The sequence below is a fragment of the Shigella sonnei genome, from assembly GCF_002950395.1.
Lineage (GTDB): Bacteria > Pseudomonadota > Gammaproteobacteria > Enterobacterales > Enterobacteriaceae > ECMA0423.
On sequence record NZ_CP026802.1, the window covers coordinates 2,129,626 to 2,244,968 of the forward strand.

Annotated in this window: 111 protein-coding genes, 1 tRNA gene, 17 pseudogenes and 1 riboswitch (2 of these 130 only partly in view); of the genes and pseudogenes, 66 read left to right on the top strand and 63 right to left on the bottom strand. The window is 51.4% G+C overall.

Annotation, left to right across the window (positions count from 1 at the left end; genetic code table 11):
• On the bottom strand, positions 1-316 hold the 5' portion of the coding sequence (gene iaaA, locus C1P89_RS11320) for a beta-aspartyl-peptidase (protein WP_000513772.1). Its footprint begins 650 nt before the window's first position; the window shows 316 of its 966 coding nt (coding positions 1-316); the start codon lies at positions 314-316; its stop codon lies off the left edge, out of view.
• Between the two features lie 203 nt (positions 317-519).
• Between iaaA and moeA the strand changes: the two genes are divergently transcribed.
• Positions 520-1,755, top strand: a complete 1,236-nt coding sequence (gene moeA, locus C1P89_RS11325; protein ID WP_000397361.1) for a molybdopterin molybdotransferase MoeA — start codon at positions 520-522, stop codon at positions 1,753-1,755.
• The gene (gene moeB / locus C1P89_RS11330) at positions 1,755-2,504 is read left to right on the top strand and encodes a molybdopterin-synthase adenylyltransferase MoeB (protein ID WP_000829207.1); all 750 of its coding nucleotides are present in this window, start codon (positions 1,755-1,757) and stop codon (positions 2,502-2,504) included. Before moeA ends, moeB begins: the two co-directional genes overlap by 1 nt.
• A 178-nt stretch (positions 2,505-2,682) precedes the next feature.
• Here moeB and fsa read toward each other — a convergent pair whose 3' ends face one another.
• On the bottom strand, positions 2,683-3,345 hold the full coding sequence (gene fsa / locus C1P89_RS11335) for a fructose-6-phosphate aldolase (protein WP_001295294.1): 663 nt from the start codon (positions 3,343-3,345) through the stop codon (positions 2,683-2,685).
• Between the two features lie 130 nt (positions 3,346-3,475).
• Here fsa and C1P89_RS11340 point away from each other — a divergent pair, with 130 nt between their 5' ends.
• From C1P89_RS11340 to C1P89_RS11355, 4 genes are all read left to right on the top strand, one after another.
• Complete coding sequence (locus tag C1P89_RS11340; RefSeq protein WP_001295295.1) at positions 3,476-4,375, top strand: glycyl-radical enzyme activating protein; 900 nt, start codon at positions 3,476-3,478, stop codon at positions 4,373-4,375.
• Between the two features lie 5 nt (positions 4,376-4,380).
• Positions 4,381-6,813, top strand: coding sequence for a glycyl radical protein (locus C1P89_RS11345; RefSeq protein WP_000209327.1), 2,433 nt, complete (start codon positions 4,381-4,383; stop codon positions 6,811-6,813).
• Positions 6,814-6,958: 145 nt separating this feature from the next.
• Positions 6,959-7,774 (top strand): sugar-phosphatase YbiV, encoded by an 816-nt coding sequence (ybiV, locus tag C1P89_RS11350; protein ID WP_000114268.1) that lies wholly within the window; start codon positions 6,959-6,961, stop codon positions 7,772-7,774.
• Between the two features lie 151 nt (positions 7,775-7,925).
• Entirely contained in the window at positions 7,926-9,191 is a 1,266-nt protein-coding gene (locus C1P89_RS11355) for a DUF1479 domain-containing protein (protein ID WP_000168806.1), read from the top strand.
• Here C1P89_RS11355 and C1P89_RS11360 read toward each other — a convergent pair.
• Positions 9,158-10,318 (bottom strand): LacI family DNA-binding transcriptional regulator, encoded by a 1,161-nt coding sequence (locus tag C1P89_RS11360; RefSeq protein ID WP_000505358.1) that lies wholly within the window; start codon positions 10,316-10,318, stop codon positions 9,158-9,160. The genes C1P89_RS11355 and C1P89_RS11360 overlap by 34 nt on opposite strands.
• Before the next feature lie 237 nt (positions 10,319-10,555).
• Between C1P89_RS11360 and C1P89_RS11365 the strand changes: the two are divergent.
• Together C1P89_RS11365 and C1P89_RS11370 are read left to right on the top strand one after the other, a co-directional pair.
• Positions 10,556-11,856, top strand: a pseudogene (locus C1P89_RS11365) (MFS transporter).
• Positions 11,857-11,870: 14 nt separating this feature from the next.
• Entirely contained in the window at positions 11,871-14,234 is a 2,364-nt protein-coding gene (locus tag C1P89_RS11370) for a glycoside hydrolase family 31 protein (RefSeq protein WP_000854255.1), read from the top strand.
• Positions 14,235-14,413: 179 nt separating this feature from the next.
• On the opposite strand, the gene C1P89_RS11375 is transcribed toward C1P89_RS11370, so the two are convergent.
• Positions 14,414-16,009 (bottom strand): ABC-F family ATPase, encoded by a 1,596-nt coding sequence (locus C1P89_RS11375; RefSeq protein WP_000961455.1) that lies wholly within the window; start codon positions 16,007-16,009, stop codon positions 14,414-14,416.
• 218 nt (positions 16,010-16,227) lie between these two features.
• Here C1P89_RS11375 and ldtB point away from each other — a divergent pair, with 218 nt between their 5' ends.
• On the top strand, positions 16,228-17,148 hold the full coding sequence (ldtB, locus tag C1P89_RS11380; protein WP_001056384.1) for a L,D-transpeptidase: 921 nt from the start codon (positions 16,228-16,230) through the stop codon (positions 17,146-17,148).
• Between the two features lie 58 nt (positions 17,149-17,206).
• Here ldtB and C1P89_RS11385 read toward each other — a convergent pair whose 3' ends face one another.
• Positions 17,207-18,325, bottom strand: coding sequence for an anion transporter (locus tag C1P89_RS11385; RefSeq protein ID WP_000056442.1), 1,119 nt, complete (start codon positions 18,323-18,325; stop codon positions 17,207-17,209).
• Positions 18,322-18,789, bottom strand: coding sequence for a manganese-binding transcriptional regulator MntR (gene mntR, locus C1P89_RS11390; protein ID WP_000091016.1), 468 nt, complete (start codon positions 18,787-18,789; stop codon positions 18,322-18,324). Before mntR ends, C1P89_RS11385 begins: the two co-directional genes overlap by 4 nt.
• 185 nt (positions 18,790-18,974) lie before the next feature.
• On the opposite strand from mntR, the gene mntS reads away from it, so the two are divergent.
• Positions 18,975-19,103, top strand: a complete 129-nt coding sequence (gene mntS, locus C1P89_RS11395; protein ID WP_001001748.1) for a manganase accumulation protein MntS — start codon at positions 18,975-18,977, stop codon at positions 19,101-19,103.
• A 271-nt stretch (positions 19,104-19,374) separates the two neighbouring features.
• The gene (opgE, locus tag C1P89_RS11400; RefSeq protein ID WP_001054678.1) at positions 19,375-20,958 is read left to right on the top strand and encodes a phosphoethanolamine transferase; all 1,584 of its coding nucleotides are present in this window, start codon (positions 19,375-19,377) and stop codon (positions 20,956-20,958) included.
• Between the two features lie 48 nt (positions 20,959-21,006).
• Here opgE and ompX read toward each other — a convergent pair whose 3' ends face one another.
• A complete protein-coding gene (gene ompX, locus C1P89_RS11405; protein ID WP_001295296.1) occupies positions 21,007-21,522 on the bottom strand; it encodes an outer membrane protein OmpX in 516 nt (171 codons plus the stop codon).
• Positions 21,523-21,574: 52 nt separating this feature from the next.
• Positions 21,575-21,640: a protein YliM gene (locus C1P89_RS11410; protein WP_120795379.1), complete on the bottom strand. Its 66-nt coding sequence runs from the start codon at positions 21,638-21,640 to the stop codon at positions 21,575-21,577.
• 234 nt (positions 21,641-21,874) lie between these two features.
• On the opposite strand from C1P89_RS11410, the gene rhtA reads away from it, so the two are divergent.
• The 6 genes from rhtA to ybiO all read left to right on the top strand — a co-directional run bounded on the left by rhtA (position 21,875) and on the right by ybiO (position 28,573).
• Positions 21,875-22,762 carry a threonine/homoserine exporter RhtA gene (rhtA, locus tag C1P89_RS11415; RefSeq protein WP_001295297.1) on the top strand — a complete coding sequence of 296 codons (888 nt, stop codon included), beginning with the start codon at positions 21,875-21,877 and terminating at the stop codon, positions 22,760-22,762.
• 298 nt (positions 22,763-23,060) lie between these two features.
• On the top strand, positions 23,061-23,564 hold the full coding sequence (gene dps / locus C1P89_RS11420) for a DNA starvation/stationary phase protection protein Dps (RefSeq protein WP_000100800.1): 504 nt from the start codon (positions 23,061-23,063) through the stop codon (positions 23,562-23,564).
• Between the two features lie 403 nt (positions 23,565-23,967).
• Positions 23,968-24,714, top strand: coding sequence for a glutamine ABC transporter substrate-binding protein GlnH (glnH, locus tag C1P89_RS11425; protein ID WP_000843866.1), 747 nt, complete (start codon positions 23,968-23,970; stop codon positions 24,712-24,714).
• 138 nt (positions 24,715-24,852) lie between these two features.
• The gene (glnP, locus tag C1P89_RS11430) at positions 24,853-25,512 is read left to right on the top strand and encodes a glutamine ABC transporter permease GlnP (protein WP_001159065.1); all 660 of its coding nucleotides are present in this window, start codon (positions 24,853-24,855) and stop codon (positions 25,510-25,512) included.
• Positions 25,509-26,231, top strand: a complete 723-nt coding sequence (gene glnQ / locus C1P89_RS11435) for a glutamine ABC transporter ATP-binding protein GlnQ (RefSeq protein WP_000569080.1) — start codon at positions 25,509-25,511, stop codon at positions 26,229-26,231. Before glnP ends, glnQ begins: the two co-directional genes overlap by 4 nt.
• 116 nt (positions 26,232-26,347) lie before the next feature.
• Entirely contained in the window at positions 26,348-28,573 is a 2,226-nt protein-coding gene (gene ybiO, locus C1P89_RS11440; protein ID WP_001267218.1) for a mechanosensitive channel protein, read from the top strand.
• Here the strand turns inward: ybiO and rlmF are convergent.
• Positions 28,570-29,496 (bottom strand): 23S rRNA (adenine(1618)-N(6))-methyltransferase RlmF, encoded by a 927-nt coding sequence (rlmF, locus tag C1P89_RS11445; protein ID WP_001275941.1) that lies wholly within the window; start codon positions 29,494-29,496, stop codon positions 28,570-28,572. The two genes, ybiO and rlmF, sit on opposite strands and share 4 nt — an antisense overlap.
• A gap of 275 nt (positions 29,497-29,771) precedes the next feature.
• Here rlmF and mcbA point away from each other — a divergent pair, with 275 nt between their 5' ends.
• From mcbA to ybiJ, 7 genes and pseudogenes are all read left to right on the top strand, one after another.
• The gene (mcbA, locus tag C1P89_RS11450) at positions 29,772-30,032 is read left to right on the top strand and encodes a DUF1471 family periplasmic protein McbA (RefSeq protein WP_000710619.1); all 261 of its coding nucleotides are present in this window, start codon (positions 29,772-29,774) and stop codon (positions 30,030-30,032) included.
• 264 nt (positions 30,033-30,296) lie between these two features.
• Positions 30,297-30,602: pseudogene (locus C1P89_RS11455) on the top strand (TonB-dependent receptor plug domain-containing protein); the annotation flags it as partial.
• A gap of 65 nt (positions 30,603-30,667) precedes the next feature.
• Positions 30,668-32,014, top strand: coding sequence for an IS4-like element IS4 family transposase (locus tag C1P89_RS11460; RefSeq protein ID WP_000483769.1), 1,347 nt, complete (start codon positions 30,668-30,670; stop codon positions 32,012-32,014).
• 14 nt (positions 32,015-32,028) lie between these two features.
• A pseudogene (locus C1P89_RS11465) lies at positions 32,029-34,017 on the top strand (catecholate siderophore receptor Fiu); the annotation flags it as partial.
• A 41-nt stretch (positions 34,018-34,058) separates the two neighbouring features.
• Entirely contained in the window at positions 34,059-34,736 is a 678-nt protein-coding gene (gene ybiX / locus C1P89_RS11470; protein WP_000990181.1) for a PKHD-type hydroxylase YbiX, read from the top strand.
• Between the two features lie 73 nt (positions 34,737-34,809).
• Positions 34,810-35,076, top strand: coding sequence for a C4-type zinc finger protein YbiI (ybiI, locus tag C1P89_RS11475; protein ID WP_000146343.1), 267 nt, complete (start codon positions 34,810-34,812; stop codon positions 35,074-35,076).
• A gap of 264 nt (positions 35,077-35,340) precedes the next feature.
• Positions 35,341-35,601 (top strand): DUF1471 family protein YbiJ, encoded by a 261-nt coding sequence (ybiJ, locus tag C1P89_RS11480; protein ID WP_000849298.1) that lies wholly within the window; start codon positions 35,341-35,343, stop codon positions 35,599-35,601.
• A gap of 102 nt (positions 35,602-35,703) precedes the next feature.
• On the opposite strand, the gene ybiE is transcribed toward ybiJ, so the two are convergent.
• From ybiE to dinG, 4 genes are all read right to left on the bottom strand, one after another.
• Positions 35,704-35,763 (bottom strand): protein YbiE, encoded by a 60-nt coding sequence (ybiE, locus tag C1P89_RS25945; RefSeq protein ID WP_211180490.1) that lies wholly within the window; start codon positions 35,761-35,763, stop codon positions 35,704-35,706.
• A gap of 66 nt (positions 35,764-35,829) precedes the next feature.
• Positions 35,830-36,915, bottom strand: a complete 1,086-nt coding sequence (gene hcxB, locus C1P89_RS11485) for a hydroxycarboxylate dehydrogenase HcXB (RefSeq protein WP_000443530.1) — start codon at positions 36,913-36,915, stop codon at positions 35,830-35,832.
• Positions 36,916-37,055: 140 nt separating this feature from the next.
• Positions 37,056-38,018, bottom strand: coding sequence for a DNA-binding protein YbiB (ybiB, locus tag C1P89_RS11490; protein WP_000386529.1), 963 nt, complete (start codon positions 38,016-38,018; stop codon positions 37,056-37,058).
• Between the two features lie 27 nt (positions 38,019-38,045).
• Complete coding sequence (dinG, locus tag C1P89_RS11495; protein WP_005141805.1) at positions 38,046-40,196, bottom strand: ATP-dependent DNA helicase DinG; 2,151 nt, start codon at positions 40,194-40,196, stop codon at positions 38,046-38,048.
• A gap of 119 nt (positions 40,197-40,315) precedes the next feature.
• Here dinG and ybiA point away from each other — a divergent pair, with 119 nt between their 5' ends.
• Positions 40,316-40,798, top strand: a complete 483-nt coding sequence (ybiA, locus tag C1P89_RS11500; RefSeq protein ID WP_001145133.1) for an N-glycosidase YbiA — start codon at positions 40,316-40,318, stop codon at positions 40,796-40,798.
• 231 nt (positions 40,799-41,029) lie between these two features.
• Here ybiA and rhlE read toward each other — a convergent pair whose 3' ends face one another.
• Entirely contained in the window at positions 41,030-42,394 is a 1,365-nt protein-coding gene (rhlE, locus tag C1P89_RS11505; RefSeq protein WP_000007173.1) for an ATP-dependent RNA helicase RhlE, read from the bottom strand.
• Positions 42,395-42,622: 228 nt separating this feature from the next.
• Between rhlE and cecR the strand changes: the two genes are divergently transcribed.
• From cecR to C1P89_RS11530, 5 genes are read left to right on the top strand one after another with little or no spacing between them, the layout of a single operon-like run.
• Positions 42,623-43,294: a DNA-binding transcriptional regulator CecR gene (gene cecR / locus C1P89_RS11510; protein ID WP_005139573.1), complete on the top strand. Its 672-nt coding sequence runs from the start codon at positions 42,623-42,625 to the stop codon at positions 43,292-43,294.
• 2 nt (positions 43,295-43,296) lie between these two features.
• Positions 43,297-44,292, top strand: coding sequence for a secretion protein HlyD (gene hlyD, locus C1P89_RS11515; RefSeq protein ID WP_005141802.1), 996 nt, complete (start codon positions 43,297-43,299; stop codon positions 44,290-44,292).
• Positions 44,285-46,021, top strand: coding sequence for an ATP-binding cassette domain-containing protein (locus C1P89_RS11520; RefSeq protein ID WP_000996101.1), 1,737 nt, complete (start codon positions 44,285-44,287; stop codon positions 46,019-46,021). Before hlyD ends, C1P89_RS11520 begins: the two co-directional genes overlap by 8 nt.
• On the top strand, positions 46,014-47,156 hold the full coding sequence (locus C1P89_RS11525) for an ABC transporter permease (protein ID WP_000070120.1): 1,143 nt from the start codon (positions 46,014-46,016) through the stop codon (positions 47,154-47,156). The genes C1P89_RS11520 and C1P89_RS11525 overlap by 8 nt, the downstream gene beginning before the upstream one ends.
• Positions 47,157-47,166: 10 nt before the next feature.
• Positions 47,167-48,273 carry an ABC transporter permease gene (locus C1P89_RS11530; protein ID WP_000469031.1) on the top strand — a complete coding sequence of 369 codons (1,107 nt, stop codon included), beginning with the start codon at positions 47,167-47,169 and terminating at the stop codon, positions 48,271-48,273.
• Here C1P89_RS11530 and C1P89_RS11535 read toward each other — a convergent pair.
• A complete protein-coding gene (locus C1P89_RS11535; protein ID WP_000871982.1) occupies positions 48,235-48,645 on the bottom strand; it encodes a YbhQ family protein in 411 nt (136 codons plus the stop codon). The two genes, C1P89_RS11530 and C1P89_RS11535, sit on opposite strands and share 39 nt — an antisense overlap.
• A gap of 132 nt (positions 48,646-48,777) precedes the next feature.
• Between C1P89_RS11535 and C1P89_RS11540 the strand changes: the two genes are divergently transcribed.
• The 3 genes and pseudogenes from C1P89_RS11540 to C1P89_RS11550 all read left to right on the top strand — a co-directional run.
• Positions 48,778-49,539 (top strand): endonuclease/exonuclease/phosphatase family protein, encoded by a 762-nt coding sequence (locus C1P89_RS11540; protein ID WP_001113348.1) that lies wholly within the window; start codon positions 48,778-48,780, stop codon positions 49,537-49,539.
• Positions 49,536-50,777 (top strand): cardiolipin synthase ClsB, encoded by a 1,242-nt coding sequence (gene clsB, locus C1P89_RS11545; protein WP_000650359.1) that lies wholly within the window; start codon positions 49,536-49,538, stop codon positions 50,775-50,777. The genes C1P89_RS11540 and clsB overlap by 4 nt, the downstream gene beginning before the upstream one ends.
• A pseudogene (locus C1P89_RS11550) lies at positions 50,777-51,488 on the top strand (lysylphosphatidylglycerol synthase transmembrane domain-containing protein); the annotation flags it as partial. The gene clsB and the pseudogene C1P89_RS11550, both read left to right, overlap by 1 nt.
• Before the next feature lie 64 nt (positions 51,489-51,552).
• Here the strand turns inward: C1P89_RS11550 and C1P89_RS11555 are convergent.
• From C1P89_RS11555 to moaA, 7 genes are all read right to left on the bottom strand, one after another.
• Complete coding sequence (locus tag C1P89_RS11555) at positions 51,553-52,200, bottom strand: Bax inhibitor-1/YccA family protein (protein ID WP_241559682.1); 648 nt, start codon at positions 52,198-52,200, stop codon at positions 51,553-51,555.
• A 270-nt stretch (positions 52,201-52,470) separates the two neighbouring features.
• Positions 52,471-53,175: a Bax inhibitor-1/YccA family protein gene (locus tag C1P89_RS11560; RefSeq protein ID WP_000373624.1), complete on the bottom strand. Its 705-nt coding sequence runs from the start codon at positions 53,173-53,175 to the stop codon at positions 52,471-52,473.
• Between the two features lie 136 nt (positions 53,176-53,311).
• Positions 53,312-53,764, bottom strand: a complete 453-nt coding sequence (gene moaE / locus C1P89_RS11565; protein ID WP_000852287.1) for a molybdopterin synthase catalytic subunit MoaE — start codon at positions 53,762-53,764, stop codon at positions 53,312-53,314.
• A 1-nt stretch (position 53,765) separates the two neighbouring features.
• Complete coding sequence (moaD, locus tag C1P89_RS11570; protein WP_000598624.1) at positions 53,766-54,011, bottom strand: molybdopterin synthase sulfur carrier subunit; 246 nt, start codon at positions 54,009-54,011, stop codon at positions 53,766-53,768.
• On the bottom strand, positions 54,004-54,489 hold the full coding sequence (gene moaC / locus C1P89_RS11575; protein ID WP_000080891.1) for a cyclic pyranopterin monophosphate synthase MoaC: 486 nt from the start codon (positions 54,487-54,489) through the stop codon (positions 54,004-54,006). Before moaC ends, moaD begins: the two co-directional genes overlap by 8 nt.
• 2 nt (positions 54,490-54,491) lie before the next feature.
• Positions 54,492-55,004 (bottom strand): molybdenum cofactor biosynthesis protein B, encoded by a 513-nt coding sequence (gene moaB / locus C1P89_RS11580; protein ID WP_000084639.1) that lies wholly within the window; start codon positions 55,002-55,004, stop codon positions 54,492-54,494.
• 21 nt (positions 55,005-55,025) lie between these two features.
• Positions 55,026-56,015, bottom strand: a complete 990-nt coding sequence (moaA, locus tag C1P89_RS11585; protein WP_001315357.1) for a GTP 3',8-cyclase MoaA — start codon at positions 56,013-56,015, stop codon at positions 55,026-55,028.
• Positions 56,003-56,147, bottom strand: a riboswitch (molybdenum cofactor riboswitch). Its footprint overlaps the gene before it by 13 nt.
• A 264-nt stretch (positions 56,148-56,411) precedes the next feature.
• Between moaA and yvcK the strand changes: the two genes are divergently transcribed.
• Positions 56,412-57,320 carry a uridine diphosphate-N-acetylglucosamine-binding protein YvcK gene (gene yvcK, locus C1P89_RS11590; RefSeq protein WP_001295302.1) on the top strand — a complete coding sequence of 303 codons (909 nt, stop codon included), beginning with the start codon at positions 56,412-56,414 and terminating at the stop codon, positions 57,318-57,320.
• Positions 57,321-57,511: 191 nt separating this feature from the next.
• Here the strand turns inward: yvcK and uvrB are convergent, their stop codons facing one another.
• The 5 genes from uvrB to bioB form a co-directional block, all read right to left on the bottom strand.
• The gene (gene uvrB / locus C1P89_RS11595; protein ID WP_000042533.1) at positions 57,512-59,533 is read right to left on the bottom strand and encodes an excinuclease ABC subunit UvrB; all 2,022 of its coding nucleotides are present in this window, start codon (positions 59,531-59,533) and stop codon (positions 57,512-57,514) included.
• Positions 59,534-60,111: 578 nt separating this feature from the next.
• Positions 60,112-60,780 carry a dethiobiotin synthase gene (bioD, locus tag C1P89_RS11600; RefSeq protein ID WP_000044867.1) on the bottom strand — a complete coding sequence of 223 codons (669 nt, stop codon included), beginning with the start codon at positions 60,778-60,780 and terminating at the stop codon, positions 60,112-60,114.
• Positions 60,773-61,528, bottom strand: coding sequence for a malonyl-ACP O-methyltransferase BioC (bioC, locus tag C1P89_RS11605; RefSeq protein WP_000246800.1), 756 nt, complete (start codon positions 61,526-61,528; stop codon positions 60,773-60,775). Before bioC ends, bioD begins: the two co-directional genes overlap by 8 nt.
• Entirely contained in the window at positions 61,515-62,669 is a 1,155-nt protein-coding gene (gene bioF, locus C1P89_RS11610; protein ID WP_000118857.1) for an 8-amino-7-oxononanoate synthase, read from the bottom strand. Before bioF ends, bioC begins: the two co-directional genes overlap by 14 nt.
• Positions 62,666-63,706, bottom strand: a complete 1,041-nt coding sequence (gene bioB / locus C1P89_RS11615) for a biotin synthase BioB (RefSeq protein ID WP_000951213.1) — start codon at positions 63,704-63,706, stop codon at positions 62,666-62,668. The genes bioF and bioB overlap by 4 nt, the downstream gene beginning before the upstream one ends.
• A gap of 86 nt (positions 63,707-63,792) precedes the next feature.
• Between bioB and bioA the strand changes: the two genes are divergently transcribed.
• The 3 genes and pseudogenes from bioA to C1P89_RS11630 all read left to right on the top strand — a co-directional run.
• A complete protein-coding gene (bioA, locus tag C1P89_RS11620; RefSeq protein WP_001295303.1) occupies positions 63,793-65,082 on the top strand; it encodes an adenosylmethionine--8-amino-7-oxononanoate transaminase in 1,290 nt (429 codons plus the stop codon).
• Between the two features lie 58 nt (positions 65,083-65,140).
• Entirely contained in the window at positions 65,141-65,617 is a 477-nt protein-coding gene (locus C1P89_RS11625) for a kinase inhibitor (protein WP_000767389.1), read from the top strand.
• A 313-nt stretch (positions 65,618-65,930) separates the two neighbouring features.
• A pseudogene (locus C1P89_RS11630) lies at positions 65,931-66,011 on the top strand (hypothetical protein); the annotation flags it as partial.
• Between the two features lie 9 nt (positions 66,012-66,020).
• On the opposite strand, the pseudogene C1P89_RS11635 reads toward C1P89_RS11630, so the two are convergent.
• Positions 66,021-66,107: pseudogene (locus C1P89_RS11635) on the bottom strand (transposase); the annotation flags it as partial.
• A 91-nt stretch (positions 66,108-66,198) separates the two neighbouring features.
• On the opposite strand from C1P89_RS11635, the gene ipaHa reads away from it, so the two are divergent.
• Positions 66,199-67,962 (top strand): T3SS effector E3 ubiquitin-protein ligase IpaHa, encoded by a 1,764-nt coding sequence (gene ipaHa, locus C1P89_RS11640; RefSeq protein WP_000801162.1) that lies wholly within the window; start codon positions 66,199-66,201, stop codon positions 67,960-67,962.
• Positions 67,963-68,141: 179 nt separating this feature from the next.
• Here the strand turns inward: ipaHa and C1P89_RS11650 are convergent, their stop codons facing one another.
• Both C1P89_RS11650 and C1P89_RS11655 read right to left on the bottom strand, forming a co-directional pair.
• Complete coding sequence (locus tag C1P89_RS11650) at positions 68,142-68,765, bottom strand: DUF4376 domain-containing protein (protein ID WP_000551126.1); 624 nt, start codon at positions 68,763-68,765, stop codon at positions 68,142-68,144.
• Positions 68,716-69,969 carry a prophage tail fiber N-terminal domain-containing protein gene (locus C1P89_RS11655; protein WP_011310167.1) on the bottom strand — a complete coding sequence of 418 codons (1,254 nt, stop codon included), beginning with the start codon at positions 69,967-69,969 and terminating at the stop codon, positions 68,716-68,718. Before C1P89_RS11655 ends, C1P89_RS11650 begins: the two co-directional genes overlap by 50 nt.
• Positions 69,970-69,984: 15 nt before the next feature.
• Between C1P89_RS11655 and C1P89_RS11660 the strand changes: the two genes are divergently transcribed.
• The 6 genes and pseudogenes from C1P89_RS11660 to C1P89_RS11690 form a co-directional block, all read left to right on the top strand.
• Positions 69,985-71,141 (top strand): IS3-like element IS600 family transposase gene (locus tag C1P89_RS11660; RefSeq protein WP_087879964.1). Its coding sequence is split into 2 segments (ribosomal slippage): positions 69,985-70,234 and positions 70,234-71,141, totalling 1,158 coding nucleotides; the frame shifts between segments, so codons are not numbered across the junction.
• 217 nt (positions 71,142-71,358) lie between these two features.
• The gene (locus C1P89_RS11670) at positions 71,359-71,889 is read left to right on the top strand and encodes a DUF551 domain-containing protein (protein ID WP_000998191.1); all 531 of its coding nucleotides are present in this window, start codon (positions 71,359-71,361) and stop codon (positions 71,887-71,889) included.
• A 78-nt stretch (positions 71,890-71,967) separates the two neighbouring features.
• The gene (locus tag C1P89_RS11675; RefSeq protein WP_000247839.1) at positions 71,968-72,690 is read left to right on the top strand and encodes a hypothetical protein; all 723 of its coding nucleotides are present in this window, start codon (positions 71,968-71,970) and stop codon (positions 72,688-72,690) included.
• Positions 72,691-73,011: 321 nt separating this feature from the next.
• On the top strand, positions 73,012-73,635 hold the full coding sequence (locus C1P89_RS11680) for a phage antirepressor Ant (RefSeq protein WP_000168174.1): 624 nt from the start codon (positions 73,012-73,014) through the stop codon (positions 73,633-73,635).
• 84 nt (positions 73,636-73,719) lie between these two features.
• Positions 73,720-73,938, top strand: a complete 219-nt coding sequence (locus C1P89_RS11685) for an excisionase (protein ID WP_001303849.1) — start codon at positions 73,720-73,722, stop codon at positions 73,936-73,938.
• Positions 73,916-74,875: pseudogene (locus C1P89_RS11690) on the top strand (phage integrase Arm DNA-binding domain-containing protein); the annotation flags it as partial. The gene C1P89_RS11685 and the pseudogene C1P89_RS11690, both read left to right, overlap by 23 nt.
• Positions 74,876-74,878: 3 nt before the next feature.
• Here C1P89_RS11690 and C1P89_RS11695 read toward each other — a convergent pair.
• Positions 74,879-76,047 (bottom strand): IS3-like element IS911 family transposase gene (locus tag C1P89_RS11695; protein WP_087880099.1). Its coding sequence is split into 2 segments (ribosomal slippage): positions 74,879-75,798 and positions 75,798-76,047, totalling 1,170 coding nucleotides; the frame shifts between segments, so codons are not numbered across the junction.
• Between the two features lie 74 nt (positions 76,048-76,121).
• Between C1P89_RS11695 and C1P89_RS11700 the strand changes: the two are divergent.
• A pseudogene (locus C1P89_RS11700) lies at positions 76,122-76,238 on the top strand (integrase); the annotation flags it as partial.
• Positions 76,239-76,372: 134 nt separating this feature from the next.
• Complete coding sequence (locus C1P89_RS11705; RefSeq protein WP_001091580.1) at positions 76,373-77,656, top strand: putative acyl-CoA thioester hydrolase; 1,284 nt, start codon at positions 76,373-76,375, stop codon at positions 77,654-77,656.
• A 233-nt stretch (positions 77,657-77,889) separates the two neighbouring features.
• On the opposite strand, the gene C1P89_RS11710 is transcribed toward C1P89_RS11705, so the two are convergent.
• A complete protein-coding gene (locus C1P89_RS11710; RefSeq protein ID WP_000741440.1) occupies positions 77,890-80,070 on the bottom strand; it encodes a hydratase in 2,181 nt (726 codons plus the stop codon).
• Positions 80,071-80,111: 41 nt separating this feature from the next.
• Here C1P89_RS11710 and C1P89_RS11715 point away from each other — a divergent pair.
• Positions 80,112-80,809 (top strand): annotated as a pseudogene (locus tag C1P89_RS11715) (IS1-like element IS1A family transposase).
• A gap of 215 nt (positions 80,810-81,024) precedes the next feature.
• Positions 81,025-81,978, top strand: coding sequence for a LysR family transcriptional regulator (locus C1P89_RS11720; protein ID WP_000679972.1), 954 nt, complete (start codon positions 81,025-81,027; stop codon positions 81,976-81,978).
• A 40-nt stretch (positions 81,979-82,018) separates the two neighbouring features.
• Here the strand turns inward: C1P89_RS11720 and pgl are convergent, their stop codons facing one another.
• The 9 genes and pseudogenes from pgl to C1P89_RS11765 all read right to left on the bottom strand — a co-directional run bounded on the left by pgl (position 82,019) and on the right by C1P89_RS11765 (position 90,157).
• Positions 82,019-83,014, bottom strand: a complete 996-nt coding sequence (gene pgl / locus C1P89_RS11725) for a 6-phosphogluconolactonase (protein ID WP_000815430.1) — start codon at positions 83,012-83,014, stop codon at positions 82,019-82,021.
• Positions 83,015-83,309: 295 nt separating this feature from the next.
• Positions 83,310-83,405: pseudogene (locus tag C1P89_RS11730) on the bottom strand (DNA invertase); the annotation flags it as partial.
• A gap of 31 nt (positions 83,406-83,436) precedes the next feature.
• Positions 83,437-84,134 (bottom strand): IS1-like element IS1A family transposase gene (locus tag C1P89_RS11735; RefSeq protein WP_094096600.1). Its coding sequence is split into 2 segments (ribosomal slippage): positions 83,437-83,885 and positions 83,885-84,134, totalling 699 coding nucleotides; the frame shifts between segments, so codons are not numbered across the junction.
• Between the two features lie 70 nt (positions 84,135-84,204).
• Entirely contained in the window at positions 84,205-84,711 is a 507-nt protein-coding gene (locus C1P89_RS11740) for a structural cement protein Gp24 (RefSeq protein WP_001066732.1), read from the bottom strand.
• 3 nt (positions 84,712-84,714) lie between these two features.
• The gene (locus C1P89_RS11745; protein ID WP_000873146.1) at positions 84,715-85,935 is read right to left on the bottom strand and encodes a DUF2213 domain-containing protein; all 1,221 of its coding nucleotides are present in this window, start codon (positions 85,933-85,935) and stop codon (positions 84,715-84,717) included.
• A 3-nt stretch (positions 85,936-85,938) separates the two neighbouring features.
• Complete coding sequence (locus C1P89_RS11750) at positions 85,939-86,682, bottom strand: phage head morphogenesis protein (protein WP_000184977.1); 744 nt, start codon at positions 86,680-86,682, stop codon at positions 85,939-85,941.
• Positions 86,573-88,039, bottom strand: a pseudogene (locus tag C1P89_RS11755) (DUF1073 domain-containing protein). Before C1P89_RS11755 ends, C1P89_RS11750 begins: the two are co-directional and overlap by 110 nt.
• Complete coding sequence (locus tag C1P89_RS11760; RefSeq protein WP_001300443.1) at positions 88,039-89,442, bottom strand: PBSX family phage terminase large subunit; 1,404 nt, start codon at positions 89,440-89,442, stop codon at positions 88,039-88,041. The pseudogene C1P89_RS11755 and the gene C1P89_RS11760 overlap by 1 nt, the downstream one beginning before the upstream one ends.
• The gene (locus tag C1P89_RS11765; protein WP_001118113.1) at positions 89,393-90,157 is read right to left on the bottom strand and encodes a hypothetical protein; all 765 of its coding nucleotides are present in this window, start codon (positions 90,155-90,157) and stop codon (positions 89,393-89,395) included. Before C1P89_RS11765 ends, C1P89_RS11760 begins: the two co-directional genes overlap by 50 nt.
• 194 nt (positions 90,158-90,351) lie before the next feature.
• Here C1P89_RS11765 and C1P89_RS11770 point away from each other — a divergent pair, with 194 nt between their 5' ends.
• A complete protein-coding gene (locus C1P89_RS11770; protein ID WP_011069285.1) occupies positions 90,352-90,864 on the top strand; it encodes a DedA family protein in 513 nt (170 codons plus the stop codon).
• 88 nt (positions 90,865-90,952) lie between these two features.
• On the opposite strand, the gene C1P89_RS25955 is transcribed toward C1P89_RS11770, so the two are convergent.
• Together C1P89_RS25955 and C1P89_RS11780 are read right to left on the bottom strand one after the other, a co-directional pair.
• A complete protein-coding gene (locus C1P89_RS25955) occupies positions 90,953-91,423 on the bottom strand; it encodes a lysis protein (protein ID WP_005138269.1) in 471 nt (156 codons plus the stop codon).
• Positions 91,420-91,917 carry a lysozyme gene (locus tag C1P89_RS11780; protein WP_000075175.1) on the bottom strand — a complete coding sequence of 166 codons (498 nt, stop codon included), beginning with the start codon at positions 91,915-91,917 and terminating at the stop codon, positions 91,420-91,422. Before C1P89_RS11780 ends, C1P89_RS25955 begins: the two co-directional genes overlap by 4 nt.
• Before the next feature lie 113 nt (positions 91,918-92,030).
• Between C1P89_RS11780 and C1P89_RS11785 the strand changes: the two genes are divergently transcribed.
• A protein-coding gene (locus C1P89_RS11785) for an IS3-like element IS2 family transposase (RefSeq protein WP_161127003.1) occupies positions 92,031-93,259 on the top strand; the annotation gives its coding sequence in 2 pieces (ribosomal slippage) (positions 92,031-92,346 and positions 92,346-93,259; 1,230 coding nt in all).
• An 11-nt stretch (positions 93,260-93,270) separates the two neighbouring features.
• Here C1P89_RS11785 and C1P89_RS11790 read toward each other — a convergent pair.
• Positions 93,271-93,468 (bottom strand): annotated as a pseudogene (locus tag C1P89_RS11790) (class II holin family protein); the annotation flags it as partial.
• 237 nt (positions 93,469-93,705) lie between these two features.
• On the opposite strand from C1P89_RS11790, the gene C1P89_RS11795 reads away from it, so the two are divergent.
• Positions 93,706-94,902 (top strand): IS110-like element ISEc20 family transposase, encoded by a 1,197-nt coding sequence (locus C1P89_RS11795; protein WP_000140459.1) that lies wholly within the window; start codon positions 93,706-93,708, stop codon positions 94,900-94,902.
• Between the two features lie 635 nt (positions 94,903-95,537).
• Positions 95,538-96,706 (top strand): IS3-like element IS911 family transposase gene (locus C1P89_RS11805; RefSeq protein ID WP_087880099.1). Its coding sequence is split into 2 segments (ribosomal slippage): positions 95,538-95,787 and positions 95,787-96,706, totalling 1,170 coding nucleotides; the frame shifts between segments, so codons are not numbered across the junction.
• Between the two features lie 5 nt (positions 96,707-96,711).
• Here C1P89_RS11805 and C1P89_RS25960 read toward each other — a convergent pair.
• The 13 genes and pseudogenes from C1P89_RS25960 to C1P89_RS11865 all read right to left on the bottom strand — a co-directional run bounded on the left by C1P89_RS25960 (position 96,712) and on the right by C1P89_RS11865 (position 103,321).
• A tRNA-Ile gene (locus tag C1P89_RS25960) sits at positions 96,712-96,785 on the bottom strand.
• A 189-nt stretch (positions 96,786-96,974) separates the two neighbouring features.
• Entirely contained in the window at positions 96,975-97,529 is a 555-nt protein-coding gene (locus C1P89_RS11810; protein ID WP_000640122.1) for a DUF1133 family protein, read from the bottom strand.
• Positions 97,526-97,816, bottom strand: coding sequence for a DUF1364 domain-containing protein (locus C1P89_RS11815; protein WP_000228029.1), 291 nt, complete (start codon positions 97,814-97,816; stop codon positions 97,526-97,528). Before C1P89_RS11815 ends, C1P89_RS11810 begins: the two co-directional genes overlap by 4 nt.
• Positions 97,816-98,415, bottom strand: a complete 600-nt coding sequence (locus C1P89_RS11820; RefSeq protein WP_000940299.1) for a DUF1367 family protein — start codon at positions 98,413-98,415, stop codon at positions 97,816-97,818. The genes C1P89_RS11815 and C1P89_RS11820 overlap by 1 nt, the downstream gene beginning before the upstream one ends.
• A 38-nt stretch (positions 98,416-98,453) precedes the next feature.
• Positions 98,454-98,741, bottom strand: a complete 288-nt coding sequence (locus C1P89_RS11825; RefSeq protein ID WP_000687440.1) for a hypothetical protein — start codon at positions 98,739-98,741, stop codon at positions 98,454-98,456.
• Between the two features lie 249 nt (positions 98,742-98,990).
• Entirely contained in the window at positions 98,991-99,146 is a 156-nt protein-coding gene (gene hokD / locus C1P89_RS11830; protein WP_014532198.1) for a type I toxin-antitoxin system toxin HokD, read from the bottom strand.
• A 227-nt stretch (positions 99,147-99,373) separates the two neighbouring features.
• A complete protein-coding gene (locus C1P89_RS11835; RefSeq protein WP_012421537.1) occupies positions 99,374-100,039 on the bottom strand; it encodes an epoxyqueuosine reductase QueH in 666 nt (221 codons plus the stop codon).
• Positions 100,040-100,207: 168 nt separating this feature from the next.
• On the bottom strand, positions 100,208-100,564 hold the full coding sequence (locus tag C1P89_RS11840; RefSeq protein WP_000403784.1) for a hypothetical protein: 357 nt from the start codon (positions 100,562-100,564) through the stop codon (positions 100,208-100,210).
• A gap of 57 nt (positions 100,565-100,621) precedes the next feature.
• Complete coding sequence (locus C1P89_RS11845; protein ID WP_001118167.1) at positions 100,622-101,044, bottom strand: DUF977 family protein; 423 nt, start codon at positions 101,042-101,044, stop codon at positions 100,622-100,624.
• Positions 101,045-101,058: 14 nt separating this feature from the next.
• The gene (locus tag C1P89_RS11850) at positions 101,059-101,805 is read right to left on the bottom strand and encodes an ATP-binding protein (protein WP_000789004.1); all 747 of its coding nucleotides are present in this window, start codon (positions 101,803-101,805) and stop codon (positions 101,059-101,061) included.
• Positions 101,806-101,811: 6 nt separating this feature from the next.
• Positions 101,812-102,611: pseudogene (locus tag C1P89_RS11855) on the bottom strand (phage replication initiator YdaU family protein).
• Positions 102,612-102,688: 77 nt separating this feature from the next.
• A pseudogene (locus tag C1P89_RS11860) lies at positions 102,689-103,110 on the bottom strand (toxin YdaT family protein).
• Complete coding sequence (locus tag C1P89_RS11865; RefSeq protein ID WP_000912293.1) at positions 103,094-103,321, bottom strand: dicB transcriptional regulator DicC; 228 nt, start codon at positions 103,319-103,321, stop codon at positions 103,094-103,096. The pseudogene C1P89_RS11860 and the gene C1P89_RS11865 overlap by 17 nt, the downstream one beginning before the upstream one ends.
• A 76-nt stretch (positions 103,322-103,397) precedes the next feature.
• Between C1P89_RS11865 and C1P89_RS11870 the strand changes: the two genes are divergently transcribed.
• From C1P89_RS11870 to C1P89_RS11885, 4 genes and pseudogenes are all read left to right on the top strand, one after another.
• Positions 103,398-103,805, top strand: a complete 408-nt coding sequence (locus tag C1P89_RS11870) for a helix-turn-helix domain-containing protein (RefSeq protein ID WP_000787424.1) — start codon at positions 103,398-103,400, stop codon at positions 103,803-103,805.
• A 202-nt stretch (positions 103,806-104,007) separates the two neighbouring features.
• Positions 104,008-104,163: a DUF1391 family protein gene (locus C1P89_RS11875; RefSeq protein ID WP_001091983.1), complete on the top strand. Its 156-nt coding sequence runs from the start codon at positions 104,008-104,010 to the stop codon at positions 104,161-104,163.
• Positions 104,164-104,239: 76 nt separating this feature from the next.
• Positions 104,240-104,464: pseudogene (locus C1P89_RS11880) on the top strand (transposase); the annotation flags it as partial.
• 7 nt (positions 104,465-104,471) lie between these two features.
• Positions 104,472-104,945, top strand: a pseudogene (locus tag C1P89_RS11885) (Rha family transcriptional regulator); the annotation flags it as partial.
• Here the strand turns inward: C1P89_RS11885 and C1P89_RS11890 are convergent.
• Positions 104,942-106,098 (bottom strand): IS3-like element IS600 family transposase gene (locus tag C1P89_RS11890; protein ID WP_087879933.1). Its coding sequence is split into 2 segments (ribosomal slippage): positions 104,942-105,849 and positions 105,849-106,098, totalling 1,158 coding nucleotides; the frame shifts between segments, so codons are not numbered across the junction. The pseudogene C1P89_RS11885 and the gene C1P89_RS11890 overlap by 4 nt on opposite strands.
• 247 nt (positions 106,099-106,345) lie before the next feature.
• On the opposite strand from C1P89_RS11890, the gene C1P89_RS11900 reads away from it, so the two are divergent.
• The 6 genes from C1P89_RS11900 to C1P89_RS11925 all read left to right on the top strand — a co-directional run bounded on the left by C1P89_RS11900 (position 106,346) and on the right by C1P89_RS11925 (position 109,188).
• The gene (locus tag C1P89_RS11900) at positions 106,346-106,666 is read left to right on the top strand and encodes a hypothetical protein (RefSeq protein ID WP_005141312.1); all 321 of its coding nucleotides are present in this window, start codon (positions 106,346-106,348) and stop codon (positions 106,664-106,666) included.
• Positions 106,644-106,940: a host-nuclease inhibitor Gam family protein gene (locus C1P89_RS11905; protein WP_001277359.1), complete on the top strand. Its 297-nt coding sequence runs from the start codon at positions 106,644-106,646 to the stop codon at positions 106,938-106,940. Before C1P89_RS11900 ends, C1P89_RS11905 begins: the two co-directional genes overlap by 23 nt.
• Positions 106,941-106,945: 5 nt before the next feature.
• Entirely contained in the window at positions 106,946-108,043 is a 1,098-nt protein-coding gene (locus C1P89_RS11910) for an AAA family ATPase (RefSeq protein WP_001173292.1), read from the top strand.
• 50 nt (positions 108,044-108,093) lie between these two features.
• Complete coding sequence (locus tag C1P89_RS11915) at positions 108,094-108,282, top strand: DUF1187 family protein (RefSeq protein WP_000276804.1); 189 nt, start codon at positions 108,094-108,096, stop codon at positions 108,280-108,282.
• A 104-nt stretch (positions 108,283-108,386) separates the two neighbouring features.
• Positions 108,387-108,611, top strand: a complete 225-nt coding sequence (locus C1P89_RS11920; protein WP_014333987.1) for an excisionase — start codon at positions 108,387-108,389, stop codon at positions 108,609-108,611.
• Positions 108,517-109,188, top strand: coding sequence for a phage integrase Arm DNA-binding domain-containing protein (locus C1P89_RS11925; RefSeq protein WP_077636765.1), 672 nt, complete (start codon positions 108,517-108,519; stop codon positions 109,186-109,188). Before C1P89_RS11920 ends, C1P89_RS11925 begins: the two co-directional genes overlap by 95 nt.
• A gap of 24 nt (positions 109,189-109,212) precedes the next feature.
• Here the strand turns inward: C1P89_RS11925 and C1P89_RS11930 are convergent.
• Positions 109,213-110,369, bottom strand: a protein-coding gene (locus C1P89_RS11930) for an IS3-like element IS600 family transposase (RefSeq protein WP_087879964.1) whose coding sequence is annotated in 2 segments (ribosomal slippage) — positions 109,213-110,120 and positions 110,120-110,369 — 1,158 coding nt in all. Because the reading frame shifts where the segments join, the coding sequence is not laid out codon by codon here.
• A 77-nt stretch (positions 110,370-110,446) separates the two neighbouring features.
• Here C1P89_RS11930 and C1P89_RS11940 point away from each other — a divergent pair.
• Positions 110,447-110,890 (top strand): tyrosine-type recombinase/integrase, encoded by a 444-nt coding sequence (locus C1P89_RS11940; protein ID WP_032156060.1) that lies wholly within the window; start codon positions 110,447-110,449, stop codon positions 110,888-110,890.
• A gap of 215 nt (positions 110,891-111,105) precedes the next feature.
• A pseudogene (locus tag C1P89_RS11945) lies at positions 111,106-111,195 on the top strand (pyridoxal phosphatase); the annotation flags it as partial.
• Here C1P89_RS11945 and modC read toward each other — a convergent pair.
• The 4 genes from modC to acrZ form a co-directional block, all read right to left on the bottom strand.
• Positions 111,196-112,254 carry a molybdenum ABC transporter ATP-binding protein ModC gene (modC, locus tag C1P89_RS11950; RefSeq protein ID WP_000891692.1) on the bottom strand — a complete coding sequence of 353 codons (1,059 nt, stop codon included), beginning with the start codon at positions 112,252-112,254 and terminating at the stop codon, positions 111,196-111,198.
• Positions 112,255-112,256: 2 nt separating this feature from the next.
• Positions 112,257-112,946 (bottom strand): molybdate ABC transporter permease subunit, encoded by a 690-nt coding sequence (modB, locus tag C1P89_RS11955; RefSeq protein WP_000604034.1) that lies wholly within the window; start codon positions 112,944-112,946, stop codon positions 112,257-112,259.
• Positions 112,946-113,719 carry a molybdate ABC transporter substrate-binding protein gene (modA, locus tag C1P89_RS11960; protein WP_000101999.1) on the bottom strand — a complete coding sequence of 258 codons (774 nt, stop codon included), beginning with the start codon at positions 113,717-113,719 and terminating at the stop codon, positions 112,946-112,948. The genes modB and modA overlap by 1 nt, the downstream gene beginning before the upstream one ends.
• Before the next feature lie 165 nt (positions 113,720-113,884).
• The gene (gene acrZ, locus C1P89_RS11965; protein ID WP_000891515.1) at positions 113,885-114,034 is read right to left on the bottom strand and encodes a multidrug efflux pump accessory protein AcrZ; all 150 of its coding nucleotides are present in this window, start codon (positions 114,032-114,034) and stop codon (positions 113,885-113,887) included.
• Between the two features lie 128 nt (positions 114,035-114,162).
• On the opposite strand from acrZ, the gene modE reads away from it, so the two are divergent.
• Together modE and modF are read left to right on the top strand one after the other, a co-directional pair.
• Positions 114,163-114,951, top strand: coding sequence for a molybdenum-dependent transcriptional regulator (gene modE / locus C1P89_RS11970; protein WP_001147430.1), 789 nt, complete (start codon positions 114,163-114,165; stop codon positions 114,949-114,951).
• 67 nt (positions 114,952-115,018) lie between these two features.
• Positions 115,019-115,343 carry the 5' portion of a molybdate ABC transporter ATP-binding protein ModF gene (gene modF, locus C1P89_RS11975; protein WP_000096888.1) on the top strand. Its footprint extends 1,148 nt past the window's final position, so the window shows 325 of its 1,473 coding nt (coding positions 1-325); it begins with the start codon at positions 115,019-115,021; its stop codon lies beyond the right edge, outside the window.

A 115,343-nucleotide genomic window follows, 5' to 3' on the forward strand; every position in this document is an offset into this window, starting at 1 on the left:
GATTACGCAGATGACTAACGCCCGCCACCGCACCGGCTTTCAGGGTGTTACCATCCATCACACAGGCGTCCAGTTCATGGGTTTCATCACGCGTAAAGACAGCGCCAATTCCGGCGTTAAACAGTGGACACTCTTCCAGCAGACGCACCGCTTCCGTCACCACATCCAGCGCACTTTCGCCCGCTTCCAGCATTTTCTGCCCGGTTTCAACAATGGCAGACAACGCCTCAATGTAGCGTAATTCCTGTTGCAGACTCATCTGCGCGCGGCTAATTGCACCTGCGCCACCATGAATTGCAATGACTGCTTTGCCCATAGTATTCGTCCATTAAGGGTGGCTCGCCACTTTTGCTATAAATATCAGAATTTTTATGAATTACTCATTCAATTTTTGAATATAGAAAGATGGATATGGCATGTAAAGGCAGGAGCCAACGCTACGCCCGAGGTGGCATACAGTCTGTGGCGTTTTTCTGACATAATAGGCAAATTCGATTTTGCCTCCGCAGGAGTGTTTTCATGGAATTTACCACCGGATTGATGTCGCTCGACACCGCGCTTAATGAGATGCTTTCTCGCGTCACCCCACTGACCGCCCAGGAAACGCTGCCACTGGTACAGTGTTTTGGTCGTATTCTGGCGAGCGATGTCGTTTCGCCGCTTGATGTTCCGGGGTTTGATAACTCCGCAATGGACGGCTACGCGGTGCGTTTAGCCGATATTGCCTCCGGGCAACCGCTGCCCGTTGCCGGTAAATCCTTTGCCGGTCAGCCGTATCATGGTGAATGGCCTGCGGGCACCTGCATTCGTATTATGACCGGTGCGCCGGTGCCGGAAGGCTGCGAAGCGGTGGTGATGCAGGAGCAGACTGAACAAACGGACAATGGCGTGCGTTTTACTGCTGAAGTGCGTAGCGGGCAAAATATTCGCCGTCGCGGTGAAGATATCTCTGCAGGTGCGGTTGTTTTCCCGGCGGGAACTCGCCTGACTACCGCAGAGCTGCCAGTAATTGCTTCACTGGGGATTGCCGAAGTTCCGGTGATTCGTAAAGTGCGTGTAGCGCTTTTTTCTACCGGTGATGAACTCCAGTTGCCCGGTCAGCCGCTGGGCGACGGCCAAATCTACGACACCAACCGTCTCGCCGTACACCTGATGTTAGAACAGCTGGGTTGCGAGGTAATCAACTTAGGGATTATCCGCGACGATCCCCATGCCCTGCGCGCCGCATTTATTGAAGCCGACAGCCAGGCGGATGTAGTGATCAGTTCCGGCGGTGTTTCAGTGGGTGAAGCGGATTACACCAAAACGATTCTTGAAGAGCTGGGGGAGATCGCCTTCTGGAAGCTGGCGATTAAACCAGGTAAACCGTTCGCGTTCGGTAAACTCAGCAATAGCTGGTTCTGCGGCCTGCCGGGCAACCCGGTTTCAGCGACGCTGACCTTCTATCAACTGGTACAGCCTTTGCTGGCAAAACTAAGCGGCAACACCGCCAGCGGCCTGCCCGCGCGCCAGCGCGTACGCACAGCGTCCCGCCTGAAAAAAACGCCAGGACGTCTTGATTTCCAGCGCGGCGTGCTGCAACGCAACGCCGACGGTGAACTTGAAGTGACGACCACCGGACATCAGGGTTCACATATATTTAGCTCCTTTAGTCTCGGCAACTGCTTTATCGTGCTGGAACGCGATCGCGGCAATGTGGACGTGGGCGAATGGGTGGAAGTAGAACCGTTTAACGCGTTGTTCGGAGGCCTGTAATGGCGGAACTCAGCGATCAGGAGATGCTGCGCTACAACCGGCAAATCATTCTGCGCGGTTTTGATTTTGACGGTCAGGAGGCGCTAAAAGATTCTCGTGTGCTGATCGTCGGCCTCGGTGGACTCGGCTGCGCAGCTTCGCTGTATCTGGCAAGCGCCGGTGTCGGCAACCTGACGCTGCTCGACTTCGACACGGTTTCGCTCTCGAATCTGCAACGCCAGACACTGCACAGTGATGCCACGGTCGGGCAACCGAAGGTGGAATCCGCCCGTGACGCCCTGACGCGGATCAACCCACATATCGCGATTACGCCAGTCAATGCACTGCTAGATGACGCAGAACTTGCAGCATTGATTGCTGAACACGATCTGGTGCTCGACTGTACGGATAACGTTGCGGTACGTAATCAACTGAACGCAGGCTGTTTTGCCGCGAAGGTGCCGCTGGTTTCCGGCGCGGCAATTCGTATGGAAGGGCAAATCACGGTCTTCACTTATCAGGACGGCGAACCGTGCTATCGCTGCCTTAGCCGTTTGTTTGGCGAGAACGCATTAACCTGCGTAGAAGCAGGCGTGATGGCACCGTTGATCGGCGTAATTGGTTCGTTGCAGGCAATGGAAGCGATCAAACTGCTGGCAGGTTATGGCAAACCGACCAGCGGGAAAATCGTCATGTACGATGCGATGACCTGTCAGTTTCGCGAAATGAAACTGATGCGCAATCCGGGGTGTGAGGTGTGCGGGCAGTAATTGCCACCTCCAGGCCTGATAAGACGCGACAAGCGTCGCATCAGGCATTTGCTCCAGACGCCAGATGCGGCGTGAACGCCTTATCTGGCCTACGGTTCGGGCACAGATTTCCAAGCGCGGCAGGCATCGGTGCACTCCGCCACGTCATCAGCAATTTATGAGGATGCAGAACGTCCGGTTAAATCGACGTTCTGCCAAACGCTCCCTGCCAGTCCTGCTCAAACTTCGCCACAGCGGCTTCCACCGCCGGATAGCTAATCATCTGTTGTGCCACATCCAGTGGCAGAGTAATTGATTCACATCCTGCCAGTAAGCAGTCCAGCGCCTGACGCGGGGTTTTGAAACTCGCTGCCAGCACTTTCGCCTGCGGCGCATGCATTTTCAATAACTGGTGTAAGTCGGTCACAGTCTGAATGCCGCTACCGCCCTGAGCATCAATACGATTAACGTAAGGCGCAACATATTCCGCACCTGCCAGCGCCGACAGCAACCCTTGTGCTGCGCCATATACCGCGGTTCCCAGCGTTGGAATCCCTTCCGCTTTTAACATCTTAATAGCTGCCAGCCCCTCGGCGGTCACCGGAACTTTCACCACGATATCCGCAATAATAGAACGCAATTTACGTGCGTCATTCACCATCCCTTCAGCAGTGGTAGCCATTACCTGGGCAAACAGACGCCCCTGACCGCCCATCGCTTCATGAAGTTGCGGAAGCACAACATCCAGCGGTTTTTTACCCGCGGCGATAATGCTTGGGTTAGTGGTCACACCCGCCAGCGGAAAAATACGTGACAGCGCCTTCACCGCAACAACGTCTGAAGTATCCAGATACAGTTCCATAACCATCCTCAAAATGTACTTTTTGTCTGAATGTAGACTATCACGGGAAAACTCTCTGAACAGTTGACGCACATCAATCTAACTTTCATTCGAAAGTATTTTAATGTTTGAACGAAACAGAGAGGCAACTATGATTTTCAATATTCAGCGCTACTCGACCCATGATGGCCCCGGTATCCGCACGGTCGTATTTCTTAAAGGCTGTTCGCTGGGCTGCCGCTGGTGTCAGAACCCGGAAAGCCGCGCCCGCACGCAGGATCTGCTGTATGACGCACGACTGTGTCTGGAAGGCTGCGAGCTGTGCGCTAAGGCCGCGCCGGAAGTGATTGAGCGCGCGCTGAATGGTTTGCTTATTCATCGGGAAAAGTTAACCCCGGAGCATCTGACGGCGTTAACCGACTGCTGTCCGACACAGGCATTAACCGTGTGTGGTGAAGTGAAAAGCGTTGAGGAGATCATGACGACCGTTCTGCGCGATAAACCGTTTTACGATCGCAGCGGCGGCGGTTTAACGCTTTCGGGTGGTGAGCCCTTTATGCAGCCGGAAATGGCGATGGCGCTACTGCAAGCCAGCCACGAGGCAGGCATTCATACTGCGGTAGAAACCTGTCTGCATGTGCCGTGGAAATATATCGCCCCTTCTCTGCCCTATATCGATCTGTTTCTTGCCGATTTAAAACACGTTGCCGACGCGCCGTTTAAACAGTGGACCGACGGTAACGCCGCCAGAGTGCTGGATAACCTGAAAAAACTCGCCGCAGCGGGCAAAAAAATCATTATCCGCGTGCCGCTGATTCAGGGCTTTAATGCCGACGAAACCTCTGTAAAAGCTATTACCGATTTTGCCGCCGACGAGCTGCACGTTGGCGAAATTCATTTCCTGCCCTACCACACGCTAGGCATCAACAAATATCACTTACTTAATCTGCCCTATGACGCCCCGGAAAAACCGCTTGATGCGCCAGAACTGCTCGACTTTGCCCAGCAGTATGCCTGCCAGAAAGGGTTAACCGCGACCTTACGAGGATAACAACCATGACCACACTGAAACTGGACACGCTCAGCGACCGCATTAAAGCGCACAAAAATGCGCTGGTGCATATTGTGAAACCGCCAGTCTGTACCGAGCGCGCGCAGCACTATACCGAGATGTATCAACAACATCTCGATAAGCCGATCCCGGTACGTCGCGCGCTGGCACTGGCGCATCACCTGGCGAATCGCACCATCTGGATCAAACACGATGAGTTGATCATTGGCAACCAGGCAAGCGAAGTTCGCGCCGCGCCGATCTTCCCGGAATATACTGTCTCGTGGATCGAAAAAGAGATTGATGATCTGGCAGATCGTCCCGGTGCTGGCTTTGCGGTGAGCGAAGAGAACAAACGCGTTCTGCATGAAGTGTGCCCGTGGTGGCGCGGTCAGACCGTACAGGATCGCTGCTACGGCATGTTTACCGATGAGCAAAAAGGTCTGCTGGCGACCGGAATCATTAAAGCGGAAGGCAATATGACCTCCGGCGATGCGCACCTGGCGGTGAATTTCCCGCTGCTGCTGGAAAAAGGTCTTGATGGTCTGCGCGAGAAAGTAGCGGAACGTCGCTCGCGCATCAATCTGACGGTACTGGAAGATTTGCACGGCGAACAGTTCCTGAAAGCGATTGATATCGTGCTGGTGGCAGTCAGCGAACACATTGAACGTTTTGCAGCCCTGGCGCGTGAAATGGCCGCGACCGAAACCCGCGAAAGCCGTCGCGATGAACTGCTGGCGATAGCAGAAAACTGCGATCTTATCGCCCACCAGCCGCCGCAGACTTTCTGGCAGGCGCTGCAACTGTGTTACTTCATCCAATTGATATTGCAGATCGAATCTAACGGTCACTCGGTATCGTTTGGTCGTATGGACCAGTATCTCTACCCGTACTATCGCCGCGACGTTGAACTCAACCAGACACTGGATCGCGAACACGCCATCGAATTGCTGCATAGCTGCTGGCTGAAACTGCTGGAAGTGAACAAGATCCGCTCCGGCTCACACTCAAAAGCCTCTGCGGGAAGTCCTCTGTATCAGAACGTCACCATTGGCGGACAAACTCTGGTTGATGGTCAACCAATGGACGCGGTGAATCCACTCTCTTACGCTATCCTCGAATCCTGCGGTCGCCTGCGTTCCACTCAGCCTAACCTCAGCGTGCGTTACCATGCAGGAATGAGTAATGATTTCCTCGACGCCTGCGTACAGGTGATCCGTTGCGGCTTCGGGATGCCGGCGTTCAACAACGACGAAATCGTGATCCCGGAATTTATTAAACTCGGTATTGAACCGCAGGACGCTTACGACTACGCAGCGATTGGTTGTATCGAAACCGCCGTCGGTGGCAAATGGGGCTATCGCTGTACCGGCATGAGCTTTATCAACTTCGCCCGCGTGATGCTGGCGGCGCTGGAAGGCGGGCGTGATGCCACCAGCGGCAAAGTGTTCCTGCCACAAGAAAAAGCGTTGTCGGCAGGCAACTTTAACAATTTCGATGAAGTAATGGACGCGTGGGATACGCAAATCCGTTATTACACGCGTAAATCAATCGAAATCGAATATGTCGTCGACACCATGCTGGAAGAGAACGTGCACGATATTCTCTGCTCGGCGCTGGTGGATGACTGTATTGAGCGAGCGAAAAGTATCAAGCAAGGCGGCGCGAAATATGACTGGGTTTCTGGCCTGCAGGTTGGCATTGCCAACCTCGGCAACAGCCTGGCGGCAGTGAAGAAACTGGTATTTGAACAGGGCGCGATTGGTCAGCAACAGCTGGCTGCCGCACTGGCGGATGACTTCGATGGCCTGACTCATGAGCAACTGCGTCAGCGGCTGATTAACGGTGCGCCGAAGTACGGCAACGACGATGATACCGTCGATACGCTGCTGGCTCGCGCTTATCAGACCTATATCGACGAACTGAAACAGTACCATAACCCGCGCTACGGTCGTGGTCCGGTTGGCGGCAACTATTACGCGGGTACCTCGTCTATCTCCGCTAACGTACCGTTTGGCGCGCAAACTATGGCAACACCGGACGGGCGTAAAGCCCACACCCCGCTGGCAGAAGGCGCAAGCCCGGCCTCCGGTACTGACCATCTTGGCCCTACTGCGGTCATTGGCTCAGTGGGTAAACTGCCTACGGCAGCGATTCTCGGCGGCGTGTTGCTCAACCAGAAACTGAATCCGGCAACGCTGGAGAACGAATCTGACAAGCAGAAACTGATGATCCTGCTGCGTACCTTCTTTGAAGTGCATAAAGGCTGGCATATTCAGTACAACATCGTTTCCCGCGAAACGCTGCTGGAGGCGAAAAAACATCCGGATCAGTACCGCGATCTGGTAGTGCGTGTCGCGGGCTATTCCGCCTTCTTCACCGCGCTCTCTCCAGACGCACAGGACGATATCATCGCCCGTACTGAACATATGCTGTAATCTCCTCGGCCCGGCGGCGTCGTCGCCGGGCTAAATCATTCACATCATCAATTTCATCCTTACTTTCATTCGAAATATAATTTGTGCTCTGCGTCACATTGTTATTACACTGTTACGGTTTCATTTTCGAGCCAGGAGCACACCTATGAGCGTAAAAGTTATCGTCACAGACATGGACGGTACTTTTCTTAACGACGCCAAAACGTACAACCAACCACGTTTTATGGCGCAATATCAGGAACTGAAAAAGCGCGGCATTAAGTTCGTTGTCGCCAGCGGTAATCAGTATTACCAGCTTATTTCGTTCTTTCCTGAGCTAAAGGATGAGATCTCTTTTGTCGCGGAAAACGGCGCACTGGTTTACGAACATGGCAAGCAACTGTTCCACGGCGAACTGACCCGACATGAATCGCGGATTGTTATTGGCGAGTTGCTAAAAGATAAGCAACTCAATTTTGTCGCCTGCGGTCTGCAAAGTGCATATGTCAGCGAAAATGCCCCCGAAGCATTTGTCGCACTGATGGCAAAACACTACCATCGCCTGAAAGCTGTAAAAGATTATCAGGAGATTGACGACGTACTGTTCAAGTTTTCGCTCAACCTGCCAGATGAACAAATCCCGTTAGTGATCGACAAACTGCACATAGCGCTCAATGGCATTATGAAACCCGTCACCAGTGGTTTTGGCTTTATCGACCTGATTATTCCCGGTCTACATAAAGCAAACGGTATTTCGCGGTTACTGAAACGCTGGGATCTGTCACCGCAAAATGTGGTAGCGATTGGCGACAGCGGTAACGATGCGGAGATGCTGAAAATGGCGCGTTATTCCTTTGCGATGGGCAATGCTGCGGAAAACATTAAACAAATCGCCCGTTACGCTACCGATGATAATAATCATGAAGGCGCGCTGAATGTGATTCAGGCGGTGCTGGATAACACATCCCCTTTTAACAGCTGACCTCTCTACCGGAGCCGTGCGCTCCGGTTTTCCCTTCTTTTTACATCCTGTACATCACATCAAATCATTAAACTTGCATTAACTTATTTATAACTTATATTGTCGCATGCAAATCAGAATGGTTTCGAATGAAAGTTAATGAGAGGTGGTTATGGCTTCTACTTTTACCAGCGACACATTGCCTGCCGATCACAAAGCAGCTATCCGTCAGATGAAGCACGCGCTGCGGGCGCAGCTTGGCGACGTCCAGCAGATCTTTAATCAGCTAAGCGATGACATTGCCACGCGAGTGGCTGAAATCAACGCACTCAAAGCACAGGGCGATGCCGTCTGGCCGGTGCTGTCTTATGCCGATATCAAAGCAGGTCATGTTACTGCAGAGCAGCGCGAACAGATTAAACGTCGCGGTTGTGCGGTGATAAAAGGCCATTTCCCCCGCGAACAAGCGCTAGGCTGGGATCAGTCGATGCTGGACTATCTGGACCGCAACCGCTTTGACGAGGTCTACAAAGGCCCCGGCGATAATTTCTTCGGGACGCTCAGCGCTTCACGTCCCGAGATTTACCCCATCTACTGGTCGCAGGCGCAAATGCAGGCCCGCCAGAGTGAAGAAATGGCGAATGCGCAGTCGTTTCTCAATCGTCTGTGGACATTTGAAAGTGATGGAAAGCAATGGTTTAACCCGGATGTGAGCGTCATCTACCCTGACCGTATCCGCCGCCGTCCGCCCGGAACGACCTCCAAAGGTCTTGGAGCGCATACCGACTCCGGGGCGCTGGAACGCTGGCTGCTTCCAGCGTATCAGCGCGTTTTCGCCAACGTCTTTAATGGCAATCTGGCGCAATATGATCCCTGGCATGCGGCACATCGTACGGAAGTTGAAGAGTACACGGTGGACAACACCACCAAATGTTCCGTGTTTCGGACATTCCAAGGCTGGACAGCGCTCTCTAATATGCTGCCTGGTCAGGGGCTGCTGCACGTTGTGCCCATTCCTGAAGCCATGGCGTACGTACTGTTACGTCCGCTGCTTGATGATGTGCCGGAGGATGAACTGTGCGGCGTAGCGCCCGGAAGAGTGTTGCCGGTATCAGAGCAATGGCATCCACTGTTAATTGAGGCGTTAACCAGCATTCCAAAACTCGAGGCCGGAGACTCCGTCTGGTGGCACTGCGACGTCATCCATTCCGTTGCCCCCGTTGAAAATCAACAGGGTTGGGGCAACGTGATGTACATTCCTGCGGCACCAATGTGCGAGAAAAATCTTGCCTACGCGCACAAGGTGAAGGCCGCACTGGAAAAAGGCGCATCGCCGGGCGACTTCCCGCGCGAGGACTATGAAACAAACTGGGAAGGACGCTTTACGCTTGCCGACCTCAACATTCACGGTAAGCGAGCGTTGGGAATCGACAGCTGAGTGTCGTACAGCCCTTCCCGTTCCACGGCGGTGTTCCCTTTTCCTGGGCGAACCCGCCGCACTGACTCCCGCACCGCCAATCGTCCGTGCAGCAGCAGCGAGCCCACCGGAGCATCCGGGCGAATCAGCCGCTGTTGCAACATTTGCACCGCTTCATTGCCTAGCTCATCGCGTGGCACATGCACAGCCGTCAGGGGAACATCCTCGATTGCCGCAAGGTTAAAGCCGTCGATACTCATCACCGAGACATCCTGTGGTACGCGCAGACCACGACGATGTAGCGCATTTACCGTTCCCGCCGCCATAAAATCCCCGCCGACCAGAAACGCCGTCGGCAACGTCTTGCCATTGGCGGCATCCAGCCACGCTCCGACCTTTTCTTCCGCTTCTTTAGCGCTAAAACTGCTGATATTCAGCAAATGACGGTCATGGTGAAAGGCCAGATTATGCTGACGCCATGATTCTTTAATCCCTGCAAACCGCTGCTCCATAGTGTAGCGGCGCAGGCACATCACATTCATCACCTCCCGGTGACCCATTTCAAACAGATAGCGGGCGGCGAACGCGCCAATTAACCGATGATCCGGCGCAATCGCCGGGAGGCGCATTCGTTCATCACGGCAGTTGATCAGCACACAAGGCTTAGCGAGATCGGCGGCCAGATCATGGATGTGCGGATCGTCAATCCCCAGCAGGATCGCTGCCTGCGTATCTGCTTCATTCATCCGCGAGAGAAAGAGCGCGGGATCGCTGTCAAACTCCTCCAGCGCGCAGTAACGCAGCCGCACTTCATGCGGCGATAACGCTTTGCTGATGCTCTGGATCACACGGTAATAAAAGATATCAGATCGTTGGTCAAAAGCGCATTGCGGCGCGAAAATAATCAGGTTGTTCAGCAACATACGACCTGCTGCCATGCCATCCATCACGCCCAACTCACGCGCGCAGGCCAGCACCTGTTCGCGAGCGCGTGCACTGGTATTCGCTTTGCCAGCCAGCACCCGCGAAACCGTACTCGGCGATAGCCCGGTACGTGCGGCGATATCGGCGATTTTCAGCTTCTTGTCCATTTTGTGATCTGCCTCTAATTCGGAAATGACAGAATTTTCATGAGCAAAAAAGCCCATTCTGTCTGGCATTAAATCCATTTCAGTAATGTATATCAGTCACTCATGGAAAAACGTGCACAAAACCCGCTTTCTTTCGCTTTTAGGGTCTCTTACTGTGAATTGGTAGAACAACTTCCATACAAAAATAATGGAAAAACGAACAATAAAGACTTTATTTATCAAAAAGTTAAAAGTGGTGTAACAACTCCATTCTGACGTTGCCGCACAAACCCTATACCATTCTGTGGAGTGCATATGAGTCAGGGTATCAATAACGATATGACTGCCAGTAAACCGCGCCATATCGTCAAAAATCTGCGTTGGTGGATACTGGTCCTTTTTTTGCTCGGTGTTACTGTCAACTACATCACGCGTAACTCGCTGGGTATTCTCGCCCCCGAACTGAAAAGCAGCCTAGGGATTACCACCGAACAATATTCCTGGATTGTAGGTGCTTTCCAGCTCGCCTATACCCTATTCCAACCGTTGTGCGGATGGCTGATTGACGTCATTGGCCTCAAACTGGGCTTTATGATCTGCGCGGGACTGTGGGCACTGGCCTGTCTGATGCATGCGGGGGCGGGAAACTGGGTACATCTGGCGCTGTTGCGCTTCTTTATGGGCGGTGCGGAAGCCGCGGCAACCCCAGCAAACGCCAAAACCATCGGTGAATGGTTTCCAAAATCAGAACGCCCGATCGCCGCAGGCTGGGCAGGCGTCGGTTTTTCCATCGGTGCCATGCTGGCCCCACCGATTATCTATTTTGCCCACGCTTCATTCGGCTGGCAGGGTGCATTTATGTTCACTGGCATCCTGGCGATGCTGTGGGTGGTGCTGTGGTGGGCGTTCTATCACAGCCCGGATAAGCATCCTAACCTCAGCAAAGCCGAGCTGGACTTTATTCGCCAGGATAACGAAGCGCCCCGGTCAAGTTACCCTTTCTGACCGCACTGAAAACCGTGGGCAAAAATAAACGCTTTTACGGTATCGCTATCCCGGCCTTTATGGCAGAACCGGCGTGGGCGGTGATGAGTTTCTGGGTGCCTCTATACCTGTCCAAAACCTATGGCATGGACCTGAAGCAGATCGCATTATTCGCCTGGTTGCCGTTCCTCGCCGCTGATCTTGGCAGTATTGCCAGCGGCTATCTGACCAAACTTTACACCCGCCTGTTTGGGCTGAGTCGTGTGAACTCCGTTGTCGCATCATCGGTCAGTGGCGCATTCTTGATGGTTTCGCTGGCGGTGATGGCCTTTACCAATAACCCGTATATCGCCATCGTCCTTATCTCCATCGGCGGCTTCGGTCACCAGATCATCTCCTGCATGCTGAGCGCACTGGTGGTGGAATCCTTCGACAAAGGTCAGATGGCCACTGTTAACGGCATGCGCGGTTCTGCCGCGTGGATCGCAAGTTTCCTGTTCTCCCTGATTATCGGGGTTACCGCTGACAAAATCGGCTTTAACCCCCTGTTTATCGCCATGGGCTTCTTTGACCTGATTGGCGCTTTCTTCCTGGTCACCTTTATTGCTGAACGTCGCGCAAAACGCGCCTGAGAGTGGATGTAAACATGAAAACGCTGAAAAACTGGACCCTGCACAAACAGTCTGCCCACCACGTTGAACTGCTGGTCGATGGCCAGCATATCCTGTGCCTGTACGTGCTGGAAGAAAATCTGTTCCGCGTGCTGTTAAAACGCAAAGGCGAGCTGGCGCTAGATCGCACCTGGAGCATTGCTCCGGCGCAGGATGTGCCATGGGAAGGGCGCAGCCGCGAAGATCTCAGCGGCTTTAGCCTGCCCGCGTGGACAGTGATCCAGCACGACGACACCGTGGTTATCGCCACCGAGTCACTGCGTGCAACCGTTCACCAGCCGCTGTGGCTGGAGTGGCACTATCGTAACAACGAAGGCGAATGGCTGCCGTTGGTGAATGACCGCCCGACCAGCGCTTATCTGCTGAATGCCCACGGCGATGGCGTGGCACACTATCAGAGCCGTCGTAAAGATGAACGCTTTTATGGCCTCGGAGATAAAGCCGGCGATCTGCAACGCAACGGTAAACGTTACGAGATGCGTAACCTCGACGCGATGGGCTACAACGCCGTTAGTACTGACCCGCTGTACAAACACATTCCATTCACCATCACCCGCCGCGATGACATTAGCTTCGGCCTGTTTTATGACAACCTCAGCAGCTGCTGGCTGGATCTGGGCAACGAGATCGACAACTACCACACCGCCTATCGCCGCTGGCAGGCGGAAGCGGGTGATATCGACTACTACCTGTTTACCGGCGAACGCGTACTTGATATCACCAAAGCCTTCGTACGCCTGACCGGAAAAACCCTGTTCGGACCGAAATGGAGCCTGGGCTACAGCGGTTCAACTATGCACTACACCGATGCGCCGGACGCACAAAATCAGTTGATGAACTTTATCCGCCTGTGTGAAGAACATGCAATTCCCTGCGATTCGTTCCAGCTCTCTTCCGGTTATACCTCAATTAACGGCAAACGCTATGTGTTCAACTGGAACTACGACAAAGTGCCGCAGCCGAAAGTGATGAGCCAGGCATTTCACAATGCTGGTTTGCACCTGGCCGCCAATATCAAGCCGTGCCTGTTGCAGGATCACCCACGCTATAACGAAGTGGCAGAAAGAGGACTGTTCATCCGTGATTCAGAAACAGATGAACCAGAACGTTCCAGCTTCTGGGATGACGAAGGTTCTAACCTCGACTTTACTAATCCGCAGACCATCCAGTGGTGGCAGGAAGGCGTGACCACACAGCTTCTGGAGATGGGTATCGACTCCACCTGGAACGACAACAACGAATTCGAAGTATGGGACGGTGAAGCACGCTGTCACGGCTTTGGTCAGACGATCGCGATCAAACATATTCGCCCAGTGATGCCACTGCTGATGATGCGAGCCTCGATGGAAGCCCAGCAGCGTTTCGCTCCGGAAAAACGTCCGTACTTGATCTCCCGCTCCGGCTGCGCGGGAATGCAGCGCTACGTGCAGACCTGGAGTGGCGATAACCGCACTAGCTGGGACACTCTGCGCTACAACACCCGCATGGGTCTGGGGATGAGCCTCTCCGGGCTGTATAACCTCGGTCACGACGTCGGCGGTTTCTCCGGTGATAAGCCGGACCCGGAACTGTTTGTACGCTGGGTACAAAACGGCGTGATGCATCCGCGCTTTACGATTCACTCATGGAACGATGACCATACCGTAAACGAACCGTGGATGTATCCGGGCGTCACTCCGGCGATCCGCAGCGCTATTGAGTTGCGCTATCGCCTGCTGCCCTACTTTTATACCCTGATGTGGCAGGCATACGCCGATGATGAACCAATGCTACGTCCGACTTTCCTTGACCACGAGCACGACGTTCAGACTTTTGAAGAGTGTGATGACTTCCTGCTTGGTCGCGATATTTTGGTTGCCAGCGTCGTAGAGCAAGGCGAGCGCCAGCGCCGTGTATGGCTGCCAGATAACGAAACTGGCTGGTACGATTTCTACAACGGCGAATGGTTCAGTGGCGGTCAGTGGATCACCCTCGACGCACCGCTGGAGAAACTGCCGCTGATGGTTCGTGCCGGGGCTGGTCTACCGCTCAGCAAACGCATCACCTATGTGAGCGCAGAACAAGACGATACCCGCGAACTGAAACTGTTCCCGCTGAAAGGTGTGGGCACAACGTCCGGCCTGCTGTTTGAAGACGATGGCGAAAGCTGGGGCTACCAAACTGGTAATGCGCTTTGGGTGGAATGGGAAATGGTTTGCGATGGGGCGACCATCAACCTGAAAGTCAACGCGCGCGGGGATTATCGTCCTGCATGGAGTGCACTGAAAGTGTCATTACCATTGGAAGAAAAACGCACGCTGCTGGTCAATGGTGTTGAAGGGAGTGAATGGATGCGTTAAATCATTACCGGGGCCGGGAGGCGACTGCACCTTACCCGGTCCAGCCATCGAATCCTTTACCTCAGTATTTCACGCTGCAGGAAGGCAGCAAACCTGTAAACCCCGGGAGCTTAAATAAGTAAGTGACCGGGGTGAACAGGTGAAGCCAATGCATCTGCCGCATGAAAGACGGCGGGGAATTAAGCGTCGATCCCTTTACTACGCAGGTAATCTTCGTAATTACCGCTAAAGTCGATCGCGCGTTCCGGGGTGATTTCCAGAATGCGGGTCGCCAGGGAGCTTACGAACTCACGGTCGTGTGAAACAAAGATCAGCGTGCCCTGATACAGTTCCAGCGCCATGTTCAGTGACTCGATGGATTCCATATCCAGGTGGTTGGTCGGTTCGTCCATGATCAGAATGTTCGGCTTCTGCATCATTAACTTACCAAACAGCATCCGCCCTTTTTCCCCACCGGAAAGCACTTTAGCTGGCTTTTTGATGTCGTCCTGGCTGAACAGCAAACGACCGAGAATGCTGCGTACCGCCTGCTCGTCATCGCCTTCCTGCTTCCACTGACTCATCCATTCGAACACGGTCAGATCATTTTCAAACTCATATTCGTGGTCCTGGGCGTAGTAACCAATGCGCGCGTTTTCAGACCATTTTACGGTGCCGCTGTCCGGTTGCAGATCGCCCACCAGCGTTTTCAGCAGCGTTGATTTACCGACGCCGTTGGTACCCAGTACCGCAAGTTTTTCACCGACCTCCAGCAGCAGGTTGAGATTTTTAAACAGTGGACCGTTATCAAACCCTTTGGTCAGACCTTCCACTTCCAGCGCGTTACGGAACAGTTTCTTATCCTGTTCAAAACGGATGAACGGGTTCTGACGGCTGGAGGCTTTCACCTCTTCCAGTTTGATTTTATCAATCTGGCGCGCGCGCGAAGTTGCCTGGCGAGATTTCGAGGCGTTGGCGCTAAAGCGGCTAACGAAAGATTGCAACTCAGCAATCTGCGCTTTCTTCTTGGCGTTATCGGCCAGCAGACGTTCACGCGCCTGGGTCGCCGCCGTCATGTACTCATCGTAGTTACCCGGATAAACGCGCAGCTCGCCGTAATCCAGATCCGCCATGTGGGTACAGACCATGTTAAGGAAGTGACGGTCGTGCGAGATGATGATCATGGTGCTGTCACGCTCGTTCAGCACCTGTTCCAGCCAGCGAATGGTGTCGATGTCGAGGTTGTTGGTCGGTTCGTCGAGCAGGAGAATATCCGGATCAGCAAACAGCGCCTGCGCCAGAAGCACACGCAGTTTCCAGCCAGGAGCAACTTCACTCATCGGGCCGTAGTGCTGTTCCACTGGAATTCCCACGCCAAGCAACAGTTCACCGGCGCGAGCTTCCGCAGAGTAACCGTCCATTTCGCCGTATTTAACTTCCAGATCGGCCACTTTATAGCCGTCTTCCTCACTCATTTCCGGCAAAGCATAGATGCGGTCACGCTCCTGCTTCACTTCCCACAACTCTTTATGCCCCATGATCACCGTATCCAGCACAGTGAACTCTTCAAAGGCAAACTGATCCTGACGCAGCTTACCAATGCGCTCGTTGGGATCGAGGGAAACGTTACCCAAAGTCGGCTCTAAGTCGCCGCCGAGGATCTTCATAAAGGTGGATTTACCACTACCGTTCGCGCCAATCAGGCCGTAACGGTTGCCGCCGCCGAATTTGACGGAAATGTTTTCAAACAACGGCTTACTGCCGAACTGCATGGTGACGTTACTGGAAACTAACACAGGCGTATCCTGAAAAGAGATATGACAAACCGCGCATTATGCCATAAGTCTGAAAGAAGATCCTGCTCCTCGCTTAAGGTCTACACTCAAGCCAAAGGCAAAAAATGTGATTTCGTACACATCTGATTTCACTGTGAGCTGGAATGAACTTATAATGCGCTTCCAATACTCTAATATTCTCAACCCAATGGCCTGCCAGGCACAAAATCTCGCTTAACATGAATATGAAATTGAAAACATTATTCGCAGCGGCCTTCGCTGTTGTCGGCTTTTGCAGTACCGCCTCTGCGGTAACTTATCCTCTGCCAACCGACGGGAGTCGCCTGGTTGGTCAGAATCAGGTGATCACCATTCCTGAAGGTAACACTCAGCCGCTGGAGTATTTTGCCGCGGAGTACCAGATGGGGCTTTCCAATATGATGGAAGCGAACCCGGGTGTGGATACCTTCCTGCCGAAAGGCGGTACTGTACTGAACATTCCGCAGCAGCTGATCCTGCCGGATACCGTTCATGAAGGCATCGTCATTAACAGTGCAGAGATGCGTCTGTATTACTATCCGAAAGGGACCAACACCGTTATCGTGCTGCCGATCGGCATTGGTCAGTTAGGCAAAGATACGCCTATCAACTGGACCACCAAAGTTGAGCGTAAGAAAGCAGGCCCGACCTGGACGCCGACCGCCAAAATGCACGCAGAGTACCGCGCTGCGGGCGAACCGCTTCCGGCTGTCGTTCCGGCAGGTCCGGATAACCCGATGGGGCTGTATGCACTCTACATCGGTCGCCTGTACGCTATCCATGGCACCAACGCCAACTTCGGTATCGGCCTGCGTGTAAGTCATGGTTGTGTGCGTCTGCGTAACGAAGACATCAAATTCCTGTTCGAGAAAGTACCGGTCGGTACCCGCGTACAGTTTATTGATGAGCCGGTAAAAGCGACCACCGAGCCAGACGGCAGCCGTTATATTGAAGTCCATAACCCGCTGTCTACCACCGAAGCCCAGTTTGAAGGTCAGGAAATTGTGCCAATTACCCTGACGAAGAGCGTGCAAACAGTGACCGGTCAGCCAGATGTTGACCAGGTTGTTCTTGATGAAGCGATTAAAAACCGCTCCGGGATGCCGGTTCGTCTGAATTAATCTTCAAAACTTAAAGCAAAAGGCGGACTCATAATCCGCCTTTTTTATTTGCCAGACCCTAGTTGGCCGGGAGTATAACTAACAAAACATATCCCACCAACGCCGCCCACAACAGCATCGGTATTGAATAGAGATGGAAACGCCACCAGATGCGGCGATCGTTCGCCATACGTAGCGCAATCAAATTTGCCAGCGATCCGGGTAATAACCCAAAGCCACCTACGTTTACCGCCCATACCAGTAATAAAGACGGCGGCACATAGTTCAGCAACAATATGGTACTCGGCACGTTACTGATCACCTGCGATAAACCGATTGCCGTTAACCATAACCCGGGTTCAGATAGATGACTCACGTTACCCAACACGCCTTGCAACGCTGGAAGCTGGGTCAGTAAATGGACGTCGATAAACATCGCCATAAACACCAGCAGCAGCGTCCAGTCCACACTGAGCACCACGCGACGTGCCAGCAGCGCAAAGCCTGCCGCCACAATCACCAGTCCCCACAGCTCTTGTTTGAACTCCAGCGCCGTCAGAAAGACGATATACAGCCCCAGACAACTCCACACCAGCCGCGGTTTCCACTCCGGTGTTTGCACCCCCGTATGGTATTGCAGCGCCTTTCCAGGGAAACAACACCAGCACAGGAGCAGGAGCGTCAGCATCATTGCGCCAGCCAGCGGTGCCATTTGGGCAATAAATCCGGCAAACGAAAGACCAGAACGTCCCCAGATAAGAATATTTTGCGGGTTGCCAATTGGCGTCAGTAGCGAACCAGCGTTGACTGCCAGCGCCTCAAAAATAATCAGCCGATTAACCGGGATCTCACACAGTCTTTTTAGCGTGATAGTCAGCGGAACAACAATAAACAGCGCGACATCGTTGGTCAGAAAGGTAGAAAGCAGCGCCGCCGCCAGCACCATAAACATCGCCAGCCGACGCTCCGTAGCAAAGCGGCGCACCATTTTGCGCCCCAGCACATCAAAATAACCGCTTAACTCCACACCTTTGGTCAGCAGCATCAGGCCGCTTAAGGTGATGATGGTGTGCCAGTCGATAGCAGCAGGCCAGGATTTCGGTGCAAAGGGCACGAAAAAGCTTAATCCGATACCAACAAGAATTAATAACTGAAAAAAACGATCGCCTTGCAGCGTGCGTAAAAAAGGCAGGCTCATTTGGCACCGTGTTTCTGGGTAAACAAACGAAAAGCGTCGAGCGTCTCTTCACTAACATGGTGCTCCATGCCTTCCGCGTCGCGACGGGCGATTTCCGGACTGACGCCCAACACCAACAAGAAATTTTCGACTATCTGATGTCGCTCGCGGCTTTCCTGCGCCAGCTTCTCTCCTTCTGCCGTTAAAAACACGCCACGCCAGGGGATCATTTCAATCAGCCCCATGGTTGCCAGCCGCTTAAGCATTTTAGCCACCGTCGGTTGCGAAACTCCCAGACGAGCAGCCATGTCCACCTGACGAGCTTCCCCCACTTCCCTGATCAAGTCAGAAATCAGCTCAACGTAATCATCAATAAGCTCGCGCCGATGCGCCTCTCTGACCTGGCGGAACCCTTCAACGTGCTCTTCCACGTTCACTAACTGCGTCACTTTTTTTGCTGTTGGCGTACCTGCGCGACGACTCATTGTGCTTCCTCATTATGGTGACGCATACATAGCGTTCTCATTTCGTGCGCACATTGTAAACCAGAGTTGCGAAGGTACAAAAAATTAACGTTTTAGCAATAGCTACATAATATAGCCTGTGCTATATCTGTATGTAATGCAATCATCCCTCAAGGATCGACGGGATTAGCAAGTCAGGAGGTCTTATGAATGAGTTCAAGAAGTGTATGCGCGTGTTTAGTCATTCTCCCTTTAAAGTACGGTTAATGCTGCTCTCTATGTTGTGCGATATGGTCAACAACAAACCGCAGCAAGATAAACCTTCCGATAAATAGCGGCGTCGCGGTACGCCGCTTCACTCCTGCTTTTATGCAGGCATAACGCGTTTTGGTCTGAAAAACCCCACTTTTTGTCGGATTTGCAATCCCCTTCGCAAAAGATTTGTTCGTCAGTAGTTGACCTGAACGGCGGCTCGCTCTATCTTCTTGCAGCCCTGCGTATATTGCGGCTCGCGGATGCGGACCCCTTTCCCCTCTTCACGCACTCTTGCAGGTATTGACCCTTGACGCCAGGGTAAGCACATGGCGTTTGTTACGATAGTGGCATATGAATTTAACCCTCAAAGAATCGCTTGTTACCCGTAGCCGGGTATTTAGCCCGTGGACTGCGTTCTACTTTTTACAGTCGCTATTAATTAACCTCGGCTTAGGTTACCCCTTCAGTTTGCTCTACACCGCTGCGTTTACGGCTATTTTGCTTTTGCTATGGCGAACATTGCCTCGCGTACAAAAAGTTCTGGTCGGTGTCAGTTCGCTGGTGGCGGCTTGTTATTTCCCTTTTGCTCAGGCCTACGGCGCGCCTAATTTCAATACATTGCTGGCATTGCACTCCACCAATATGGAAGAGTCGACCGAAATCCTGACGATTTTTCCGTGGTACAGCTACCTGGTCGGCTTATTTATTTTTGCGCTCGGCGTAATAGCAATCAGGCGAAAAAAAGAGAATGAAAAAGCGCGCTGGAATACCTTCGACAGCCTGTGTCTGGTATTCAGTGTGGCGACATTTTTTGTTGCTCCCGTGCAAAACCTGGCCTGGGGTGGCGTATTTAAACTGAAAGATACTGGCTATCCGGTATTTCGTTTTGCTAAGGATGTCATCGTCAATAATAACGAGGTGATTGAAGAGCAAGAACGGATGGCAAAACTTTCCGGAATGAAAGATACCTGGACGGTCACTGCCGTTAAGCCGAAGTATCAGACCTATGTGGTGGTGATCGGCGAAAGCGCGCGTCGCGATGCCCTCGGTGCCTTTGGCGGTCACTGGGACAATACCCCGTTTGCCAGCAGCGTTAACGGTTTGATATTTGCTGACTACATTGCCGCCAGTGGCTCCACGCAGAAATCACTTGGCTTAACGCTCAATCGCGTAGTCGATGGCAAACCACAGTTTCAGGATAACTTTGTCACCCTGGCAAATCGCGCGGGCTTCCAGACCTGGTGGTTTTCCAACCAGGGCCAAATCGGCGAATACGATACTGCTATCGCCAGCATCGCCAAACGTGCAGATGAAGTGTACTTCCTGAAAGAAGGTAATTTTGAAGCAGATAAAAACACGAAAGACGAAGCGTTACTGGATATGACCGCTCAAGTGCTGGCGCAAGAGCACTCGCAACCGCAGCTGATTGTTCTGCATCTGATGGGCTCGCATCCGCAGGCCTGCGACAGGACACAAGGCAAATACGAAACCTTTGTGCAATCGAAAGAAACGTCGTGCTATCTCTATACCATGACGCAAACGGACGATTTACTGCGCAAGCTGTACGATCAGTTACGCAACAGCGGCAGCAGCTTCTCTCTGGTTTACTTTTCTGACCACGGTCTGGCCTTTAAAGAGCGCGGCAAAGACGTGCAATACCTTGCCCATGATGATAAATATCAGCAAAATTTCCAGGTGCCTTTTATGGTCATTTCCAGCGACGATAAAGCGCATCGGGTGATTAAAGCCCGCCGCTCAGCCAATGACTTCTTAGGCTTTTTCTCGCAGTGGACGGGAATTAAAGCGAAGGAAATAAATATCAAATACCCGTTTATATCTGAGAAGAAAGCCGGGCCGATATACATCACCAACTTCCAGTTACAGAAGGTGGATTACAACCATCTCGGAACCGATATTTTCGACCCGAAACCTTAAAACAAAAAATCCGCCCCGAGAGGCGGATTTTTTATATCACCAAAGTGATTAGAAGCGGTAACCAACACCGGCAATCCAGGTGCCTACGTCAACGCTACGAATACGGCTCTGCTCGTAAGAGAAGTCCAGAGCAACGTTTTCCATCGGGTTGAACTGCAGACCAGCACCGTAGGAGAAACCGTAGTCGCTGGTGTCGTGTTTGTAGGTCGGGTATTCAGTGGTCTGGAATTTACCATAACCCACCCCCACTACACCGTAGATGCTTGCCCAGTCGTTAATGCGGTAAGCCGGACCAGCAGTGATGCCGTAGTACTGGTTTTTGTTGTAGTCACCAGAGCTTGCAGTACGGCTTTTCTCGGTGTAAGTGAAAGAACCGATCACACCCAGCGGGCTGTTGTCTTCTTCATAGCGGTATTTCAGGTTGAAACCGCCCATTTTGTTCATTTGGCCCTGAGCGTCGCTCTGTGCGTAACCGCCAGTTACGGTAGAAGTCGCAGCTACGGAAGTACCTGCGGTGAAAGCCAGAACTGCGGCCAGTGCTGAAAGACATGCAATTTTTTTCATAACCACCTCAAATGTGATTCAAATAAGTCCTAAGTTTTAAATATATCAAAAATTAATGGGAAACTCTTCGCGATTTGTGATGTCTAACGGGCCATTTCATGTAACAGAACGTTTCCATACACCGCTATCCATCTAAATTTAAATCACTTTTTCAGAGAACTGCGTAAGTATTACGCATGTTTTCCCTGTCATTCATCCAGATTATTCCTAATCACCAGACTAATGATTCCATCAATCCTGGCGCATTTTAGTCAAAACGGGGGAAAATTTTTTCAACAAATGCTCAACCAGCATTGGGTATATCCAGTACACTCCACGCTTTACTTAAGTCTAGATATTTGTGGGAGAAAGGATGCCTGGTTCATTACGTAAAATGCCGGTCTGGTTACCAATAGTCATATTGCTCGTTGCCATGGCGTCTATTCAGGGTGGAGCCTCGTTAGCTAAGTCACTTTTTCCTCTGGTGGGCGCACCGGGTGTCACTGCGCTGCGTCTGGCATTAGGAACGCTGATCCTCATCGCGTTCTTTAAGCCATGGCGACTGCGCTTTGCCAAAGAGCAACGGTTACCGCTGTTGTTTTACGGCGTTTCGCTGGGTGGGATGAATTATCTTTTTTATCTTTCTATTCAGACAGTACCGCTGGGTATTGCGGTGGCGCTGGAGTTCACCGGACCACTGGCGGTGGCGCTGTTCTCTTCTCGTCGCCCGGTAGATTTCGTCTGGGTTGTGCTGGCGGTTCTTGGTCTGTGGTTCCTGCTACCGCTGGGGCAAGACGTTTCCCATGTCGATTTAACCGGCTGTGCGCTGGCACTGGGGGCCGGGGCTTGTTGGGCTATTTACATTTTAAGTGGGCAACGCGCAGGAGCGGAACATGGCCCTGCGACGGTGGCAATTGGTTCGTTGATTGCAGCGTTAATTTTCGTGCCAATTGGAGCGCTTCAGGCTGGTGAAGCACTCTGGCACTGGTCGGTTATTCCATTGGGTCTGGCTGTCGCTATTCTCTCGACCGCTCTGCCTTATTCGCTGGAAATGATTGCCCTCACCCGTTTGCCAACACGGACATTTGGTACGCTGATGAGCATGGAACCGGCGCTGGCTGCCGTTTCCGGGATGATTTTCCTCGGAGAAACACTGACACCCATACAGCTGCTGGCGCTCGGCGCTATCATCGCCGCTTCAATGGGGTCTACGCTGACAGTACGCAAAGAGAGCAAAATAAAAGAATTAGACATTAATTAAATTTACATTTCTGCATGGTTATGCATAACCATGCAGAATTTCTCGCTACTTTTCCTCTACACCGTCTTTATATATCGAATTATGCAAAAGCATATTTATTCCGAAAATTCCTGGCGAGCAGATAAATAAGAATTGTTCTTATCAATATATCTAACTCATTGAATCTTTATTAGTTTTGTTTTTCACGCTTGTTACCACTATTAGTGTGATAGGAACAGCCAGAATAGCGGAACACATAGCCGGTGCTATACTTAGTCTCGTTAATTACTGGGACATAACATCAAGAGGATATGAAATTATGAGTACCGCTAAATTAGTTAAATCAAAAGCGACCAATCTGCTTTATACCCGCAACGATGTCTCCGACAGCGAGAAAAAAGCAACAGTAGAGTTGCTGAATCGCCAGGTTATCCAGTTTATTGATCTTTCTTTGATTACCAAACAAGCGCACTGGAACATGCGCGGCGCTAACTTCATTGCCGTACATGAAATGCTGGATGGCTTCCGCACCGCACTGATCGATCATCTGGATACCATGGCAGAACGTGCAGTGCAGCTGGGCGGTGTAGCTCTGGGGACCACTCAAGTTATCAACAGCAAAACCCCGCTGAAAAGTTACCCGCTGGACATCCACAACGTTCAGGATCACCTGAAAGAACTGGCTGACCGTTACGCAATCGTCGCTAATGACGTACGCAAAGCGATTGGCGAAGCGAAAGATGACGACACCGCAGATATCCTGACCGCCGCGTCTCGCGACCTGGATAAATTCCTGTGGTTTATCGAGTCTAACATCGAATAAATCCATCGCTGATGGTGCAGAACTTTAGTACCCGATAAAAGCGGCTTCCTGACAGGAGGCCGTTTTGTTTTGCAGCCCACCTCAACGCACTTATTTAGTGCATCCATCTGCTATCTCCAGCTGATTAAGTAAATTTTTTGTATCCACATCATCACACAATCGTTACATAAAGATTGTTTTTTCATCAGGTTTTACGCTAAATAATCACTGTGTTGAGTGCACAATTTTAGCGCACCAGATTGGTGCCCCAGAATGGTGCATCTTCAGGGTATTGCCCTATAAATCGTGCATCACGTTTTTGCCGCATCTCGAAAAATCAAGGAGTTGCAAAACTGGCACGATTTTTTCATATATGTGAATGTCACGCAGGGGATCGTCCCGTGGATAGAAAAAAGGAAATGCTATGAAGTCTGTATTAAAAGTTTCACTGGCTGCACTGACCCTGGCTTTTGCGGTTTCTTCTCATGCCGCGGATAAAAAATTAGTTGTCGCGACGGATACCGCCTTCGTTCCGTTTGAATTTAAACAGGGCGATAAATATGTGGGCTTTGACGTTGATCTGTGGGCTGCCATCGCTAAAGAGCTGAAGCTGGATTACGAACTGAAGCCGATGGATTTCAGTGGGATCATTCCGGCACTGCAAACCAAAAACGTCGATCTGGCGCTGGCGGGCATTACCATCACCGACGAGCGTAAAAAAGCGATCGATTTCTCTGACGGCTACTACAAAAGCGGCCTGTTAGTGATGGTGAAAGCTAACAATAACGATGTGAAAAGCGTGAAAGATCTCGACGGGAAAGTGGTTGCTGTTAAGAGCGGTACTGGCTCCGTTGATTACGCGAAAGCAAACATCAAAACTAAAGATCTGCGTCAGTTCCCGAACATCGATAACGCCTATATGGAACTGGGCACCAACCGCGCAGACGCCGTTCTGCACGATACGCCAAACATTCTGTACTTCATCAAAACCGCCGGTAACGGTCAGTTCAAAGCGGTAGGTGACTCTCTGGAAGCGCAGCAATACGGTATTGCGTTCCCGAAAGGTAGCGACGAGCTGCGTGACAAAGTCAACGGCGCGTTGAAAACCCTGCGCGAGAACGGAACTTACAACGAAATCTACAAAAAATGGTTCGGTACTGAACCGAAATAATAACGCTACACCTGTAAAGCGCACTGGCAGTTCCCTCTCCCCTCTGGGGAGAGGATTAGGGTGAGGGGCGCAAACCCGCTCCGGGGCCATTAATTACCCTGAATTTGATTATTTACACCACGGTAACAGGAACAACATATGCAGTTTGACTGGAGTGCCATCTGGCCTGCCATTCCGCTTCTGATTGAAGGTGCCAAAATGACCCTGTGGATTTCGGTCCTCGGTCTGGCTGGCGGTCTGGTAATCGGATTGCTGGCAGGTTTTGCACGCACCTTCGGTGGTTGGATAGCCAACCACGTCGCGCTGGTCTTTATTGAGGTGATCCGCGGCACACCTATCGTCGTCCAGGTGATGTTTATTTATTTCGCCCTGCCGATGGCGTTTAACGACTTACGCATCGACCCATTTACTGCGGCGGTGGTCACCATCATGATCAACTCCGGCGCGTACATTGCGGAAATCACGCGTGGTGCGGTGCTGTCTATTCACAAAGGTTTTCGTGAAGCAGGACTGGCGCTCGGTCTTTCACGTTGGGAAACCATTCGCTACGTCATTTTACCGCTGGCACTGCGTCGTATGCTGCCGCCGCTGGGTAACCAGTGGATCATCAGCATTAAAGACACCTCGCTGTTTATTGTGATCGGCGTGGCGGAACTGACCCGTCAGGGGCAAGAAATTATTGCCGGTAACTTCCGCGCCCTTGAGATCTGGAGCGCCGTGGCGGTGTTCTATCTGATTATTACCCTGGTGCTAAGCTTTATTTTGCGTCGTCTGGAAAGAAGGATGAAAATCCTGTGATTGAATTTAAAAACGTCTCCAAGCACTTTGGCCCAACCCAGGTGCTTCACAATATCGATTTGAACATTGCCCAGGGCGAAGTCGTGGTGATTATCGGGCCGTCCGGTTCCGGTAAATCGACCCTGCTGCGCTGCATCAACAAACTGGAAGAAATCACCTCCGGCGATCTGATTGTCGATGGCCTGAAGGTTAACGATCCGAAAGTTGACGAGCGCCTGATTCGCCAGGAAGCAGGTATGGTGTTCCAGCAGTTTTACCTCTTCCCGCATCTGACGGCGCTGGAAAACGTCATGTTTGGTCCGCTACGCGTGCGTGGCGCGAACAAAGAAGAGGCGGAAAAACTGGCGCGTGAGCTGCTGGCGAAAGTCGGTCTGGCAGAACGTGCACATCACTACCCTTCCGAACTTTCTGGTGGTCAACAGCAGCGTGTGGCGATTGCCCGCGCGCTGGCGGTGAAGCCGAAAATGATGCTGTTTGATGAACCGACTTCCGCTCTTGACCCGGAACTGCGCCATGAAGTGCTGAAGGTTATGCAGGATCTGGCTGAAGAAGGGATGACGATGGTGATCGTGACCCACGAAATCGGTTTTGCCGAGAAAGTAGCTTCGCGGCTGATCTTTATCGACAAAGGCCGGATTGCGGAAGATGGCGATCCGCAGGTATTGATCAAGAACCCGCCGAGCCAGCGCTTGCAGGAATTTTTGCAGCACGTCTCTTAACTTCTCTGCCTCCCTTTCACCCGAAAGGGAGGCACACCAGATTCCTCTCATTTAAAATCGCCCCTCCCCCAGCATCTATACTTATCTTTTTGCTCTGTTTTCTCACTGGAGGAGTCATGCGGTGGATCCTGTTCATCCTCTTCTGCCTGCTGGGCGCACCTGCCCACGCGGTATCCATACCCGGCGTTACAACCACAACGACAACGGACTCAACGACTGAACCGGCCCCGGAACCGGATATCGAACAAAAAAAAGCGGCCTATGGCGCACTGGCGGATGTGCTGGATAACGACACCTCGCGTAAAGAATTGATCGACCAGTTGCGTACTGTCGCCGCGACGCCCCCTGCGGAACCGGTCCCGAAGATCGTGCCGCCGACGCTGGTTGAAGAGCAAACCGTGCTGCAAAAGGTCACCGAAGTCAGCCGCCATTATGGTGAAGCCCTTTCCGCCCGCTTCGGGCAACTTTATCGCAATATCACCGGCTCCCCGCATAAGCCATTTAATCCACAAACCTTCAGCAATGCGCTGAGCCATTTTTCAATGTTAGCGGTATTAGTGTTTGGTTTTTACTGGCTGATTCGCCTGTGCGCACTGCCGCTGTATCGCAAAATGGGTCAGTGGGCGAGGCAAAAAAATCGTGAGCGCAGCAACTGGTTGCAGCTTCCGGCGATGATTATCGGGGCGTTTATTATCGACCTGCTGTTACTGGCCCTGACATTATTTGTCGGCCAGGTATTAAGCGACAACCTGAATGCAGGCAGTCGCACCATCGCTTTCCAACAAAGTTTGTTTCTCAACGCCTTTGCCCTGATTGAATTTTTCAAAGCCGTACTACGCCTGATTTTTTGCCCAAACGTGGCGGAGCTGCGCCCGTTCACGATTCAGGACGAGAGCGCCCGTTACTGGAGTCGTCGCCTGAGCTGGTTAAGCAGTTTGATAGGTTATGGCCTGATTGTGGCCGTGCCGATTATCTCTAATCAGGTGAATGTACAGATAGGTGCGCTGGCGAACGTCATCATTATGCTGTGCATGACCGTCTGGGCGTTGTACCTGATCTTTCGTAATAAAAAAGAGATTACCCAGCATTTGCTCAACTTTGCGGAGCATTCGCTGGCCTTTTTCAGCCTGTTTATCCGCGCCTTTGCGCTGGTGTGGCACTGGCTGGCAAGCGCCTATTTTATCGTGCTGTTTTTCTTTTCGTTGTTCGATCCGGGCAACAGCCTGAAATTTATGATGGGTGCAACGGTGCGCAGCCTGGCGATTATTGGTATCGCAGCGTTTGTTTCCGGTATGTTTTCCCGCTGGCTGGCAAAAACCATCACTCTCTCGCCACATACTCAGCGTAACTATCCAGAGTTGCAAAAACGGCTGAATGGCTGGCTTTCGGCGGCGCTGAAAACGGCGCGTATTCTGACCGTCTGCGTGGCGGTAATGTTGCTGTTGAGCGCATGGGGATTGTTCGATTTCTGGAACTGGCTGCAAAACGGCGCGGGGCAGAAAACCGTAGATATCCTGATCCGTATCGCACTTATTCTTTTTTTCTCGGCGGTTGGCTGGACGGTGCTCGCCAGTTTGATCGAAAACCGGCTGGCTTCGGATATTCATGGCCGCCCGCTACCCAGCGCCCGTACGCGTACCCTGCTGACGCTGTTCCGTAACGCGCTGGCGGTGATTATCAGTACCATCACCATCATGATTGTGTTGTCGGAAATCGGCGTCAATATCGCGCCATTGCTGGCAGGTGCCGGGGCATTAGGTCTGGCTATCTCGTTTGGTTCGCAAACGCTGGTGAAAGATATCATTACCGGGGTGTTTATTCAGTTTGAAAACGGCATGAACACTGGAGATTTGGTGACTATCGGGCCGTTGACCGGCACAGTGGAACGGATGTCGATTCGCTCCGTGGGCGTGCGCCAGGATACCGGGGCGTATCACATCATTCCGTGGTCTTCGATAACCACCTTTGCTAACTTCGTCCGCGGTATTGGTTCGGTAGTGGCAAACTACGATGTTGATCGCCATGAAGATGCTGATAAAGCCAATCAGGCACTGAAAGATGCGGTAGCGGAATTAATGGAAAACGAAGAAATTCGCGGGCTGATTATTGGTGAACCGAATTTTGCCGGGATTGTCGGCTTAAGCAATACCGCGTTTACACTGCGTGTTTCGTTCACCACGCTGCCACTCAAACAGTGGACGGTACGCTTTGCCCTCGACAGCCAGGTGAAAAAACATTTCGACCTGGCGGGCGTTCGCGCGCCAGTGCAGACTTATCAGGTGCTGCCTACTCCGGGCGCGACCCCGGCTGAACCGTTACCGCCGGGGGAGCCAACGCTTTAACGCTGGCGATTGACAAAACGGCGGCGCTGCTCGTCGTTCATAAAGGTCCAGGCAATAAAGCGACTCTGCTTTTGCCCCTGGGCCATCTCTTTTTTTACCACCTTCACCGCGCCCACGTCGGTCAGAGCACGATACAACGGCGGTAAGTTTTCACCACGAGATACCAGCGAGGTAAACCACATCACCTGCTTCGCGAAGCCTTTGCTCTCTTCAATCATCTTTTTGATAAAGGCGACTTCACCACCTTCACACCACAACTCCTGTTGCTGACCACCAAAGTTCAGTGCATCGTCTTTGTTCAGCCCCAGGTTACGGCGTTTACGCTCACTACCTGCCCGCGCTGCAGCGGCGGAATCGTGGAATGGCGGGTTACACAAGGTCGCGTCGTATTGCTCGTTTTTATGGATGATGCCGTTAAAAATTGCCCCACTCTCTTTTTGCCGACGCAGACGAATGGCGCGGTTAAGCCCCGGATTAGCACTGATAATCGCCTGCGCACTGCTTAACGCCTGGCTGCTGGTTTCACTACCGGTAAAACGCCAGCCATATTCATGTACGCCAATCAGCGGATAAATACAGTTCGCACCAACGCCGATATCCAGAATGCTGGCATTCGCTGGAATTGTTCCGCTTGCTTCAGCCAGTAAATCGGCAAGGTGATGAATATAATCCGCCCGGCCCGGTACTGGTGGGCAGAGAAAACCGTCGGGGATATCCCAGTTCGCTACGGCGTAAAAATGGGCCAGCAACGCCTTATTGAGCGCCTTCACCGCCAGCGGATTGGCAAAGTCTACGCTTTGCTCCCCGGCGGGTGTAAGCGTGAGGAATTGCCTGAGTTCAGGATTGACCTGACAAAGCGTGGCGAGATCGTAGCGGCTGTGATGACGGTTGCGCGGATGCAACCCCGGTTTCTGGGCGGACATAGCATTCTCCTTTAAGCAGCGGCGTAAGATACCCGCATAACGCGACAGGGTAAATATCTGGCTGCGTTTATCATTCCCCAAAACCTTAACATGGCTATGGTTTATGGCAATTCATCATAAAAATCAGCATTATGCATGTCATTAATTTGTCTTATTTTGTAAAAATATATCGTTCAAAAAATAAGCACATCTCTGTCAATTTTTTGCGTCATTTGCATCGCGCAGGCGACCTACACTTATCAGGCACTACCCGTTGTATTTATGAGGATGTCATTATGAAAAAGTGCCTCACACTACTGATTGCCACCGTCCTGAGCGGAATCTCTCTCACGGCTTATGCCGCGCAACCGATGAGTAACCTGGACAGCGGTCAGCTACGGCCCGCCGGTACCGTTTCGGCAACTGGCGCATCAAACCTAAGCGATCTGGAGGATAAACTGGCAGAAAAAGCGCGCGAACAAGGCGCGAAAGGTTATGTCATTAATTCCGCAGGCGGAAATGACCAGATGTTCGGTACTGCAACCATCTACAAATAACCCCACCAACGTAACTGCATTCGCCTCTGGATGCAGTTTTCGCCTGTTTTGTAATCAAAAAACATCAAATATGAACTCAATGTAAATAAATGTATTTCTTTTTCGCGCAATGGGTGATAGAAAATCGCGCCAAGTGATAATGCTTATCAAAATTATTATCACTTGCACGAACACTATCACGGGATTAACAGTGGCATCGCATCCGCAGAGATGCTTTCTCGTGGCAGTGAAAATTTCAACATATAAGAAAAAGTCACCTGCAAAATGGAAAACAATCGCAATTTCCCTGCCAGACAATTTCATTCGCTCACGTTCTTTGCCGGTCTTTGTATTGGCATCACGCCTGTGGCTCAGGCACTCGCCGCCGAAGGGCAAACTAACGCGGATGACACGCTGGTTGTCGAAGCATCAACGCCTTCGCTTTATGCGCCACAACAATCTGCCGATCCGAAATTCTCGCGTCCGGTAGCGGATACTACCCGCACGATGACGGTGATTTCTGAACAAGTGATTAAAGATCAGGGCGCAACCAACCTTACCGACGCGCTCAAAAACGCCCCCGGCGTGGGTAATGCCGATCAGTTAAGGATCAGTTGACCGATCCAGTGGCTGTGTAAGAATCCGGAAACGCTCACTTGTTTCCGGATTTTTTTATGCACATTGGACAGGCTCTTGATCTGGTATCCCGTTACGATTCTCTGCGTAACCCACTGACTTCTCTGGGGGATTACCTCGACCCCGAACTCATCTCTCGTTGCCTTGCCGAATCAGGTACTGTAACGCTACGCAAGCGCCGTCTTCCCCTCGAAATGATGGTCTGGTGTATTGTTGGCATGGCGCTTGAGCGTAAAGAACCTCTTCACCAGATTGTGAATCGCCTGGACATCATGCTGCCGGGCAATCGCCCCTTCGTTGCCCCCAGTGCCGTTATTCAGGCCCGCCAGCGCCTGGGAAGTGAGGCTGTCCGCCGCGTGTTCACGAAAACAGCGCAGCTCTGGCATAACGCCACGCCGCATCCGCACTGGTGCGGCCTGACCCTGCTGGCCATCGATGGTGTGTTCTGGCGCACACCGGATACACCAGAGAACGATGCAGCCTTCCCCCGCCAGACACATGCCGGGAACCCGGCGCTCTACCCGCAGGTCAAAATGGTCTGCCAGATGGAACTGACCAGCCATCTGCTGACGGCTGCAGCCTTCGGCACGATGAAGAACAGCGAAAATGAGCTTGCTGAGCAACTTATAGAACAAACCGGCGATAACACTCTGACGTTAATGGATAAAGGTTATTACTCACTGGGACTGTTAAATGCCTGGAGCCTGGCGGGAGAACACCGCCACTGGATGATACCTCTCAGAAAGGGAGCGCAATATGAAGAGCTCAGAAAACTGGGTAAAGGCGATCATCTGGTGAAGCTGAAAACCAGCCCGCAGGCACGAAAAAAGTGGCCGGGACTGGGAAATGAAGTGACAGCCCGCCTGCTGACCGTGACGCGCAAAGGAAAAGTCTGCCATCTGCTGACGTCGATGACGGACGCCATGCGCTTCCCCGGAGGAGAAATGGCGGATCTGTACAGTCATCGCTGGGAAATCGAACTGGGATACAGGGAGATAAAACAGACGATGCAACTGAGCAGGCTGACGCTGAGAAGTAAAAAGCCGGAGCTTGTGGAGCAAGAGCTGTGGGGTGTCTTACTGGCTTATAATCTGGTGAGATATCAGATGATTAAAATGGCGGAACATCTGAAAGGTTACTGGCCGAATCAACTGAGTTTCTCAGAATCATGCGGAATGGTGATGAGAATGCTGATGACATTGCAGGGCGCTTCACCGGGACGTATACCGGAGCTGATGCGCGATCTTGCAAGTATGGGACAACTTGTGAAATTACCGACGAGAAGGGAAAGGGCCTTCCCGAGAGTGGTAAAGGAGAGGCCCTGGAAATACCCCACAGCCCCGAAAAAGAGCCAGTCAGTTGCTTAACTGACTGGCATTACCCCGGCGTGGGTGCGTTTTTTGCGGGTGAGAACGGTAACTCCACCACTGGCGACGCCATTTATATGCGTGGTGCCGATACCTCTAACAGTATTTATATTGATGGCATTCGCGATATCGGCAGCGTCTCGCGCGACACCTTCAATACCGAGCAGGTCGAAGTGATTAAAGGGCCGTCCGGCACCGACTACGGGCGCAGCGCACCGACGGGCTCGATCAATATGATCAGCAAACAGCCGCGCAATGATTCCGGCATTGACGCCTCCGCCAGTATTGGCAGCGCCTGGTTCCGCCGCGGCACGCTGGACGTCAATCAGGTCATTGGTGATACCACCGCGGTGCGCCTGAATGTAATGGGCGAAAAAACGCACGATGCCGGACGCGACAAAGTCAAAAATGAGCGTTACGGCGTCGCCCCTTCTGTCGCTTTTGGCCTTGGTACAGCGAATCGTTTGTATCTTAATTATCTGCATGTCACCCAGCACAACACGCCAGACGGCGGCATTCCGACCATCGGTTTGCCGGGCTATTCTGCCCCATCTGCGGGAACGGCGGCCCTGAATCATTCCGGAAAAGTTGATACTCATAACTTTTACGGCACGGATTCCGATTACGACGATTCGACCACCGACACCGCCACCATGCGTTTTGAGCACGACATCAACGATAACACCACCATTCGCAATACTACCCGTTGGTCGCGCGTAAAGCAGGATTACCTGATGACGGCGATTATGGGCGGGGCGTCGAATATTACTCAGCCCACCAGCGATGTGAATAGCTGAACCTGGTCACGCACGGCGAATACCAAAGATGTGAGTAATAAAATTCTCACCAACCAGACCAACCTGACCTCGACGTTCTATACCGGTTCTATCGGTCATGATGTCAGTACCGGCGTGGAATTTACCCGTGAAACGCAGACTAACTACGGCGTTAATCCGGTGACGTTACCCGCGGTAAATATTTATCATCCTGACAGCAGCATTCATCCCGGCGGCCTGACGCGCAACGGCGCAAACGCCAATGGTCAGACGGATACCTTCGCAATTTACGCCTTTGATACGCTGCAAATCACCCGTGATTTTGAGCTGAACGGCGGGATCCGTCTGGATAATTATCATACTGAATATGACAGTGCCACCGCCTGCGGCGGCAGCGGACGCGGTGCCATCACCTGCCCAACTGGTGTGGCAAAAGGTTCTCCGGTCACCACCGTCGACACCGCCAAGTCGGGCAATCTGATGAACTGGAAAGCCGGGGCGCTGTATCACCTGACGGAAAACGGCAATGTCTATATTAACTATGCCGTTTCCCAGCAGCCTCCGGGCGGCAACAACTTCGCCCTTGCGCAGTCTGGCAGCGGTAACAGTGCCAACCGCACCGATTTTAAACCGCAAAAAGCCAACACCAGCGAGATTGGCACCAAATGGCAGGTTCTGGATAAACGTCTGTTGCTCACCGCCGCGCTGTTCCGTACTGATATCGAAAATGAAGTTGAGCAAAATGATGACGGAACTTACTCGCAATACGGTAAGAAACGCGTCGAAGGCTATGAGATATCCGTGGCCGGGAATATCACTCCCGCGTGGCAGGTGATTGGCGGCTATACCCAGCAAAAAGCAACCATCAAAAACGGCAAAGATGTTGCCCAGGATGGTTCCTCATCGCTGCCGTATACCCCGGAGCACGCCTTCACCTTATGGAGCCAATATCAGGCAACCGACGATATCTCTGTTGGCGCGGGCGCACGCTATATCGGCAGTATGCATAAAGGTTCAGACGGCGCGGTGGGAACGCCAGCATTTACCGAAGGTTACTGGGTCGCCGATGCCAAACTGGGGTATCGGGTTAATCGCAATCTCGACTTCCAGCTAAACGTCTACAACCTGTTTGATACTGATTACGTCGCCTCAATCAACAAGAGCGGCTACCGTTATCACCCGGGCGAGCCAAGAACCTTCTTGCTCACAGCCAATATGCATTTCTGATTCAGATGTGGGGCGCAGGCCCCACTTTTTGGAGAACTTGTATGATGTACCACATTCCCGGCGTGTTATCGCCACAGGACGTCGCCCGGTTTCGCGAACAACTGGAACAAGCCGAATGGGTGGATGGACGCGTCACCACCGGCGCACAAGGTGCGCAAGTTAAGAACAATCAACAGGTCGACACCCGCAGCACGTTATACGCCGCCCTGCAAAATGAGGTGCTGAACGCGGTTAACCAACATGCTTTGTTCTTTGCCGCGGCCTTGCCGCGTACCCTTTCCACGCCGCTGTTTAATCGCTATCAGAACAATGAAACCTATGGTTTCCATGTGGATGGCGCAGTACGCAGCCATCCACAAAACGGCTGGATGCGTACTGACCTTTCTGCCACGCTGTTTTTAAGCGATCCACAAAGCTACGACGGCGGCGAACTGGTCGTTAATGACACCTTCGGACAACATCGGGTAAAACTCCCGGCAGGCGATCTCGTGTTGTATCCCTCCAGCAGCCAGCATTGCGTGCCACCCGTAACCCGCGGCGTACGAGTGGCATCATTTATGTGGATCCAGTCGATGATCCGCGATGATAAAAAGCGCGCCATGCTGTTTGAACTGGACAACAATATTCAGTCGCTGAAAAGCCGCTACGGCGAAAGTGAAGAGATCCTGTCGCTGCTTAATCTTTATCATAATCTGCTGCGGGAATGGTCGGAGATCTGATGCTTGAACTGCCCGAGTTCGTCCCTGGATTAGCTACACTTAACTGTACAAGTATTGATATGGGGAGGTCGATATGGCATCCGGTTGGGCTAACGATGACGCCGTCAACGAACAGATCAACAGTACAATTGAAGATGCGATTGCCCGCGCTCGGGGTGAAATTCCGCGCGGCGAAAGCCTGGATGAATGTGAAGAGTGCGGTGCCCCCATCCCGCAGGCCCGTCGGGAAGCCATTCCTGGCGTGCGCTTATGTATTCATTGTCAGCAGGAGAAAGATTTACAAAAACCAGCTTATACAGGATATAATCGCAGAGGTTCGAAAGACAGCCAGTTACGTTAACTACAACTGGCGAGATGCATAGCGAGTATAATTTTTATTTTGCGTGGCATTCCGTGCCTTTAACGCTGCTGTGACTGCCACGCGGTATAAAACAAGTTCATAAGTACAACAAATAAATGGTTTATCAGTATGTTAGATATCAATCAATTTATTTGAACAAGGCGGTCAATTCTCTTCGATTTTATCTCTCGTAAAAAAACGTGATACTCATCACATCGACGAAACAACGTCACTTATACAAAAATCACCTGCGAGAGATTAATTATGAAAACTATCAATACTGTTGTTGCTGCTATGGCTCTTTCAACTCTGTCATTTGGCGTGTTCGCGGCGGAACCGATAACGGCATCCCAGGCACAGAACATGAATAAAATCGGCGTGGTTTCTGCCGATGGCGCATCCACCCTCGATGCCCTGGAAGCGAAACTGGCTGAGAAAGCCGCGGCAGCCGGTGCCAGTGGATACAGCATCACTTCCGCCACCAACAACAATAAATTAAGCGGTACTGCGGTAATTTATAAGTAATTCGTAGGACGGATAAGGCGTTTACGCCGCATCCGGCAACAGATGCCTGATGCGACGCTACCGCGTCTTATCAGGCCTACAAAATCCGAACCGTTGGACGGATCAGGCGTTTACGCTACGTCCAGCACAAGTATTTCCCTGTCTGTTTGCCGACAGACGCATATGCTCTAACCCTCATTGATCCTATGTTACCCTTGTTTGCCCGTCCGCCACTGGACGGGCTTTTTTTTAGCTGGCTAACTGCTGACAGAAAGCCTGCAACGTCTCTTCCGGCATACCAATCTGCCGCGCTGCATCACAAATGGCCTGCCAGCTTCCCGCATCCAGTGGAATCCCCTGCTTCTGCCGTTCGCGACGCGTGTTCACTTCCCACTCGCCCGGTAGCAAAATCGGCTTATCATCATCATGTGGCGAGGCTTTCACCCACTCGGCAAAGGCTTCGGTCTGCGCGTTACAATCCGGCGCGCCGAAGAGTTCCGGGTTGATGATGATAGTGGTCATGCAGTTAAGAATGGCATCGGGACTGGTTTGTAACGTTTCCTGATGCGTCGTTTTACCGCCGGAAAGCGCCCCGCCAAGAATTTCACACATCGCTGCAAGGGCGTAGCCTTTATGTTCGGCAAAGGTCAACAGCGAACCCAACGGCGACTCCTGCATTACCGCCGGATTGGTCGTCGGCACGCCGTTAACGTCAATCAGGCAACCTGGCGGCACGGGGACGCCTTTATGCCAGGCGACGCGGGTTTTGCCAAATGCAATGGCGCTGGTGGCGTAATCAAGCAACAGCGGGAAATTATCTTTACGAGGGAAAACCACACAGAACGGATTGGTGCCAAAGCGGCTGTCGCGACCGTGGAACGGCGCGACCATTGGAATACCGACCACGCTAACAAAGTGGATAGAGACAAACCCCGCCGCTGCACACTGCTCCGCCCAGTAACCGATACGGCCGATATGATGCGAGTTATGTAGCGCCACGGCGGCAATACCGTGCTGATGCGCTTTCTCAATCCCCAGCGCCATCGCTTCATGTGCCGCGACCTGACCAAATGCGCGATCGCCATCGAGCGTGACCGCCGCCCCCGCCTCTTTAACGGTTTTGGCATGATGGTTAATTTGCAGGTGCCCCTGACTCCAGGAGCGTACATAGCTTGGGATCATGCCAATACCATGTGAATCATGCCCTGCCAGGTTTGCCGCGATTAAATGATCGGCAACTAATTTCGCTTCTTGTTCCTCGCTACCCATCTGACGAAATACAGCCTGAATAAAACTGTGCAGCGTCTGAGCATCAAAGCGATGACCACTTTCCATGGTTAACTCCTGTTTATGTTATGTGTTTGTTGTATTTTTATGCTGCACGCCGGGCGTGGGAAGGTCAATAAAGATGCAGGAATTTCATATTGCGGTGGGGTAAAAGCCGGATGACATGGCTCATCCGGCTGAGAAAAGAATTAAAATGCCTGATTAACGCGCGCCAGGCCGTCGCTGATAGTTGCCGCTTCACCCATAGCCACCAGGCAGCAAACCATCTGGATTTTCAGCGATTCGGGAATCGGTTCGCTGCCAGCAAGGCAACGCTCAATCCACTGCGCCGTGGTTTCCGGATCTTTTGCTTGTGGCAGTAACTCGCTACCAGCAGTGTCCTGTTTTTCATACAGCACCCGCATCCCTTCACGGTCAATGAGATTGATCTGCGGGCAGCGCTGCGGATTAGCATACACTTCACCTTCAGTACCATGCATTAGTAGCGCCCGCCCGCCGATATCGCTAAAGAACTTCGCGACGCGTCCAATATATTCCGGATGCGAAACGCTGGAAAGACGCAGCGCCGCACCTTCGGCAAATGGCGTCGCCAGTTTCGCCAGGGTATGTGCACTGTTACGCACGCCCATCCGCCAGCGCATCGCCAGTTGTTTTTCCAGCGGCGGGCAAAACGCGCCGACTGGCATAAACACCGGTTGATGTTCGTCGAGCTTCGCCTGCGCCTGCCCGCCGTGCAACGTTGGCGTAATACCCATCAATTCAAAAATGGTTTCAGTCAGCACGCGGGTTGGATCTTCGCTAACCCCGTGAACCACCACAGGAAAACCGAGTTTGTGCAGGAGAATCGCCAACAACGGCGTCAGGTTGGCCTGTTTACGCGCGCCGTTGTAACTGGGGATGACAATCGGCATCGGCTTGCCTGCTGGCGGCGTCAGCTTGATGGTGTGATTTTGCATGGCTTCGTAAAAGCCGAGCATCTCTGCTTCCCCTTCTCCTTTGATACGCAGCGCAATCAATACGCCGCCCAACTCAAGGTCAGGGACTTCACCATTGAGCATATGAGCATACAGACCGCGCGCAGTATCCCGGTCTAAATCGCGCGCGTGGTTTTTCCCGCGCCCGATCTCTTTAATGATTTTGCGATAGTCCATTTACGACTCCTTACCTGACTCACATCATTAACGCCGCCGACGGCGTGGGGATTTCGTTTTTTCTTTCTTTTTAACTATACCTTCAGGGACTTCCGGTTGCTCTATCGGAAATACCGGTAATGCATCCAGTAGTCGCTTGCCATAATTTTTGGTCAGCAAGCGTTTGTCGTAGATAACCACTTCGCCCCAGCAACCGTGGCTTCGAATCAGTCGCCCAACCTGCTGAATCAGGTTAAACGAGGCGCTCGGCAGGCTTTGCACCTCAAACGGATAGCGGTTGAGGCTTTTCAGCCATTCCCCTTCGGTGATCACCACGGGGCTGTCGATGGGCGGAAAAGCGATTTTGTGGATATGCACCTGGCTGAGCAGATCACCTTTCAAATCAAGCCCTTCGGCAAATGACTGTAAGCCCACCAGCACGCTGCGCTCACCGTTGGCGACGCGTTTGCGGTGCAGTTCAACTAAACGGTAACGCGGCTGATCGCCCTGAACCAGCAACATCAGACGTAAATCCGTCACATAGTCGAGAAAGCGCTGCATCGCCCGTCCGCTGGCAAACAGTACCAACATACCGAGATGTTTTTTGCTCTCCACCTGCTTACGGAAAAAGGCCGCCATTTCGGCAATATGCTGCTCTTCGTTGTCGATGGAAGGCTCAACGCGCATCCGGGGAATAACAATTTTGCCCTGTTCGCAGTGGTTAAAGGGGGAATCCAGCGCCACAAAACGGTCGCCCGCTTTCTCTTTCAGACCACTCATCTCCTGCAAACGCGAAAAACTATTCAGCGAACGCAAGGTTGCGGAGGTGACAATAATGTGCGGAATACTGCGCCACAGCAGCCTTTCCAGCTGATCGCTGACACGTATCCCCACGCAGTGAAACCAGAGATGCAGTTGCCCTTCGCGCTCTTCCCGCGTCGCCCATTTGGTCACCGGCGCACCGGAAGATTGCGCCAGAGACGCCAGCCGCCAGAGTTTGCTTTGCGCCTCGAACATCCCCAACGCGCGGTTCATCTGCAAAATCAACCGATGCAGGCGTACAATGTCATGGCTGCCGGTTTTCTCACTTAAATCGTTAAGAAATAACTCCGCCAGACCACGCAGCATCTCGGTGAGTTTTGCCAGCCGCTGGCAGATCTCCAGCACTTCATCAGGCAGTTCGCCCATCGCAAAACGGTGCTCTGCCTCCTGCCCGGCAGGCATGTAGAGATTGAGAATGTTGTTTAACGAGGCGATAAGCTCATACAACTCTTCACAATGCGCATTCAAACGTTCAGGGATCGCCAGCGGTGGGATGGTCTTCGGGCGAAACTGCTCCATGCAGGTAGCGACCAGTTTCGTGAACAAGTCCAGCTGTAGTCGATACCAGGGCGCGGTGATTTCAGCGCTCATCTCCAGCGCATCCCGGGCCACATCTGGCAGGTGATGACCTTCGTCCAGCACCAGCAGCAGATTTTTCGGGTCAGGCAGTACGGCTTCGCTTTCCATCGCCGCCATCACCAGCGCATGGTTTGCCACCACCACTTCCGCTTCCTGAATCTCCCGACGAGCAACAAAAAACGGGCATTCACGATAGTAGTAACAGTTACGGTTGAGGCAGCTGGCTTTGTCGGTACTCAAACGACGCCAGAGATCATCATCTATAGCGATATCCGTATGATCGCGCAGACCATCCCATCTATAAGTGTCGAGATCGCCCTTCAGCTTCGCACAACGTTTTTGCTCTTCCTGATTATTTGCCGTCAGTTCGTCGTCAAGAAACGCCAGCAGATCCTGTTGCGTGGGTTCAGTGCTGGCGAGCGCCGTCAGATTACGCGGACAAACGTAGCGCCCACGCCCGAAAGCGGCAGTGAATTTAAGATCGGGAATGATCTTTTTCAGCAGCGGTAAATCTTTGCTGTAAATCTGATCCTGCAACGCCACGTTGGCGGTACTCACCACCAGCGTTTTTTGCTCTTCGCGGGCAATGGCGATGCCGGGGATCAAATAGGAGAGCGTTTTCCCAACGCCGGTGGGGGCTTCAATCGCCAGATGCCGCCCTTCTTCTCCGGCCAGCGTTTTGGCGACGTCCGCAATCATCTGCCGCTGCGGCACACGGGGAATAAAGTCGGGGATCTGTTCCTGAAGCGCCTTATACCAGGCGGCAATTTGCGCTTTAAGCGCGGCGGTTAATGCCATGAGAAAACCTGAAATACTGTATAAACAGCCAATATTGTGGCATTTTTCGGTTTTCAGGGGTAATGGTTTTTCTGTTTCTGGAAAGCGGCTCGCAATAACCACCAACATAATGCGGTTTAATGCCCGTTCGAGCACAAAGGATCCAACACGTCATGCAAGACACCATCATAAATTTCTACAGCACCAGCGATGACTACGGTGATTTTTCTAACTTTGCCGCCTGGCCCATCAAGGTTGACGGGAAAACCTGGCCCACCTCCGAACACTATTTTCAGGCACAAAAATTCCTTGATGAAAAATACCGCGAAGAGATCCGTCGGGTTTCTTCCCCCATGGTCGCCGCTCGCATGGGGCGTAATCGTTCCAAGCCACTTCGTAAAAACTGGGAGTCGGTTAAAGAACAGGTGATGCGTAAAGCACTTCGTGCTAAATTCGAACAGCATGCAGAACTGCGTGTGCTCTTGCTGGCAACCGCGCCCGCAAAACTGGTTGAGCATACGGAAAACGATGCTTACTGGGGAGACGGTGGTAATGGTAAGGGCAAGAATCGACTGGGCTACCTTTTAATGGAGTTGCGAGAACAATTGGCTATAGAGAAGTAACGTCTCGGTGGCTTATGGGCGGTAAAACAGATAAATTTTTTCCCGTGTTCTCAAATTGCTGACAAGTGCTTGTTGTGAAATGCCGGATGCGGCGTAAACGCCTTATCCGGCCTACAAAAGCATGCAAATTCAATATATTGCAGAGTTCACGTAGGCCTGATAAGCGTAGCGCATCAGGCAGTTTTGCGTTTGTTCATCAGCCTGATGCCGGGCATAGCCCGGCATAAAAGATTACTGCGCAGCGGCAGGTTTACGCGGACGGCGGCGACGTTGTTGTTCGCCTGCCGGTTTGGCATCGCCGAGGCGGCGAGACGGTTTTTCTGCAGGTTTCGCGCTTGCAGATTTTGCGCCACCTTCCCCACGGCGTGGTTGCTGTTGACCGCGACCACCACCTTGCCCACGACCGCCGCCGCCACGTTGCTGGCGACCGTTCTGGATCGGTTCGGCTTTGATTGACGGGTCCGGCTCATAGCCCGGAATCGCAATGCGCGGGATCTCTTTTTTCAGCAGTTTTTCGATATCACGCAGCAGTTTGTGTTCATCAACACACACCAGCGACAACGCTTCACCGGTAGCAGCCGCACGACCGGTACGCCCGATACGATGGACATAATCTTCCGGTACGTTTGGCAGTTCATAGTTGACGACGTGCGGCAGCTCTTCAATATCCAGGCCGCGCGCAGCGATGTCAGTTGCCACCAGTACACGAATATCGCCCGATTTAAAATCAGCCAGCGCACGAGTACGCGCACCTTGCGATTTATTGCCGTGGATCGCCGCACTACGGATGCCATCTTTATTGAGCTGTTCAGCCAGATGGTTAGCGCCGTGTTTGGTACGGGTAAACACCAGCACCTGCTGCCAGTTCCCTTTCCCAATCATGTGCGACAGCAATTCGCGTTTGCGTTTCTTATCGACAAAGTGAACGTGCTGGGTCACCTGATCAGACGCGGTATTGCGGCGTGCCACTTCGATTTCCAGCGGGTTGTGCAACAGTTTTTCCGCCAGGGCTTTAATATCGTCAGAGAAGGTCGCGGAGAATAACAGGTTCTGGCGCTTCGCAGGTAGTTTTGTTAACACGCGACGGATATCGTGGATAAAGCCCATGTCGAGCATGCGGTCAGCTTCATCGAGGACGAGGATTTCAACCTGATCCAGCTTCACTGCATTCTGATGTTCCAGGTCCAGCAAACGTCCCGGCGTTGCCACCAGCACATCAACGCCGCCACGCAGTTTCATCATCTGCGGGTTAATACTCACACCACCAAACACCACCAGCGAACGAATGTTCAGGTATTTGCTGTAATCACGGACGTTTTCGCCAATCTGCGCCGCCAGTTCACGGGTCGGGGTAAGAATGAGCGCACGTACCGGACGACGCCCTTTGGCGTGCGGCTGGCGAGTGATCAGGTGTTGCAACAGCGGCAGCGTAAAGCCCGCTGTTTTGCCGGTGCCGGTCTGGGCGCTAGCCATCAGGTCGCGGCCTTCCAGCACCGCAGGGATCGCCTGCTGCTGAATAGGGGTGGGTTCACGGTAACCCTGCTCGGCAACGGCGCGCAGGATATCAGGGCTTAAACCCAAATAATCGAAAGACATGACTACTCCGAACCGCCCCGACCGTTACCGGTGTAGTTTTCAGGGAGATACTGAAAAGGAAAATGACAAAAACCACAATGTCATGAGCGAGCGGAGTGTAGCAGTTTTTGTGACGCAGCGCATAAATTATCCCTGTGACTGGCGTAGCTAAAATTCTTAGCCATACTGGACAACTCCCATATGGAGTCATAATCTTAATCAATCATTTGATTAAGAATGGACTGTGCGATGAATAATCCTGCCATGACAATCAAGGGTGAACAGGCGAAAAAACAGCTGATTGCTGCCGCACTGGCGCAGTTTGGTGAATATGGAATGAACGCCACCACCCGCGAGATAGCCGCCCAAGCCGGGCAGAATATCGCTGCCATCACCTACTACTTCGGTTCGAAAGAAGATTTGTACCTCGCCTGCGCCCAGTGGATTGCCGATTTTATTGGCGAGCAGTTCCGTCCGCATGCCGAGGAAGCCGAACGCTTGTTCGCCCAACCACAGCCTGATCGGGCTGCCATCCGTGAACTGCTCCTTCGCGCCTGCAGGAACATGATTAAGCTGCTCACCCAGGATGACACCGTCAACCTCAGCAAGTTTATCTCCCGTGAGCAGCTCTCTCCCACGGCAGCCTACCACCTGGTGCACGAACAGGTGATTAGTCCGCTACACAGCCACCTGACACGCCTGATTGCCGCCTGGACCGGCAGCGACGCCAATGACACCCGCATGATCCTTCATACCCATGCGTTGATTGGTGAGATTCTGGCGTTCCGTCTTGGCAAAGAAACAATTCTGTTACGTACCGGCTGGACCGCGTTCGATGAAGAAAAGACCGAACTGATCAACCAGACGGTGACCTGTCATATCGACCTGATTTTGCAAGGATTATCGCAAAGGAGTTTGTAGTGATGAAAAAACCTGTCGTGATCGAACTGGCGGTAGTGGTACTTGCCGCCGTGGTTGCCGGAGGCTACTGGTGGTATCAAAGCCGCCAGGATAACGGCCTGACGCTGTATGGCAACGTGGATATTCGTACGGTGAATCTTAGTTTCCGTGTTGGGGGGCGCGTTGAATCGCTGGCGGTGGACGAAGGTGATGCTATCAAAGCGGGCCAGGTGCTGGGCGAACTGGATCACAAGCCGTATGAGATTGCCCTGATGCAGGCGAAAGCGGGCGTCTCGGTGGCACAGGCGCAGTATGATCTGATGCTTGCCGGGTATCGCGATGAAGAAATCGCTCAGGCCGCCGCAGCGGTGAAACAGGCGCAAGCCGCCTATGACTATGCGCAGAACTTCTATAACCGCCAGCAAGGACTGTGGAAAAGCCGCACTATTTCGGCAAATGACCTGGAAAATGCCCGCTCCTCGCGCGACCAGGCGCAGGCAACGCTGAAATCAGCACAGGATAAATTGCGTCAGTACCGTTCCGGTAACCGTGAACAGGACATCGCCCAGGCGAAAGCCAGCCTCGAACAGGCGCAGGCGCAACTGGCGCAGGCGGAGTTGAATTTACAGGACTCAACGTTGATAGCCCCGTCTGATGGCACGCTGTTAACGCGCGCGGTGGAGCCAGGCACGGTCCTCAATGAAGGTGGCACGGTGTTTACCGTTTCACTAACGCGTCCGGTGTGGGTGCGCGCTTATGTTGATGAACGGTATCTTGACCAGGCCCAGCCGGGGCGCAAAGTGCTGCTTTATACCGATGGTCGCCCGGACAAGCCGTATCACGGGCAGATTGGTTTCGTTTCGCCGACTGCTGAATTTACCCCGAAAACCGTCGAAACACCGGATCTGCGTACCGACCTCGTCTATCGCCTGCGTATTGTGGTGACCGACGCCGATGATGCGTTACGCCAGGGAATGCCGGTGACGGTGCAATTCGGTAACGAGGCAGGACATGAATGATGCCGTTATCACGCTGAACGGCCTGGAAAAACGCTTTCCGGGCATGGACAAGCCCGCCGTCGCGCCGCTCGATTGTACCATTCACGCCGGTTATGTGACGGGGCTGGTGGGGCCGGATGGTGCAGGTAAAACCACGCTAATGCGGATGCTGGCGGGATTACTGAAACCCGACAGCGGCAATGCCACGGTGATTGGCTTTGATCCAATCAAAAACGACGGCGCGCTGCACGCCGTGCTCGGCTATATGCCGCAGAAATTTGGTCTGTATGAAGATCTCACGGTGATGGAGAACCTCAATCTGTACGCGGATTTGCGCAGCGTCACCGGCGAGGCACGTAAGCAAACTTTTGCTCGCCTGCTGGAGTTTACGTCTCTTGGGCCGTTTACCGGACGCCTGGCGGGCAAGCTCTCCGGTGGGATGAAACAAAAACTCGGCCTGGCCTGTACCCTGGTGGGCGAACCGAAAGTGTTGCTGCTCGATGAACCCGGCGTCGGCGTTGACCCTATCTCACGGCGCGAACTGTGGCAGATGGTGCATGAGCTGGCAGGCGAAGGGATGTTAATCCTCTGGAGTACCTCGTATCTCGACGAAGCCGAGCAGTGCCGTGACGTGTTACTGATGAATGAAGGCGAGTTGCTGTATCAGGGGGAACCAAAAGCCCTGACACAAACCATGGCCGGACGCAGCTTTCTGATGACAAGTCCACACGAGGGCAACCGCAAACTGTTGCAACGGGCATTGAAACTGCCGCAGGTCAGCGACGGCATGATTCAGGGGAAATCGGTACGTCTGATCCTCAAAAAAGAGACCACACCAGACGATATTCGCCATGCCGACGGGATGCCGGAAATCAACATCAACGAAACTACGCCGCGTTTTGAAGATGCGTTTATTGATTTGCTGGGCGGTGCCGGAACCTCGGAATCGCCGCTGGGCGCAATATTACATACGGTAGAAGGCACACCCGGCGAGACGGTGATCGAAGCGAAAGAACTGACCAAGAAATTTGGTGATTTTGCCGCCACCGATCACGTCAACTTTGCCGTTAAACGCGGGGAGATTTTTGGTTTGCTGGGGCCAAACGGCGCGGGCAAATCGACCACCTTTAAGATGATGTGCGGTTTGCTGGTGCCGACCTCTGGTCAGGCGCTGGTACTGGGGATGGATCTGAAAGAGAGTTCTGGTAAAGCGCGCCAGCATCTCGGCTATATGGCGCAAAAGTTTTCGCTCTACGGTAACCTGACGGTCGAACAGAATTTACGCTTTTTCTCTGGTGTGTATGGCTTACGCGGTCGGGCGCAGAACGAAAAAATCTCCCGCATGAGCGAGGCGTTCGGCCTGAAAAGTATCGCCTCCCACGCCACCGATGAACTGCCATTAGGTTTTAAACAGCGGCTGGCGCTGGCCTGTTCGCTGATGCATGAACCGGACATTCTGTTTCTCGACGAACCGACGTCCGGCGTTGATCCCCTCACCCGCCGTGAATTTTGGCTACATATCAACAGCATGGTAGAGAAAGGCGTCACGGTGATGGTCACCACCCACTTTATGGATGAAGCGGAATATTGCGACCGCATCGGCCTGGTGTACCGTGGGAAATTAATCGCCAGCGGTACGCCGGACGATTTGAAAGCACAGTCGGCTAACGATGAGCAACCCGATCCCACCATGGAGCAAGCCTTTATTCAGTTGATCCACGACTGGGATAAGGAGCATAGCAATGAGTAACCCGATCCTTTCCTGGCGTCGCGTGCGGGCGCTGTGCGTCAAAGAGACGCGGCAGATCGTTCGCGATCCGAGTAGCTGGCTGATTGCGGTAGTGATCCCACTGCTACTGCTGTTTATTTTTGGTTATGGCATTAACCTCGACTCCAGCAAGCTGCGGGTCGGGATCTTGCTGGAACAGCGTAGCGAAGCGGCGCTGGATTTCACCCACACCATGACCGGTTCGCCCTACATCGACGCCACCATCAGCGATAACCGTCAGGAACTGATCGCCAAAATGCAGGCGGGGAAAATTCGCGGTCTGGTGGTTATTCCGGTGGATTTTGCGGAACAGATGGAGCGCGCCAACGCCACCGCACCGATTCAGGTGATCACCGACGGCAGTGAGCCGAATACCGCTAACTTTGTACAGGGGTATGTCGAAGGGATCTGGCAGATCTGGCAGATCTGGCAAATGCAGCGAGCGGAGGACAACGGGCAGACTTTTGAACCGCTTATTGATGTACAAACCCGCTACTGGTTTAACCCGGCGGCGATTAGCCAGCACTTCATTATCCCCGGTGCAGTGACCATCATCATGACGGTCATCGGCGCGATTCTCACCTCGCTGGTGGTGGCGCGAGAATGGGAACGCGGCACCATGGAGGCTCTGCTCTCTACGGAGATTACCCGCACGGAACTGCTGCTGTGTAAGCTGATCCCTTATTACTTTCTCGGGATGCTGGCGATGCTGCTGTGTATGCTGGTGTCAGTGTTTATTCTCGGCGTGCCGTATCGCGGTTCGCTGCTTATTCTGTTTTTTATCTCCAGCCTGTTTTTACTCAGTACCCTGGGGATGGGGCTGCTGATTTCCACGATTACCCGCAACCAGTTCAATGCCGCTCAGGTCGCCCTGAACGCCGCGTTCCTGCCGTCGATTATGCTTTCCGGCTTTATTTTTCAGATCGACAGTATGCCCGCGGTGATCCGCGCGGTGACGTACATTATTCCCGCTCGTTATTTCGTCAGCACCCTGCAAAGCCTGTTCCTCGCCGGGAATATTCCAGTGGTGCTGGTGGTAAACGTGCTGTTTTTGATCGCTTCGGCGGTGATGTTTATCGGCCTGACGTGGCTGAAAACCAAACGTCGGCTGGATTAGGGAGAAGAGCATGTTTCATCGCTTATGGACGTTAATCCGCAAAGAGTTGCAGTCGTTGCTGCGCGAACCACAAACCCGCGCGATTCTGATTTTACCTGTGCTTATTCAGGTGATCCTGTTCCCGTTCGCCGCCACGCTGGAAGTGACTAACGCCACCATCGCCATCTACGATGAAGATAACGGCGAGCATTCGGTGGAGCTGACCCAACGTTTTGCCCGCGCCAGCGCCTTTACCCATGTGCTGCTGCTGAAAAGCCCACAGGAGATCCGCCCAACCATCGACACACAAAAGGCGTTACTACTGGTGCGTTTCCCGGCTGACTTCTCGCGCAAACTGGATACCTTCCAGACCGCGCCGTTGCAGTTGATCCTCGACGGGCGTAACTCCAACAGTGCGCAAATTGCCGCCAACTACCTGCAACAGATCGTCAAAAATTATCAGCAGGAGCTGCTGGAAGGAAAACCGAAACCTAACAACAGCGAGCTGGTGGTACGCAACTGGTATAACCCGAATCTTGACTACAAATGGTTTGTGGTGCCGTCGCTGATCGCCATGATCACCACTATCGGCGTAATGATCGTCACTTCACTTTCCGTCGCCCGCGAACGTGAACAAGGTACGCTCGATCAGCTACTGGTTTCGCCGCTCACCACCTGGCAGATCTTCATCGGCAAAGCCGTACCGGCGTTAATTGTCGCCACCTTCCAGGCCACCATTGTGCTGGCGATTGGTATCTGGGCGTATCAAATCCCCTTCGCCGGATCGCTGGCGCTGTTCTACTTTACGATGGTGATTTACGGTTTATCGCTGGTGGGATTCGGTCTGTTGATTTCATCACTCTGCTCGACACAACAGCAGGCGTTTATCGGCGTGTTTGTTTTTATGATGCCCGCCATTCTCCTTTCCGGTTACGTTTCTCCGGTGGAAAACATGCCAGTATGGCTGCAAAACCTGACGTGGATTAACCCTATTCGCCACTTTACGGACATTACCAAGCAGATTTATTTGAAGGATGCGAGTCTGGATATTGTGTGGAATAGTTTGTGGCCGCTACTGGTGATAACGGCCACGACAGGGTCAGCGGCGTACGCGATGTTTAGACGTAAGGTGATGTAACTTCTTATCTTTCGCCAGCAAAGACACTACCGCCGGGCCAGCAAGGATCGCCAGCCCTGCAATTGCCAGCAAAAAGTTGTTTTCCAGTACGCGGGACAACAGCCACAGCACAATCAGCGCTGCGCCAAAATACCAGGTCGTGGTCAGCTCTTCCAGCACGTCTGCCACCTCACGCCAGCGTTGCTCGGGGTGGCGCTGAAACACCAGCATCATCACTACCGTGACACAATACAGTGCGCATAATCCCACGCCGACGTGAACCAGAGTCTTACTCATCCAGCCCACCACCAGCAGCGCCACTACCAGTAAATGCAACATAATCTGCCAGCAACTTAGACCCGTTGCGACACGAACACGTTGTTGCCACTTCATGGCTTCTCTCCTGAAGAATTTATCTCTACTTACTCAGAGTACCGAACTTTACGGAAAATTCCGTAAGACCGCACCTTTTTGTGACGCCGACTACACTATTTCAATGAGATAAGAGGCAAAGACAGGAAAATTATGCCCGATCAAACACAACAATTTTCGTTCAAGGTGCTCACCATCAACATTCACAAAGGCTTTACCGCGTTTAACCGACGCTTCATTTTGCCGGAACTTCGCGATGCCGTGCGTACCGTCAGCGCCGATATTGTTTGCCTGCAGGAAGTGATGGGCGCGCACGAAGTTCATCCGCTGCATGTGGAAAACTGGCCCGATACCTCGCACTACGAGTTTCTCGCCGACACTATGTGGAGCGATTTTGCCTACGGTCGCAATGCCGTATACCCGGAAGGGCATCACGGCAACGCCGTACTGTCGCGTTATCCCATTGAACATTATGAGAATCGCGATGTTTCGGTCGATGGTGCGGAAAAGCGCGGCGTGCTCTACTGCCGCATTGTGCCGCCGATGACCGGAAAAGCGATTCATGTGATGTGCGTACATCTGGGCCTGCGTGAGGCGCACCGTCAGGCGCAGCTTGCGATGCTCGCCGAATGGGTGAATGAGCTACCGGACGGCGAACCGGTATTGGTGGCGGGTGATTTCAATGACTGGCGGCAAAAAGCTAATCATCCGTTAAAAGTGCAGGCCGGACTGGATGAGATTTTTACCCGCGCCCACGGACGCCCGGCGCGCACGTTTCCGGTGCAATTTCCTCTACTACGACTGGACAGGATCTACGTCAAAAATGCCAGCGCCAGCGCGCCAACCGCGTTGCCGCTGCGGACATGGCGACACCTTTCTGATCATGCCCCTTTAAGTGCGGAGATTCATTTATGAAATGTAGCTGGCGCGAAGGCAATAAGATCCAGTTGCTGGAAAACGGCGAGCAATATTATCCCGCGGTGTTTAAGGCGATTGGCGAGGCACAAGAACGCATCATTCTTGAAACGTTTATCTGGTTTGAGGATAACGTCGGCAAACAGCTGCATGCGGCACTACTGGCAGCAGCGCAACGCGGGGTTAAAGCGGAAGTCTTGCTGGATGGCTACGGTTCGCCGGATCTCAGCGATGAGTTTGTCAATGAACTGACGGCAGCTGGCGTAGTGTTCCGCTACTACGATCCCCGCCCTCGCCTTTTTGGTATGCGCACCAATGTGTTTCGCCGGATGCATCGCAAAATTGTGGTGATCGACGCGCGTATCGCCTTTATTGGCGGGCTGAATTACTCCGCCGAGCATATGTCCAGCTACGGTCCAGAGGCTAAACAGGATTACGCGGTACGCCTTGAAGGGCCGATTGTCGAAGATATTCTCCAGTTTGAGCTGGAAAACCTGCCTGGACAGAGCGCGGCACGACGCTGGTGGCGACGTCATCACAAAGCGGAAGAGAACCGCCAGCCGGGAGACGCGCAGGTATTGCTGGTCTGGCGCGATAACGAAGAACACCGCGATGATATAGAACGCCACTATCTGAAAATGCTCACTCAGGCGCGGCGGGAAGTCATTATCGCCAACGCCTACTTCTTCCCCGGCTATCGATTTTTACACGCCTTGCGTAAAGCGGCACGCCGCGGGGTGCGGATCAAACTGATCATTCAGGGCGAACCGGATATGCCGATTGTCAGAGTCGGCGCGCGCTTGCTGTATAACTATCTGGTTAAAGGCGGCGTTCAGGTGTTTGAGTACCGCCGCCGCCCGCTCCACGGCAAAGTAGCATTGATGGACGATCACTGGGCGACAGTAGGGTCCAGTAATCTCGATCCGCTCAGTTTGTCACTGAATCTCGAAGCAAATGTCATCATCCACGATCGTAATTTTAACCAGACGCTGCGCGATAATCTGAACGGCATTATCGCCGCAGATTGTCAGCAGGTGGATGAAACCATGCTGCCCAAACGCACCTGGTGGAACCTGACCAAAAGCGTGCTGGCGTTCCACTTTTTACGCCACTTCCCGGCGCTGGTTGGCTGGCTTCCGGCACACACGCCACGTCTGGCGCAGGTTGATCCGCCCGCACAACCGACAATGGAAACGCAGGATCGGGTAGAAACTGAAAACACGGGGGTAAAACCCTGATGAGTAAATCACACCCGCGCTGGCGCTTAGCAAAGAAGATCCTCACCTGGCTGTTTTTTATCGCGGTGATTGTGTTGCTGGTGGTCTACGCCAAAAAAGTGGACTGGGAAGAGGTCTGGAAGGTCATCCGCGACTACAATCGCGTTGCGCTGCTTAGTGCGGTCGCTGGTGGTCGTCAGCTATCTGATTTACGGCTGCTATGACCTGCTCGCCCGCTTTTACTGCGGTCACAAACTGGCGAAGCGCCAGGTGATGCTGGTGTCGTTTATCTGCTACGCCTTCAACCTGACGCTCAGTACCTGGGTCGGCGGCATTGGTATGCGCTATCGTTTGTACTCTCGTCTGGGGTTGCCCGGTAGCACTATTACGCGGATTTTCTCGCTCAGTATTACCACCAACTGGCTGGGCTATATTTTACTGGCAGGGATTATCTTTACCGCAGGCGTGGTGGAGTTGCCGGATCACTGGTATGTCGATCAAACTACGCTGCGTATTCTCGGCATTGGCTTACTGATGATTATCGCGGTTTATTTGTGGTTTTGCGCTTTCGCGAAGCACCGCCATATGACCATCAAAGGGCAAAAGCTGGTGCTGCCTTCATGGAAATTCGCCCTCGCTCAGATGCTGATTTCCAGCGTTAACTGGATGGTAATGGGGGCGATTATCTGGCTGTTACTTGGTCAAAGCGTGAACTATTTCTTTGTACTGGGCTACGGGCGAAAAATGAAGCGGCGATGTGAAGTTTAGTTAAGTTCTTTAGTATGTGCATTTACGGCTAATGAAAAAAACACGTATGCCTTTGCCAGACAAGCGTTATAGCTATCGCGGCAAGTATCCCAAAGAAGCCGATAAAATAGTAATAGAGTGTTAATGCACCTGTAAAAGCGCAACGAACCGGACTCCACAACTCTTCACTATGGCATTTTCCTGCCAGTTCAAGGAGCTTATTTCGTCCATGCGAGATAATGCCTGGCCATAACACAATCATTAAGCAACTTATTACCCAAATGGGCCGTTCACTCATTAATGCCGCATTCACGATGATTACCAGGGCCAACCCTGTCAACGTCATCATAATGATAAAACGGTGAGAACCAGGCTCAACATTAAATAATAAACCGGCCAGCATACTGATTAAAAACATCGCGCCCGCAGTGCTGAACACGATGATAATGGCATATACAGGAACTAAACTTGCAACGACAATCGCCACCAAAGAGAGTAAAAACAGATATATTACGCCCGCGATGGCGGCATTTATCTTGTTGATATCCTTACTTAAGCCATACATACAAAGTAATAATAACCCTATAGCGACATACATTGGTGGTGAATCATATTTGGTTGCCGTAATTTCGAGATACTTAGCTCCCCAGGCTAGTCCTGCGGTTGCCACCAAACCTAAAGCGGTAATGAGCCATATACCGTTTTATATCCTGGCCTCGTGCTGAAAATCTAATTTATTGCTGTTTTGCGAGTATGATTCCATTCTTTTAGTTGTCCTTAGAAAAAATATTAATATTCACCATCAATAAATTTAAAACCACGCATACAAAATACTTTTGTATTTATGGATACGGAAAACGATTCCGCTCGCTCATAAGGCATATTTTATACCTGGTACTTGTTAAGTGTCGTTTTTAGTAAGAAAAAAATCCCGACACATGGCCGGGATAGTGATGGTGAAAAAGAATTAACGGCGGTTGCCGAAGATCCGTAACAACATCAGGAACAGGTTGATGAAGTCCAGATACAAGGTTAACGCGCCAAGAATGGAATATTTGCGCAGGTTCGACGTGTCGCGGGTATCAATCTGCTCACCCATATTTTTCAATTTCTGAGTGTCATACGCCGTCAATCCGACAAAGACAATCACGCCGATGTAGGTAACTGCCCACATCAATGCTTCGCTTTTCAGCCAGAAGTTGACCAGCGATGCCAGCACAATGCCGATTAACGCCATAAACAGCATATTGCCAAAGCCACTTAAATCGCGCTTCGTGGTGTAACCGTACAGGCTCATTGCGCCGAACATCCCGGCAGTAACGACGAAAGTACTGGCGATAGAAGCAGCGGTATAGACAATGAATATACTGGAAAGCGTAAGACCCGTCAGCGCCGAATAAAGCATAAAGAGCATCGTCGTTACACCTGCGCTCAGCTTTTGAATCATCGCTGATAACACAATAACCAATGCTAATTGCGCGATGATCAGACCGATTAAAAAGACACGGTTAGTGAACAACAGCTCCATCACGGCCGCGGAATTAGCCGCATACCAGGCAACAAATGCGGTCAGCAACAAGCCAACGGTCATCCAGCCATAGACTTGCGCCATATAAGTTTGCAAGCCAGCCCGGGGTTGTACGATTGAATCAGAACGTGGGAATCTGTCCATGACGATCTCCTGAAGATATAAGGAATATCTTAAGGATACTGCAAAATGATGAGGCTGTGCATCGACGCAGCGTAAACGCATGTACTGAGCGGTGAAATTGCCGGACGCAGCGGTGCCTTATCCGGCTAACAAAAAACTACCAGCGTTTTGCCGCCTGCTGATCGCTCTCCCGGGCTTCAACCCAGCGGTCGCCTTCCGGCGTGGCTTCGCGCTTCCAGAACGGTGCGCGGGTTTTGAGATAATCCATAATAAACTGCCCGGCTTCAAACGCACTGCTGCGATGCGCACTGGTGACACCGACAAAAACGATTTCATCGCCCGGCCATAATTCCCCGATGCGGTGAATCACCGTGACGCGCCCCAGCGGCCAGCGGTTACGCGCTTCATCAACGATTTCTGCCAGTGCTTTTTCAGTCATCCCCGGATAGTGTTCGAGGGTTAATGCTTTGACGCTGTCACCCAGGTTATGGTTGCGCACCTTACCGGTAAACGTGACCACTGCACCGTCTTCGTCACGCTCAGCCAGCCACGGGTACTCTTCTCCTACGCTGAACGGCTGCGGGCCGACAACAATTTTGGTTTCTGCCATCTTAACCTCCGGTTACCGGCGGGAAGAAAGCTACTTCGTCGCCGTCAGTCAGCGGATGGTCAAAACTCACCAGCGTCTGGTTGACGGCAGCCAGCAATTTGCCATCTTCCAGCGCCAGCGCCCAGCGATCGCTCTGCGCAGCCAGGTGCTGGCGTAACGCTTCAACGGTTGGGTAATCCGCAGCCACTTCGGTTGCATCTGTTCCCACCAACTCGCGCACCTGGGCGAAAAAAAGAACTTTAATCATCCGCTTCCACCTTAAAGTCACCCGACTTGCCGCCGCTCTTCGCCAGCAAACGTACCGGACCAATCACCATATCTTTTTGCACCGCTTTGCACATGTCATAAATGGTCAGCGCCGCCACGGAGGCCGCGGTTAACGCTTCCATTTCGACACCGGTTTTCCCGGTCAGGCGGCATAAGGTTTCTATACGCACCCGATTGTGCTCCGGCTCGGCCTGTAAATTGACTTCAACTTTGCTGAGCATCAGCGGGTGACACAGCGGGATCAGATCCCAGGTGCGTTTTGCCGCCTGAATACCGACAATACGCGCAGTGGCAAATACGTCGCCTTTGTGGTGGCGACCATCAATAATCATCGCCAGCGTCTCGCTGCGCATGGTGACAAAGGCTTCCGCCCGCGCTTCACGCACGGTTTCCGCTTTGGCGGAGACATCCACCATGTGCGCTTCGCCAGCGGCGTTGATATGGGTCAGTTGCGACATACTTATTTCTTCAAATGTGGATGGAAATTACACGGACGCGTACGGGCATCCAGCTGCGGCGCGATGATATTTTCCCATGCGGTACGGCACGCTTTGGTCGAACCCGGCATGGCGAAAATCAGCGTTTTGTTGGCGACGCCCGCTACCGCACGAGATTGCAACGTGGAAGTGCCAATCTCTTCAAACGACAACATCCGGAACACTTCACCAAAACCTTCAACTTCACGGTCGAACAACGGCAGCAATGCTTCGGGAGCCTGATCACCTTCCGTCAGGCCAGTCCCCCCCGTAATCAACACCACTTGTACATCGTCGCTGGCGATCCACGCAGATACCTGAGCGCGAATAGCGTAGCGGTTTTCTTTCACAATGGCTTTATCGACAACGTGATGGCCCGCTTCTTGCGCCGAATCGCGCAAATAGTGACCGGAGGTATCGTCTTCTTCACCGCGACGATTAGAAACCGTAAGAATAGCAATACGGGTCGGGATAAATTCAGTGCTTACCTGACTCATCTGATCTCTCCTTTTGACGTTTTAGCCGCCAATGTACGATAAGTTTTGCGTAATACCGGTGTTGTTTTGATGCAGGAAATGGGTCTGTTTCTTCTCCCGCAGCGCCGCTGAAATACGCGCTTCCAGCGCCTGTTGCTGGGTATCGTCTTCCAGCAGATCGCGCAGGTTAACGCCGCCTTCACCAAACAGGCAGAGATGGAGTTTACCAATGGAGGAAACGCGCAGGCGGTTGCAAGTGGCGCAGAAGTCTTTTTCATACGGCATGATAAGGCCAATCTCTCCGGCGTAATCTGGATGGCAAAAGACTTGCGCGGGACCGTCGCTGCGTTGACGTAATTGGTGGATCCAGCCGCGACGCAGTAGCTCGTCACGCAGAACCTGACCAGAGATGTGATGCTTACGGAAGAGCTCACTGCCCTCGCCCGTTTCCATCAGTTCGATGAAACGCAGCTGGATAGGGCGATGCTGGATCCAGTTCAGAAAGGTGTCGAGCTGGTGATGATTAACATCACGCATCAGCACGGTATTGACTTTGACCTTCTCAAAACCGACCTCAAATGCAGCATCGATCCCTGCCATGACCTGGTTGAATTTATCCTGCCCGGTAATAGCGTGAAACTGGCGGGCGTCCAGACTGTCGACACTGACGTTAATGCCAGTAAGTCCCGCATCGCGCCAGTTCGCCACATCGCGTTCCAGACGGTAACCATTGGTGGTGACCGCAATCTGGCGGATAGCGTCGTTTTCCCGCACAGCGGCGATGATATCGGTAAAGTCGCGGCGTAAAGACGGCTCTCCTCCTGTCAGGCGCACTTTTTCGGTGCCCAGACTGGCGAAGGCGCGCGTAACCCGGCGAATTTCATCGACGGTAAGAAAGCCTTTATTGGTGACGCCGCTCGGTTTGTAGCCATCCGGCAGGCAGTAGGTGCAACGAAAGTTACACACATCGGTAATCGACAGGCGCAAGTAGTAAAACTTACGCGCAAATGCATCAGTCAGTTGTGAAGCCATGTACACCTTTCCAGATACGGGAGGCGAAGTCATTTCTTCCTTCGCCCTGGTGGCAATCTTTACGAGCATTGTCACGGCCAAAGCACCGTATCAGTTGACCCAGGTGCAGAGGCTAGAGTGTTTAGTGGTTAAGCCGATACTAGCGTGTAAATGAGATTTTTACCATCCACACTTTCGCTATGTAATCATGTATATAGCGTCATGATCGTGCTATTTCGCTACAGAATAAGGGAAAATGGCAGTTTTACTTTGATATACATCATCAGGGAGGCATAGCGTGCATCGTCCTTTAGAGGTAGAAGAAAATAGTTTGTATCCTCAATATTGGCAGGTTAATTGCTGTTTCCCCGCAATTTGCGCTACTGTAGCGCGGATAATCTGACTCCAGGAAACTATATGCGCAATCGTACGCTGGCTGATCTTGATCGTGTCGTTGCTCTCGGCGGAGGGCATGGACTGGGACGCGTTCTCTCATCACTTTCGTCTTTGGGTTCTCGTTTAACGGGTATCGTCACCACCACGGATAATGGTGGCTCGACGGGGCGTATTCGCCGTTCAGAAGGCGGCATTGCCTGGGGCGATATGCGCAACTGCCTCAACCAACTGATAACGGAACCGAGCGTCGCCTCCGCGATGTTTGAATACCGTTTTGGCGGCAATGGCGAACTTTCCGGTCATAATCTCGGAAACTTGATGTTAAAGGCGCTGGATCACCTTAGCGTGCGGCCTCTGGAAGCCATCAATTTAATTCGTAATCTGCTGAAAGTGGATACGCATTTGATTCCAATGTCAGAGCATCCCGTCGATCTGATGGCGATTGACGATCAGGGGCATGAAGTTTACGGCGAGGTCAATATCGACCAGTTAACTACGCCGATTCAAGAGTTATTATTAACGCCGAATGTACCCGCAACGCGTGAGGCGGTTCACGCTATCAATGAAGCGGATCTCATCATTATTGGGCCTGGCAGTTTTTATACCAGCCTGATGCCAATTCTGCTGCTGAAGGAAATCGCCCAGGCATTACGCCGCACGCCAGCGCCGATGGTCTATATCGGCAATCTGGGGCGTGAGTTGAGTTTACCTGCGGCTAATTTGAAGCTGGAAAGCAAGCTGGCAATTATGGAGCAGTATGTTGGTAAAAAGGTCATTGATGCGGTCATCGTCGGGCCAAAAGTGGATGTCTCGGCGGTGAAAGAGCGGATTGTGATTCAGGAGGTACTGGAGGCCAGCGATATTCCGTATCGTCATGACCGCCAGTTGTTACATAACGCGCTGGAAAAGGCGTTACAGGCTTTAGGTTAACGGAAATCCGAAGAAAAATTCCGGCTTCCTATTGAAGACAAAGTGCGCGTTGTTTATGCCGGATGCGGCGTGAACGCCTTATCCGGCCTACAAACCGCGCTAATTCAATGTATTGCAGAGATCATGTAGGCCTGATAAGCGTAGCACATCAGGCAATTTTGCTTTTGTCATCTGTCTTCTTCGTTATCCTGTCACGAAGCCGCGATAAACAGCTCACGCAGCTGATGCAACTGGTCACGAATTTGTGCCGCTTCTTCGAACTCCAGATTCTGCGCGTGTTGCATCATTAACCCTTCCAGCTCATGGATTTTCTGTTGCAACGCTTTAGGCGACATATCCATCGGCACATTATCCGGCTCAACAATCGGGCGCGATTTTCCTCTGCCCTTCGCTTTGGTTTTGGCAATGTTCTGCCCCAGCGCCAGGATATCGACCACTTTCTTGTTCAAGCCTTGCGGCGTAATTCCGTGTTCCTCGTTGTACTTCTGCTGTTTCTCACGGCGACGTTCGGTTTCGCCAATCGCTTTCGCCATTGATGGGGTGATCTTATCGCCGTAGAGAATCGCTTTACCGTTAACGTTACGTGCCGCACGACCAATAGTCTGGATCAACGAACGTTCGGAACGCAGGAAGCCTTCTTTGTCAGCGTCGAGGATCGCCACCAGCGACACTTCCGGCATATCCAGACCTTCGCGCAGTAAGTTGATCCCTACCAGCACGTCGAACTCACCCAGACGCAAGTCGCGGATAATCTCCATACGTTCGACGGTGTCGATATCTGAATGAAGATAACGCACGCGCTCGCCATGTTCTTCGAGATATTCGGTAAGATCTTCCGCCATCCGCTTGGTCAGTGTGGTGACCAGTACGCGTTCGTTAATTGCCGCTCGCTGACGAATCTCCGAAAGAAGATCATCAACCTGTGTCGCCACCGGCCGCACTTCGATAATCGGGTCAAGCAATCCGGTTGGACGCACCACCTGATCCACCACATCGCCGCCGGATTTTTCCAGCTCGTAATTACCCGGCGTCGCCGAAACATAGATGGTTTGCGGCGCTAATGCTTCGAACTCTTCAAACTTAAGCGGACGGTTATCCAGCGCTGATGGCAGGCGGAAGCCGTACTCCACCAGTGTCTCTTTACGCGCCCGGTCACCGCGATACATGCCGCCAATTTGTGGAATGGTGACGTGAGATTCATCGACCACCAGCAGCCCATCGGCAGGCAGGTAATCAAACAGCGTCGGCGGTGGCTCACCCGGTCCACGACCGGAGAGGAAGCGCGAGTAGTTTTCAATCCCCGAACAGTAGCCCAGCTCGTTCATCATCTCCAGATCAAACTGGGTACGCTGGGTCAGCCGCTGCTCTTCCAGCAGTTTGTTGTTTTCCAACAGCACTTTGCGTCTGGCGGCCAGTTCTTCTTTGATCTCCTCCATCGCCTGTACGATGCGCTCGCGCGGTGTGACGTAGTGCGTTTTCGGGTAGATGGTAAAACGTGGAATAGTGGAAACAATCTGCCCGGTCAGCGGGTCAAATAACGACAATCGTTCCACTTCCTCGTCAAACAGTTCCACGCGAAGTGCAATGTCATCCGATTCTGCCGGGAAGATATCTATCACCTCGCCACGAACGCGGAAAGTACCACGCTGGAATGCTTGATCATTACGAGCGTATTGCAGCTCCGCCAGTCGGCGCAGAATCGCGCGCTGATCGATAATCATACCGACCGTGAGATGGAGCATCATCTTGAGATATAAATCAGGATCGCCCAGACCATAAATCGCGGAAACAGAGGCCACTACAACCACATCACGCCGCTCCAGCATCGCTTTGGTGGCGGATAAACGCATCTGCTCAATATGTTCGTTAACCGAGGCATCTTTCTCAATGAAAGTGTCGGAACTCGGTACATAGGCTTCCGGCTGATAGTAGTCGTAGTAGGAGACGAAATACTCCACCGCGTTTTCCGGGAAGAACTCTTTCATTTCGCCATACAGCTGGGCCGCCAGCGTTTTGTTGGGCGCAAGTACCATGGTTGGGCGCTGAAGGTCAGCAATGACATTGGCAATGGTGAAGGTTTTCCCTGAGCCAGTCACGCCAAGTAACGTCTGGTGCGCCAGGCCATCTTCCAGCCCCTCTTCGAGACGTCGAATCGCCTCTGGCTGATCGCCAGAAGGTTTAAAAGCGGAATTCAGTTTGAACGGTTTACTCATGAGTCGCTACCTGAAGGAGTTGGGCGGGCAGGTATGTAATTTTACTCGTCGTACTTAATTATGCCAACAAATTATACTGGATAAAAAAACAGTTCATCACCATAATATTTCTGATACAGCGTAAACTCCGCTGTCAATCATGAGCAAAATTTACTCTGTGGCGAGATAAAACTCCGGCCTTACCGGGTTATCCCCAAAGCAACGGCTTTTTTAACATTTGTCAAGATGAGTGATGACAGTTTTATGGCAAGAGATGCCTGTTCAGTGACTGCCATTGCATTTATCTAACCAGTTAAAAAATAAAAGATATTTCTTTGAGCCGTCTTTAACGCCAATTCGCGTGCAAGCCGCGTATTCTCTCGCTTGCCTCGTGTTTTCTAACTCTAATACACATGGTTATCCACAGGAATAGTGGATAACTGTCTCCAGCCCCTATCCCCCGCCGCCTGGGCAATTCCCACATTCGCCGCATGAGGCGGAAGTAAAATTTTTTTCGTGATTATTTTAGAATTTAATTGGTTAAATTGCAGTCAATCGAAGACGCGATCTCGCTCGCAATTTAACCAAATACAGAATGGCTACAACAAGGCAAGGTTTATGTACTTTCCGGTTGCCGCATTTTCTGCAAGCCAGGGGATCTCTCCCAGCAGCGGCGCGGGAATCATGCGGGTGAGCGTGGTCATATATTCAGCGTGACGTTTTCCCGGAGGCGTAACATCGTTCGCCACCCAACCCGCCAGAGTCAGTCCGGCGTGTTGTATTGCCTGCGCAGTCAACATCGCGTGATTAATACAGCCGAGTTTCACACCAACTACCAGTATCACCGGCAGTTGTTCCTGTGTTACCCAATCTGCAAAAGTGAAAGTGTCAGAAAGCGGCGTAAACCAGCCGCCAGCACCTTCCACTAACACCCAGTCAGCCTGTTGTTCAAGCGCGCGTAATCCGGCGCTCATTACCAATGATTCTATCGGCCTGCCCTCTTGCGCGCTGATGATGTGCGGCGAAGTGGGTTCTGCGAAGGTGTAAGGATTTACTGTTGCGTAATCCAGCTGCAGGCTGCTGTTGTGCTGTAACGCCAGCGCGTCACTATTACGTAAGCCTTCCGGGGTCTTTTCGCTGCCAGAGGCGACCGGTTTATAACCTGCCGTCCGATAACCTACTGCCTTCGCGGCTTGTAAAAGTGCACAACTGGCGACGGTTTTCCCCACTTCGGTATCCGTTCCGGTGACAAAATAACGTTTACTCACGAGCAATCACTCCCAAAAAAAGATGATACGTCAGAGGATATCGCCCCTGTTGTTGCGGCCAGGCCAGTTGCAATCGCTGCAATTGCGAACGCGTTAATATTCGCGGGTCGCGCCCTTCATGAAGATGCGTAGCACCGATGCCTTTCAGCGAACGCATGGCACTGAGCGCATCATCAAACCATAGTGTGATGGGCTGAATATGATGTTGATAATGCACGCCGTTCAGCGACTGTTCGATTTCATCTGGCGGTAAAAAGCGATTAGCATGCGGACGCTCGTCCACCGCCTGCCACGCCTGATGCAGTTCGGGTAACGATCCCTGCACCAGCGTGGTAAACGCCACCACGCCTCCGGGGCGCACCACCCGATACAGCTCGCGGAGTGCCGTGGATAAATTACCGCACCACTGCACCGCGAGATTGCTCCATGCAAGATCGAACGTCGCAGTCGCTAACGGCAGGGATTCGATATCTCCCGCCAGATAATGGTCTGCAGCATCTTTCTGGCGGGCTTGCACAAGCATTGGCGGTGAGAGATCTAACGCCGTCACCTGTGCGTGACGCTCTCGCCAGTGGCGGCTCATCCAGCCTGGCCCACACCCCGCGTCCAGTACGTGGGTGTATTTACGCTGTGGGAGCATTGCCAGTAAGACGTCAGCACTCCGGCGCTGTAACTCTGCGTGTTGCTCATAGTGCGCGGCTGCCCGACCAAATGCCGCTGCAATGGCTTGTTTATTAACCGTTGCCATGCAGCACCTCCAGCAGACGGTCGATATCCTGCATTTCATGCGCTGCGGTTAGCGTTAAGCGCAGTCGCGCAGTACCAGCGGGTACGGTTGGCGGGCGAATCGCCGTGACCCAGCAGCCTTGCTGGCGCAGTTTTTCTGCCAGTTGTAACGCACGGCTGTTATCACCGACGATCAATGGCTGGATGGCGCTGCATGAATCAGCAAGCGTAAACGGCAAATCCTGTACTCCGGCACGAAAACGCGCAATGAGTGACACCAGTTTTTCGCGCCGTGCATCCCCCTCATCACGGCGAATGACCGCCAGCGACGCACGTAATGCCTGCGCCTGAGCGGGCGGCATACTGGTGCTGTAGATAAGGTGGCGGGCGAATTGCAGCAGATAATCCGCCACCGTACTGGAGCAAAGCACCGCAGCCCCACTGACGCCAAATCCTTTGCCAAAAGTCACCACCAGCAATTCTGGTTTTACCTTTTGCAGCCAGCAGCTGCCGCGCCCCTGCTCCCCGATAACGCCCGTGCCGTGGGCATCATCGACCATCAACCAGCCATTGTGCTGTTGCGTTACCTGCTGGATTTCCGCCAGTGGCGCGCTATCGCCGTCCATGCTGAACACGCCTTCTGTCACCACCAGTTGCTGCCCCGGACAGGGGGAAGCAAGCAGTCGCGCCAGATGAGCGACATCGTTATGAGTAAAACGGCGAAGCTGCGACGGGCTTAAACTGGCAGCCTCCAGCAAGGAGGCATGGCTAAGCCGGTCGGCAACAATACGGTCCTCTTTCGCCATCATCGCGGCAATGACTGCCTGATTCGCGGCAAAACCAGAGATAAACAGCAGCGCCCGCGAATAGCCAAGCCACTCGGCCAGTTCTTCTTCCAGCGCCTGATGCACCACGCTATAACCGCTGACATGCCCGGAACCGCCGCTACCTACACCAAACTTTTCTGCGCCCTGCTGCCAGGCGCGGATAATTTGCGGATGATGGCTTAAACCTAAATAATCGTTACTGGAAAAGTTCAGATACTGGCGATCATCCGCCACCAGCCAGCGTCCGGCTCCTTGCGCCACCGGATAACGGCGACGCAGGGCATCGGCAGTACGCCGTGCATCGAGCGCCGCGTTGATTTTCTCCTGCCAGCTCATAATGCTGCCGCGTTGTAATATTCGTCGGTGTCCGGGGTCATCAGCGCCTGTTCAAGACGTTGCTGTTGTTCGTTATCCCCTGCCAGCACGGCAGTTTGCTGCGGATTTAGCCCCAGTTTGCGGAACAGTTGCAGGTCTTTATCTTCTTCCGGATTCGGCGTGGTCAGCAGTTTGCAACCGTAGAAAATCGAGTTTGCGCCAGCCATAAAGCACATCGCCTGAGTCTGTTCATTCATCTGCTCGCGTCCGGCAGAAAGGCGCACGTAAGAGGTCGGCATCATGATCCGCGCTACCGCAATAGTGCGAATAAAATCAAAGGCATCGACATCATCGTTATCCGCCAGTGGCGTGCCTTTCACCTTCACCAGCATGTTGATTGGTACGCTTTCCGGCGGCGTCGGCAGGTTTGCCAGTTGCAGCAATAATCCGGCGCGATCTTTTACCGTTTCGCCTAAGCCAACAATGCCGCCAGAACAGACTTTGATCCCGGCATCGCGCACTTTTTCCAGCGTATCGAGGCGTTCCTGATAAGTGCGGGTGGTGATGATATTGCCGTAAAACTCCGGCGAGGTGTCCAGGTTGTGGTTGTAATAATCCAGCCCGGCGTTCGCGAGGCGCTGCGCCTGAGATTCACTCAACGTGCCCAGCGTCATACACGCCTCCAGCCCCATCGCTTTTACCCCCTGCACCATTTGTTCCAGGTACGGCATATCGCGTTCGTGGGGATTCTTCCACGCCGCGCCCATACAGAAGCGCGTCGATCCTGCCGCTTTCGCTTTGCGCGCCGACTCCAGCACCTGTTCAACTTCCATCAACCGCTCGGCTTCCAGCCCGGTTTTGTAGCGTGAGCTTTGCGGGCAGTATTTGCAATCTTCCGGACAAGCTCCGGTCTTAATCGACAGCAACGTGCTGACCTGGACCTGACGAGGATCGAAATGCTGGCGATGGACCTGCTGCGCTTCAAACAGCAGATCCAGCAACGGTTTTTCAAATAATTCTGTGACTTGCGACAAGGTCCAGCGTGGGCGGTGAGCCATGGGGCTTCTCCAAAACGTGTTTTTTGTTGTTAATTCGGTGTAGACTTGTAAACCTAAATCTTTTCAATTTGGTTTACAAGTCGATTATGACAACGGACGATCTTGCCTTTGACCAACGCCATATCTGGCACCCATACACATCCATGACCTCCCCGCTGCCGGTTTATCCGGTGGTGAGCGCCGAAGGTTGCGAGCTGATTTTGTCTGACGGCAGACGCCTGGTTGACGGTATGTCGTCCTGGTGGGCGGCGATCCACGGCTACAATCACCCGCAGCTTAATGCGGCGATGAAGTCGCAAATTGATGCCATGTCGCATGTGATGTTTGGCGGTATCACCCATGCGCCAGCCATTGAGCTGTGCCGCAAACTGGTGGCGATGACGCCGCAACCGCTGGAGTGCGTTTTTCTCGCGGACTCCGGTTCCGTAGCGGTGGAAGTGGCGATGAAAATGGCGTTGCAGTACTGGCAAGCCAAAGGCGAAGCGCGCCAGCGTTTTCTGACCTTCCGCAATGGTTATCATGGCGATACCTTTGGCGCGATGTCGGTGTGCGATCCGGACAACTCAATGCACAGCCTGTGGAAAGGCTATCTGCCAGAAAACTTGTTTGCTCCCGCCCCACAAAGCCGTATGGATGGCGAATGGGATGAGCGCGATATGGTGGGCTTTGCCCGCCTGATGGCGGCGCATCGTCATGAAATCGCGGCGGTGATCATTGAGCCGATTGTCCAGGGCGCAGGCGGGATGCGCATGTACCATCCGGAATGGTTAAAACGAATCCGCAAAATATGCGATCGCGAAGGTATCTTGCTGATTGCCGACGAGATCGCCACTGGATTTGGTCGTACCGGGAAACTGTTTGCCTGTGAACATGCAGAAATCGCGCCGGACATTTTGTGCCTCGGTAAAGCCTTAACCGGCGGCACAATGACCCTTTCCGCCACACTCACCACGCGCGAGGTTGCAGAAACCATCAGTAACGGTGAAGCCGGTTGCTTTATGCATGGGCCAACTTTTATGGGCAATCCGCTGGCCTGCGCGGCAGCAAACGCCAGCCTGGCGATTCTCGAATCTGGCGACTGGCAGCAACAGGTGGCGGATATTGAAGTACAGCTGCGCGAGCAACTTGCCCCCGCCCGTGATGCCGAAATGGTTGCCGATGTGCGCGTACTGGGGGCCATTGGCGTGGTCGAAACCACTCATCCGGTGAATATGGCGGCGCTGCAAAAATTCTTTGTCGAACAGGGTGTCTGGATCCGGCCTTTTGGCAAACTGATTTACCTGATGCCGCCCTATATTATTCTCCCGCAACAGTTGCAGCGTCTGACCGCAGCGGTTAACCGCGCGGTACAGGATGAAACATTTTTTTGCCAATAACGAGAAGTCCGCGTGAGGGTTTCTGGCTACACTTTCTGCAAACAAGAAAGGAGGGTTCATGAAACTCATCAGTAACGATCTGCGCGATGGCGATAAATTGCCGCATCGTCATGTCTTTAACGGCATGGGTTACGATGGCGATAATATTTCACCGCATCTGGCGTGGGATGATGTTCCTGCGGGAACGAAAAGTTTTGTTGTCACCTGCTACGACCCGGATGCGCCAACCGGCTCCGGCTGGTGGCACTGGGTAGTTGTTAACTTACCCGCTGATACCCGCGTATTACCGCAAGGGTTTGGCTCTGGTCTGGTAGCAATGCCAGACGGCGTTTTGCAGACGCGTACCGACTTTGGTAAAACCGGGTACGATGGCGCAGCACCGCCGAAAGGCGAAACTCATCGCTACATTTTTACCGTTCACGCGCTGGATATAGAACGTATTGATGTCGATGAAGGTGCCAGCGGCGCGATGGTCGGGTTTAACGTTCATTTCCACTCTCTGGCAAGCGCCTCGATTACTGCGATGTTTAGTTAATCACTCTGCCAGATGGCGCAATGCCATCTGGTATCACTTAAAGGTATTAAAAACAACTTTTTGTCTTTTTACCTTCCCGTTTCGCTCAAGTTAGTATAAAAAGCTGAACGAGAAACAGTAAAAATCATTAATATCAATGCATTATAATACATTTAGCTTAAAAAATAGACTGCATAATACTGCAAAACACAACATATCCAGTCACTATGAATCAACCACTTAGATGGTATTAGTGACCTGATACAGAGCATTAGCGCAAGGTGATTTTTTGTCCTCTTGCGCTAATTTTTTGTCAACGCACTGGGTTAGCTGAATTTACAACCATGCTCAGTATCTCGATAAGCGCAGAGAAATGATGCAGTGGTGGGCAGACTACTGGCTTGATGAAAAGGTAGGGCGACCAACCGCGTTTTTTCAGTTCAGTCAGCACATTGAGCCAGAACTTCACCCCTTCATTTTCGGCCAGCCACATCCCCAACAGTTCTTCCTGTTCTTAACTATTTACAGGCGCGTTTTTTTAAAGAATCCTCACTCCATTTGCACGAACATATTAATATATAAACAATGAGGATCAATAATAAATGAAACCTGCCCACAATCCTTCTTTTTTCCGCTCCTTTTGTGGTTTAGGATGTATATCCCGTTTATCCGTAGAAGAGCAAAATATCACGGATTATCACCGCATCTGGGATAACTGGGCCAAGGAAGGTGCTGCAACAGAAGACCGAACACAGGCAGTTCGATTACTGAAAATATGTCTGGCTTTTCAAGAGCCAGCCCTCAATTTAAGTTTACTCAGATTACGCTCTCTCCCATACCTGCCCCCGCACATACAAGAACTTAACATCTCTAGCAATGAGCTACGCTCTCTGCCAGAACTCCCTCCGTCCTTAACTGTACTTAAAGCCAGCGATAACAGACTGAGCAGGCTCCCGGCTCTTCCGCCTCACCTGGTCGCTCTTGATGTTTCACTTAACAGAGTTTTAACATGTTTGCCTTCTCTTCCATCTTCCTTGCAGTCACTCTCAGCCCTTCTCAATAGCCTGGAGACGCTACCTGATCTTCCCCCGGCTCTACAAAAACTTTCTGTTGGCAACAACCAGCTTACTGCCTTACCAGAATTACCATGTGAACTACAGGAACTAAGTGCTTTTGATAACAGATTACAAGAGCTACCGCCCCTTCCTCAAAATCTGAGGCTTTTAAACGTTGGGGAAAACCAACTACACAGACTGCCCGAACTTCCACAACGTCTGCAATCACTATATATCCCTAACAATCAGCTGAACACATTGCCAGACAGTATCATGAATCTGCACATTTATGCAGATGTTAATATTTATAACAATCCATTGTCGACTCGCACTCTGCAAGCCCTGCAAAGATTAACCTCTTCGCCGGACTACCACGGCCCACGGATTTACTTCTCCATGAGTGACGGACAACAGAATACACTCCATCGCCCCCTGGCTGATGCCGTGACAGCATGGTTCCCGGAAAACAAACAATCTGATGTATCACAGATATGGCATGCTTTTGAACATGAAGAGCACGCCAACACCTTTTCCGCGTTCCTTGACCGCCTTTCCGATACCGTCTCTGCACGCAATACCTCCGGATTCCGTGAACAGGTCGCTGCATGGCTGGAAAAACTCAGTGCCTCTGCGGAGCTTCGACAGCAGTCTTTCGCTGTTGCTGCTGATGCCACTGAGAGCTGTGAGGACCGTGTCGCGCTCACATGGAACAATCTCCGGAAAACCCTCCTGGTCCATCAGGCATCTGAAGGCCTTTTCGATAATGATACCGGCGCTCTGCTCTCCCTGGGCAGGGAAATGTTCCGCCTCGAAATTCTGGAGGACATTGCCCGGGATAAAGTCAGAACTCTCCATTTTGTGGATGAGATAGAAGTCTACCTGGCCTTCCAGACCATGCTCGCAGAGAAACTTCAGCTCTCCACTGCCGTGAAGGAAATGCGTTTCTATGGCGTGTCGGGAGTGACAGCAAATGACCTCCGCACTGCCGAAGCCATGGTCAGAAGCCGTGAAGAGAATGAATTTACGGACTGGTTCTCCCTCTGGGGACCATGGCATGCTGTACTGAAGCGTACGGAAGCTGACCGCTGGGCGCTGGCAGAAGAGCAGAAATATGAGATGCTGGAGAATGAGTACCCTCAGAGGGTGGCTGACCGGCTGAAAGCATCAGGTCTGAGCGGTGATGCGGATGCGGAGAGGGAAGCCGGTGCACAGGTGATGCGTGAGACTGAACAGCAGATTTACCGTCAGCTGACTGACGAGGTACTGGCCCTGCGATTGCCTGAAAACGGCTCACAACTGCACCATTCATAATCACATTGCATAAACCACAGACCGGACTGACTCCGGAAAAACAGAGGCCCGCCCCCGGGCCTCCCCGGATTCATCCGTTTCCCTGTTCAGCCTGACAGCACGCCCCCGCGGCCGGATGACAGACTCCGCTTCGGTAAGCAAAGCGGTCTTCTGTGATTCCGCCAGTTGCGGCTTATTCATTACTCAACGTCAAACGCCCGAATTGAAGCCAAATCATCCAGACCGCTCAGCTCCTCTTTCATTTCACGCTGACGGCGATAAATCTCATCGTTGCGATCGACCTGCGCCTGCACCATTGCTGCCGCCAGTTCTTCCAGTTCCGGCATCGACAGTTTCACCTGCTGATTATCGGCATCGCTCCACGCCATATGTGTTTGTGCTGTGACAGATTTTGCCAGCATGACTACCGGGGACAGGCGGCCCAGTGAGTCGGGACCAGCATTCCAGATACGACCGTTCCATTCAAACGTGAACGGCTTCGCCTCCTGTTCTGCGCGCCATGCTTCAATTTCCTGACGCCTGGCCTCTCTGGCCGCTTCCAGCATTTCTGGTGTCACAGTGAATGGGGCTATCTCACCCCATTTGCCACTTTGCAGTTCCTGCCAGATTTGCTGACCCGTCGGTGCGACATCATCAGCGGTGGCTGTGTAGGGGACTGCCTGGTCCCTGTCGTCAAAAAAAACGTCACAGTCTACTGCGCCACTTTCGGTATAACGGGGATTAATGATTTTTTTAATTTCCACGGTGCATTCCTCACGATGTGCGAATAAAAAGCCCGGGCATTGCGCCAGAGACATGTGCATCCGGCACCCCGGACAGGGCGCAATATGACCCCGGTAATGAATGCTCTGAACATCCCGTAATGAAAAATTGTGGGGATGCTATATACGTTCCGGTGGGAGTACTGGGCACTGAAATCCCCACCGGTCCCAGTCGTGAGCCTCTGTATGACTGCCCCCTGACAAGTCTGATGACTTTATCACCGTCAGCTTCTCCCTGGTACGCAGCAATAATCAGCCCGCCAATGTCAGGGTCTCCCCATCTGTTGCGGACAGAGCTCGCCACGATTCTGTAAATAATATCTTCTGTGGTTATATTTATTTTCACCCAGCCAGTCAGTCTGGATATGGGCCAGTAGCAGTAGCGGGTGTGATAAATGGGGCCGTTAATGCCGTAAAAAGTAAGGGATTTGGCTCTGTACCGCGGTTCTGTTGTCTCAGGGCGTGCATCAGTCCACCGGATGCTGAGCACCCCTTCAAACCGTGTGTCGGGTATGATGATGTCGTAGGGGCCAGCAACGGAATATTCACCTGGCAGCGCATTCCTTACCCAGGCCAGGAAATCACTCTTAGTGTCAAAACGGATAACATCTTCAGGCAGAAAAGCACACCCAAAGCCGAATGCGCCGGGTATCGCCAGACGGCCTTTTGTCCGGTCGTAAATGTCGCTCTGTGCTTCCATCGTGGCCGCACTTTTCAGCCCCAGATTATCCCGGGACTTCTGTTGTGCCTTTTCGCCTGCTGCTGCGATTTCAGACAGATGGTTAGCCGTTTTCAGAGTGCCGGTCAGCGCAGCATCAATGTCATTTTTGGCCTGCTCTGCTGCGCGGGCATAACCTGCGGCTGCCGCCACATCCTGCGCCGTCTGCTGTGCGTTTCCGGCTGCGGCCCCGGCGCTCTGCTGCGCCTGCGCCACCATTTCCTCAAAGCGTTTGACGACATCCGGTTTCAGGTCGCCCTCATCAGGAGCAATCAGAAAGTCATTCAGCGTGCCGGGCTTTGAGTCCTCATATACAGCAATGTCGCCAACGTTGTACTCGTTGTGCCAGCCCGGTTTCAGATACACACCATATTTTCCAGTCCGCGCATGGAAACAGTATTCACCATCGTTTCCTGTCATCACATCAGCAACAGTGTGCATCACCACTTCCGGGGTGTTTACCCGGGATTTCAGAATAATGAGGTAGCCTGAGTTTAACGGACACTCCTTCCTGAAATAGAATGGCATCAGAAGGAGCTAATAATGAGCAGAAAAACCCAACGTTACTCTAAAGAGTTCAAAGCCGAAGCTGTCAGAACGGTTCTTGAAAATCAACTTTCGATCAGTGAAGGCGCTTCCCGATTATCTCTTCCTGAAGGCACTTTAGGACAATGGGTTACCGCCGCCAGAAAAGGGCTCGGTACTCCTGGTTCCCGCACGGTGGCTGAACTGGAATCTGAAATTCTGCAACTGCGTAAGGCGTTAAATGAAGCTCGCCTTGAGCGAGATATATTAAAAAAAGCAACAGCGTATTTTGCACAGGAGTCGCTGAAAAATACGCGTTAATCGAACAATGGCGACAACAATTTCCCATTGAAGCGATGTGTCAGGTATTTGGTGTATCCAGGAGCGGTTATTACAACTGGGTACAGCATGAACCCTCAGACAGAAAACAAAGTGATGAGCGGCTAAAACTGGAGATTAAGGTGGCACATATCCGCACTCGCGAAACATATGGAACCCGGCGGCTCCAGACGGAGCTGGCAGAGAATGGCATCATCGTTGGTCGTGACCGACTGGCACGTCTTCGTAAGGAGCTAAGGCTACGCTGTAAGCAGAAACGCAAGTTCAGAGCGACTACGAACTCGAACCACAATCTGCCAGTTGCGCCAAATCTGCTGAACCAGACGTTCGCTCCTACAGCACCAAATCAGGTCTGGGTGGCGGACCTGACGTATGTTGCCACACAGGAGGGATGGTTGTACCTCGCTGGCATCAAAGATGTTTATACGTGCGAAATTGTCGGCTACGCCATGGGAGAGCGCATGACAAAAGAGCTGACAGGTAAAGCCCTGTTTATGGCGCTCAGGAGCCAGCGCCCACCTGCCGGGCTAATCCACCACTCTGATCGAGGTTCACAGTACTGCGCATACGATTACCGGGTCATACAGGAGCAGTCTGGTCTGAAAACATCAATGTCGCGTAAAGGTAACTGTTACGACAACGCTCCGATGGAAAGCTTCTGGGGAACGCTGAAAAATGAGAGCCTGAGCCACTATCGTTTTAATAACCGGGATGAAGCCATCTCAGTAATACGGGAATACATTGAGATTTTCTACAATCGTCAGCGTCGTCACTCTCGTCTGGGGAATATCTCCCCGGCAGCCTTCAGGGAAAAATATCATCAGATGGCTGCTTAAAAAAAGAACAAATGGTAGTGTCCGCTATTGCCAGTACACCTCAGAAGCGCTACGCGATAAGCAGGCGTTACTTGAAGCCTCAGAAAAGCGCATAGCAGAACTGGAGGCACAGACAGTTACCGTTAAAGAGGTTGGAGATGCTTGATAGTTTTGCGCTCGTTGCACTGGTTGGCATTGTAGCGTTGATTTGGGTGACATCCGGGAATCGGAGGCATAAGTGAACGACAAAGAACTGATTAAAGAAATCAAAGAGCGTATCAGCAGTTTGGATGTGCGAGACAATGTTGAACGCCGTGCTTATGAAATTGCTCTGGCATCGCTGACAGCAGAGCCGGTGGCGTGGAAGGTAACCTTCACGCAAATTGACCGTGAATATAACACGTTCACTGGTATGTATTCTGACAAAGCAGAAGTCGAACGGTGGGTGCGGCTGCATAAAGCATGTAATTTTCGGGCAGATATAACACCGCTTTATACCGCCCAGCCAGTGCCGGTAACTCCGGATGCCTGGATAAGCTGTAGTGAGCGAATGCCAGAAATGGGAGAGCGACAATGCTATGTGTTAGCAGCTGACTTTAAAAACAACTACCCACCAAACATCCCCAACACTCAGGTCGGCGTATATGGCGACTGGTTTAATGATGGCAATCCCACTTGGGATGACGGTGATGGCGAAGACCTGTATCTCAAAGAGGTAACCCACTGGATGCAGCTACCAGAACCGCCGCAGGAGGTTAACCGTGGCTAACCTGCAACTTGCCGTCAAAGGTGAATAACAATCCTCGCACTCGCGGGGATTTCTTTTATACGATATAGGGGAAAAGGTGTGGTTAACAATATTGCAAATCACTCTTCGTTTCCGGCTGTAACAATCGACAGCCAGATGCTGTTGAAAATGGTCAATGAAGCTCGCAAGTTATATGGAGAGCCATCAGTACGTAACAACAAATTCATCGAGAAAATTGAGGATGAATTGGAAGGCGAGACCTACACAAAAAGTGTAGGTCGGAAAAACGGGGCTGACATTGATGTTATCTCCATGACTATCAAGCAGGCGCTTCGTGTTGCTGCTCGCGAATCTAAAGCAGTTCGCCGAACACTTGTAGACAAACTTGAAAGTATGCAGGAAGCGCACATTAAAAGCGGTAAATCAGCGAGTGGACTTGTTGAGTATCGTCAAGCGCGAACACTGAAAATGACGGTTGAAGCTGTTACCAATCTGTTCGATTTGATGCCAAATCTTGCGCCGGAAGCAAAGCAGACTGCTGCGGCAAGCATAATCAACCCGCTCGTTGGTTTTAATGCAATACCTCTTCCGGCAATAGAAGAGCATTACTACTCAGCAGGGGAGGTCGCAGAGCAGCTCGGAGTAACGGCAAACAAGATTGGTCGCATTGCTAACGCAAACAACCTCAAAACTGAGCAGTACGGGAAGTTCTTCCTGGATAAATCTGCGCATTCCAGCAAGCAGGTTGAAACATTTCGGTACAACGAGGCTGGAGTGCACAAAATAGAGGAACTCATCGAAGGAGAGCGAAAGGCTGCATGATTTTGACAAGATAGTTTTCCCCAAATGTGGGGAAAAGCCCGAATGGCGCGGCTTACAGCAAGATAAGGCCTACATGATTTGACAACACCGCATTAACGGGGCTATATTCCGCTTCATGGTGCTGAACACACCTTGCAAAGCGGAAACCGCACCCGTCAGTCATGCGGATTTTTTATGTCCATTTTTCAGATATGGTCGGGTAGCGCGTATACCGAAAAACAGCCGAAAGGTTAAGGATACGGGCCGACTTTGCACGGTGTTCAAGTACCTGACCGCCCTGCTGAACACAGGGCTATCTGAACAAATGCAAAGGACATAAAAATGGCCAGTCAACTCATCCCCGTATTCAACGGCACTATATCCAACGAAACAACTCTTCTCGTTAATGCCCGTGATTTACACGAATTTTTGGAAGTACGTCGTGACTTCTCTACATGGATTAAAAATCGCATAACAGAATACGGCTTTGCCGTTGATGTCGATTACATTTTGGTTCACCAAAACAGGGGGATCAAAGGACGTGGAGGCGATCGCCGTAGCAAAGACTATCACCTCACCCTCGATACAGCCAAAGAAACGGCGATGGTCGAGCGTAACGAAAAAGGCCGCCAGATACGCCGATACTTCATCGAGTGCGAAAAGAAACTTCGCAGCATGCAACCAGCGCAGCAATTCACAGACGAAGAAATCATCCTCCTTTGCTATATGCAGGTACAGATGGAGAATGCGCAGGACATCTGCAAACGTCTGTACCCGATATTGAAGGAACTGAACTCATCATACACGAGCAAGCTGTATGACATCGCGTTTGAAACTTTTTACACGGTGACGAAAAACAGAGATGTACTGCTAAGGGAGGCGACACGACTTGACCAAGCAAGCGCCCTTTTCGAACGGGCAAAACCAATGCTGAAAAGCCTTCGGGCGAGACAATTCGAATTTTAATCATCAAAGGAGCTTCGGCTCCTTTTTTGTTGGAGAAAATAAACCAATACTCGCTCCCTTGCGAGTAATTGCGGAGACTTTGCGATGTACTTGACACTTCAGGAGTGGAACGCACGCCAGCGACGCCCAAGGAGCCTTGAAACAGTTCGTCGATGGGTACGCGAGTGCAGGATATTCCCTCCTCCGGTTAAGGATGGAAGAGAGTATTTGTTCCACGAATCAGCGGTAAAGGTTGACTTAAATCGACCAGTAACAGGTAGCCTTTTGAAGAGGATCAGAAATGGGAAGAAGGCGAAGTCATGAGCGCCGGGATTTACCCCCTAACCTTTATATAAGAAACAATGGATATTACTGCTACAGGGACCCAAGGACGGGTAAAGAGTTTGGATTAGGCCGAGACAGGCGAATCGCAATCACTGAAGCTATACAGGCCAACATTGAGTTATTTTCAGGACACAAACACAAGCCTCTGACAGCGAGAATCAACAGTGATAATTCTGTTACGTTACATTCATGGCTTGATCGCTACGAAAAAATCCTCGCCAGCAGAGGAATCAAGCAGAAGACACTCATAAATTACATGAGCAAAATTAAAGCAATAAGGAGGGGGCTGCCTGATGCTCCACTTGAAGACATCACCACAAAAGAAATTGCGGCAATGCTCAATGGATACATAGACGAGGGCAAGGCGGCATCAGCCAAGTTAATCAGATCAACACTGAGCGATGCATTCCGAGAGGCAATAGCTGAAGGCCATATAACAACAAAACCGGTCGCTGCCACTCGCGCAGCAAAATCAGAGGTAAGGAGATCAAGACTTACGGCTGACGAATACCTGAAAATTTATCAAACAGCAGAATCATCACCATGTTGGCTCAGACTTGCAATGGAACTGGCTGTTGTTACCGGGCAACGAGTTGGTGATTTATGCGAAATGAAGTGGTCTGATATCGTAGATGGATATCTTTATGTCGAGCAAAGCAAAACAGGCGTAAAAATTGCCATCCCTACAACATTGCATGTTGATGCTCTCGGGATATCAATGAAGGAAACACTTGATAAATGCAAAGAGATTCTTGGCGGAGAAACCATAATTGCATCTACTCGTCGTGAACCGCTTTCATCCGGCACAGTATCAAGGTATTTTATGCGCGCACGAAAAGCATCAGGTCTTTCCTTCGAAGGGGATCCACCTACCTTTCACGAGTTGCGCAGTTTGTCTGCAAGACTCTATGTGAAGTGGTCAACAAAAACTGGCCACCGAGTTAGAGTTTTTCCAGTATCGATTTTCCGATTCGTTTGGGGGTAACCCACCGTTATATTCGTGCGGTCTTAGTGCGCTGTAATATCCAACGATATAGTCCGTTATGGCGTGAGCTGCCTCGCTGAAGCTTACGTAACCCACCACCGGCATCCATTCGTTCTTCAGACTCCTGAAGAAGCGTTCCATTGGGCTGTTATCCCAGCAGTTTCCGCGCCGGCTCATACTCTGTCTGATCTGGTATCGCCACAATAACTGCCGGAACTGCCTGCTCGTATAATGACTGCCCTGATCGCTGTGGAACATCACCCCGCCGGGCTTACCACGGGTTTCCCATGCCATTTCCAGCGCTTTCATGGTGAGCCTGCTGTCCGGCGAGAACGACATGGCCCAGCCCACTGGTTTTCTTGCGAACAGGTCGAGAACAACGGCGAGGTACGCCCAGCGCTTACCCGTCCAGATATAGGTCACATCACCGCACCACACCTGATTTGGCTCGGTCACGGCGAACTGCCTTTCAAGGTAGTTAGGGATAGCAACATGTTCATGACCACCACGTTTATACCGGTGAGTCGGCTGCTGACAGCTGACCAGCCCCAGCTCTTTCATGAGCCTGCCAGCAAGCCAGCGTCCCATCTGGTAGCCTCTCCGGGTTGCCATTGTGGCGATGCTTCTTGCTCCGGCCGAACCGTGGCTGATGCCATGTAGCTCAAGTACCTGACTGCGTAATACAGCCCGTCTGCCGTCTGGTTTTTCAGGACGGTTTTTCCAGTATCTGTAGCTGCTGCGATGAACCCCGAACACATGGCAGAGTGTGACCACAGGATAATGCGCTCTGAGTTTCCCGATTATCGAGAACTGTTCAGGGAGTCTGACATCAAGAGCGCGGTAGCCTTTTTTAATATTTCATTCTCCATTTCAATGCGTTGTAGCTTTTTCCTCAGCTTACGTATTTCGATTTGTTCTGGTGTTATCGGAGAGGCTTTTGGTGTTTTGCCCTGACGCTCATCACGCAGTTGTTTGACCCATCTTGTCATTGTGGAAAGGCCAACATCCATAGCTTTGGCGGCATCTGCCACCGTGTATTTCTGGTCAACAACCAGTTGAGCGGATTCGCGTTTAAACTCTGCGCTAAAATTTCTTTTTTTCATTGGAGCACCTGTGTTGTTCTGAGGTGAGCATATCACCTCTGTTCAGGTGGCCAAATTCAGTGTGCCACTTCAATGAGAAGCAGATAAGCGATAAGTTTGCTCAACATCTTCTCGGGCACAAGTCGGACACCATGGCATCACAGTATCGTGATGACAGAGGCAGGGAGTGGGACAAAATTGAAATCAAATAATGATTTTATTTTGACTGATAATGACCTGTTCGTTGCAACAAATTGATAAGCGATGCTTTTTTATAATGCCAACTTAGTATAAAAAAGCAGGCTTCAACGGATTCATTTTTCTATTTCATAGCCCGGAGCAACCTGTGAACACATTTTCAGTTTCCCGTCTGGCGCTGGCATTGGCTTTTGGCGTGACGCTGACCGCCTGTAGCTCAACCCCGCCCGATCAACGTCCTTCTGATCAAACCGCGCCTGGTACCTCTTCTCGCCCGATTCTGTCGGCAAAAGAAGCGCAGAATTTCGATGCTCAACACTATTTTGCATCCCTGACACCAGGTGCTGCAGCGTGGAATCCTTCCCCGATTACCCTGCCTGCGCAACCTGACTTTGTTGTCGGCCCGGCGGGCACTCAAGGTGTAACGCATACCACGATTCAGGCGGCGGTAGATGCGGCAATTATCAAGCGTACCAACAAGCGCCAGTATATTGCCGTGATGCCTGGTGAGTATCAGGGAACGGTATATGTCCCTGCCGCTCCGGGTGGAATTACTCTGTACGGTACAGGTGAAAAACCGATTGATGTGAAGATTGGGCTTTCCCTTGATGGTGGCATGAGCCCTGCCGACTGGCGTCACGACGTCAACCCGCGCGGCAAATATATGCCAGGTAAACCAGCGTGGTATATGTACGATAGCTGCCAGAGCAAACGCAGCGACAGTATCGGTGTTCTCTGCTCTGCGGTCTTCTGGTCACAAAACAATGGCCTGCAACTGCAAAATCTGACCATCGAAAACACGCTGGGCGATAGCGTAGATGCAGGTAACCATCCGGCGGTGGCACTGCGTACTGATGGTGACCAGGTACAGATTAACAACGTTAACATTCTCGGTCGTCAGAACACCTTCTTTGTCACCAACAGCGGTGTGCAGAACCGTCTGGAAACGAATCGTCAGCCGCGTACGCTGGTGACCAACAGCTACATTGAAGGGGATGTGGATATCGTTTCTGGTCGCGGCGCAGTGGTGTTCGATAACACCGAATTCCGCGTGGTGAACTCACGTACTCAGCAAGAAGCGTATGTGTTTGCACCGGCTACGCTGTCCAACATGTACTACGGTTTCCTCGCCGTAAACAGCCGTTTCAATGCTTTCGGTGATGGTGTGGCGCAACTGGGCCGCTCGCTGGATGTTGATGCCAATACCAACGGTCAGGTGGTGATCCGTGATAGCGCCATCAACGAAGGTTTTAACACGGCTAAACCGTGGGCCGATGCGGTGATCTCTAATCGTCCGTTTGCGGGTAATACCGGCAGCGTAGATGATAACGACGAAATACAGCGCAATCTGAATGACACTAACTACAACCGCATGTGGGAATACAATAACCGCGGCGTGGGTAGTAAAGTGGTTGCAGAGGCGAAGAAGTAAGAGCAATTAACTATTTGCCGGATGCGGCGTAAACGCCTTATCCGGCCTACGGTTCGATGCGATTTGTAGGTCGGATAAGATGCGCAAGCATCGCATCCGACAATAAGTGCCGGATGCTGCGTAAATGCCTTATCTGGCCTACAGATTCGATGCGATTCGTAGGTCGGATAAGATGCGCAAGCATCGCATCCGACAATAAGTGCCGAATGCGACCTACATTCACATGGCGCTTTTTACATCTGACGGTTTTTATTGAAGTTAATCAAACTACCCGCCTTGATAATCTCGCGCTCTTCAGCAGTCAGACTTTCCATATAGAGCGTAATTTCCGTTACCGGCGCATCTTCATGGATCACATAACCTTTAAACGTCGTACCCGGATTATCCAGCGCCGCTTTAATGCCAGGGATGTAAATGTAATCCCCCACTTCAAAGGTTGGCACTTCCGCCATCTGCAGAGGTAACATCCCCCAGTTGATGACGTTAGAACGGTAGCGTTTAGTCGCGTACTCCTCGGCAATATTCGCCAGACCGCCAATCACACGCTGGCAGCTCGCCGCCTGTTCACGCGCAGAACCATCGCCTGGTTTCACCGCATAGACCATGCTGCCAATTTCAGTTTGCAGCGGATCAATATGCTCCTGACCAGCAATCTGCTTAATGCGCGCAAACACCTCTGTCAGCTCGCTGACATTCCCCGCCAGACGCTGATTTTCCAGCTCAGCAGTCGCTTTACTTCTGCCAACATAACCGGGATCACGGCGAGACAGGGTAAACTCCGCCAGACCAATCGGATTTGAACGATAAGAAGAGGTTTCACCGGAAGGAATCAGTTCGTCGGTGGTGGTCACTTCGTCGAGGATCTTCGAGCACACTTTCAGGACGATATTGTCAGTCAGCGCACCCAATTCCGGCCAGTCTTTAATGTTCGGCCCGTAAATCAGCGGTTGCTGAGTTGCCCCTTTCACAAAGCCCTGATAAACACGGTTTTTATACGGCGTTACATCGAAGGCGTACTCCGGCACGTTGTCCCAGCAATCAAGTTCGCTGGCAGAGGTTAAATAGCCACCGTTTGCCGCAGTCGCAGCGATAGAACGAGCGTCCATCAACGCCACCGCTGACATCTGCCCATTAGCTGGCTTAGAGCCTTCGCGGTTCGGGAAGTTACGCGTGGTGTGGCGAATACTCAAACCGTTGTTGATTGGCGTATCGCCCGCGCCAAAGCATGGGCCGCAGAACGCGGTTCTGATGATTGCGCCTGCGCCAATCAAATCTGCTACCACACCTTTTTTGGCGAGATCCATAAACACCGGCTGTGATGACGGGTAAACTGCCAGCGAGAAGGTGTCATTGCCACAGGATTGACCGCGCAGTGCATTCGCCGCCGCGATGACGTTTTCGTAGTTACCGCCAGAACAGCCCGCGATAATCCCCTGCTGCACTTTCAGGCGACCATTTTCCACTTTATCCAGCAGCGAGAGTTTGGCTTTACCGTGCGCCACGCGTTCGGACTCAATTTCAATCTCACGCAGAATGTCGGTCAGGTTCTGGTTCAGTGTGTCGATTTCATACACGTTGCTCGGGTGGAACGGCAGCGCAATCATTGGTTTGATGGCGCTTAAATCAACGCTGATGCAGCCATCGTAGTACGCCATCGGTTGAGGGTTAAGCTGGCAGTAATCCTGGCCGCGACCGTGCAGCGCCAGCCAGTTATGCACTTCTTCATCAGTTTGCCAGACGGAGCTTAAACAGGTGGTTTCCGTGGTCATCACGTCAACGCTGTTACGGAAATCGGTAGAGAGCGCGCTAACGCCCGGTCCAACGAACTCCATGACTTTGTTTTTGACGTAACCGTTTTTGAACACCGCGCCAATGATAGCCAGCGCCACATCCTGTGGCCCCACATACGGCGCAGGTTTTCCGGTCAGATGCACCGCAACCACGCCCGGATAGTCGATATCCCAGGTGTCATTAAGCAGCTGTTTTACCAACTCACCGCCACCCTCACCGACTGCCATTGTCCCTAATGCACCGTAACGGGTGTGGCTGTCTGACCCGAGGATCATTTTGCCCCCGCCTGCCATCATCTCACGCATATATTGATGGATGACCGCAATATGCGGAGGCACAAAAATACCGCCATAACGCTGAGCTGCCGATAAACCAAAAACATGGTCATCACCGTTAATGGTGCCGCCGACGGCGCAGAGTGAGTTATGGCAGTTGGTCAGCACATACGGCAGCGGGAAACGTTCCATTCCGGACGCTTTAGCGGTCTGTACAATACCAACAAAGGTAATATCGTGAGAGGCTAATGAATCAAACTTAATTTTAAGTTTATCCATATTTCCGGACGTATTATGAGAAGAGAGAATAGACCAGGCAATAGTGCCTTTTTTGGGTGATGCTGCCAACTTACTGATTTAGTGTATGATGGTGTTTTTGAGGTGCTCCAGTGGCTTCTGTTTCTATCAGCTGTCCCTCCTGTTCAGCTACTGACGGGGTGGTGCGTAACGGCAAAAGCACTGCCGGACATCAGCGCTATCTCTGCTCTCACTGCCGTAAAACATGGCAACTGCAGTTCACTTACACCGCTTCTTAACCCGGTACGCACCAGAAAATCATTGATATGGCCATGAATGGCGTTGGATGCCGGGCAACTGCACGCATTATGGGCGTTGGCCTCAACACGATTTTACGTCACTTAAAAAACTCAGGCCGCAGTCGGTAACCTCGCGCATACAGCCGGGCAGTGACGTCATCGTCTGCGCGGAAATGGACGAACAGTGGGGCTATGTCGGGGCTAAATCGCGCCAGCGCTGGCTGTTTTACGCGTATGACAGTCTCCGGAAGACGGTTGTTGCGCACGTATTCGGTGAACGCACTATGGCGACGCTGGGGCGTCTTATGAGCCTGCTGTCACCCTTTGACGTGGTGATATGGATGACGGATGGCTGGCCGCTGTATGAATCCCGCCTGAAGGGAAAGCTGCACGTAATCAGCAAGCGATATACGCAGCGAATTGAGCGGCATAACCTGAATTTGAGGCAGCACCTGGCACGGCTGGGACGGAAGTCGCTGTCGTTCTCAAAATCGGTGGAGCTGCATGACAAAGTCATCGGGCATTATCTGAACATAAAACACTATCAATAAGTTGGAGTCATTACCCAGGGTATTTTTTTCATAATAATGCCCTCAATTTAAAAACATAACTTATTGCGATATGGTTACATTAAGGGCAAAGCATCTCTAATGACTTTAGCTCAACGATTAATAACATTTTTTCATTAATTTAAGTTGGCTAAATGCAGTTAAAATTTTTAACGGCCAGCCACCCAAAATCGTCGCTTCCATTTTCCGGAGTAATAATGAAGCATGAATTATCAAGTATGAAGGCATTTGTCATACTGGCAGAGTCCAGTTCGTTTAACAATGCCGCTAAATTACTCAATATTACGCAACCTGCATTAACGCGAAGAATAAAAAAGATGGAGGAAGATTTACATATTCAACTATTTGAGCGTACAACTCGCAAGGTTACGTTAACAAAAGCAGGAAAAAGGTTGCTCCCGGAGGCGCGGGAATTAATAAAGAAATTCGATGAAACGCTTTTTAATATTCGTGATATGAATGCTTATCATCGTGGTATGGTGACGTTAGCGTGTATTCCGACCGCAGTATTTTATTTTTTACCGCTGGCAATCGGTAAATTTAATGAGCTGTATCCCAATATTAAAGTGCGGATTCTGGAACAAGGCACGAATAATTGCATGGAATCGGTGCTGTGTAACGAATCAGACTTTGGCATAAACATGAACAACGTCACAAATTCATCCATTGATTTTACCCCACTGGTCAACGAGCCGTTCGTGCTGGCCTGTCGGCGTGACCATCCATTGGCCAAAAAGCAGCTTGTAGAATGGCAGGAGTTAGTGGGTTACAAAATGATTGGCGTACGCTCCTCCAGCGGCAACCGACTGTTGATAGAACAACAGCTGGCCGACAAGCCCTGGAAGCTGGACTGGTTTTACGAAGTGCGTCATCTTTCGACGTCATTAGGACTGGTAGAGGCGGGACTGGGGATTTCGGCGCTTCCTGGTCTGGCAATGCCCCATGCGCCCTATTCTTCGATTATTGGTATTCCACTGGTGGAACCCGTTATACGTCGGACATTGGGGATTATTCGCCGCAAAGATGCCGTGCTTTCTCCGGCAGCAGAACGCTTTTTTGCCTTGCTGATTAATTTGTGGACTGACGATAAAGACAATTTGTGGACCAATATCGTCGAACGCCAGAGACATGCGTTACAGGAGATAGGTTAATACACCGGCGCAGGAGAGACTGCGCCGGGTAAATCAGCGGTTAGTGTGCGTTAACCACCACCCACATTGGTCCCTGCCCGACCGCATAGCGGCCTTTTTCATGCAGTAGCCCCTGCTCGCCAACAATTTCGTATACCGAGATGTGGTGAGATTTTTGCCCGGCGGCAATCAGATACTTGCCGCTGTGATCAACATTGAAGCCGCGCGGCTGGGTTTCCGTTGGCTGGAAGCCTTCTTTACTCAACACGCTGCCATCTTCCGAAACGCTGAAAACGGTAATCAGACTGGCGGTACGGTCGCAGGCGTATAAATGACGACCATCCGGGGTGATATGAATATCAGCCGCCCAACAGGTGTCGGAGAAGTTTTCCGGCATCATATCCAGCGTCTGGACACATTCAATATTGCCGTGTGGATCTTTCAGTTCCCAGACATCCACTGAGCTGTTTAACTCATTGACGCAATACGCATATTGTTCGTTTGGATGGAATACCATATGACGCGGGCCGGCCCCTTCAACGGTAGTCACTTCCGCAGGGTCCTGCGCCACCAGATGACCATCATCGCTGACCGTAAACAGGCAAATGCGATCCTGCTTTAATGCCGGAACCCACAGCGTACGGTTGTCCGGTGAGATATTGGCGGAATGGCAACCGTCCAGCCCCTCGACCACATCGACGACGCCCACTGGCAGGCCATCTTCCAGACGCGTTACGCTCACGTTACCCGCATTGTAAGAACCTACAAAGACAAACTGCCCCTGGTGATCGGTGGAAATATGCGTCGGACTACCCGGCAGCGCAGACTCTGCGGCAAAGGTCAGTGCGCCATCGTCCGGGGCAATACGATACGCCAGGACGCGAAACTCAGGGCGAACACCAACATAGAGATAACGTTTGTCCGGGCTGACCACCATCGGCTGCACCTGCCCCGGCACATCGACAACCTGTGTCAGCGTCAGTGCGCCTTCATGATTCAGGTTCCAGACGTGAATTTGCTGGCTCTCAGGGCTGGCGATATAAACTGTTTGCTTCATGAACACACCTCAAAAATGATAAATCCCTTATCTTTCATACACATAACAACACTTACTGGATAAAAAACAGACAACAAAACACGATAAAATACAATATCGCACATCAATTAAATCAATAAGTTAGCACTCCATTTCGAATGGCATATTACTAAAATATTAGTCACCGACACGAATTTGACAATGCCACAGATATTTTCGCGACTATTCAGGGAGTATGACTCTCCCCGCTTTTGTTTACCTGTATCAACGACCGTAAACACTATGCCATAACAACTTCTGGCCAACTTCCCATTCGCTCAACAATCAACTCACTTCCGGCACAAATAAACGCATTACGTTGTAGATCGGTATTCTGGTCATTTGTTGATACGCGTACATAGCCAATAAGCATGGTAAATCCCCCTGTTGGTAATGACTCCAACTTATTGATAGTGTTTTATGTTCAGATAATGCCCGATGACTTTGTCATGCAGCTCCACCGATTTTGAGAACGACAGCGACTTCCGTCCCAGCCGTGCCAGGTGCTGCCTCAGATTCAGGTTATGCCGCTCAATTCGCTGCGTATATCGCTTGCTGATTACGTGCAGCTTTCCCTTCAGGCGGGATTCATACAGCGGCCAGCCATCCGTCATCCATATCACCACGTCAAAGGGTGACAGCAGGCTCATAAGACGCCCCAGCGTCGCCATAGTGCGTTCACCGAATACGTGCGCAACAACCGTCTTCCGGAGACTGTCATACGCGTAAAACAGCCAGCGCTGGCGCGATTTAGCCCCGACATAGCCCCACTGTTCGTCCATTTCCGCGCAGACGATGACGTCACTGCCCGGCTGTATGCGCGAGGTTACCGACTGCGGCCTGAGTTTTTTAAGTGACGTAAAATCGTGTTGAGGCCAACGCCCATAATGCGTGCAGTTGCCCGGCATCCAACGCCATTCATGGCCATATCAATGATTTTCTGGTGCGTACCGGGTTGAGAAGCGGTGTAAGTGAACTGCAGTTGCCATGTTTTACGGCAGTGAGAGCAGAGATAGCGCTGATGTCCGGCAGTGCTTTTGCCGTTACGCACCACCCCGTCAGTAGCTGAACAGGAGGGACAGCTGATAGAAACAGAAGCCACTGGAGCACCTCAAAAACACCATCATACACTAAATCAGTAAGTTGGCAGCATCACCTCATTCGTCTGTTCCTTAAATCTTCCAGGAAATTTCTGCATTGCCGTCAGCATCACCGGCACCTGTGAATTCAGCGTTGGTCAGCACCACGTTTTTGCCACTGACTGACGTGGACATGAATCCACCCAGCGGCACTTTGATGGATTCATCAGTGGAGACGACAACGTATACCGGATCGCCTTTTTTGATAGTGCTGGCATCAAAATCAGAACCGAGATTAACGGTCACGTAGCCACGCTTCATGGCGTCGCCCGGGAAGTTCTTGCCTGTTCCCACCTGGCGAACCATGTCCGGCTGCGACGTGGTCGGATAAGGGCGCACGTAGATCCCCTTCACCTTGTCTGCGGTATCACCATCTGCCAGCGGCACGAAAAAACCGTCATCATCGTATTTACCAGCCAGGCCATAGGCAGCGAAGGCGTTATCGGATTTAAGGACCACCGGTTCGACGGTTAAGTCCTGCGGGCGAGAGACAGCCCCGGCAATGCCAACAGGCATCCGGTACAGAAATACATTATTCATTTTTTACCCTTTACGGTTTGCCCAGAATTCAGCGTTTTGTTTGTTCAGGGAAGCGATACTGGTCATGCCCATGTTTAGGCGCTGTGCATCGCCGGTGGTGGCGCGGGTGTTTCGCCCTTTGGCAACCTCAGACACGGCATTAAACGCCATGTCGACCGATTGTTTCGGTAATTTGCGGATATCCGCATCACCGACTATCTGGCGAACCAGCGTTTTGTCAGCAGAAGCCAGAACCTCGCGTTTGAACGCGGTCGGTTTCATCTTACGGCTCAGATCGATACCCGGAACGATAACTTCGGCACGCCAGGCTGAGTCACCAGTAATCGTGGTTTCCTCTTCATCGTCCTCGCCGTCACCGGTCGGATTATCGTCAGGCTTATTATCGTTATCGCCCGTGGCATTTCTTTCCAGCTTAGCCAGCAGGGCTTTCAGTAATGTTTTGAGGTCATCATCACTGTCGCCGGTTGGATCTCCGCCCATCTCTGGTGCTTTGTCCGGTAGTGGTTGCTGCGGGGACAGGTTGATGTTGAGATTAACGCCCTGCGGCAAATCCCCCTCATCTCCTGTAACCGATGCGGGAGCCGACTCCACCAGTTCGTTCATGGTGTCGGCATCTCCTGTCTTGATGGCCGCACGCATGCGGTTCCACCAGTTTTTCTTTTGATTTGCCATTGTGTCTCTGTCTCCAATTGCACAACGATTTCCGGCTCTGCCTTTAGGGACAAGAGCCACATGGTTTCCGGTAATATCGACCTGCTCGGCTTTACCTGGCTCGGTCTGCTCGTACTCCGCGTCATAGCCGCACGACACTTCGCGCAGGCCATCTTCGATAAGCTGAATGGCGCTTTCGTCTTTGACGATAAGGTCAGCCAGCATCAAATCAGACTGCTCACCCGTCCCGCGCCGGACATTCTGGAGGTGCCCGACAGCAAGCTCTTTCCAGTTCTCGGGATTTACCAGCCGCACATTCCCGTTTTCATCTTCAGGATGCAGGATCGTGATGCTCATCCCTTCGAATGAGGCAAGCGTGGCCGGATGGAATACCTGCTCAGGAGAACGCGTGACGACTATTTCACCGAACTTATCGGGTTTCAGTTTTGGCAGGTCATCAGCACCATAGAGCTGCTTACCTGTTCGTCCTATCGGCACGTCTTTGCACAGCAACGAGCCGTCAGCCAGGCGGTATCGGGTTTCCCCGAGCCTGGTCTCAAAAAAGTATTTCATGGGTTATGCTGCCCTTTTCATTGCGAATGGAACGCGAACAAACACGATCTCTTTATAGCAGCGGCAGTTTGGCAGCTCGCCCGCGTGGCCGGTCATGCCGTCCAAAGTTGGAGGTGAATCCCAGCGGACGAATTTACCTTTCATGTGATCGTGGGAATCTCGGACATCGCCATCATCGGCTGTACGCCAAATATAACCATCCGAGCCAATAGCTATCGCTCGGGCCATATCCAGCGCGCCCGTTGCTCTTCCCAGTTCCGTTCGGGCAATCAGATCGGCCCTAGACTTAGCAACATCGCCGGTAGATGCAATCTCTTTAGCAAACTGCTCCGCCCGACCACCGGTGACAACAGCCTCTATCGCTTTGTTCTGGATGTCGTACACCCTGTCTGCGGCCTCGAGAGGCAGAGATTTGATGTACTTGACCTGTTCGGCGATGATGGATTGCATCACCTGGCCCACAGGAGCGCTTTCCACAAGATTGCGGAGCTCGCGACTGATGTTCTTGCTGTGTTGCCGCCAAACTTTCTCGTTCTGCCGGGTTAGGTCCGCAGTAAAGTTTTCCGCGACCTTTGTCGCCCAGGGGGTGATGATTTCACTGTAACGCTCCAGCGCCGCAATAATTTCCGTGATACTGTCATTTGAACCATCGTAGCGACCATTTACGATGTCTCCGACCGCCCTCGCTATCCTGCGTAGGCTGGTTCGATACCGGATTTCCGCCTGACGGCTCCTGCGGTTCGTCATCAGGTTCGCCGATGCCGGGCGGCGCTTCATCTTCGGCATTCTCGATGTCCTCGTCGGTAATGGATGCCCCGATGCCGGTTACGTCAGAATTTTCTCGCAAATCAGTCATAGCGGCTTTCAGTGTCATCAGACCATCACCCAGCGCCGTACTGATTGCGTTGGTGGTGTTTAACGCCACCGTTGAGCGATCGACATCAGACATTTGCCAGAGCGGGTTAAACTCAAACGTGAAATCGTCCGGCAGCGGCTTGCCAAGTTCCGAACGATGCATGATGTCCAGTATCCGCCGCACCGGAAGACGTAAACGCCTCTCCTGCAACGAACTGATGCGATCGTAATAGTTGGCAAGGTCTGCATCACCGGTAGAAAATCCTTTCGGGGACTGTCCGAACAACCGCACCAGTGGGATACCAACAGCGCCACTAATCTGTTCTACAAACTGCGAAAGGATGTCATCCAGACCACTGAAGCTGTACTGATGGGTTTCAAACTTATCCCGCGAGTCCATGAGCGTCATGCCTTCATTACTCTGGAACTGTCGAATCAGGTCGATATTCTTCAGCAACGCTTCATACGCAGGACCACCAAGTGCGATAAGCTCGCGTAGCTTCTCCACGCTGTAGGTACGCAAATGCGCCTTGTAGACCAGCTGCGCCGCGCCGACAGTAGCGCTGTCGAACGCGGTAAGACGATCCCAGATACGCTCTACAACCGACATTCCCCATTCGTTCTCGGTCATCTTCTGCTGAAATGGCAACGTGACGCCATCAAAGCGAATCAGGCGACTGTGATGAATGCGCCAGGCAGGAATTCCCGTTGCTGTGGTCACCACATCGTAAAACTCAGGTTTACCCAGGTCCGGCCCCATATCTTTAATGCGGCGGGTCAGTGCCGGGTCGACCATCCAGCGGTCGAGCGGGAGAATCCCCTTAAACTTGCCCTTACCGATGGTTTCGGGTCGCAGCGGGGTCATTGGTGCCTACCCCTCAATCATGATGAAACCCACCGCGCCGCCGTAGAGGCGCGACCATTTCAGCACGTCATTCAGCGCATCCCAGATTTGCAACTCATCCAGTTGTGATTCGAGAATGCCACGATCTTTTGCATCAATTTCCGAAGTGATGCGAATGCCTTTGCGGGTCATATCATCCGGGATAGCATCGACTGCTTCGCCGATGATCTAGGATGAACGATAGGACCATTCCACCAGCATGCGGTTACGACTGGTGAAATTAGCCCGGTAGGTGGATGCTGAGTGCTGGTTAGGTGTCTGCATCCCTACGCGGGCAATAAAATTCTCATAACCATCAGCTGTGGCCTGCACAGTTCGCCGCAGGGCTTGTTTGTTTCGTGCCATCAGGCCTGTCTCCCCAGCTGTTCCCAGATATCCAGCGATGTATCGATTGGCGCGAAGGCCATAATGAATGCATCAGCAACGTTTGGTGACGGTATCTCGCGTTTTGCGAGGTCTTTTTTACTTTCGACCATCACACGTCCGTTACGGTCGAAATCACGATGAGGTGTTGTCAGTTCCAGTTTCAGCTTTTCAAGCAACGGACAACGAGAATCTATGCTGATCAGCTCATCCACAGGATACTGTTCTCCGTTGTTAATGGCGTTAAACGTATTTCTGAAACGGTCAGCCACCAGCCACCATGCCTGAGCCTTAAGATTTGCGAAAAAGTCTTTGTTGGGGATGCCGTTGTACTCGTCATCTGGCTCATGCACACCAGCACCGGCGTTAAACCTCTGGTAATTCACACGTCGCGCGTATGCGTTCTCGCTCTTCCGGTCAGCGTTAATTTCAGAGAATTTAGCACCGGCAGACGCACCAACACCGATAGAGTCGTAAACAATATCTGCTTCACGCTCCAGCGCCGCCTGATAAGTACGCTGGCAGCTCTTCAGTAATTCATCTTCTTTGGCCTTCCATTCGTCGGCCCAGAAAACAACGGATCCGTGACGGTAAACGTTAGCGCACTTATCTGTACCACTGTCAGCCACGTCAAAGCCAATACGCTTTCTTCCACTGGGTTCGAAATTTAACGTTTTGTGCGCATCCACTGCGGCTTCTATCCAAGACAGTTTGATGATTGCCGCATCATCATCAGACTCCGGAACGCCCTCATACACATGTTTAAAACCATCCGGATCACGGCGTCGCGCCGCGTCGATAACCTTAAGCATGGTGTCAGACAGAAACGGATTTTCGTCATAGTTAATTTTGCGGATGAGAGTGCCTTCGGGCGGATCAACAACGAAGTTGCGCCAGACGAAATCAGTAACAAGTCCGGGGTTGAATATGAACCAGCATTCCGAACCCTCTTTACGGATCGTTGGCTCCAGAATTTTCCACTGGTATTCCGTCAGTGCGTGGGCTTCTTCCAGCCACAACACATCGATCCCCTCCAGTGACTTAATTTCTTCGATGTTGCGCCATAATCCATAAAAAACAAATTCCGAGCCAGTAACCCGGTTAATGATTTTGTTGTTCAGAATACGGAAACGGTGCCGCAGACCAAACCTGTCTATCTGAATTTTGAGCAGGGTATACACCGACTCTTCGATTTTATTCTGGATCTGACGGGCACAACAAAAACGCAGGGTGTATTTATTCGACAGAAATATGGCAATGCCAGCGGCATCCCATGATTTTGACGATGACCGACCACCATAAAGCACTTTGTTACGTGCCCGCATAGTCCAGAAACTACGTAAAGCCGGATTCAGCGTCGGTTTGGATGTCAGAGTAGAAGTCATTGAGGTCACGCTCTCCATTGCCATCATCAATACCTGCATCACGGCGAAGACGATCAGCCTCCAGAGACACCTTATCAGTGGCGGCCTTGCGGTAGGCTGTATCAGCAAATATTTTTCCTACCGTCGCAAGCGTGCCAACGATGGACTCAATACGAACTGTATTGCGCATCATTGCTTTCTCGGCGGCGCTGATATTTTCAATCAGCATCTTCCTTTCCTGGTCCCCATTAGCATCTTCCAGCGACACCAACCACCGACCAATATTCTCTGCAGCGACAAGGTTGTTAGCACGAAGGCGAAATAATTCGTCCTCGAGCGTCAACGCTTTAGCGTCCTCTATCACCTCATCTTTGAGCAGAAGGCGACGGGCATAACCACCGTGTTTTAATGCCTGCTGGTTACCGGGTTGGAATGGGTTAGTCGGGGGATCGGTACGCATTCCGCGTATCGGTTTCGTATCCGGTGTAGATTCTGTTTTTAGTTGCGTACTTTTTTGTGTAAGGCCAGTAATGGCAGGCTTTCTGCTGGTACGCACTTTCCTTTTTTGCGTACCATTTTTGCAAACCTGCGTACCGCCACTGCGTGCCCAACCAAGCTTTTTGGCCCTCTTCCTGATAGCCCCTTCTGTAACGCCGTATTTCTCGCCTATATCACGGAGGCTAAGGACTCCGGCCCGGTATGCCGATTCGATGGCCTCCCAGTCCGGTTTTGCCATGATTATGCTTCCTGTGATTTACTGTTATCGCTGCCTGTCACAATAGGTTGCTTTAATTCTTCCTCATCACTCACTCCTGCGACGCTCCGTGGCAGGGCCCCCCACAGGAGTACCTTGTAAATGTAAGGTGTTTAAGCCTAAATTAAGTCGTATCACGGTTAAATAGCAAAGAAAAATTCACAGAAGGAAAGACATTGATGGAGTGGATAAATGCTTTGATGAACTATTTTGTACTTCATCCATATCGCCTATGGGGGCTTCTTTTTATAATAGCGTTCACAAAATCCACTTTACTCATTTCGGCGATATTGCCACCAGCATCAATTATGATGGCCACTGTAATTACAGTCAGCAAGACGACTCTTTCACCATGGGAAGCTGGAATCACGGTCATGAGTGGCGCATGGTGCGGTACTATCGTTAATTACCATCTTGGTATAATAATTGGGCATATCCCTCAACTTGCATGTATAATATCAAGCCGTTCCAATACAATAGAACGGGTTCGCCTTCAGTTGCAAAATAACTCTGTGTCAATACTTTTCACTTCGCGCTTTATCGCCGTGCTGCGTTATATTGCTCCTTTGGTGGCAGGAATGTTGCAACTTCATCCAGTGAAAGTGTATACAGTGAGTCTGATTTCAGCTGCTAGCTGGTCAGCACTTTATGTTGGTAGTTTTAGCTTCGTGTTGCCTTTTTTTAGCTAAACTGCCCATAAAAAGCTCTTGCGAATCCAGCTTCCCCCATTCCTCTGACAACAGAATCTGATTTGAAGGATAATGAGTAAAATTACCGCTACCCCCCAAGGCATTGGATCCTGATGTACTCCTGAAGCATTCTCAATGCTGTCTGGTCGCTGATGATTCCGTCCCGGATACCGAGAACGTTTCGTCCAGCAACTGGAGAGAGTTCGACGGTGGCATCATTGCCCATGCCGGAGGCGCTGGAGGTTTCGGCTGAGGATGGCACAGGGCATTTTCCTTTGACGAGCACCCGACCACCATTATCAAGCTTGCGCCGAAGAGCATCATTTTCAGCTTTCGCATCAGCTAACTCCTTCGTGTATTTAGCATCGAGTGCATCAGCATCACGCTGGCGCTGCTGCATGTCAGTAATGGTTGCGTTCGCCAGCTTCAGTTCTCTTGCGTTTTTGTCGCGCTGCTCTTTGTAGGTAATGGCGTTATCACGGTAATGATTAACAGCCCATGACAGGCGGACGATGATGCAGATAACCAGAGCGGAGATAATCGCGGTGACTCTGCTCATTGCTGCCCCCACAAACAGACTTCACGCTCAATCTCACGACGGGTCATCAGCCCTTTCCATTGCTTACCGCCAGCATATGTCCAGCGACATAGCTGGTCACATGCGCCTTTGATATAGCCCTGGTTTATTTTGCGAAGAAGCGTCGATGTTCTGAAATTGCCAGCGCCCACGTTGTAAACGAACGAGTAAAGAGCGCCGCGCGTTGTTTCCGGTATATCGACTTTGATGTACGGGTTAATTTGTCTGGCGACAGTGGCAAGGTCTTTATTCAGGAGAGCTTTGCATTCTGCTTCGGTATACGTTTTACCAGGCATGATGTCTTTTCCGGTGTGTCCGTGACATACAGTCCATACACCAATGATATCTTTGTATAGTATGTAGCTGACACCTTCCAGACCATCGTTACCACCTGGGCCAGTGATTAACACAGATGCTATAGCAACAGCCCCGCCACCAATAGCAACTGCAACAGCCTTGCGTAATGATGGCGACATTATTCACCTCTCGCAGCCTTACTAGACTGGCCCCCTGAATCTCCAGACAACCAGTATCACTTAAATAAGTGATAGTCTTAATACTAGTTTTTAGACTAGTCATTGGAGTACAGATGATTGATGTCTTAGGGCCGGAGAAACGCAGACGGCGTACCACACAGGAAAAGATCGCAATTGTTCAGCAGAGCTTTGAACCGGGGATGACGGTCTCCCTCGTTGCCCGGCAACATGGTGTAGCAGCCAGCCAGTTATTTCTCTGGCGTAAGCAATACCAGGAAGGAAGTCTTACTGCTGTCGCCGCCGGAGAACAGGTTGTTCCTGCCTCTGAACTTGCTGCCGCCATGAAGCAGATTAAAGAACTCCAGCGCCTGCTCGGCAAGAAAACGATGGAAAATGAACTCCTCAAAGAAGCCGTTGAATATGGACGGGCAAAAAAGTGGATAGCGCACGCGCCCTTATTGCCCGGGGATGGGGAGTAAGCTTAGTCAGCCGTTGTCTCCGGGTGTCGCGTGCGCAGTTGCACGTCATTCTCAGACGAACCGATGACTGGATGGATGGCCGCCGCAGTCGTCACACTGATGATACGGATGTGCTTCTCCGTATACACCATGTTATCGGAGAGCTGCCCACGTATGGTTATCGTCGGGTATGGGCGCTGCTTCGCAGACAGGCAGAACTTGATGGTATGCCTGCGATCAATGCCAAACGTGTTTACCGGATCATGCGCCAGAATGCGCTGTTGCTTGAGCGAAAACCTGCTGTACCGCCATCGAAACGGGCACATACAGGCAGAGTGGCTGTGAAAGAAAGTAATCAGCGATGGTGCTCTGACGGGTTCGAGTTCCGCTGTGATAACGGAGAAAAACTGCGAGTCACGTTCGCGCTGGACTGCTGTGACCGTGAGGCACTGCACTGGGCGGTGACTACCGGCGGCTTCAACAGTGAAACAGTACAGGACGTCATGCTGGGAGCGGTGGAACGCCGCTTCGGCAACGATCTTCCGTCGTCTCCAGTGGAGTGGCTGACGGATAATGGTTCATGCTACCGGGCTAATGAAACACGCCAGTTCGCCCGGATGTTGGGACTTGAACCGAAGAACACGGCGGTGCGGAGTCCGGAGAGTAACGGAATAGCAGAGAGCTTCGTGAAAACGATAAAGCGTGACTACATCAGTATCATGCCCAAACCAGACGGGTTAACGGCAGCAAAGAACCTTGCAGAGGCGTTCGAGCATTATAACGAATGGCATCCGCATAGTGCGCTGGGTTATCGCTCGCCACGGGAATATCTGCGGCAGCGGGCTTGTAATGGGTTAAGTGATAACAGATGTCTGGAAATATAGGGGCAAATCCACTTACGCTTATCTTCTCTTATTTTGAAATACAGATTCGTCAGATAAGTCAGAAGCCCCAGAAGCAGACTTCCCAGCACACCAATCGCAGCCCACTGTGATGGACTGACCTGATCCAACCACTGCAAAAACCAGTAGCCGGCACTGCCGGCGGAGGTGCCGTAGGCAATGCCTGTTGATATTTTTTCCATCTGATACATATCCCGCCCCCGTTACTTTATTCGTACCCCTTATAATGGGGTGTTAGCCAGCCAGACCCGGCATGATTACTGCCCCCAGTCGTCCATGATCCGGGGGTGATGTCACCGGGTCTGGTGGGGCGCTGGTAACCGCTAATAGGGGTCAGGTCAGGCACTTTTGCCGGGACCGTCTGTAACGTGGATGCCGGTACCTGCTCCCCGTGGTTATCTGGTTAACCCATATACAAGGGAGACAGAATGACCGAATCCAGCGATTACGAATCCGTCCAGGTCTTTATCGGCGTTGATGTCGGTAAAGATACGCATCACGCTGTTGCCATTAATCGTTCAGGTAAACGCCTGTTCGATAAAGCATTACCCAACGACGAAAACAAACTCAGGTCGCTAATATCTGACCTGAAACAACATGGTCAGATACTGCTGGTTGTTGATCAGCCAGCTACCATCGGTGCGTTACCTGTCGCCGTTGCCCGCTCAGAAGGAGTCCTTGTCGGATACCTCCCTGGACTGGCCATGCGCCGCATAGCCGACTTACACGCCGGTGAAGCTAAAACTGATGCTCGTGACGCTGCCATCATTGCCGAAGCTGCCCGTACCCTGCCTCACGCGCTACGCACGCTGAAACTGGCTGACGAGCAAATCGCCGAACTCTCCATGCTCTGCGGCTTCGATGATGATCTTGCCGCACAGACAACGCAGGCCAGCAACCGTATCCGCGGCCTTCTGACCCAGATACATCCGGCACTGGAGCGCGTTCTCGGTCCGAGACTTGAGCACCCGGCGGTACTCGATCTTCTCCAGCGATATCCCTCACCAGAAAAACTCGCTTCGCTGGGTGAGAAGAAGCTGGCAGCCCAGCTCTGCAAACTTGCGCCTCGTCTGGGTAAACGCCTTGCAGCAGACATAGCTCAGGCACTGGCCGAACAAACCGTCGTCGTTCCCGGCACGAATGCCGCTGCCGTAGTACTGCCACGTCTGGCACTCCAGCTCATCACGCTGCGTAAGCAAAGAGACGAGGTGGCGCTTGAGGTAGAACAGCGAGTTCTTGCTCACCCTCTTTACCCGGTCCTGACCAGTATGCCCGGAGTCGGTGTCAGGACCGCAGCCAGACTCCTCACCGAGGTCGCCTGCCGCGCCTTCGCCTCTGCCGCACATCTCGCTGCTTATGCTGGCCTTGCGCCGGTAACTCGGCGATCCGGCTCGTCAATACGCGGTGAGCATCCCTCGCGACGGGGTAATAAAGCTCTCAAACGGGCGTTGTTCCTGTCGGCCTTCGCCGCGCTCAGGGATCCGCTCTCCAGGGCTTACTACACCCGCAAAATGAGTCAGGGAAAACGACACAATCAGGCGCTTATCGCCCTGGCGAGACGACGCTGCGACGTTCTGTTCGCCATGATGCGCGACGGGACTTTTTATACCCCGCAGGGGTCATAACATGCTTGACAACTTAATAGGGGCACCCCCCGACAGACCTGTGCTATCGGAAAGAAAAAAGGCCATCAGCAAAACTCTGATGGCCTGAATCACCTTTACCAATATTGTATGAAAAAACACGCACGACTAATTGACAATAATTTTCATTTCCATTAAAAAAGATCGCGTAGCATTCTTAATTCATGAGGAACTTTACCCGCCAGCAATCTGAGTAGCGAAAGCTGTTCATCCCCAATGTTTTTGCTGGCGGGTCCTTTTTTCTACGGTCCTCCTCCCCGGAGGGGGGCATTTCATTATTTTTCTAATCGTTACTGGTGAGAAGGCGGAAGAAAAAGCCAGTTCTTCGCCCCTAAATAACAGCATGATTCCAGTCCATGCAAAATCTGATTTCCAGCTCACACATACCGAGCACTGTACAAAAAACCGCCAGCCAAGGCAGTTAAGAGTGTGTTCCCGGGGTTTGCTTAGAATATTTTGTAAGTTGTCCGAAGAGATATTTACAACACCAGAATGATGCATTATCAGTCCCCTGCCAGAGGTTCACTACGTAACCTGACCGACAATGAAGTGGCACACTGAATTTGGCCACCTGAACAGAGGTGATATGCTCACCTCAGAACAACACAGGTGCTCCAATGAAAAAAAGAAATTTTAGCGCAGAGTTTAAACGCGAATCCGCTCAACTGGTTGTTGACCAGAAATACACGGTGGCAGATGCCGCCAAAGCTATGGATGTTGGCCTTTCCACAATGACAAGATGGGTCAAACAACTGCGTGATGAGCGTCAGGGCAAAACACCAAAAGCCTCTCCGATAACACCAGAACAAATCGAAATACGTAAGCTGAGGAAAAAGCTACAACGCATTGAAATGGAGAATGAAATATTAAAAAAGGCTACCGCGCTCTTGATGTCAGACTCCCTGAACAGTTCTCGATAATCGGGAAACTCAGAGCGCATTATCCTGTGGTCACACTCTGCCATGTGTTCGGGGTTCATCGCAGCAGCTACAGATACTGGAAAAACCGTCCTGAAAAACCAGACGGCAGACGGGCTGTATTACGCAGTCAGGTACTTGAGCTACATGGCATCAGCCACGGTTCGGCCGGAGCAAGAAGCATCGCCACAATGGCAACCCGGAGAGGCTACCAGATGGGACGCTGGCTTGCTGGCAGGCTCATGAAAGAGCTGGGGCTGGTCAGCTGTCAGCAGCCGACTCACCGGTATAAACGTGGTGGTCATGAACATGTTGCTATCCCTAACTACCTTGAAAGGCAGTTCGCCGTGACCGAGCCAAATCAGGTGTGGTGCGGTGATGTGACCTATATCTGGACGGGTAAGCGCTGGGCGTACCTCGCCGTTGTTCTCGACCTGTTCGCAAGAAAACCAGTGGGCTGGGCCATGTCGTTCTCGCCGGACAGCAGGCTCACCATGAAAGCGCTGGAAATGGCATGGGAAACCCGTGGTAAGCCCGGCGGGGTGATGTTCCACAGCGATCAGGGCAGTCATTATACGAGCAGGCAGTTCCGGCAGTTATTGTGGCGATACCAGATCAGACAGAGTATGAGCCGGCGCGGAAACTGCTGGGATAACAGCCCAATGGAACGCTTCTTCAGGAGTCTGAAGAACGAATGGATGCCGGTGGTGGGTTACGTAAGCTTCAGCGAGGCAGCTCACGCCATAACGGACTATATCGTTGGATATTACAGCGCACTAAGACCGCACGAATATAACGGTGGGTTACCCCCAAACGAATCGGAAAATCGATACTGGAAAAACTCTAACTCGGTGGCCAGTTTTTGTTGACTACTTCACCCTTGCTGGACTTGAACCAGCGACCTGGCGATTATGAGTCGCTCGCTCTGACCAACTGAGCTAAAGGGCCGGAGGCAGAATAATAACCATATGTCATCACATCTGCAAACTCATCTGACCACCAGCACGTTTAACGTCCTGTGCCGTTTTTCAGGTATAAAAAAACCCGCATAAAGCGGGCTCTTTCAAATGTCCATGTCTGCTATTCGCCTCGCGGTACAGCTTTGCGAAGCGTACAAGAATTGAAGCAGTTTTTACGTCAAAAAGCAATAACTTTTTTCTCTATACCAAAAGCCATAACCATTGGTTTGTACAAAATAAATTCTGCCACCTTTAGCCAATGCTCAATGCGTCTTTCACAGGTTCTTAAACTCCATTTCGGGTGTGCATCATTCAGCAGTTCAGCCATTTTGCGTTTGGTCATCCCCCGCCCCTCATACCGTTGCCGAAGGACGCTAATCAATCCTGGATGCTCTGCCAGCACCTCACTTATGACCCGATCAATACATAACGCCTCTGCATCAGTACAATGCGCCAGCCAGCTCTTTTGCTTACCGTTAATCATATCCCGCAAAAAAGCCTCAAGTTCAGACTTGTTCAGACCTGCTTTTTTCATCCTCCGGAGCGCCTCGTTAATTGCCGTTTTTGTCAGCTTTTTAGAGGTCAACATCAGGTTAAACATATTCCCCGTCTTACCGCCACCAATATACGACCAGCGCCCCCACATACGTAGTTTTCCCTGAATCCAGACACTTTCCAGCGTGGTGAGACGAAGGTGTTCTCCGCTTTTTCCTGTATTCGTTGGGTAAATCATAAATATCCCTCCTTTCTCCAGATTTCTTGTGTGCGAAAAACACCTTCTGCATGCATCAGGCGTAATTCTTCTTTGGTGTAATCGCTGGTTTTTACCCGCCCGTCGATTAAATCGTGGCACGAGCTACAGGCAATCGCTGCCTGCATATCGTGTGGCTTTATCGCTGTTCCGCACGTTCCCGCCAGTCGGTAATGCGCCAGCACAGACGTTTCCGGATCGTGATTGCAGTAGCCAGGAATTCTGACGGTGCACATCTGCCCCCGCGCCGCTTTACGTAAATCCACCATTACGCAAACTCCAGCAGCTGCGCGGCCACATTTTCGACTTGTTCCGGAGAGGAAAATTTACGGAACAGAATCCAGTTCCACAGCACATTCAGAACAGATTTATAAACCTGCTGAAACTCGGTTTCGTCCATATTCGCAAACGCGATAGATTTCGCCCGACACCCACGGCTACCGTCCGGATAAAAATGCTCGGTGTAAAATCCGGCCTGAATGGCTACCCACTCGCGGAAAGCCTCAAACGACTTTAGCAATGCCGTATCACTGGTTCTGCGTGTCGCAACTGTATTCAGATATTGCTCTGCGGCTTCGCTCAGAGCTGGCGTATGTTCCCGGCCTACTGATTCACACAGGTAATCAACGAAACCGGACACCAGTTTTCGTTCGCGAGGCGTGATCGCCCCACCGACCGGAGTCCAGTAATCGAAACCCAGTTGCAGGAGTTTGAAAAAACGCTTGTGGAATGCGTAGTTACACACACGCTTAAAGTCTGCGTGTATCCACTCACCTATTTTGATTTGATGCAGAAAATCGCAACTCTCCGGCGTCGCCGGGAGAAGTAATCCGGAAGAGGTTTGTTTGACCAGTTGTATATGTGCCATCGGCTTTCTCCGGTGGCACGGTGTTACACAGCAGGAGTTCAATCCTGCTCAAGATTGTAGATGAGTTTATTCTTCAGCAAAAGCAGAAAACCAGCCTTAAAACCAATCTCTTTCAAAACCCGTAATGATGTGACAAATTCGTCCTCACGCAAAATAAAACCGTCCGTCAGAAGTCCATTACAAAAATAAAATAACACAGCACCGCTCTTCCTTTGTTGAGATTGCAAACATCTAATGCGGCAATGGCTGACAATCGCTCCATTCTCAACGCGCACAGCATAGAGGCCATTTTCACTAAAAATTTCACGCAATTCTTCGATTTTCATCTTCAGAATCCTTCCAGATAAATAGCTCTCCCCTGTTCGGGGTCCATCCCTCTTCTCCCTGCGCGCTACTTAAGTGAGTCGATTCTATCTGCGAAGGTGCGCGAATCAAATTCACCGGAAATAAACAACAAAAAACCCGCCGAAACGCTGAGAGATCACAGCGATGGGCGGGTTAAGTGCGGGTGCGTTGAGGATGCCTGACACATCAGAGGTGGGCGGGGATGGGATCAGCTCCCCGCCCGGTCACTCTTACTTCCTGGATTCGTAGTCTACGAAGACAGCGACCTCCGTCTGGCCGGTTCGGATTCGTACCTCACAGAGGTCTTTCCTCGTTACCAGTGCCGTCACTATGACGGTTAAACAGATGACGATCAGGGCGATTAACATCGCCTTTTGCTGCTTCATAGCCTGCTTCTCCTTGCCTTTCGGCATGTAAGAGGCTAACCTACATGTGCAAAGCATGAAATTGGCCTCAGATTAATGTTAAGCGTCTTGCCGGACGCGTAATGTTAACTGGGGCTTTTCTCTATCTGCCTTTTGGTGTTCATGCCTGAAGCAGATAGCCTCAAGCACCCGCAGTCATTCTACTTACCTCGCCAATATGAAATCAATCAGAAAGGTGCCCCATAAAATCACTCCTTCTCTTCTTTACCGTAGTGGAGTTGACCAATTTTGATAAGAGGGCGTCCCTGAGATTTGCGGTGTAGATTGGTATCGCGCAGAGAATACACACAGCCACAATATTCCTGCTGATAGAATTTTTCGCGCTTGCTGATTTCAATCATACGGGACGAGCCGCCCTGCTTGCGCCAGTTATAATCCCAGTACACCATGCCCGGATAATGCGCGACGGCTCGCCGCCCACAGTCGTTAACCTGCTGCATATTTTTCCAGCGTGAAATGCCCAGTGAACTGCTGATCACACTGAAACCATTTTCAGCGGCGTACAGCGCTGTCCGCTCAAAACGCATGTCAAAACACATGGTGCAACGGATCCCTCGTTCGGGCTCCCATTCCATTCCTTTGGCTCGTTCAAACCAGTTGTCTGTGTCGTAATCAGCATCAATAAACGGCACGCCGTGTTGTTCAGCAAAGCGAATATTCTCATCCTTACGAATTAAATACTCTTTCTGAGGATGAATGTTCGGGTTGTAGAAAAAGATGGTGTAGTCGATTCCCGAGGCCTGAAGCGCCTCCATCACCTCACCGGAACATGGAGCACAGCAAGAGTGCAGTAGTAGTTTGTTTGCCCCGTTTGGGAGCTCCAATTTGGGCCGTTTGAAATCAGCAACTGTCATAAATATGTTTATTGGGGTCATAAAAATATCAAAGAGTGTAGCATTAGAACGGGGCTATCGGAAACAGATGTGTGACTGCTCCCCGCCCTTTCGGGTGGTCTCCTGATGATTTGAGGGTGCAGAAATCCCTCCGGTTAAGGATTAAATTTTTAACAGTGCTAAATTTAATTATTCAGTTCTGGATTTTGTCGCCCTGCGTATCCGCGCTTTCGCGTTACGCTCAATCTGTATCAGCTTTTCTATATTTCTCCGCCTTTCCTGTTCCTCCTGGCGCAATAGCCTTACATCATCTGCCAGTCTGGTTTCTCTTTTTGCCACAGAGAGCATCCAGTCAAACGGCTCCACAACCGCACCGCAGATTTTACAGCGGACCTGACGCTCTTTTTCGTCAACCCGTACAGAGGCGTGATGGCAATATGGTCTTTCCGATGGCTCATAAAGAAAATTAACCTGATTACGAGGGTCATCCTCTTTTACCGGAAATAAAACGATATTGCTTAACTCATCTTCTGGTTTTATTTCCATGCTCCTCTCCTTTGATGCGAATGCCAGCGGTAATTGAAGCCTGATAGCTAATTTCATTCACAGTATCGCCTCCTGAAAATTACCCTGATAGAAAGCCAGTACACGCTGCATAGCTTCGCTCTTCCGGCACTCGCGACAGATTATATTCAGGCGCCTGTCGTAGCGGCGTATTTCTCCGTCAGGTAATGACCAGATAAGGTCCGGATCAACAACAACCGGTTTCCTCACCTTTACTCTCGAGAGTTTTTTGCGGGCGCTTTGCCAGTCCTTGCGAGCCTGTTCAGACGGGAATAAGCCGTAGCCAGAATTATATACATCACCACTTGCGACCAGTTCTATGCATAAGCGACCGACAGACGCACGACTGATACCTGTTTCATCTGACAACTGCCGAATCGTGACCCGACCGTCCTGATGCACGAGTTCCACAATTCGCGTCTTCAGTTCTTCCCGCTGTTCGGGAGTAAAAGGTTTCGCCATAAATCCTCCTGAAACTACTTAACAACCCTCGAATGGCTAACATTCGGACGCCAGCTCTCCCAGTTAAAATTCACCCAGCGCCCGCCGTTCATGACCATGCGATCCATCACCCGCTCGCCGAGCAATGTTTTCATCACCTCATAGTTCAGGTTTGTCAGCATCCCCACGCTGCGCATCGACGCTGTCCGGCGCTCAACAATCTGGTGCAGCACCACCTGCTCGTTTTTCGTCTCGCGCTGAATGCCAATTTCATCAAGAACCAGCAGATCCACTTCGCACAGCTCCCGCAAAAATTTTTCGCCTGACTGCCCGTCGTCATAGCTGGCGTGCAGGGCGCTCATAACATCAGCCACGGTAACCACAATCACTGTCTGACCGTCTTTCAGCAGGCGATTCCCGATAGCTGCCGCTAAGTGATTCTTCCCGGTACCAAGTTTTCCGCTGAACGCAAAATTTGTACACCCGGTCATCAGTTCATCGGCGATGGATTTCGCCTGGCTTAACGCGTATCGCTGGCCGTCGTTCTGCACCTGGTAATTCGCAAACGAGCATTTACGGTGCAACGGCTGGATGCCTGAGCGATTCAGAATTTTTTCCACCCGCAACTGGCGATTCAGGCGGTTGATCTCCTCGCTACGTTTCTGGCCTTCAGCAAGTTGCCACTCGCGCCACTCCGCTACCGTTCTGAATGGGGCGGTTACATGTGGCGGGGTCAGTCGGCGGATGCGTTCCAGAACGCCGCCTGTCGCAATATTTTTCATGGTCCGTTACCCCCTGAAGCCTGGCGGGATCGCACTGTCCGGCAACGAGACGGTGTTAACCTGTCGGAGCAACGTCTCAGGCCGAACACCTTTCGGCGCGAACAGGCCCTGGTATTCATTGGCGATGCTGTGTCGAATCACCTGCTCAGGTGTAAAACCCTGCTGACGGAATTTTTCCAGTTCCCGTATCGCCCCGTTAGCGCCCTGCTCCGTTCGAATCGGTTTTCGCAATGCCTGTCTGAACCGGACCCACTCATGCCAGAGTGTTTCCGGCAACCAATCGGGCAGCTCAATAGCCTCCGGCTCGAATTTTTTAGACGCTCGTTTTTGGCGAGGGGGAGATCAGTATTTAGATCTTCCTCTTCCTCTTCCTCTTCCTCTTCCTCTTCCTCTGGTAACGCTTTTTGATCCGTTTGTGTAACGCTGGCAGCGTTACCTTTTCGTTTCAGTTCGCGTATTTTTGTTACTCGCTCGTTTGTAACCGCCCGTTTTTTTTTAGAGCTTTTTCCGTTATGACGTTCAAAGTTAGGTAGAGAAAGCCCACCGTCATTTTCGACCAGCCATCCAACCTGAATTAACGCATCAGCAAAACCAGACATAAAAGTGATGCGATCTATTGCACTTTTTGTAACGCCGCGAGCGTTACAATCTGCATTACCGTCTATCATTTGTTGATCCGCCCATGCCCAGAAGCGAATAACCTTCCCTAATGCGGCATCTGGATCAATATTCAGAATCTCAGCAAGCCTGAATATTTCCGGCTTATCCGGCGTAATAACCTCGAGCTTTATCCAGTTTGAAGCCATTTGTTTTCACCTTGTAACGCTCGCAGCGTTACATTTAACTGATACCGAACAAAACAATCCGGCACGATTAATTTCAATCAATGCACTACGACAGAATCGCCGGGCGACCCACCACCGCTGAAATGTGCTTTCCGGTAAACGGCCTGGACAGCATCATCATGCGCATCAATTGCCGTACTCAACGCTTCCTGCGCCGCCAGTAATGCACGGCGTTCCAGGGTATCGAAGATACAGAGTCGGTGACGCAGCTCACGCGGAAGAATTGCCAGAACCGCAGGGATCAGTTTCTGAATTTTTTCCCTTTGCGCTTTCGTTTCACCTTTCAACCAACGGTGATAGATATTCTGCTGATTGTTCCAGTCCTTGCCTGGTACCAGAGACAATTCGCCGCCCCCCTGCCGCAGATATTCTTCAGTAATTGCGTTAGCGACCCACGCCTGCCCTTTTTCGGCTGCCAGGGCAACAGCACTGATTCGATGTGCTCATGCCTGATTTTCATGAATCACCTTCCAAGGTCGTTTTGCCTTACGATATTCGTCATAAACTTTGGGGTCGTACTGAAGTTCCCCGCCAGATGCCTCTTGCAGGCGCATCGCGCGACCTTCAGGAACCAGTTCCCCCCATGCAGCAATGCTTGCCAGCCTAACTCCTGCGGCATTGGCAAGCTTTGTTTTGCTGCCAAAAAACGCTATAGCATCAATTTTCAACATATCGAGCTCCTTAGATTTTCCTAAGGAAACTAGATTGTAGAGAAACCTAAGTCAAGAAAAATTAGAATTCCCTAATATGAAAAACGAAACCTTCGGTGCTCGCCTCTTACATAGGCGTAAAAAATTAAAACTGTCTCAGGCCGCATTAGGTAAGCTGGTCAAAGTGGCTCACGTAACAATTTCTCAATGGGAAAGAGATGAAACACAGCCGGCGGGGAAAAGATTATTCGCACTGAGCCAAGCGCTTCAGTGCTCACCGACTTGGCTTCTTTTTGGGGATGAAGATAAACAACCAGGCGAACCGATCCCGGATAATCAGCCAGCCATTCTGACAGAAGATCAAAAAGAGTTACTTCAACTGTTCGACGCACTGCCTGAGTCAGAGCAAAAGGCCCTGTTGTCAGAGATGCGTGCTCGAGTTGAAAATTTCAACAAACTTTTTGAAGAACTACTCAAAGCTCGCAAAAGAAGCGCAAACAAATAATCCCCTTTTTTCTCCACACCCTGTAATAAAAAGCACAAACTTTCAAACACTTGTGTTTTTTACATCAAAAAACTTAGGTTTTTCTACACAAAAATCTTGACCGCCCACCTTAGGTTATTCTAAATTTCATTCATCAAGACACCGCACGGTGTTCTCAGCAAACAGTTCCGCTACCCCGGCGTTAAGGGGAAATGGGGTCAACATGAATACTATCGATCTTGGCAACAACGAATCTCTGGTGTACGGCGTGTTCCCCAACCAGGACGGCACATTCACCGCCATGACGTATACCAAAAGCAAAACGTTTAAAACCGAAGCTGGCGCACGTCGTTGGTTGGGAAGACATTCAGGTGAGTAAAATGAACGAGACTGAGGTAGCCTGAGTTTAACGGACACTCCTTCCTGAAATAGAATGGCATCAGAAGGAGCTAATAATGAGCAGAAAAACCCAACGTTACTCTAAAGAGTTCAAAGCCGAAGCTGTCAGAACGGTTCTTGAAAATCAACTTTCGATCAGTGAAGGCGCTTCCCGATTATCTCTTCCTGAAGGCACTTTAGGACAATGGGTTACCGCCGCCAGAAAAGGGCTCGGTACTCCTGGTTCCCGCACGGTGGCTGAACTGGAATCTGAAATTCTGCAACTGCGTAAGGCGTTAAATGTTGGATAAAATTCGCAATCTGGACTGTTCAGCAAAATTCACTGAGCACAATTTTGTGTCGAGCGAATACACCGACTCAACCGGGCGCAAACTCCCAATGTACCAAATCACCAAAAACGGCTTCGTTTTCCTGGTGATGGGCTTCACGGGCAAAAAAGCCGCCGCATTCAAAGAGGCATACATTGCTGAGTTCGACCGCATGGAGGCCGAACTGCGCCAGAATAACACCCCACCTGCTGACAAGATGATTCCGGGTGATGGTCGCACTCTGGTTGTTCACTTCGACAAATTCGGCAATGTCGAATTCACCGAAACCGTTCCTGATGGCGCACTGGTCTGTCCCCTGGAGACTTTCCGGTTTTATCTGGAAAAACAGGGATGGACTCTTGTTAACCGGGGCGCAATTAAAAATATGACTGTGGAACAATTACTTTTGAGGTGTACTGGCAATAGCGGACACTACCATTTGTTCTTTTTTTAAGCAGCCATCTGATGATATTTTTCCCTGAAGGCTGCCGGGGAGATATTCCCCAGACGAGAGTGACGACGCTGACGATTGTAGAAAATCTCAATGTATTCCCGTATTACTGAGATGGCTTCATCCCGGTTATTAAAACGATAGTGGCTCAGGCTCTCATTTTTCAGCGTTCCCCAGAAGCTTTCCATCGGAGCGTTGTCGTAACAGTTACCTTTACGCGACATTGATGTTTTCAGACCAGACTGCTCCTGTATGACCCGGTAATCGTATGCGCAGTACTGTGAACCTCGATCAGAGTGGTGGATTAGCCCGGCAGGTGGGCGCTGGCTCCTGAGCGCCATAAACAGGGCTTTACCTGTCAGCTCTTTTGTCATGCGCTCTCCCATGGCGTAGCCGACAATTTCGCACGTATAAACATCTTTGATGCCAGCGAGGTACAACCATCCCTCCTGTGTGGCAACATACGTCAGGTCCGCCACCCAGACCTGATTTGGTGCTGTAGGAGCGAACGTCTGGTTCAGCAGATTTGGCGCAACTGGCAGATTGTGGTTCGAGTTCGTAGTCGCTCTGAACTTGCGTTTCTGCTTACAGCGTAGCCTTAGCTCCTTACGAAGACGTGCCAGTCGGTCACGACCAACGATGATGCCATTCTCTGCCAGCTCCGTCTGGAGCCGCCGGGTTCCATATGTTTCGCGAGTGCGGATATGTGCCACCTTAATCTCCAGTTTTAGCCGCTCATCACTTTGTTTTCTGTCTGAGGGTTCATGCTGTACCCAGTTGTAATAACCGCTCCTGGATACACCAAATACCTGACACATCGCTTCAATGGGAAATTGTTGTCGCCATTGTTCGATTAACGCGTATTTTTCAGCGACTCCTGTGCAAAATACGCTGTTGCTTTTTTTAATATATCTCGCTCAAGGCGAGCTTCATTTAACGCCTTACGCAGTTGCAGAATTTCAGATTCCAGTTCAGCCACCGTGCGGGAACCAGGAGTACCGAGCCCTTTTCTGGCGGCGGTAACCCATTGTCCTAAAGTGCCTTCAGGAAGAGATAATCGGGAAGCGCCTTCACTGATCGAAAGTTGATTTTCAGGAACCGTTCTGACAGCTTCGGCTTTGAACTCTTTAGAGTAACGTTGGGTTTTTCTGCTCATTATTAGCTCCTTCTGATGCCATTCTATTTCAGGAAGGAGTGTCCGTTAAACTCAGGCTACCTCAGGGATTAGCGACCCGAATGATTCGAAATGGATTCCCGGTCATCATATCTCCTCAAATGAAGTCAAAAAAACGGAAAATGAAGTGCGACAGACTGAAGATAAACAGCACCAGAACAGCGAACCGGAGGAGGGAACACCCTGCAATCAGACTGGCGAGGATAACTGCCCTGACTGTGGCGCGGTGATGGGAGACGCAACTTATCAGGAAACTTTTGACGAAAAAAAACCAGATGAAGCACAGGAAGAAGAGCCGAAGAAAACGGAAAAAGCTGATGATTTGTTACCGGAGAACGCTGGCAGCGATCAGCATAATGATAGCAATAATGAAACTGGCGAAGATGAACTCAACTGGAAAAAACAGGTGTTGATTGCGGCGGTTTACGGTTTATGTGCGAATCCTGCGTGCATAGCCTATGCGCCTGCAATCCCTGACATCGCAATGATGATTGCCAACAAGCTTGAAAATTTTGGAGTGACCAGTGATGAGCGCTTACCCGATTTTTGATCGTATTGAAGAAATGGCATGGGCTCGTCACTACCAGCAGATCGTTCGTGAAGAAAAAGAAACGGAACTGGCGGACGACCTGGAAAAAGGTCTGCCTCAGCACCTGTTTGAATCGCTCTGCATCGACCATTTGCAACGCCACGGTGCCAATAAACAGGCAATCAGCCACGCATTTGATGATGATGTTGAGTTTCAGGAGCGCATGGCAGAACACATCCGGTACATGGCTGAAACCATTGCCCACCACCAGGTTGATATTGATTTGGAGGACTAAAATCTATGGCGCTTTTTCAACGAGCAATAAACACACAGGCCTATCTAAAAGCAGGAATTATGGGGTTTGCTGGCGACGGCAAAACCTACACAGCAAGCGAACTGGCTATTGGTCTGGTAATGCTTATGCGGCAACGGGGAATTGAAGCTGGTAACCGCCCGGTAATGTTTCTGGACACAGAAACAGGCTCTGACTGGGTTAAACCCCGCTTTGATGCGGAAAATATCGAATTATTTACGGCAAAAACCCGCTCGTTTGTTGATCTGCTTGAAGCCATTAATGAAGCGGAAAGCAGCGGTTCCGTAATGATCATCGACTCCATCAGTCACTTCTGGACCGGATTATGCGACGAGTATGCCAGACGCCGAAACCGTAAACGAGGACTGGAATTTTCAGACTGGGCGTGGCTCAAACAGGAGTGGCGACGCTTTACCGATCGATTTGTTAACAGTCAGGCGCACATTATTATGTGCGGGCGTGCAGGATATGAGTATGACTTTTTCGAAGGTGATGATGGCAAACGCCAGTTGGCAAAAACCGGTATAAAAATGAAAGCAGAAACAGAAACCGGTTATGAACCCTCCATCCTGATCCAGATGGAGAAGCAAATGAACATAGAAACCGGTCAGGTGTGGCGCACCGCCAGAATACTAAAAGATCGCTCCACCCGTATTGATGGACAGGTATTTTCAAACCCAACATTTAAAAACTTTCTTCCTCATATCGAGTTTCTTAACCTGGGAGGTGAACACCTCGGCATCGATACCTCACGGGATAACAGTGAATTATTTGCCAACGACGGTACACCGACATGGCTAAAAGAAAAGCGTGCAAAAGAAATCGCACTTGATGAAATTATCGAGTTGCTCAACAAGCACCATGGGGGCACCAGTAACGACGCCAAACGCGCAAAAGCTGATTTGCTGGAAAAAACATTCACCTCCCGCTCATGGGAAAGAATCAAAGGTATGGACTGGCCGACAATCAAAGCTGGTCGTAATGCACTATGGATTGAACTGGAAGGCGTTGAATATGCATTCCCGGATCCACAAACACAAAACGAAACGCAACAAGCAGGATACGATGAGAATATTCCGGTGTAAAACCAAGTGCATTTTGGACACGGTTTTTGAAAATATTAATGGAGGTGTTCATGTATAAAATTACAGCCACTATTGAAAAGGAAGGTGGTTCTCCTGCCAGCTGGACAAGATATTCAAAATCTAAACTAACGAAATCAGAATGCGAAAAAATGCTCTCAGGGAAAAAAGAAGCAGGCGTTTCCAGAGAGCAGAAAGTAAAACTGATAAATTTTAATTGCGAGAAACTTCTGTCCTCGTGAGTTGCATTATATCAAAATTAGAACTTCATAGCTGATTATTAAAAATCAACCACGCCCGCCAGTATTTTGTATATTTACTGGCGGTCATATTACAGGAATATGACATGTATTTGACACTCAAAGAATGGAACGCCCGTCAGTTACGTCCACGAAGCCCAGAAACGGTTCGCCGCTGGGTGCGAGAATGTAAGATTTTTCCACCACCGATAAAGGATGGGCGTGAATATTTATTTCATGAGTCAGCAAAAAAAATTACACCTCAAACGACTGGCGGGCTTTTGCAGAGAATCAGAAATGGCCGGACGAAGAAGAAACTCAAACACACGTGATCTACCACCCAATCTTTACAATCGAGGTGGATATTATAGTTATCGTGACCCACGTTCAGGAAGGGAGTTTGGAATCGGAAGAGACAAAAGAATTGCAGTTAATGAGGCTATTGCGGCAAATATGGAATTATTATCCACGCAACATATAAGCTTACTGGATAGAATAAAAGGTAATAGCGTAACATTATTCTGCGAGCTGATATTAAATTTCAGAAATGAAATAGAGCGTAGACAATTAAGCACAAACACCATGAAAAGACACAACCAGAGGTTGAAAATCATAAGTGAATACTTTGGTGGTGTTCCGGTTAAAAATATAGGCATAAGGGAGGTGTACAGCTTTCTTGAAATCAGAGCAGCTGGGAGTAAATTTGCTATTGCTAACCAGTACAGGGCGCTTTTATCAGACATTTTTAAAACAGCTATAGCTTCTGGTCTTGCCGAAGAAGATCCAGCTTCTGCAACCAGGCCATTCAGAACTGAAGTGAAGCGCAGTCGACTGTTAATTGACGAGTATCTGTTAATCAGGAAAATAGCAGACGTCCAGAACGAATGGTTTGAGGTGTACTGGCAATAGCGGACACTACCATTTGTTCTTTTTTTAAGCAGCCATCTGATGATATTTTTCCCTGAAGGCTGCCGGGGAGATATTCCCCAGACGAGAGTGACGACGCTGACGATTGTAGAAAATCTCAATGTATTCCCGTATTACTGAGATGGCTTCATCCCGGTTATTAAAACGATAGTGGCTCAGGCTCTCATTTTTCAGCGTTCCCCAGAAGCTTTCCATCGGAGCGTTGTCGTAACAGTTACCTTTACGCGACATTGATGTTTTCAGACCAGACTGCTCCTGTATGACCCGGTAATCGTATGCGCAGTACTGTGAACCTCGATCAGAGTGGTGGATTAGCCCGGCAGGTGGGCGCTGGCTCCTGAGCGCCATAAACAGGGCTTTACCTGTCAGCTCTTTTGTCATGCGCTCTCCCATGGCGTAGCCGACAATTTCGCACGTATAAACATCTTTGATGCCAGCGAGGTACAACCATCCCTCCTGTGTGGCAACATACGTCAGGTCCGCCACCCAGACCTGATTTGGTGCTGTAGGAGCGAACGTCTGGTTCAGCAGATTTGGCGCAACTGGCAGATTGTGGTTCGAGTTCGTAGTCGCTCTGAACTTGCGTTTCTGCTTACAGCGTAGCCTTAGCTCCTTACGAAGACGTGCCAGTCGGTCACGACCAACGATGATGCCATTCTCTGCCAGCTCCGTCTGGAGCCGCCGGGTTCCATATGTTTCGCGAGTGCGGATATGTGCCACCTTAATCTCCAGTTTTAGCCGCTCATCACTTTGTTTTCTGTCTGAGGGTTCATGCTGTACCCAGTTGTAATAACCGCTCCTGGATACACCAAATACCTGACACATCGCTTCAATGGGAAATTGTTGTCGCCATTGTTCGATTAACGCGTATTTTTCAGCGACTCCTGTGCAAAATACGCTGTTGCTTTTTTTAATATATCTCGCTCAAGGCGAGCTTCATTTAACGCCTTACGCAGTTGCAGAATTTCAGATTCCAGTTCAGCCACCGTGCGGGAACCAGGAGTACCGAGCCCTTTTCTGGCGGCGGTAACCCATTGTCCTAAAGTGCCTTCAGGAAGAGATAATCGGGAAGCGCCTTCACTGATCGAAAGTTGATTTTCAAGAACCGTTCTGACAGCTTCGGCTTTGAACTCTTTAGAGTAACGTTGGGTTTTTCTGCTCATTATTAGCTCCTTCTGATGCCATTCTATTTCAGGAAGGAGTGTCCGTTAAACTCAGGCTACCTCAGTTCGGCCTTTGCATGGATCTTGCACTGGTAACAGGACAGCGCGAAGGAGATCTGGCGGCTATGAGATGGGAGGATATAAGAGATGGCAGGCTATACGTGGAACAACAAAAAACAGGGGCAAAAATTCGCATTTCTCTCCCCACCACGATTTCCAGATTGAATTTAACACTTGCCGATGTACTGGATAACTTGAAAAAAATAAACGGTAAAAACGAAAAGTTACTCGGAGGGAAGACAGCCAGGACAATCGCAGCACAGTTCAGGATTGCCCGAGACACATCCGGATTGAAATGGGAAGGTGACCCACCGCCATTTCATGAAATCCGAAGTTTATCCGGTCGCCTGCACTCAGCAGAAAAAGGCGGTGATTTCACTCAGGCGCTCCTTGGACATCGTTCATCCAGCATGACGGATAAATACCGTGACGGACGAGGGAGGGAATGGAAAGACATTTAGAATTAATTTCGAATGATTTCGAAACACCACTTGTAATTAATTGATTATAAATGATTAATTCCTAATGGGCATTTGCTTCATGAATGCTCCTTTGCATTTAGCAACTGACTGTAACAGCTAAAATTAGTCGCTTTTGGCGGTGAATGCTGAATTAAAACGCAGAATTTTGTCCGATAGTGGTATCGGTGTACCATTCGCGCAGACGAAAATTCTTAAATGACGCGGTAAAAGCGCGCGCCAACATTGTGATTGGTGATAACACCACCGACAGCATTGCCCAGTTCATTTATAGCCACCTGATTTAATCAGGCGGTTATCGACACACTTTTAATTTGCGCGTACAGCCACAGGCCAGGTTTGATCGCCAGTTCATCCCTGGCCCACGGGCTGATACGCGCCCACAGCGTTTTACCGCCGACTTCCAGCTCCACTTCCACCTGGCCGTTGTCGTCATAACTATTAACAACTTTTGCCCGCAATACGTTACGAATGCTGGTTTGCTGCGGCGGTTGTAAAACCAGAGAAACATCGGAAGCCTGAATGCGGATACGTAGCGCAGCTTGCAGCGGTTCGTCCAGCTTATTGACCCACAAATGCTGATCGCCCAGCGCCAGCGCGGTCATCGCGTAATGCGGATGATGCTCAAGTACCGTCACTTTCAGAATGCTACTTTGTTGCTCTTTCGGCAGCCACGGATTCATCACGCTACTGCCCCACACTTCCTCCAGCGCGCCAAAGGCTTTCACCTGACCGTTTTCCAGTACCATCACTCTGTCTGCCAGATGGAGGATCTCATCCAGCGAATGGCTGACATACAACATCGGAATGTTGATTTCCCGTGTCAGCCGTTGCAGATAAGGCAACAGTTCGCGTTTACGCGGAATATCCAGTGACGCCAGCGGTTCATCCAGCAACAGCAATTCCGGTGCTGTCAGCAAAGCCCGACCAATCGCCACGCGCTGTTTTTCGCCTCCGGACAGGCTGCCTGGTAAACGGTCAAGCAACGGTTCAATGCCTAAAAGCGCCACCAGCTTATCGAACTGATCGACCATACTTTTCGACATGCCGTAGCGCAGATTGCCACGCACTTTGTAATGCGGGAACAGCCGCGCATCCTGAAAAACATAGCCAACGCGACGCTTTTCCGGCGTCAGGCAGATACCTTTTTCGGCATCATTTAGTACCCGCCCATTGAGGACAATCCGCCCTTTTTGCGGGCGCGTCAGTCCACTGATGGCGTTAATCAGCGAAGTTTTTCCGGCACCGGAGACGCCAAAGATAGCAGTGATGCCATTGGCGGGCAGTGTTTCATTAATGGTCAGGCAATGGTTGCCCAACGTCTGGGAAAAATTCAGCTCCAGCATGATTAGCGCCCCGCCCGTTCACGGCTGATTCTGGCCAGCCATTCTGAAATCAACAGGGAGATCATCGCCAGCGCAATAGAAATAATGCACAGTCTCGCCGCGCCACTTTCCCCGCCGGGGGTCTGGATCAGGGTATACATGGCAGAGGGAATGGTTCGCGTTTCGCCAGGAATGTTCGACACAAAGGTGATGGTTGCACCAAACTCACCGAGAGAACGAGCAAAAGCCAGTACCGTACCAACAATAATTCCCGGTAAGGTCAGCGGTAACGTGATAGTAAAGAAAACGCGCCAGCGCCCGGCACCTAGTGTTCTTGCGGCCTGTTCGAGTTTGACATCAACCCCTTCCAGCGCCAGACGAATTGCCCGCACCATCAGCGGAAACGACATGACGGCGGCAGCGAGAACCGCGCCGCGCCAGCTAAAGGCGAAGGTAATACCAAACCAGTCATACAGACGTTCACCGATAAATCCGCGCCGTCCCATCGAAACTAATAATAAGTAACCGACGACCACGGGCGGTAACACCAGCGGTAGATGCAGTACGCTGTCGAGCAGAGCTTTGCCCGGAAACGTGCAACGCACCAGTAACCAGGCAAAAAAGATCCCAAACGGCAGGCTAAACAGCACAGCCAGGGAAGAAACTTTCAGGCTTAATAAAACTGCCTGCCATTCTGGATCGGTCAGTATCATTACTTGGTTGTAAATCCGTAACGTTTAAAGATTTCCGCTGCCTGCGGTCCCTTCAGATAATCATAAAATGCTTTCACTGTCGCATTGTTATGCCCTTCCACAACAGCAACCGGATATTCCACTTTTTTATGTGAATCTTCCGGGAAGGTGGCAACCACTTTTACCCCTTTGCTGACAACTGCGTCAGAACCGTAAACAATGCCCAACGGCGCTTCATTGCGTTCGACCAACGCCAGCGCGCCACGAACATCTTCCGCCGGAGCCAGTTTCGGGGAGAGCGTATCCCATGCGCCCAGTTTTTGCAGTGCTTCTTTTGCATAAATGCCAGCAGGGACATGTTCCGGATCGCCAACCGCGAGGCGACCGCCATTCAGCAGCGAAGTCCAGTTAGTTGTGCTGTCGATGATGAAATCTTTCTGCTCGCTGGCTTTCGGTGCTACAACGACCAGGCTATTGCCGAGCAGTGTCTGGCGCGAAGCCGTATCGATCGCTTTTTTATCAACCGCATAATCCATCCATTTCTGATCGGCAGAGATAAACAGATCCGCAGGCGCTCCCGCTTCAATCTGACGGGCCAGAGTAGATGACGAAGCGAAAGAAGAAACCACATCCACGCCTTTTTCTTTTTTATACTGCGTAGCAATGTCCTGCATTGCGTTAGTCAGTGATGCGGCGGCGAACACCGTGATTTTCCCTTCATCTGCCAGTGTATTGCCAGCAACAGCGAAAGAGAGTGCCGCCCCGGCAAACAAGTTCAACCATTTACGAGCCATTGGTAACCCCTTAATGTAACGTTATATAGGTGACAATATAACGGCTAGCTCAGAATTTTCCCAGCAGTTATTGCTAACCTTTGTGAGGTAGATAAGAAAAAATATCGGCTGGAAAAGCAGGAAGTTGAGAAAAAGAAATGCCCGACTAAGCGGGCATTCAGGGAATCAATGATTTTGTCCGGGCTGGTCTTTTTTACCAACACCAGAAAAGATGTTGAATACTTCACCAAGACCGTAAATCAGACCCAGGATGATGGCCATCACGACAGGTACCATGATTACGGCGAATACCAGACTTTTTAATAACTCTAACATGGTCAACTCCAGATATAGTCATGAGACTATTCTAACCGCTAAGCACAGAAAAGCACTCCCCTTTTGTGCGGTCAGCTTTGCGTGGCGTTCGTTTTCCGTCACAATAAGACTTTTGCCAGGACATTGTTATGCAGGCCGAAATCCTTCTCACCCTTAAGCTCCAACAAAAATTATTCGCCGACCCGCGCCGGATTTCGCTACTAAAACACATTGCGCTTTCCGGTTCCATTAGCCAGGGAGCGAAAGATGCCGGTATCAGCTATAAAAGCGCCTGGGATGCCATTAACGAGATGAATCAGTTAAGCGAGCATATTCTGGTTGAGCGCGCAACAGGCGGTAAAGGTGGCGGCGGCGCAGTACTGACCCGCTATGGTCAGCGACTGATTCAGCTCTATGACTTACTGGCGCAAATCCAGCAAAAAGCCTTTGATGTGTTAAGTGACGATGACGCCCTGCCGCTGAACAGCCTGCTGGCCGCGATCTCACGTTTTTCACTGCAAACCAGCGCCCGTAACCAGTGGTTCGGTACCATCACCGCCCGCGATCATGATGACATTCAACAGCATGTTGATGTCTTACTGGCTGACGGAAAAACACGCCTGAAAGTCGCAATTACCGCACAAAGCGGCGCACGTCTGGGGCTGGATGAAGGCAAAGAAGTGTTGATATTGCTAAAAGCGCCGTGGGTAGGCATTACTCAGGACGAAGCGGTCGCACAAAACGCCGACAACCAATTACCGGGTATTATTAGTCATATTGAGCGCGGCGCAGAGCAGTGCGAAGTATTAATGGCGCTACCCGACGGGCAAACACTGTGCGCCACAGTGCCGGTAAATGAAGCGACTTCTCTTCAGCAAGGGCAGAATGTCACGGCCTACTTTAATGCCGACAGCGTGATTATCGCCACGCTGTGCTAAGCGTGTTGACAATTTGTTATGAAACACGTATCCCTGTCAGTAATCGCTGCACAAAATGGGATATAAAATGTCATCGTTGCAAATTTTGCAAGGCACGTTTCGTCTTAGCGACACAAAAACGCTGCAATTGCCTCAGCTAACGTTAAACGCGGGTGATAGTTGGGCGTTTGTCGGTTCGAATGGAAGCGGGAAATCGGCCCTGGCCCGCGCGCTGGCGGGGGAACTTCCGCTTTTGAAAGGTGAACGGCAAAGCCAGTTTTCCCACATCACTCGTCTCTCCTTCGAGCAATTGCAAAAACTCGTCAGCGACGAATGGCAGCGGAATAACACCGATATGCTCGGCCCTGGCGAAGATGACACCGGACGCACTACGGCTGAAATCATTCAGGATG

Coding starts and splice junctions, on each gene's coding strand:
- ybiX (WP_000990181.1), top strand. CDS start 34,059: ATGATGTACCACATTCCCGGCGTGTTATCGCCACAGGACGTCGCCCGG.
- C1P89_RS11745 (WP_000873146.1), bottom strand. CDS start 85,935: ATGAAATACTTTTTTGAGACCAGGCTCGGGGAAACCCGATACCGCCTG.
- C1P89_RS11740 (WP_001066732.1), bottom strand. CDS start 84,711: ATGAATAATGTATTTCTGTACCGGATGCCTGTTGGCATTGCCGGGGCT.
- clsB (WP_000650359.1), top strand. CDS start 49,536: ATGAAATGTAGCTGGCGCGAAGGCAATAAGATCCAGTTGCTGGAAAAC.
- C1P89_RS11765 (WP_001118113.1), bottom strand. CDS start 90,157: ATGGCAAAACCGGACTGGGAGGCCATCGAATCGGCATACCGGGCCGGA.
- C1P89_RS11535 (WP_000871982.1), bottom strand. CDS start 48,645: ATGAAGTGGCAACAACGTGTTCGTGTCGCAACGGGTCTAAGTTGCTGG.
- ybiI (WP_000146343.1), top strand. CDS start 34,810: ATGGCATCCGGTTGGGCTAACGATGACGCCGTCAACGAACAGATCAAC.
- rhtA (WP_001295297.1), top strand. CDS start 21,875: ATGCCTGGTTCATTACGTAAAATGCCGGTCTGGTTACCAATAGTCATA.
- C1P89_RS11905 (WP_001277359.1), top strand. CDS start 106,644: ATGAGCGCTTACCCGATTTTTGATCGTATTGAAGAAATGGCATGGGCT.
- bioA (WP_001295303.1), top strand. CDS start 63,793: ATGACAACGGACGATCTTGCCTTTGACCAACGCCATATCTGGCACCCA.
- yvcK (WP_001295302.1), top strand. CDS start 56,412: ATGCGCAATCGTACGCTGGCTGATCTTGATCGTGTCGTTGCTCTCGGC.
- C1P89_RS11560 (WP_000373624.1), bottom strand. CDS start 53,175: ATGGACAGATTCCCACGTTCTGATTCAATCGTACAACCCCGGGCTGGC.
- modA (WP_000101999.1), bottom strand. CDS start 113,719: ATGGCTCGTAAATGGTTGAACTTGTTTGCCGGGGCGGCACTCTCTTTC.
- moaE (WP_000852287.1), bottom strand. CDS start 53,764: ATGGCAGAAACCAAAATTGTTGTCGGCCCGCAGCCGTTCAGCGTAGGA.
- glnH (WP_000843866.1), top strand. CDS start 23,968: ATGAAGTCTGTATTAAAAGTTTCACTGGCTGCACTGACCCTGGCTTTT.
- hcxB (WP_000443530.1), bottom strand. CDS start 36,915: ATGGAAAGTGGTCATCGCTTTGATGCTCAGACGCTGCACAGTTTTATT.
- C1P89_RS11820 (WP_000940299.1), bottom strand. CDS start 98,415: ATGGCACATATACAACTGGTCAAACAAACCTCTTCCGGATTACTTCTC.
- moeA (WP_000397361.1), top strand. CDS start 520: ATGGAATTTACCACCGGATTGATGTCGCTCGACACCGCGCTTAATGAG.
- C1P89_RS11910 (WP_001173292.1), top strand. CDS start 106,946: ATGGCGCTTTTTCAACGAGCAATAAACACACAGGCCTATCTAAAAGCA.
- C1P89_RS11850 (WP_000789004.1), bottom strand. CDS start 101,805: ATGAAAAATATTGCGACAGGCGGCGTTCTGGAACGCATCCGCCGACTG.
- modE (WP_001147430.1), top strand. CDS start 114,163: ATGCAGGCCGAAATCCTTCTCACCCTTAAGCTCCAACAAAAATTATTC.
- bioC (WP_000246800.1), bottom strand. CDS start 61,528: ATGGCAACGGTTAATAAACAAGCCATTGCAGCGGCATTTGGTCGGGCA.
- modC (WP_000891692.1), bottom strand. CDS start 112,254: ATGCTGGAGCTGAATTTTTCCCAGACGTTGGGCAACCATTGCCTGACC.
- C1P89_RS11520 (WP_000996101.1), top strand. CDS start 44,285: ATGAATGATGCCGTTATCACGCTGAACGGCCTGGAAAAACGCTTTCCG.
- C1P89_RS11840 (WP_000403784.1), bottom strand. CDS start 100,564: ATGGAAATAAAACCAGAAGATGAGTTAAGCAATATCGTTTTATTTCCG.
- C1P89_RS11540 (WP_001113348.1), top strand. CDS start 48,778: ATGCCCGATCAAACACAACAATTTTCGTTCAAGGTGCTCACCATCAAC.
- mntS (WP_001001748.1), top strand. CDS start 18,975: ATGAATGAGTTCAAGAAGTGTATGCGCGTGTTTAGTCATTCTCCCTTT.
- dps (WP_000100800.1), top strand. CDS start 23,061: ATGAGTACCGCTAAATTAGTTAAATCAAAAGCGACCAATCTGCTTTAT.
- C1P89_RS11750 (WP_000184977.1), bottom strand. CDS start 86,682: ATGACGAACCGCAGGAGCCGTCAGGCGGAAATCCGGTATCGAACCAGC.
- C1P89_RS25955 (WP_005138269.1), bottom strand. CDS start 91,423: ATGAGCAGAGTCACCGCGATTATCTCCGCTCTGGTTATCTGCATCATC.
- ybiO (WP_001267218.1), top strand. CDS start 26,348: ATGCGGTGGATCCTGTTCATCCTCTTCTGCCTGCTGGGCGCACCTGCC.
- C1P89_RS11685 (WP_001303849.1), top strand. CDS start 73,720: ATGTACTTGACACTTCAGGAGTGGAACGCACGCCAGCGACGCCCAAGG.
- C1P89_RS11825 (WP_000687440.1), bottom strand. CDS start 98,741: ATGAAAATCGAAGAATTGCGTGAAATTTTTAGTGAAAATGGCCTCTAT.
- moaD (WP_000598624.1), bottom strand. CDS start 54,011: ATGATTAAAGTTCTTTTTTTCGCCCAGGTGCGCGAGTTGGTGGGAACA.
- C1P89_RS11915 (WP_000276804.1), top strand. CDS start 108,094: ATGTATAAAATTACAGCCACTATTGAAAAGGAAGGTGGTTCTCCTGCC.
- pgl (WP_000815430.1), bottom strand. CDS start 83,014: ATGAAGCAAACAGTTTATATCGCCAGCCCTGAGAGCCAGCAAATTCAC.
- mcbA (WP_000710619.1), top strand. CDS start 29,772: ATGAAAAAGTGCCTCACACTACTGATTGCCACCGTCCTGAGCGGAATC.
- acrZ (WP_000891515.1), bottom strand. CDS start 114,034: ATGTTAGAGTTATTAAAAAGTCTGGTATTCGCCGTAATCATGGTACCT.
- hokD (WP_014532198.1), bottom strand. CDS start 99,146: ATGAAGCAGCAAAAGGCGATGTTAATCGCCCTGATCGTCATCTGTTTA.
- rhlE (WP_000007173.1), bottom strand. CDS start 42,394: ATGTCTTTCGATTATTTGGGTTTAAGCCCTGATATCCTGCGCGCCGTT.
- bioB (WP_000951213.1), bottom strand. CDS start 63,706: ATGGCTCACCGCCCACGCTGGACCTTGTCGCAAGTCACAGAATTATTT.
- C1P89_RS11360 (WP_000505358.1), bottom strand. CDS start 10,318: ATGGGCTTTTTTGCTCATGAAAATTCTGTCATTTCCGAATTAGAGGCA.
- opgE (WP_001054678.1), top strand. CDS start 19,375: ATGAATTTAACCCTCAAAGAATCGCTTGTTACCCGTAGCCGGGTATTT.
- mntR (WP_000091016.1), bottom strand. CDS start 18,789: ATGAGTCGTCGCGCAGGTACGCCAACAGCAAAAAAAGTGACGCAGTTA.
- ipaHa (WP_000801162.1), top strand. CDS start 66,199: ATGAAACCTGCCCACAATCCTTCTTTTTTCCGCTCCTTTTGTGGTTTA.
- C1P89_RS11845 (WP_001118167.1), bottom strand. CDS start 101,044: ATGGCGAAACCTTTTACTCCCGAACAGCGGGAAGAACTGAAGACGCGA.
- ybiV (WP_000114268.1), top strand. CDS start 6,959: ATGAGCGTAAAAGTTATCGTCACAGACATGGACGGTACTTTTCTTAAC.
- moeB (WP_000829207.1), top strand. CDS start 1,755: ATGGCGGAACTCAGCGATCAGGAGATGCTGCGCTACAACCGGCAAATC.
- C1P89_RS11870 (WP_000787424.1), top strand. CDS start 103,398: ATGAAAAACGAAACCTTCGGTGCTCGCCTCTTACATAGGCGTAAAAAA.
- ompX (WP_001295296.1), bottom strand. CDS start 21,522: ATGAAAAAAATTGCATGTCTTTCAGCACTGGCCGCAGTTCTGGCTTTC.
- rlmF (WP_001275941.1), bottom strand. CDS start 29,496: ATGTCCGCCCAGAAACCGGGGTTGCATCCGCGCAACCGTCATCACAGC.
- dinG (WP_005141805.1), bottom strand. CDS start 40,196: ATGGCATTAACCGCCGCGCTTAAAGCGCAAATTGCCGCCTGGTATAAG.
- C1P89_RS11865 (WP_000912293.1), bottom strand. CDS start 103,321: ATGTTGAAAATTGATGCTATAGCGTTTTTTGGCAGCAAAACAAAGCTT.
- moaC (WP_000080891.1), bottom strand. CDS start 54,489: ATGTCGCAACTGACCCATATCAACGCCGCTGGCGAAGCGCACATGGTG.
- C1P89_RS11920 (WP_014333987.1), top strand. CDS start 108,387: ATGTATTTGACACTCAAAGAATGGAACGCCCGTCAGTTACGTCCACGA.
- ybiB (WP_000386529.1), bottom strand. CDS start 38,018: ATGGACTATCGCAAAATCATTAAAGAGATCGGGCGCGGGAAAAACCAC.
- C1P89_RS11875 (WP_001091983.1), top strand. CDS start 104,008: ATGAATACTATCGATCTTGGCAACAACGAATCTCTGGTGTACGGCGTG.
- C1P89_RS11760 (WP_001300443.1), bottom strand. CDS start 89,442: ATGACTTCTACTCTGACATCCAAACCGACGCTGAATCCGGCTTTACGT.
- C1P89_RS11795 (WP_000140459.1), top strand. CDS start 93,706: ATGACCGAATCCAGCGATTACGAATCCGTCCAGGTCTTTATCGGCGTT.
- C1P89_RS11340 (WP_001295295.1), top strand. CDS start 3,476: ATGATTTTCAATATTCAGCGCTACTCGACCCATGATGGCCCCGGTATC.
- ybiA (WP_001145133.1), top strand. CDS start 40,316: ATGCCCGTTCGAGCACAAAGGATCCAACACGTCATGCAAGACACCATC.
- C1P89_RS11810 (WP_000640122.1), bottom strand. CDS start 97,529: ATGATTTACCCAACGAATACAGGAAAAAGCGGAGAACACCTTCGTCTC.
- C1P89_RS11835 (WP_012421537.1), bottom strand. CDS start 100,039: ATGACAGTTGCTGATTTCAAACGGCCCAAATTGGAGCTCCCAAACGGG.
- C1P89_RS11940 (WP_032156060.1), top strand. CDS start 110,447: ATGGATCTTGCACTGGTAACAGGACAGCGCGAAGGAGATCTGGCGGCT.
- C1P89_RS11650 (WP_000551126.1), bottom strand. CDS start 68,765: ATGCACATGTCTCTGGCGCAATGCCCGGGCTTTTTATTCGCACATCGT.
- C1P89_RS11900 (WP_005141312.1), top strand. CDS start 106,346: ATGGGAGACGCAACTTATCAGGAAACTTTTGACGAAAAAAAACCAGAT.
- fsa (WP_001295294.1), bottom strand. CDS start 3,345: ATGGAACTGTATCTGGATACTTCAGACGTTGTTGCGGTGAAGGCGCTG.
- C1P89_RS11345 (WP_000209327.1), top strand. CDS start 4,381: ATGACCACACTGAAACTGGACACGCTCAGCGACCGCATTAAAGCGCAC.
- bioF (WP_000118857.1), bottom strand. CDS start 62,669: ATGAGCTGGCAGGAGAAAATCAACGCGGCGCTCGATGCACGGCGTACT.
- C1P89_RS11370 (WP_000854255.1), top strand. CDS start 11,871: ATGAAAACGCTGAAAAACTGGACCCTGCACAAACAGTCTGCCCACCAC.
- uvrB (WP_000042533.1), bottom strand. CDS start 59,533: ATGAGTAAACCGTTCAAACTGAATTCCGCTTTTAAACCTTCTGGCGAT.
- C1P89_RS11925 (WP_077636765.1), top strand. CDS start 108,517: ATGAGTCAGCAAAAAAAATTACACCTCAAACGACTGGCGGGCTTTTGC.
- C1P89_RS11525 (WP_000070120.1), top strand. CDS start 46,014: ATGAGTAACCCGATCCTTTCCTGGCGTCGCGTGCGGGCGCTGTGCGTC.
- C1P89_RS11355 (WP_000168806.1), top strand. CDS start 7,926: ATGGCTTCTACTTTTACCAGCGACACATTGCCTGCCGATCACAAAGCA.
- C1P89_RS11655 (WP_011310167.1), bottom strand. CDS start 69,969: ATGCCATTCTATTTCAGGAAGGAGTGTCCGTTAAACTCAGGCTACCTC.
- ybiJ (WP_000849298.1), top strand. CDS start 35,341: ATGAAAACTATCAATACTGTTGTTGCTGCTATGGCTCTTTCAACTCTG.
- C1P89_RS11625 (WP_000767389.1), top strand. CDS start 65,141: ATGAAACTCATCAGTAACGATCTGCGCGATGGCGATAAATTGCCGCAT.
- cecR (WP_005139573.1), top strand. CDS start 42,623: ATGAATAATCCTGCCATGACAATCAAGGGTGAACAGGCGAAAAAACAG.
- C1P89_RS11530 (WP_000469031.1), top strand. CDS start 47,167: ATGTTTCATCGCTTATGGACGTTAATCCGCAAAGAGTTGCAGTCGTTG.
- C1P89_RS11815 (WP_000228029.1), bottom strand. CDS start 97,816: ATGGTGGATTTACGTAAAGCGGCGCGGGGGCAGATGTGCACCGTCAGA.
- hlyD (WP_005141802.1), top strand. CDS start 43,297: ATGAAAAAACCTGTCGTGATCGAACTGGCGGTAGTGGTACTTGCCGCC.
- C1P89_RS11720 (WP_000679972.1), top strand. CDS start 81,025: ATGAAGCATGAATTATCAAGTATGAAGGCATTTGTCATACTGGCAGAG.
- moaB (WP_000084639.1), bottom strand. CDS start 55,004: ATGAGTCAGGTAAGCACTGAATTTATCCCGACCCGTATTGCTATTCTT.
- ldtB (WP_001056384.1), top strand. CDS start 16,228: ATGAATATGAAATTGAAAACATTATTCGCAGCGGCCTTCGCTGTTGTC.
- C1P89_RS11780 (WP_000075175.1), bottom strand. CDS start 91,917: ATGTCGCCATCATTACGCAAGGCTGTTGCAGTTGCTATTGGTGGCGGG.
- modB (WP_000604034.1), bottom strand. CDS start 112,946: ATGATACTGACCGATCCAGAATGGCAGGCAGTTTTATTAAGCCTGAAA.
- glnP (WP_001159065.1), top strand. CDS start 24,853: ATGCAGTTTGACTGGAGTGCCATCTGGCCTGCCATTCCGCTTCTGATT.
- C1P89_RS11385 (WP_000056442.1), bottom strand. CDS start 18,325: ATGAGCCTGCCTTTTTTACGCACGCTGCAAGGCGATCGTTTTTTTCAG.
- C1P89_RS11680 (WP_000168174.1), top strand. CDS start 73,012: ATGGCCAGTCAACTCATCCCCGTATTCAACGGCACTATATCCAACGAA.
- moaA (WP_001315357.1), bottom strand. CDS start 56,015: ATGGCTTCACAACTGACTGATGCATTTGCGCGTAAGTTTTACTACTTG.